This is a genomic window from Streptomyces sp. NPDC005533 (genome assembly GCF_042871845.1).
Classification (GTDB): domain Bacteria; phylum Actinomycetota; class Actinomycetes; order Streptomycetales; family Streptomycetaceae; genus Streptomyces.
Window position 1 is genome coordinate 113,769 of record NZ_JBIAJH010000014.1, and the last position, 85,493, is coordinate 199,261.

The window sequence follows — 85,493 nt, forward strand, 5'->3', positions numbered from 1 at the left end:
GGTCCGCCAGCAGCGACAGCTCCCGCTCCAGCGAGTCCGCCCGTTCCTGCAGGCTTTCCATCAGCCGCCGCCGGGCGCCGATGTAGAGCCCGAGCAGCAGGGGCGGCACGGTCAGCGCCACCGCGACGAATCCCGAGAGCGCGACCACGAGCTTCGGATCGGCCTCGACGTCCCCGCGGGTCTGGAGGTACATCACGACGAAGGTCGCCACCAGCGACATCGAGGCCAGGGTGGCGATGATCCGCCGGGGCACCTCGGAGGAGGCGAGCGAGTACATGCCCACCACCGAGAGCAGGAACCCCATCGCGGCCGGCGTGACGGCGATGCCCACGAGCACCACGGCGATCGGCCAGCGTCGCCGCAGCACGAGCGTGGCCCCCACCACGAGCCCGAACGCGACCCCGACCGAGGTCGGCAGCCCCGTATCGCGGGCGAAGGCGAGGCCCTCCCACGCGCACTCCACGGCGGACACCCCGGCGAGCGTCACGTCCGTGACGGCGTCCCGTCGCCGCGCCCACCACAACGGCGGCCCAGCGCGGCCTTCCACTTCCCCCGTACTGGTCATGCCGTCCAGCGTACGGGCGGCCCGCGCGGGGGCCCCGGGAATTCCCCGCCTGCGAAACGGCGGACACGAGTACCGTCGCATTGGGGCCGGGTGGTACGGCATAGTAGGGACGGCAGCTTGATCGGATCGGGAAACTGTCCGATTCGGCCTGATTTACTATCCCCTGTGGTGTAATTGGCAGCACTGAGGCTTTTGGTGCCTTATGTTCGGGTTCGAGTCCTGACAGGGGAGCTGCGCAGCCCCTCGGGTCCTGACCATCGGTCGGGACCCGCCCTCGTTTCGGCTCCTTTACACCCCGGTATCCTTCACGGGTCCACCCCCGAAGCCGAAGGGCATCCCCGTGAGCGCCAACCGCCCGGCAGCCGTCGTCGTACTCGCAGCGGGTGAAGGCACCCGCATGAAGTCGGCCACTCCCAAGGTTCTGCACGAGATCTGCGGGCGCTCGCTCGTCGGTCACGTCGTCGCCGCCTCCCGTGAGCTGGACCCCGCCCACCTCGTCGTGGTCGTCGGGCACGCCCGGGAGCAGGTCACCGCGCACCTGGCCGGGATCGACGCCGGCGTCCGCACCGCCGTCCAGTACGAGCAGAACGGCACCGGGCACGCCGTCCGCATGGCCCTCGAGGAGCTCGGCGGCCCGGTCGACGGGACCGTGATCGTCGTCTGCGGCGACACCCCGCTGCTGACCGGCGAGACGCTGGCGCGGCTGGCGGCGACGCACGAGGCCGACGGCAACGCCGTCACCGTGCTCACCGCCGAGGTGCCGGACTCCACCGGCTACGGGCGGATCGTCCGGGACGCCGGCGGCGCCGTGACCGCCATCGTCGAACACAAGGACGCCACCGACGCCCAGCGGGCGATCCGTGAGATCAACTCCGGCGTCTTCGCCTTCGACGGCAGCCTGCTCGCCGACGCGCTCGGCAAGGTCCGGACCGACAACAGCCAGGGCGAGGAGTACCTCACCGACGTCCTCGGCATCCTGCGCGAGGCCGGGCACCGCGTCGGCGCGGCCGTCGGCAGCGACCACCGCCAGATCCTCGGGATCAACAACCGCGTCCAGCTCGCCGAGGCGCGCGCGCTGCTGAACGCGCGCCTGCTGGAGCAGGCCATGCTCGCGGGCGTGACGGTCGTCGACCCGGCGAGCACCTTCGTGGACGTGACGGTCACCTTCGGCCAGGACGCGCTCGTGCACCCCGGCACCCAGCTCCTGGGCGCCACGCACATCGCCGAGGGCGCCGAGGTCGGCCCGAACACCCGGCTGAAGGACACCACCGTGGGCGCGGGCGCCCGGGTGGACAACACGGTCGCGGAGAGCGCGGTCGTGGGCCCGCAGGCGTCCGTGGGGCCGTTCGCGTACCTGCGTCCGGGCACGAACCTCGGCGCGAAGGCCAAGGCCGGCACGTACGTCGAGATGAAGAACGCGACGATCGGCGAGGGCACCAAGGTGCCCCACCTGTCCTACGTGGGCGACGCGACGATCGGCGAGTACACGAACATCGGAGCGGCGAGCGTCTTCGTGAACTACGACGGTGAGCACAAGCACCACACGACCGTCGGCTCACACTGCAAGACGGGCTCGGACAACATGTTTGTGGCTCCCGTCACCATCGGGGACGGCGCCTACACGGCGGCCGGATCCGTGATCACCAAGGACGTGCCGCCCGGTGCGCTGGCCGTGGCCCGCGGCCAGCAGCGGAATATCGAGGGCTGGGTGGCCCGCAAGCGTCCGGGAAGCGCGGCCGCCACGGCGGCTCAGTCGGCGGGCTCGGAGGATTCCGAGCGCCACTGAGGTGAACTGACCGGAAACAGGTACGCCTGCGACGGCGTACCGTGATAGGTGCACGCAATTCGGCTGGCTCACCGTGTGCGGGACGGACGCACATGGGGGCGAGCAGCTTCAACACGTCTGAGGAGACAGTGCTGTGACCGGGATCAAGACGACCGGCGAGAAGAAGCTGATGCTCTTCTCCGGCCGCGCCCACCCCGAGCTGGCCGAGGAGGTCGCGCACCAGCTGGGAGTCGGCCTCGTGCCGACCAAGGCTTTCGACTTCGCGAACGGCGAGATCTACGTTCGCTTCCAGGAGTCGGCTCGCGGCGCGGACTGCTTCCTGATCCAGAGCCACACGGCTCCGATCAATAAGTGGATCATGGAACAGCTGATCATGATCGACGCGCTGAAGCGCGCGTCGGCGCGCTCCATCACCGTGATCATCCCCTCCTACGGGTACGCCCGCCAGGACAAGAAGCACAAGGGCCGCGAGCCGATCTCGGCCCGCCTGGTCGCGGACCTGCTGAAGACCTCGGGTGCGGACCGCATCCTCACGGTCGACCTGCACACGGACCAGATCCAGGGCTTCTTCGACGGCCCGGTGGACCACCTGTCGGCCCTGAACGTCCTCGCGGACTACGTGGGCGCCAAGGTGGACCGCACCAAGCTGACGATCGTCTCCCCGGACGCCGGCCGCGTGCGCGTCGCCGACCGCTGGTGCGACCGCCTGGACGCGCCGCTGGCCATCGTGCACAAGCGCCGCGACAAGGACGTCGCCAACCAGGTGACCGTCCACGAGGTCGTCGGTGAGGTCAAGGGCCGCGTCTGCGTCCTGGTCGACGACATGATCGACACCGGTGGCACCATCTGCGCCGCGGCCGACGCGCTGTTCGCGCACGGCGCCGAGGACGTCATCGTGACGGCCACGCACGGCATCCTGTCGGGCCCCGCGGCCGACCGCCTGAAGAACTCCAAGGTCAGCGAGTTCGTGTTCACGAACACCCTGCCGGACCCGTCCGACCTGGAGCTCGACAAGATCACGGTGCTGTCGATCGCCCCGATGATCGCGCGCGCGGTGCGCGAGGTCTTCGAGGACGGTTCGGTCACCAGCCTCTTCGAGGAGCAGCAGTAACCGCTCCGCGGTAGATCCTTTTTGGTACGGCCTCCCCTGCCGGGTACACTCCACGAGTTGCTCGGCGAGGGAGGCCGTACCTGTTTCCGGTACGGACGCTCCGTTATCGACGCGCTCTTCGTAGCAGGCCGTTCCGGCCGGGTGACTCTGTCCGTTTTCCGTCACCCCACGAGGAGTGAGCATGTCCGAGATCAAGCTTTCCGCGAAGGTCCGCACCGACTTCGGCAAGGGCGCTGCCCGCCAGGCCCGTCGTGACGCCCTGACCCCCGCGGTCATCTACGGCCACGGCACCGACCCGAAGCACGTCAACGTCGACGCCCACGCCCTGCAGCTGGCGCTCCGCACCCCGAACGTCCTGATCTCCCTGGACATCGACGGCGCCGCCGAGCTGGTCATCCCGAAGGCCGTGCAGAAGCACCCGCTGAAGCGTTCGGTCTCCCACGTCGACTTCCTGATCGTCAAGAAGGGCGAGAAGGTCACCGTCGACGTCGCGATCGTCACCGAGGGCGAGCTGGCCGCCGGCGGCAACATGCTGGAGACCCTCCAGAACACGATCTCCGTCGAGGCCGAGGCCACCCACATCCCGACCGAGGTCACCGTCTCCATCGCGGGCCTGGAGGCCGGCGCGACCATCCACGCGTCGGACCTGGTCCTCCCGAAGGGCACCACCCTGGCCGTCGACGGCGACATCGCCGTCCTGCAGGTCGTGGCCCCGCAGGCCGAGGAGCCGGCCGCCGAGGCCGCCGAGGGCACCGAGGCCTGAGCCTCGCCTTCTCCCCTCAGCAGTTGCTGACCGACCGCCGTCCGGCTCCACTGGAGCGGGACGGCGGTCGTCTTCGTTCAAGGCCTTAAGGAGCTTTTGATGTCGGACGACGCGGCACCCTGGCTGATCGTCGGCCTCGGCAACCCCGGACCGGAGTACGCGGGCAACCGCCACAACATCGGCTTCATGGTGGCCGACCTGCTGGCGGAGCGGATCGGCGGGAAGTTCAAGGCGCACAAGGCCCGGGCCCAGGTGGTCGAGGGCCGCATCGGCGCGCCGGGACCGGCGAACCGCCGGGTGGTGCTGGCGAAGCCGATGACGTACATGAACCTCTCCGGCGGGCCGGTGACGGCCCTGCGCGACTTCTACAAGGTGCCGCTGGACCGGATCGTCGCCGTCCACGACGAGCTGGACATCGACTACCCGACGCTGCGCCTGAAGCTGGGCGGCGGGGACAACGGCCACAACGGTCTGAAGTCGATGACGAAGTCGATGGGCCCGGACTACCACCGGGTCCGCTGCGGCATCGGCCGCCCGCCGGGCCGGATGCAGGTCGCGGACTTCGTGCTGAAGGACTTCTCGTCGACGGAGCGCAAGGAGCTGGACTGGTTCGTGGACCGGGCCGCCGACTCCGTGGAGTGCCTGATCCAGGAGGGCCTGGAGCGCGCGCAGTCCACGTACAACTCCTGACGGACGTGACGGAGCCCCCCGCACCGGCCGGTGCGGGGGGCTCCGTCACGTCCGGGTCCGGGGCTCAGCCGGTGTTGCGCAGGCCCGCGGCCACGCCGTTGACGGTGAGCAGCAGGGCGCGGGCGAGGAGCGGGTCGGCCTCCTCGCCGCGGGCGGCCGCCGCGCGCTGGCGGGCCAGCAGGGAGACCTGGAGGTAGGAGATCGGGTCCAGGTAGGCGTCGCGGACGGCGAAGGTCTGCTGGAGGACCGGGTTGGAGTCCAGGAGGCGGCTGCCGCCGGTGATGCGCAGGACCTCGCGGACGGTGAGCTCGTGCTCGGCCTCGATGCGGGCGAAGACGTGCTTGAGGTGGTCGGGCACGAGGGTGTCGACGTAGTGGCGGGCGATCCGCAGGTCGGTCTTGGCCAGCGTCATCTCGACGTTGGACAGGAAGTTGCGGAAGAAGTGCCAGCGCTCGCCCATCTCGGTGAGGGCGTCGCCCTGGCCGGCCTCGCGCAGGGCCTTCAGGCCGGAGCCGACCCCGTACCAGCCGGGGACGATCTGACGGGACTGGGTCCAGCCGAAGACCCACGGGATGGCGCGCAGGCCGTCGAGGCCGGCGCCCGAGTCGGGGCGGCGCGAGGGCCGCGAGCCGAGGTGGAGGTCGGCGAGCTGGTCGACGGGGGTCGCCGCGAAGAAGTACGCCGGCAGGTCCGGGTCCTCGACGAGCGCGCGGTACGCGGCGTGGGCGGCGTCGGAGACGGTGTCCATGGCCGCGTCCCAGCGGGCGAGGGCCTCGTCGGACTGGCGGGGCGCCGTGTGCAGGGCGGAGGCCTGCAGGGTGGCCGCGACGGTCAGTTCGAGGTTCTCGCGGGCCAACGACGGGACGAGGTACTTGTCGGAGATGACCTCGCCCTGCTCGGTGACCTTGATCTCGCCTTCGAGGGTGCCCCAGGGCTGGGCGAGGATCGCGTCGTGCGAGGGGCCGCCGCCGCGGCCGACGGTGCCGCCGCGGCCGTGGAAGAGGCGCAGGCGCACCCCGTAGCGGTGGGCGACGTCGCGCAGCCGCCGCTGGGCGCGGTGGATCTCCCACTGGCTGGTGGTGATGCCGCCGAACTTGCTGGAGTCGGAGTAACCGAGCATGACCTCCTGGACGTCGCCGCGCAGGGAGACGAGGCGCCGGTAGGAGGGGTCGGCGAGCATCTCGTCGAGGATGACGTCGGCGGCGCGCAGCTCGTCGGTGGTCTCCAGGAGCGGGACGATGCCGATCTTGGCCCAGCCGCCGTGCAGGTCGAGCAGGCCCGCCTCGCGGGCCAGTACCGCGGCGGCGAAGACGTCGTCGGCGCCCTGGCACATCGAGATGATGTACGACTCGATGACCTCGGGGCCGAACTTCTCGAAGGCGTCCTTGATGGCGAGGAAGACGCCGAGGGTCTTCTGCCCGGCGGCGTCGAGGGGCGCCGGGGCGGGGGCCAGCGGACGGCGCGAGCGCAGCTCCTTGGCGAGGAGCTTGCCGCGGTAGTCGCGGGGCATGTCGGCGTAGCGCCAGGACTCCTCGCCGAGGCGGTCGAAGAGCTGGCCGAGCGCGTGGTGGTGGGCGTCGGCGTGCTCGCGTACGTCCATGGTGGCGAGCTGGAGGCCGAAGGCGGCCAGGGTGCGAATGGTGCGGTCCATGCGGCCGTCGGCGAAGAGGGCGCCGCGGTGCTCGCGCAGGGAGGTCTGGATGAGGGTGAGGTCGGTGAGCAGCTCGGCGGTGCCGAGGTAGTCGCGGCCTTCCTCGTGCGGGGTGCCCTTGGCGAGGCGCTCGCGGGTGTTGAGGAGCTTCTGCCGGATGCAGGTGGCCTTGAGGCGGTACGGCTCCTCGGCGTTCAGCCGCTTGTAGCGCGGGCTGATCTCGGGGAGGCGTTCCAGGTCGGCCTGGAGGGAGGCGAGGAGTTCCTCGGTGGCCCCGGTGTAGCGGATGGAGTTGGAGAGCAGCCCGCGCAGGAAGTCGATGAGTTCCAGTGCGTCGGTGATGCCGTGCTCGTGCTGGAGGATCAGCACGTCGCGGGTGACGTCGGGGGTGACGTTGGGGTTGCCGTCGCGGTCGCCGCCGATCCAGGTGCCGAAGGTCAGCGGGCGGGTGCCGGCGGGCAGCTCGACGCCGACGCGCTGGAGCTCGGCGGCGAGGTCCTCCAGGACGTCGCCGACGGCGCCGGCGTGCAGCTCGTCGAGGTAGTAGATCGCGTTGCGGGCCTCGTCGGCGGGCTCGGGCCGGACCACGCGCAGCTCGTCGGTCTGCCAGACGAGGTCGATGTTCTCGGCGAGCCGCAGGTCGTGGCGGCGGCGGTCGCCGGCGCCGGTGACGGGCTCCTCCAGCAGGGCGGCGATGCGGCGCAGCTTGTTGAGGACGCTGCGGCGGGCCGCCTCGGTGGGGTGCGCGGTGAAGACCGGGCGGACGTTGAGGTTCTTGACCGTCTCGCGCAGGTGTTCGGGGTCGGCGTCCTTCAGCATGTCGGCGGTGCGGGCGAGGAGCCCGCCCTCGGCGGCACGGTGGGCGCGCAGCTCCTTGCCGCGGTGCACCTGCTCGGTGACGTTGGCGAGGTGGAAGTAGGTGGAGAAGGCGCGCACGAGCTTGGCGGCGGTCTCCAGGTCGGTGTCGCCGAGCAGCTCGGCGGCGGCCTCGCCGTCCGTGCGGGTGAGGGCGCGCACCTTTTCGACGAGGTCGAGGAGTTCCCGGCCCTCCTGGCGTACGAGGGTCTCCCCGAGGAGGTCGCCCAGGCGGCGGATGTCCGCGCGCAGCTCCGCGTTGGCGGTGGCGGCCGGGGTGACGGGGGCCTGGCCCTGGGGGGCCTGGTCAGCACTGCTCACAGGTGCGGCTCCTTGCAGTGTTCGAGCGCTACTGGGCGGTGGGCTGCCGGCCGCGCGCTCCGATGCCCCTGCGGACGGTGTCCGGGGGATCGTCGCTCCTGATGCGCAGCTCGGGCTGCCCGTGCGGACCGCGCTGTCCGACGGGACCAGGATAGGTGTCCGAGGCGTGTGCCCGGGCAGACGTCTCACCAGGCGGCGCGCGCCCTGTCGGCGTGCACGTCCGCACCCCGGCCGCGCTCCTCTTGCCACGGGACCCGGCTTTGCCATACTTACGATGCCGTAGGTTACGGGTCCGTAGGTCCCGTGGCCGGGGAGCCTTCCGACTTCTCTCACCCTCCAGGGGACACCCATGACCACCAGTCCCGATCTGATCGAGGGTGCTTCGGCCCCCTCCGAGACAACTGCGCCGTCCGCGACCCTCGGCGGCGAGAACAAGCGGTCCATCGAGCAGATCGCTCTGCTGCTGTTCATCACCGTTCCCTTCGTCGCCCTGCTGGCGGCGGTCCCGCTGGCGTGGGGCTGGGGGGTGAGCTGGCTGGACGTGGGCCTGATGGTCTTCATGTACTTCCTGGCCTGCCACGGGATCACCATCGGTTTCCACCGCTACTTCACGCACGGCTCCTTCAAGGCGAAGCGCCCGCTGCGGATCGCCCTGGCCGTGATGGGCTCCATGGCGGTGGAGGGGCCGCTGGTGCGCTGGGTGGCGGACCACCGCAAGCACCACAAGTACTCGGACCACGAGGGTGACCCGCATTCGCCGTGGCGGTTCGGCGAGACGCTGCCGGCGCTGATGAAGGGCCTGTGGTGGGCGCACATCGGCTGGCTCTTCGACGAGGAGCAGACCGACCAGCAGAAGTACGCCCCCGACCTGATCAAGGATCCGGCGATCCGGCGGATCTCGCGCGACTTCGTCTTCTGGACGGTGCTGTCGCTGGCGATCCCGCCGCTGGTGGGCGGTCTGGTGACGATGTCGTGGTGGGGTGCGTTCACGGCGTTCTTCTGGGGCTCGCTGGTGCGGGTCGCGCTGCTGCACCACGTGACGTGGTCGATCAACTCGATCTGCCACGCGGTGGGCAAGCGGCCGTTCAAGTCCCGGGACCGCAGCGGCAACGTGTGGTGGCTGGCGGTGCTCTCCTGCGGCGAGTCCTGGCACAACCTGCACCACGCCGATCCGACCTCGGCGCGCCACGGTGTGCTGCGCGGCCAGATCGACTCCAGTGCGCGGCTGATCCGCTGGTGCGAGCAGCTGGGCTGGGCCACGGACGTGCGCTGGCCGTCGGCGGCCCGCGTCGAAGCCCGGCGCAGGGAAAGCGACGCGAAAGCGGCATGATGGGGGGCGTGGCGATCGACGGCGGTAATTCCGGCAGTGACAAGCCCCGGCGCGGTCGCCGGGTGCGGATGACGGGCGCGGAGCGGCGCCAGCAACTGCTGGACATCGGCCGGACCCTGTTCGCCGAGAAGGGCTTCGAAGGCACCTCGGTGGAGGAGATCGCCGCGAAGGCCGGGGTGTCCAAGCCGGTGGTGTACGAGCACTTCGGCGGCAAGGAGGGGCTGTACGCCGTGGTCGTGGACCGGGAGATGCGCCAGCTGCTGGACGGGGTGACGGGGGCGTTGACGGCCGGGCATCCGCGGGAGCTGCTGGAACAGGCGGCGTTCGCGCTGCTGGACTACATCGAGTCGTACACGGACGGTTTCCGGATCCTGGTCCGGGACTCCCCCGTGGCGCAGTCGACCGGCACGTTCGCCTCGCTGATCAGTGACATCGCCACGCAGGTCGAGGACATCCTGGGTCTGGAGTTCAAGGCGCGGGGCTTCGATCCCAAGCTCGCGCCGCTGTACGCGCAGGCGCTGGTCGGGATGGTGGCGCTGACCGGGCAGTGGTGGCTGGACGTCCGCAAGCCGAAGAAGGCGGAGGTGGCCGCACACCTGGTCAACCTGGCCTGGCACGGGCTGGACGGGCTGGAGTCGAAGCCGCAGCTGGTGGGCCGCCGCAAGAGCTGAGCCCGCAGCCCGCACGACGGCGCCCCGCCACCGAGGACCGGTGGCGGGGCGCCGTCGTGCGGGCTGCGGGGCGGGTCAGCCGCACTCCTCCAGGGCCTGCTGCTCCAGGGTGTGCTCTTCGAGGAATTCGAGCCGGTTGCCGACGGGGTCCTCGGAGTAGAAGCGGCGGTGGCCGGGCAGGTCGTCGTCCCAGACGACCTTGGCACCCCGTTCCTCCAGTCTGATCGCGTACGCCTCGATCCCGGTCACCCGCAGTCCCGGGTGGGCCTTGCGGGCGGGCCGGAAGTCCTCCTCGATGCCGAGGTGCAGCTGGACCGGCCCGGCGGCGAACCAGCAGCCCCCGCGCGCGGCGAGGACGGGCGGTTTGGGGATCTCGGTCATGCCGAGGACGTCGGTGTAGAAGGCGCGGAGCCGGTCCTCCGAGTCCGGCGGCGCGGCGAGTTGGACGTGGTCGACGGCGGTGAGCACGGTCAGGCCTCCTTGCGGGCGACGGCGAAGATCCGGCGGAACGGGAAGACGGTGCCGCGGGGCCCGGCCGGGTAGGCCACGCGCAGCCGGTCGCGGTATTCGGCGAGGAAGGCGTCCACGGCTTCGCGGTCGTCGCCGAGGGCGGTGAGGACGGGCCGCAGGGCGGTGCCCTTGACCCAGTCGAGAACGGGGTCGGGGCCGTGGAGCAGTTGGTGGTAGGTGGTCTCCCAGACGTCGGCGGCGCAGCCGAGCGCGGTGAACCGGGCAAGGTATTCGGCGGGTTCGAGGAGGTGGATGTAGCGGGCGCCGTGGCCGGCGAGCCGGCCCCGCCAGCGCGGGGTGTCGCACAGTTCGGCGAGCAGGGCGTGGCTGGGCGCGGTGAAGTTGCCGGGGATCTGGAAGGCGAAGGTGCCGCCGGGGCGCAGGCCGTTGATCCAGGCGCCGAAGGAGCCGGCGTGACCGGGGACCCACTGCAGGGCGGCGTTGGAGACGATCAGGTCGTAAGGCTCCTCGGGGAGCCAGCCGGCGAGGTCGCCGTGGCGGAAGTCGAGGCTGCCGCCGCCGGGGGTGGGGCCGGCGTGCTCCTCGGTGGCGCGGTCGAGCATCTCCGGGGAGAGGTCGAAGCCGGTGATGCGGGCGCCGGGCCAGCGGTCGGCGAGGAGCGCGGTGACATTGCCGGGGCCGCAGCCGAGGTCGGCGATGCGGGCGGGCCGGTTGGGGAGCTCGGGTATGCGGGTGAGGAGGTCCAGGAAGGGCCGGGTGCGATGGCCTGCGTGCCGGAGGTACTGCTGGGGATCCCAAGTGGGAGCGGAGGGCGCGGTGGACGTGGGGGTCCCCGAGTGCGCGGTATCGGAATACATGTTCGAGCCTCCCTGCTGGCGGGGCGGTCGGAAGCGGAATCTGTTCCGGCCCCCTCCATGCCCCATGCTCACGCGATTTATATCTCGATGTCAAGATACTCGTGGTCAAGATACTCGGTGTGAAGAGACTTCACATCGACAGACCCCTTACACTGATCGGCATGGAGGACGAGGTCGACCGACTGGTGGCGGCATGGCGGCGGGAGCGCCCTGACCTCGACGTGGAACCGCTCGAGGTACTGAGCCGCGTCAGCAGGCTCGCGCGCCACCTCGACCGCGCCCGCCGGCTGGCCTTCTCCGAGCACGGCCTGGAGCCGTGGGAGTTCGACGTCCTGACGTCCCTGCGCCGGGCCGGCGCGCCCTACCAGCTCTCCCCCGGCCAGCTCCTGACCCAGACCCTGGTCACCTCCGGCACCATGACCAACCGCATCGACCGGCTCGCCAAGAAGGGCCTCGTCGAGCGGCTCCCGGACCCCAGCGACCGCCGCGGCGTCCTGGTGCGGCTCACCCCCGAGGGCCGGGACCGTGCGGACCAGGCCCTCGCCGGGCTGCTGGCGCAGGAGCGGGCGATCCTGGCCCAGCTCTCGCACAACCAGCGCGGTGATCTCGCCGGGCTGCTACGCCAGTTGACCGCTCCGTTCGACAACATCCCCGGCTAGGTCCGCCGGTCGTACGCCGGCCCGCCGGGCCAGCGCCACCGCCGCCAGCGTGGAGTGCACGCCGAGCTTGCCGAGCACGTTCTGCATGTGCGTGCGGACGGTGTGCGGCGACAGGAAGAGGCGCGCGGCCACGTCCTTGCGGCCCAGCCCCGCCACCATGCAGCGCAGCACCTCGTGTTCGCGCGGGGTGAGCGACTCCACGAGCCGTTCGCTGTCCGTGCGGTGCTTGCGCGCCGCGGTCAACTCCCGGAGCACTCCGGTCAGCAGCGCGGGCGGCAGGTGGGTCTCCTCGCGCAGCACCCCGCGGATGACGGCCAGCAGTCGCGAGAGCGAGCAGTCCTTCGCCACCCAGCCCGAGGCCCCGGCCTGCAGCGCGTGCGCGGCGCGGCGGGGGTCGTCGCGCTCGGCGAGCACGACCGTACGGACCCCGGGGTGGGTCACCCGCACCCCGGCGACCAGCGCGATCCCGTCCGAGCCGGGCGGCGGTGGCCCCGAGCCCGGCTCCCGCTGGGCGGGCAAGGCCCCGGCGACCGCGCCGAGGTCGGCGTCGACCAGCAGGACGTCGAAGCGGCGGCCCTCGGCCACCGCCCGTTCGAGGCAGCGCAGGGCGGCGGGGCCGCTGCCGGCCGCGGACACGTCCACGTCCGGCTCGGCCGCGAGCGCGGCTGCGAGCGATTCGGCGAAGATGCGGTGATCGTCGACGACGAGAACCCGGATACGAACCACAAAACCCCCAAGGGTAGGGGAACGGACGACGGCGGGTACGGCGCCCGGACCGGGTGATCCGCAGCTGCCCCGGCCGCCGCCGTGACACCTCTGCACTACCCCGGACCGGACGTCGTACCCGACTTGTCTCGACCCCTGAATCAACACCGGCCCCCACCGGTGTCACGCATCAGCGTAGGGCCCGACGCCGCTCGCGGTTGGCCGAATAGCAGAAGTTTTCCCCGCGATTTTCCGGCGCATGCGTTCCGAACCACCTTGGGCGTGGCTGGAAATCACCTCTACCACCGGTCCGGATGGCGGCTTCCGTACCGGCGCGTGCCACGGGCAGTTGCACGGTGGGCCATTCACCCGGCGTGTGCACGCCGGGCGCCCGCGCACTGCGCCCGGCGGCAGCGCACGGCCCGCACGCACACGCCCCCCGCACCGGACGAGGTGCGGGGGGCGCGCAGGACAGCGGTGTTCTTGTCGGATGCCCGTGGGTCAGGCGGTGTGCGTGCGCGCGAAGTTCCACGCGTCCGTGATGATGCCGGTCAGGTCCGAGCGGCTCGGGGTCCAGCCGAGGCGCTCGTGCGCCGTGCGGGCGGACGCGACCAGCATCGCGGGGTCGCCGGCCCGGCGCGGGGCGACGACCTCGGGGATCTCCCGCCCGGTGACCTTGCGGACCGTCTCGACGACCTCGCGGACCGAGAACCCGCTGCCGTTGCCCAGGTTGCAGATCAGGTGCTCCCCGTCGGCGGCGACCCGCAGGGCGGCCAGGTGGGCCTCCGCCAGGTCGGCGACGTGGATGTAGTCGCGCACGCAGGTGCCGTCCGGGGTCGGGTAGTCCTCGCCGAACACCGAGATCGACTCGCGCTCGCCCAGCGCGACCTGGAGGACCAGCGGGATCAGGTGCGTCTCGGGCGTGTGCCGCTCGCCGAACTCCCCGTAGGCCCCGGCCACGTTGAAGTAGCGCAGGGACACCGCGGCCAGGCCGTGCGCCACGCACTCCCCCGCGATCATGTGGTCGACGGCCAGCTTCGAGGCGCCGTACGGGTTGGTCGGCGCGGTCACCGAGGCCTCGGTGAGCAGGCCCTCCGTCGGCTCCCCGTAGGTCGCGGCGGTGGAGGAGAACACCAGCTTGCGCACGCCCGCCCCGCGCATCGCGCCGAGCAGGGCGAGCGTGCCGCCGACGTTGTTCTCCCAGTACTTGCCCGGGTTCACCACGGACTCGCCGACCTGCGAGGAGGCCGCGAAGTGCAGCACCGCCTCGTAGGAGGAGTCCAGGTACAGGGCGGCGTCCTGGATGCGGCCCTCGATGAAGGCGGCGCCCGCCGGGACGCCGACGCGGAATCCGGTGCTGAGGTCGTCGAGGACGGTGACCTCGTGGCCGGCCTCCAGGAGGTGGGCCGCGACCACGCTGCCGACGTATCCGGCGCCACCGGTTACCAGGTACTTGCTCACTCGCCTACTGCCTCTCGCGCGGGAGCACGCGCGGGAGGCTGCGCGTGCTAGGACACTGGCTTACCCGATTCGACGCCCGCGGGGAAATCGGCGGCGGACGGCCGCACCGGCAGTGCCCGGTCCAGCAGGCCGGTACGGGCGGCCAGCGCGGCCGCCTCCAGCCGCGATCCCACGCCCAGCTTCATCAGCACCCGCTGCACGTGCGTACGGGCGGTGCTCGGGGCGATCTCCATGCCCGCGGCGATCAGCCGGGTGTCCTCGCCCTCGGCGACCCGCACCAGCACCTCCACCTCGCGCGGGGTGAGCAGCCGCAGCAGCCGGCTGCCCTCGTCGTCGGGCTGCGCGGCCGGGTTCAGGAGCTCCGCGAAGGCCCCCTGCAACAGCTGTGGGGCGATCGCCACCTCACCCGCCCGCGCCTTGGCCAGCGCCCGCTCCACGCCCTCGATGCGCTCGTCGTGGCGTACGTATCCTGAGGCTCCGGCGGCGAAGGCGGCCGCGATCCCGCGCGGGCTCGGCACCGGGCCGAGGACGACGACGGCGATCTGCGGGCGCTCCCGCCTGATGCGGGCCACGGGCTCGAAGACCCCGGCCTCGGCCGGACTCGCCGTCCCGAACAGGCAGACCTCGGGGGCGCGTCCGATGACCAGCTCGGCGGCGCCCGCCGCCGGGGCCGCGGCCGCCAGGACCCGGTGGCCGCGCAGTTTCAGGGCAGAGGCCAGCGCCTCGGCCAGCAGCCGGTGCTCGTCGACCACCACGACCCGTACGCCCATTGCGGGACCCACCCCCCACCCTTCTGACCCGGCAAGCTACACGCTTGTTCGACGGTGCGCGGGGGTTACCGCGCAGAAGCCCCCGGAAGGCGGACCTTCCGGGGGCTCCCGGGGCTTGCGGCGGCTCGCCGCCGCTCGCGGCGCGGCGCGGCGCGCGCGGATCAGCTCGCGGTGAAGGAGGTGAAGAGGAACTCCGGGTCGGACGTGGCGGAGTACGGCTTCTTGACCGAGGTGCGGGCGAGGAACAGCTTGCCGTTGCCGTAGCGGTACTCGTGGTAGTTGGGCGAGTAGGCCGTCTCGATGCGCTGGGTCGTCTTGTCCGACGGGTTCTCCATCAGGACGGTTTCCTTCATCGTCTTGCCGTCGATGCTGACGACCTGGCCGCCCTTGTCGTACGGGGGCTCCTTGTAGGCGATGACGTTCGACCCGTCCATGCGCAGCGGGTACAGCTTGTACCGCTCGCCCGCGTCGGCGCGGTCGGTGGTCTGCTTGCCGGTCTCCAGGTCGAAGGAGAGCAGCTCGTTGGTCTTGCCGTAGGGGTCCTTGCCCTGGTGTTCGTAGGACGGCAGGTAGAGCTTGCCGTTGCCGACGATCATCCCGGAGCACCGCTCGACCTCGGTGTGGCACTCGCCGCCGAAGGTGCCGGAGGAGAGCGAGATGTGCGTCTTCAGCTGGCCCCCGCCGTCGATGACGAAGAGGTCGCTGACGCCGCTGGCGTTCTTGGCGGTCTTGCCGACGTCGGCGGAGACGATCAGGGGCTTGGTGGAGACGATGCCGGCGGTCTCGATGCCCGCGGAGAGCTTGTACGAGTACTGCGGCGCTCCGGTGTTCGGGTCGAGGGCCTGCGCGTACAGGGTCTGGTTGGAGCTCTGGCCGCACCTGCGGATCACGGCGAGGGCCTCGCCGCCGCCGTAGCCGACGTCGCGGCAGCCTTCGCCGTCGACCTTGGGCAGCCACAGGGACTTGCCGTCGGCGAGGCTCCAGGCGGCACCGCCCGAGGGGCCGCCGGCGGCGACCGTCTGCCCGCTGACGGTGACCTCGTAGTAGGACACGGGCTTGTCGCCGCTGGTGGCGCCCTTGGCCTGGCCGGTCCAGAGGAGCTTGCCGGCGGCCAGGTCGATGACGCCGACCTCGGTGCACGACGGGTACTTGACCTCGGGGGTGGGCTTCGCGGGCCGGAAGATCACCGCGGTCTTGTTGTCGGTGACGTGCCGGGACGCGCCGCAGAGCTCACCGGGGAGGGGGACCTCCCACTTCTTGCCGCCGTCGACGAGGTTGTATCCGACGATCTTGTACACGTCGGACTTGACGTAGGTGGAGTCGGTCAGCCAGGACCCGGGGACCTGGACCATGTCGTCGGGCGTCGGGCTCGGCTGGTTGACCAGCACCTTCGACTTGACGTTGGAGGGCACCTTCTCGCTGCCGCCGGCACCGGGCTGGGACTTGTCGTCCCCCGGCTTGGCGGGACCGCTGTCCGCGGTGTCCTTCCTGCCGCCGTCGCCGTCACCGGAGGCGTACCAGAGGCCGCCGCCGACGATGAGGACGATGGCCAGCAGGGCCGCGCCGACGATCATCAGCTGCGTGCGCTTGTCGTTGCCGCCACCGCCCGGGCCCTGGGCGGCGGGCGCCGGGGCGCCGTAGGGCGGCGGGGTGCCGGGAGCGCCGAACGGCGGCGGGGTGCCGGGCTGCTGCGGGTAGCCGTAGCCGGGGCCGGTCTGCGGGTAGCCGTACGCGGGCGGCGCGCCGGCCGGCGGCTGCGCGGGCGGTCCGGCGGGCGGGGCGGGCGGTCCGGCGGGCGGCGTGGGTGCGCCGAATCCGCCCGGCGGCGGGTCCTGCGGCGCGCCGAAGCCGCCGGACGGCGGCTGGCTGGGGGGCGGCGGGGTACTCATGGGTTGCTCTTGCCTCTCACTGGGCTGCTCGTTGGACGCGTTGTCACTTGCCGAAGACCATCAGGAGCTTCTCGTCCGTGCCCTTGGCCTGCAGGCGGGACGTGGAGATGAAGAACCGCCCGTCCACGTAGTCGAGCTTCGGGGTGCGGAAGGAGCTCTCGATCGGTGCGGCGGGGCCCGACGGGTGGCGCAGGAGTGCGGTGGGGGTGCCGCCACCGGCCGGGATGGAGATGACCTCGCCGCCCTGTTCCTCCTCGGCCTTGCGGTAGGCGATCAGCTGCCCGTTGGCGGCCTTGAGCGGGGTGAGGGTGCGCTTGTCGCCGGCCGGGGTGCGCCACTTGACCTTGCCGGTGGCCAGCTCGAAGGCGACGATCTCGTTGGCCTTGCCGGCCTCGGCCGCGGTGGGCAGGTAGAGGGTGCCGGAGTCGACGACGGCCGAGGAGCAGGTCGTCAGGGCCCGGAAGAGGCCGGTGTCGCCGCAGCCGACGGCGAAGCTGCCCTCTCCGGCGAGGGTGGCGGTCTGCTTCCCGTCGGGTCCCAGGACCACGATGGAGCGCTGCTTGGCCTCCTCGTTGCCGATGTCGAGGACGAGCGGGTCCACCGAGTAGATGCTGGTGACCTTGTACTTCTTGGGGAGGCGGAAGGCCCAGGCCTTCTGACCGGTGACGGGGTCGACCCCGTGGACCTCGGCGCTGGCGTCGGCGTCGCTGCACGTGGCCAGGGCGATCATCTTGCCGTTGCCGGCTTCGTAGCCGTCGGGCTTGCAGCCCGTTCCCAGGGCGCTCCCGAAGAGCTTGTCACCGTTGCTGATCCTGAAGGCGCTGGCGGTGCCGCCGCGGCTGACGGCGACGGTGTCACCGGTGAGGGCCAGGGTGGGGCTGGTGAAGATGTCGAAGAGCCCTTCCTTGGGCACCTCCTTCGACCAGACCTCCTTGCCGGTCTTGAGGTCGACCACGCGCATCTGGGTGCAGGAGGAGTTCTCCCCCTCGCCGTCGCGGTACATGACGACCGTCTTGCCCTCGGGGGTGGTGTCCCGGGCGACGGAGCAGATCGCGGCCGGGAAGGCGAGCGTCCACTTCTCCTTGCCGTCGGTGACCGCGTAGCCGTTGAGGGACTTCCAGACGCTCTTGACGACGGTGTCGCCGACGACCCACTGGGCCGCGGATTCGACACCCATGCCGGGACCGTCGACCTTCGCCGTCTTGAACCACAGGACCTTGTCCTCGCCCTGCTTGCGGCCGGAGTTGAGGTCCGGCCCCTGGGCGCCGGCGCCGGTGCCGTTGCCGTCGCCCTTGTCCACGGAAGGCGAGCCGGAGGGCTTGGCGTCGGTGGACTCCTGCGCGACGGGCGGCTTCGGGTCCTCGTCGGACCCGGAGAAGCCGACGTAGCCGACGACGGCCACGGCGAGGACGACCGCGGCGGCCGAGGCGGCGATCAGCACGGTCCGCTTCTTCTTCGGCGGCGTGCCGGGGCCGGCCGGCGCACCGGGCGGGCCGGGCGGCGGCGGGTAGCCGTAACCCGGCGGCTGCTGCTGGACGGTGGGCGGCTGCTGCGCGTACGGGGCCTGCTGGGCGTACGGGTTCGCGCCCTGCGCCGGGTAGCCGTACCCCTGCTGCGGCGGGCCGGGCAGGTGACCGTAACCGGAGGGAGTCGGTGGCTGGTTCGGCGGCTGGGGCGGCTCGGTCATCAGCGCACGCTTTCGGCTTCGGCGGGTCGGGGAGGATGACCTTTCTATCACTGACGGCCTTCGAACACGGGGCCGGTCCGCCCCCTGTTCCCAAGGGAGGACCGGCCCGTGACGCCGTCGTTATCCCGCCGGCCGGCCCGGCGGGTGGGGGGATCTAGGCCTCCTCGGCCAGCTCCAGCCAGCGCATCTCCAAATCGTCGCGGTCCGCGAGCAGTTCGCGCAGCTCCGCGTCGAGCTTGGCCACCTTGTCGTAGTCGGTGGAGTGCTCGGCGATCTGGGCGTGCAGGTTGCCCTCGCGGTCGGCGAGCTTGTTCAGCTGCCGCTCGATCTTCTGGAGCTCCTTCTTCGCGGCGCGGGAGTCCACCGAGGCGGCGGTCTTCGCGGCCGCGGCGGCGGTGGCGGGGACGGCTGCCGGGGCGGCCGCCTCGATCATCTTCCGGCGGCGCTCCAGGTACTCGTCCAGGCCGCGCGGCAGCATCCGCAGGCTCGCGTCGCCGAGCAGCGCCATCACCGTGTCGGTGGTGCGCTCGATGAAGAACCGGTCGTGGGAGATCACGATCATCGAGCCGGGCCAGCCGTCGAGGAGGTCCTCCAGCTGGGTCAGGGTCTCGATGTCGAGGTCGTTGGTGGGCTCGTCGAGGAAGAGGACGTTGGGCTCGTCCATCAGCAGGCGCAGGATCTGCAGCCGGCGCCGCTCACCACCGGAGAGGTCGCCGACCGGCGTCCACTGCTTCTCCTTGGTGAAGCCGAACTGCTCGCACAGCTGGCCCGCCGTCATCTCGCGGCCCTTGCCGAGGTCGACGCGGTCGCGGACGCGCTGCACGGCCTCCAGGACCCGCAGGGACGGGTCGAGTTCGCCGACCTCCTGCGAGAGGTAGGCCAGCTTGACGGTCTTGCCGACGGTGATCTTCCCGGCGGCGGGCTGGACGTCGCCCTGGGTGCGGGCGGCCTCGGCCAGCGCGCGCAGCAGGGAGGTCTTGCCGGCGCCGTTGACGCCGACGAGGCCCACGCGGTCGCCGGGGCCCAGGTGCCAGGTGAGGTGCTTGAGCAGTTCCTTGGGGCCGGCGTGCACGCTGACGTCCTCGAGGTCGAAGACCGTCTTGCCGAGGCGGGCGTTGGCGAAGCGCATCAGCTCGCTGGTGTCGCGCGGCGGCGGCACGTCGGCGATCAGCTCGTTGGCGGCCTCGATGCGGTAGCGCGGCTTGGAGGTCCGGGCGGGGGCGCCGCGGCGCAGCCAGGCCAGCTCCTTGCGCATCAGGTTCTGCCGCTTGGACTCCTCGGTGGCGGCGATGCGGTCGCGCTCGGCGCGGGCGAAGACGTAGTCGCTGTAGCCGCCCTCGTACTCGTGCACGTCTCCGCGCTGCACGTCCCACATGCGGGTGCAGACCTGGTCGAGGAACCAGCGGTCGTGGGTGACGCAGACGAGCGCGGAGCGGCGCTCCTGGAGGTGCTGGGCCAGCCAGGAGATGCCCTCGACGTCGAGGTGGTTGGTGGGCTCGTCGAGGATCAGCAGGTCCTGGTCGGCGATGAGCAGCTTGGCGAGGGCGATGCGGCGACGCTCGCCGCCGGAGAGCGGGCCGATGACGGTGTCGAGGCCCTGGCCGAAGCCGGGCAGGTCGAGGCCGCCGAAGAGTCCGGTGAGCACGTCGCGGATCTTGGCGTTGCCGGCCCACTCGTGGTCGGCCATGTCCCGGATGATCTCGTGCCGGATGGTGGCCGTGGGATCGAGGGAGTCGTGCTGGGTGAGGACGCCCATGCGCAGACCACCGGACTGGGTGACCCGGCCGGTGTCGGGCTCCTCCAGCTTGGCGAGCATGCGGATGAGGGTGGTCTTGCCGTCGCCGTTGCGGCCGACGACGCCGATCCGGTCCCCCTCGGACACGCCGAGGGAGATGCTGTCCAGCAGGGTACGTGTGCCGTACACCTTGCTGACTGCCTCGACATTGACCAGATTGACGGCCATCAGACGCGCTCCAGGTGGGGTACCCCCGGACGGACTCTGGGGGAGGGTGTGGATCAGCCCCCCAGCGTAACGGTCCGCGCCGGGGCTGACCGTTCCACGAGCAGGGCGCCCGCGAGGGCCATCCCGATGGCGACCGGTGCGGTGACCGGGAAGGCGATCAGGGTGGCGCTGTGGCCGTCGAGCAGACCGCCGAGCCCGGTCATGGAAAGGCCCAGGATGCCGAGCAGGCACAGGGTGATGCCGAGGGCGGCGACGAGGCCGCCGGCGCCGCCCGCCGCGGCGGTGCGCGACTCGGCCGGGGCGGCAGGGGCGGCCGGGGCGGCCTCGAAGCGGCGGAACAGCGCGACGAAGGCGGCCGTCAGGGCGCTCGCGGCCAGGATCCGGACGGGGACCTGCGCCCACCAGGCGGCGCCGGCCGGGGCCGGCAGGTCCACGCCGAGGGCGAGCTGGGCCCCGTACACGCCGAGCATGGCGGTGAGGTGCCACAGGAAGGCGGTCATGGCGACGCCGTTGGCGGCGACCACCGCGCGCCAGACCCGGGGCCGTTCCAGCCGGACGGCCGCGGGCCGGGCGAGCAGCTGGACGGCGCCCACGAGCCACATGCCGTGCGCGAGCAGCGCGAGGGTGGGCGGCGCCATGTTGGACACCTTCTCGCCGGGCATCCCCACCATGGACAGCGGGTACGGGCCGTACGCCACCAGGAGGACGGCCCCGGCCAGACCCGCGGCGGCGAGCAGCGCCGGCCGGCGGATCCGGCCGTCGGCCCGCAGGAAGCCGAGCTGGTGGACGGCGAGCCAGACGAGGGCGAAGTTCAGGAACTCCACGTAGGGCACGCCGCACGCGAAGCGCAGTACGTCGACCAGCGCGGCCGCCCCGGTGAGCGCGGCAAAGGCGGCCCAGCCGTGACGCTCGTGCAGCTTCAGCAGGGGCGGGGTGAAGGCGACCATCGCCAGGTAGATGCCGATGAACCACAGCGGCTGCGTGACCATCCGCAGCGCGGCCCCGGTCAGCCGCCCGCCGCCGTGCCCGGCGAGCTGCACGGCGAGCGCGGCGGCGGCCCACACCAGGACGAAGACGAGGGTCGGGCGCAACAGCCGCCGGAGCCGGGCCCGGAGGAAGGCGGCGTAGAGGGAGGCCCCGGGATCGTTGCGGCGGGCCAGGGAGCGGTAGCACAGGGCGTGCGAGAACCCGCCGACGAAGAAGAACACCGGCATGACCTGGAGCGCCCAGGTGAGCAACTGGAGGCCGGGCACGACGGCGAGCAGGTTCCCTATCCCGTCACCGCTGACGGCGGCCATCAGCCAGTGCCCGGCGATGACGGTGCCGAGCGAGGCGACGCGCAGCAGGTCGACGTACCGGTCCCGGCCGGGTGGGGTGGCGAGGGCGAGATCGCGTGCGCTGGCTGTCATGCCCCTACGGTCGCCCGCGGCGCGCGGGCCGCGACAGGGCGCGGATACTCAACTCCCGCATAGGTACCTGGCCTCCGCACCGGGGCTCCGCCGCCCCGGACCCCGGCAGCGGTCCGCAGGGTCAGGACGGCAGGACGGTGGCGCCCGGCGCCGGGGAGCTCGCCACGCGGGTGGCACGGCAGGTGCCCGAGGCGTCCAGCGCGGCAGCGACCTTGGCGGCCGCCTCCTGGTCCGCGACCAGGAACGCCGTCGTCGGGCCCGAGCCGGAGACCAGCGCGGTGAGCGCACCACCCTCGACGCCCGCGGCCAGCGTCGCGGCCAGGGACGGCCGCAGCGACAGGGCCGCCGGCTGCAGGTCGTTGCTCAGCGCGGCTCCCAGCGCCCCCGCGTCCCCGGAGGCCAGGGCCGCCAGCAGTGCCGGGGAGGCTTCGGGGGCCGGGACCACCGCGTCGGCGGTGAGCCGGTCGAACTCGCGGAACACCGCCGGGGTGGACAGCCCCCCGTCGGCCACCGCGAACACCCAGTGGAACGCCCCGGCGGCCACCGGGGTGAGCAGCTCGCCGCGGCCCGTGCCGAGCGCGGCCCCGCCGACGAGGCTGAAGGGGACGTCGCTGCCGAGCTCCGCGCAGATAGCGAGGAGTTCGGCGCGCGGTGTGTCCAGGCCCCACAGGGTGTCGCAGGCCAGCAGGGCCGCCGCACCGTCCGCGCTGCCGCCCGCCATGCCGCCCGCCACCGGGATGTTCTTCGCGATGTGGAGGTGGACGGCGGGCTCGATGCCGTGGCGGGCCGCGAGGATCTCGGCGGCCCGCGCCGCGAGGTTGGTGCGGTCCAGGGGGACCTGGTCGGCGTCGGGGCCCGCGCAGGTCACCGTTAGCGTGTCGGCCGGGGTGGCCGTGACCTCGTCGAACAGGGACACGGCGAGGAAGACGTTGGCCAGGTCGTGGAAGCCGTCGGGCCGGGCCGGGCCCACCGCCAGCTGCACGTTGACCTTCGCGGGGACCCGTACGGTCACACCCGTCGTGCGCGCGCTCACAGTGCGGGCCTCTGCGCCGCGGGCTTGTGCTCGGCGATCGCGGCGAACTCCTCCACCGTCAGGGACTCGCCGCGGGCCTGCGGCGAGACGCCGGCGGCGACCAGCGCGGACTCGGCGCCCGCCGCCGAGCCGGCCCAGCCGGCCAGCGCGGCGCGCAGCGTCTTGCGGCGCTGCGCGAATGCGGCGTCGACGACCGCGAAGACCTCCGCCTTGGTGGCGGTGGTCTTGATCGGTTCGGTGCGCCGCACCAGCGAGACGAGACCGGAGTCGACGTTCGGGGCGGGCCAGAACACCTTGCGGCCGATGGCGCCGGCGCGCTTGACGTGCGCGTACCAGTTGGCCTTGACGGAGGGGACCCCGTAGACCTTGTTGCCCGGCTCGGCGGCCAGCCGGTCGGCGACCTCCGCCTGCACCATCACGAGGGTCCGCTCGATGGTGGGGAAGCGGTCGAGCATGGTCAGCAGGACGGGCACGGCGACGTTGTACGGCAGGTTCGCGACGAGCGCGGTCGGCGGCGGACCGGGCAGTTCGGTGACGAGCATCGCGTCGGAGTGGACCAGCGCGAAGCGGTCCTTCTTCGCCGGGATGCGGGCCTCGATGGTGGCGGGCAGCGCGGCCGCCAGGATGTCGTCGATCTCGACGGCGACGACCCGGTCGGCGGCCTCCAGCAGCGCGAGCGTCAGCGAGCCCAGTCCCGGGCCGACCTCGACGACCACGTCGTCCGGGCGGACTTCGGCGGTCCGCACGATCCGGCGGACCGTGTTGGCGTCGATGACGAAGTTCTGCCCTTTCTGCTTCGTCGGGCGTACGCCGAGGGCTGCGGCCAGCTCCCGGATGTCGGCCGGCCCGAGGAGGGCGTCGGGCGTGCCGGGGGTACTGGAGGAGGGGTTCTCGGGCTGCTGCTCTGCGGTGCTCACCGGTAAAGCCTACGGCCGCAGTGGGGCCAGGGACTCGCCCCCCGCTGCACGTAGAGCTTCTTGGCCCGGTAGGTCTGTTCCGTGCCCGAGGCGTCCTGGGGTCGGCCGCTGCCGCCGAGGCCCTGCCAGGTGCGGACGTCGAACTGGTAGAGGCCGCCGTACGTTCCCGAGGCGTCGGTGGCCGAGGGGCGGCCGCCGGACTCGCACTGGGCGAGGGCCGCCCAGTCGAGGCCGTCTGCGCCGGCGACGGAGCTGGGCAGCGGTTTGGTGCCGACCTTGACGAGCTGGGTGACGGGCTCGCGGACGACCTCGTCGGCGATGGCGCGGGGCGTCTGGCGGACCCCGTTGACCGTGCGCAGGGCGTAGGTGACCCGGCGGGCCCCGGGCCGGCCGGCGCGTTCGACGACCTCGGTGCCGGCGAACAGGTCGGGGTCGTCCACCTTCTCGGTCTCGAACGGGATGCGTTCCTCGCGGACCTCCCGGGTGCCGGTGATGCGGAGCACGGTCACGGTCTGCCCGTCGCGCGGGAACGCGGTGAGGGGTACGGAGGTGGTGTCCTGGCCCTGGAGGGTGATGCCGGCCTGGTCGAGGGCCTCCTGGACGGTGGCGGCGTTGGTGCGGATGGTGCGTTCGCGGCCGTCGGCCATGAAGGTGACGCTGCGTTCGGTGCGGACGCTCAGGGCGAGGCCGGCGCGCGGGACGGGCGCGGTGCGGGGGGCGGAGAGGTAGGCGCCTTCGGCGCGGATGCCGAACTGGCGCAGCGCGCCCTCGACGGTGCGGGCGGTGGTCCACACCTGGCGCTGCTGCCCGTCGAGGGTCAGGCGCAGGGGGCGGCCGTAGCGGACGACGATCTCCTCGCCGTCTTCGAGGGGTTCGCCGGGGGCGGGGGCGACGAGGTCGTGGGGGCCGACGCCGAGGCCTTCGGCGGCGAGCAGTTCGTCGACGTCGTCGGCGAAGGTGTGCAGGTTCCTCGGGACTCCGTCCACGGTGAGCCGTACGGACTTGTCGGCGGCGACGAACGCGGTCGTGCCGCCGGCGAGGAAGGCGACGACCAGGGCCTGCGGAACGATCCGCCGCCAGTTCCCGCCGGGTGCGGCGGGGGCGCTGCGGGCGGCGCGGCGGCGGCCGGTGCCGGGTGGCGGGGCGGGGGCGTCGGCGGGTGCGCCGCGGCCGCGGGCGCGCCGGCCCGGCCCGGGGACCGCCGGGGCGGCGGGAGCGGCGGGAGGGGCGGGGGCGGGTGCCAGGGCGGCGGCGGCCGGGGCCGCGGCCCGGCGGCGGCCCGGGCCGGGGGCGGCCAGGGTGTCGGCCTCGGAGAGCCTGGCCAGGTCGGCCAGTTCGGCGAGCTCCTCCAGTGCGGCCAGCCCGGCCGGCGCGCCCGGTTCGGCGCGTCCGGCCGGATCGGCGCCGTGGAGGCCGGGCCCGGTGGCCGTGTCGGCGGCGCGGCGGCGGCGCCCCGCCCGGCGGCTGCCGGGGCGCGGGGCGGGGACTCCCGGGTCGGGGTCCCGGAGCGTGGCCCCGGGATCCCCCGTACCGGCCGTCCAGACCCGGGGCTCGGCCCCGTACGCCTCCGGGACGGGACCGCCACGGCGGTGACTGCCCTGCGTATCGCTCACGACGCTCGCTCCACTGGTGATACGGCACCCCGGTTCGGGCACGGCACCCTAGCGGAGGAGTCGTCACGCTCCAAAGTCGTACGGATACCCAGCGTGTCGGAGCGGGGGTGGCGGGACGGCGGTGGAGCGGCCCGGATCAGTAGGCGAAGGCGCGCGCCGTGTTGGCGGCCAGCGCGGTGGCCATCGCGTCCTCGTCGATGCCGCGGACCGCGGCCATCGCCCGTACCGTCAGCGGAATGAGGTACGGCGCGTTCGGCCGTCCGCGGTAGGGCGCCGGGGTCAGGTAGGGCGCGTCGGTCTCGACGAGTACGAGCTCCAGCGGGGCCACGGCCAGCGCCTCGCGCAGCGGGGCGGCGTTCTTGAAGGTGACGGTCCCGGCGAAGGACATGTAGTACCCGGCGGCGGCGCACTCGCGGGCCATGTCGGCGTCCCCGGAGTAGCAGTGGAAGACGGTCCGCTCCGGGGCGCCCTCCTCGCGCAGGACGCGCAGCACGTCCGCGTGGGCCTCGCGGTCGTGGATGACGAGTGCCTTGTTCTGCCGCTTGGCGATCTCGATGTGGGCGCGGAAGGAGCGCTCCTGCGCGGCCATGCCCTCCGGGCCGGTGCGGAAGTAGTCGAGGCCGGTCTCGCCGACCGCCTTCACGTGGTCGAGGGCGGCCAGCGCCTCGATCTCGGCGAGCGCCTCGTCGAGGGCGCTCTCGCCGCCGCCGGCCCGGGCGCCCTGCCGCGACCAGCCTTCGGGGTCGCCGAGGACGATCCGGGGGGCTTCGTTCGGGTGAAGGGCGACGGCGGCGTGGACGTTCTCGTACGCGGCTGCGGTCTCGGCGGCCCACCGGGAGCCCTTCACGTCGCAGCCGACCTGGACGACGGTGCTCACGCCGACCGCGGCGGCCTTCGCGAGGCCCTCCTCGACGGTGCCCGCCTGCATGTCGAGGTGGGTGTGCGAGTCGGCCACCGCCACCCGGAGGGGCTCGGGCAGCGGGGGCGGTGCGTCCTTGGAGGCGGAGGAAGGGCTGGGGCTCATACGGCCGATCTTATGACCGCCGGAAGAAGCCCATCAGGCGGGAGAGCCGGCCCCGGCGCTCCCGGGCCTGGTCGACGGCGACGGGTCCGGGCGAATCGTGCGTGCCCTTGCGGGGCTTCGGGGTCCGGGGGACGTTCGCCCCGGCCGGCACCGGTCCGGCGATCCCGGGGGCGATGCGGTGGTGGTAGAGGTGGTCGATCATGCCGAGCACCGAGGAGACCTGGCCCGCGCGCATGATCCGTACGACGTGTCCGCCGCAGTTCATGCACGTCGGGTTGGACAGCGGGGAGGGCACCCGCTCGCTGTTGACCGTGTACATGATGAACGGCTCGCCCCTGCCGTCGACGTGGTGCTCGATGGCGTAGGCCTGCTCCCAGGCGTACCCGCACCTCATGCAGGCGAAGGAGTAGGCCTCGTGCACGGTGTGCACGTCGGGGCGGGAGGCGGCGGGGACTGCGGTGGGGACCGCGGCGGGGACGGGTACCGGGGTGTCAGCGATCTCACTCATGCCAGCTCCTCTTGTTCCACTGGTGCCATTGCCAGTGGACGCCTCTTCGGGCGGGAGCGCATCAGGCCCTGTCCAGTGTTGGACGGTCTTTGGGCGAGTCCATGCCCAAAGCGCCCGGTGCCCGGTCTGAGCTTTGCTTTTCAGGTTAGCTCTTTACCGACTTACGGCATCTTCTGTGCCGCATTCTTTGCCGCGACCACGGCGTCGAACACCTCGCGCTTGGGTACCCCGGCCTCGGCCGCGACCGCCGCGATGGCCTCCTTGCGACGCTCCCCCGCCTCCTCGCGCACCTGCACCCGGCGCACCAGCTCCTCGGCGTCCACGTCACCGGGCCCGGCGGCCGGGGCGCCCTCCACGACGACGGTGATCTCCCCGCGCACCCCTTCGGCGGCCCAGGCCGCGAGCTCGCCGAGCCCGCCGCGCTTGACCTCCTCGTACGTCTTCGTCAGCTCGCGGCAGACCGCGGCCCGCCGCCCGGCGCCGAAGACCTCGGCCATCGCGGCGAGGGTGTCGTCGAGCCGGTGCGGGGCCTCGAAGTAGACGAGGGTGCGCCGCTCGGCCTCGACCTCGCGCAGCCGGCCCAGGCGCTCGCCGGCCTTGCGCGGCAGGAACCCCTCGAAGCAGAACCGGTCCACGGGCAGCCCGGACAGGGCGAGCGCGGTGAGCACCGCGGACGGCCCGGGGACGGCGGTGACCCTGATGTCCTTCTCCACGGCGGCGGCGACCAGCCGGTAGCCCGGGTCGGAGACCGAGGGCATGCCGGCGTCGGTCACGAGCAGGACGCGCGCGCCGCCGGCCAGCGCCTCGACCAGCTCGGGGGTGCGCGCCGACTCGTTGCCCTCGAAGTACGACAGGACACGCCCGGTGGTGTGGACGCCGAGGCCCTGCGTCAGCCGGCGCAGCCGCCGGGTGTCCTCGGCGGCGATCACGTCGGCCCGCTCCAGCTCGGCCGCGAGGCGCGGCGGGGCGTCGGCGAGGTCGCCGATGGGGGTGCCGGCGAGGACGAGCGTGCCCGTCGGGCCTTCGGCCGCGGCGGCGCGGGGGGTGGGCTGGGAACCGCGGGGCTGGTCGTTTGTCACCCGCCCATCCTCTCAGTCCCGCGCCCCGCCGGTCCCCGTCAGGCCCCGGCCACTGGGGCGTACACGGTTCTCTTCCCTACGATGTGCCGGTGACCAGTACCGCGACGCCGTCGCCCAGCCCCGCGGGGGCCCCTGCCGCCCCGCCGGCGGGGCGCGAAGAAGAGCCGCCCACCTGGCTGCGCCGGCTGCGCGGCTTCGGCTACGTGCCGGCCGCCGCCGCGTCACCGCGCGCGGACGTCCGCACCCGGCTGGTGCCGCCGTACGCCAGGCCGTCCCGGCAGCTGTGGCTGACCTTCGGTCTGCCGCCGCAGGTGTGGGGGACCTGGCAGCGCATCGTCGGGTGGCTGGGGCCGCTGCTGGTGGCCCTGGTCGCCGGGGTGCTGCGGTTCGTGCACCTGGGCAGCCCGAAGGCGGTGATATTCGATGAGACGTACTACGCGAAGGACGCGTGGGCCACGGTCCGGCAGGGCTACGAGGCGAGCTGGCCCAAGGACATCGACTCGTCGATCCTCGCCAACCCGGACGGGGTCGCGCTGCCGGTGGACCCGGGCTACGTGGTGCACCCGCCGGTGGGCAAGTGGGTGATCGGGCTCGGCGAGTGGATGTTCGGCTTCACGCCCTTCGGCTGGCGGTTCATGACCGCCGTGCTCGGCACCCTGTCGGTGCTGATGCTGTGCCGGATCGGGCGGCGCCTCTTCCGTTCGACGTTCCTGGGCTGTCTGGCGGGCACGCTGCTCGCGGTGGACGGTCTGCACCTGGTGATGAGCCGCACCGCGCTGCTGGACCTGGTGCTGATGTTCTTCGTGCTCGCCGCGTTCGGGGCGCTGCTCATCGACCGGGACCGGGTCCGGCTCAGACTCGCGGACGCGCTGCCCGTCGATCCGGAGGGCCGCACCCGGCCCGACATGAAGGTCGCCGAGACGCTGCGGCTGGGCTGGCGGCCGTACCGGATCCTGGCCGGCGTCTGCCTGGGCCTGGCCGCGGGCACGAAGTGGAACGGCTTCGTCGTCCTGGCCTTCTTCGGGGTCCTCACCGTGCTGTGGGACGCCGCCGCGCGCCGCACCGCGGGCGCGGGGGCGCCGTACGCGGCGATGATGCGGCGCGACGCGCTGCCGGCCTTCGTGTCGACGGTGCCGGTCGCGATCGTGACGTACCTCGCCTCGTGGTCGGGCTGGATCTTCAGCCCGGACAACGGCAAGGGCGGCTATCTGCGCGACTGGGCGGCCAAGAACGACCAGCACAGCGCGCTGTCGTTCCTGCCGGAGTGGCTGCGCAGCCTGTGGCACTACGAGACCGAGGTGTACCGGTTCCACGTCGGGCTGACCTCGGGGCACACCTACGAGTCGAACCCGTGGAGCTGGCTGGTCCTGGGCCGGCCCGTCTCCTACTTCTACGAGTCCCCCGCGCCCGGCACCGACGGCTGCCCGGCGACCGAGGCGGGCAAGTGCGCCCGCGAGGTGCTGGCGCTGGGCACCCCGCTGCTGTGGTGGGCGGGCTGCTTCGCGCTGCTGTACGTGCTGTGGCGGTGGTTCTTCCGCCGTGACTGGCGGGCGGGTGCGATCGCGTGCGCGGTGGGCGCGGGTCTGCTGCCCTGGTTCAACTACCAGGAGCGGACGATCTTCTACTTCTACGCGGTGGTCTTCGTCCCGTACCTGTGCCTGGCGGTGGCGATGATGATCGGCGCCCTACTGGGCCCGGCGGGCTCGTCCGAACGCCGGCGGGCGCTCGGCGCGATCGGCGCGGGCGTGCTGGTCCTGCTGATCGTGTGGAACTTCATCTACTTCTGGCCGATCTACACGGGCCAGACCCTCCCGATGGACTCCTGGCGCGGCCGCATGTGGCTGGACAGCTGGGTCTAGCAGCCCAACCGACGGGCCCGGCACCTTCTGGCGCCGGGCCCGTCGTCGTTGCCGCCGGTGGTCGCCGGCCGTCCCGGGCTGCCCCTCGGCGGCCCACCGACGGCCCAGACAGCCGGTTAATTCCAGCAACCAATGACCTCCGACATCAGGTAGCCCCCGAGGGCTGTTCCGGCGCCGTACGCGATCCCTTTGAACACCACGCGCTGCCCGCCCCGGATCCTGCTCCCGATCATCACCCAGCGCTGTCGCACCCAGAGCCGGACCGTCCTGAGCATGAGCTCGCTCCTCAATGGCACGGACCATCCGCGCCGTTCTCACCTTCGGACGAGTCCCTGACACCGCGGGCGAAGTGAGTTCGGTTCGGGCGAACTTCGGTTCGCCGGCGGACAAACCTGAAACGATCCGGGAAGGGGTCTGGTGTGTTCCCGGGAGGAGAAAACGGCGTGGACAGTCCACCTGTGCGGCGCGGAACGGGCACGAAAGCGCGGGAAGACCTTCGCCGCGCGCTTCGTTGGCTCCGCCGACGCTGCGGCGATCCTTCCCTCTCGGAGATCGGCCAGCGGTGCAATCTGTCACAGACGACCGTGCATCGAATCATGACAGAGCCACAGAAACAGCGACGAGACCACCTGAAGAATGTCATCTGGGGTCTGGCATCTTTCGACCATGACGTCGATCCAGCCCAGGAGTTCGTGTTCTTCAAACGGCTCTGGGCACTGGCCTCAGCGGAGGAGGACGGAGAAGAGCCCGGCCCGGAACCTGCCTACGTTTCCGACACCTCGCAACAGGCCCGCTCGACGAACCTGCCGGCTCGGCCAACCCTCCGCCCAGATCAGAGGGGCATGGACGTCGAGGAGGATGGCTATTTCGTCTGGGCAGTGAACCCAGGAACACAGTCATCGCCCGACGAGGGTTGTTAGACCTGGGCCAGTCGGTGCTACTTCGGGGCGACCTGGCAGGCGTTGGCCGCGTCCTTCTTGGAGACTCCGGCCGCGTCGAGGCTGGCGCTGCAGCTGGTCTGGTTGCCGATCTGGCCCTCGTAGCAGGCCTGCCGGACATCGTCCGTGACCTGCACGTTCTTCTGTTCGAGGGACTGCTCGCAGGCCTTGCCGTCCGCGTGGGCGGCTGGGGCGACGAAGACGGCGCCGCCGACGGCGAGCGCGAGGCCGGCGAGGAGGCCGGGGATACGGGCGGACGGACGCATGCGCTGCACCTGCTCTCTCGGTCGGTCGCGCGATCGGCGGGTGCGCCGGACCACGGGCGGGGGTGGAGGCGAAGAGCGGGCACTCGGAGGGGCGACCGTACTCGACGCGGCGGTCACCCTCGCCCTTTCGACGCTAGAGCACGGCCTCGGGCCGCGCACGCCCGCGTACGTCAGGTCAGGAGGGCCGCGATCCGGTCCGCGCTCCAGTGGCCGGCCGCGCCGGGGCAGCGGGCGAGGTAGTCGGCGACGGAGCGGGCGTCCCAGGCCCCGGACTCCAGCAGCCCGGCCGCCAGGTGCGTGACGTACGGGGCGGCGGGGCTGACCCACTCCACCTCGTGCATGGCCCAGGGCGCGGTGAAGGTCAGCACCGGGATGCCGTCCAGGGCGCCGGAGCAGATCAGCGTCTCGTACCGGCCGGGGCCCAGCTCGTCGCGTCCGGTGCGCAGGACGCGGGTGAGGTCGACGTCGGCGTCGGCGCCGGGCTCCCGGTACATCTCCTGGGCGGCGATGTCGGAGAACTGCTGGGCGGTGACCAGGTGGGCCCGGCCGCGGGTGCGGCCCGGCGCCGTCGGGTCGTAGAACCCGCGGCCGCCCGTCCAGACGAGGGACTCGGTGGCGAAGTACAGGCTTCCGGGCAGTTCCACGGCCACCGAGCGGGCCGGCGCGCGGGGGTCGCGGCATCCGGGCTGGCTGCGGGCGCCGCCCGCGGGGGTGCCGCCGGCGAGGTAGCAGGCCAGCCGGCCGCGGTGCATGTTCGAGCCGTAGGAGGTGTACCAGATCCGCTCGGGAGGCGGTCCGCCGGTGCGGAGCGCCTCCACTGTCGTGGGCCTCGTCGTGGTCATCAGTTCGTACAACGGTCTTCGCAGACGCGATGTTCCGGTCCGGTAACAACGCCCGGAACGCTTCGCTCCGCAGCGTAAGGTCCACACCAAGGGTTCTTTGAACATGTTCAGAGAACCGTGGCTCCTGGGGAGGGGACGCAGTGAACGGGGCAGCGAAGGGTGCCATCGTCGGCGGGGTGTTCCTCGCGATGCTCGGCGGCGCCGGGTACGGGGTGTACGCCCTGGTCGGGGACAGCGGCGGGGCGAAGGACGGCGGCACCTCCGTCCAGGCCGAGAAGGGCAGCGGTCCGGTCGGCGCGAAGGAGACCGCCGCGACCGCAAAGGCCTTCCTGGCCGCGTGGGCCGCCGGGGACGAGCGGGTGGCCGCCGAACTGACGAACAACGCGGCGGCCGCGCAGAGCGCCGTCGGCGACTTCAGGACCAAGGCGTACGTCTCGAAGGCCGTGATCACCCCCGGCCCGCCGAACGGCACCACCGTCCCCTTCAAGGTCGAGGCCGAGATCACCTACGAGGGCACCACCAAGCCGCTGGCCTACGACTCCCAGCTGACGGTGGTGCGCGGGGTGACCAGCGGGAAGCCGCTGGTCGACTGGCAGCCGTCGGTGATCCACCCGCAGCTCCAGAAGGACGAGAGGCTGCGCGCGGGCGCGGCGGCGAACCCGCCGGTCAAGGCCGTCGACCGCAACGGCGAGGAGCTGACCCCGGAGAAGTACCCCTCGCTGCGGCAGATCCTCGACGAGCTGCGGCAGAACTACGGCGGCAAGACGGGCGGCAGGCCGGGCGCGGAGGTGTGGATCGAGCCGGCCCTCAAGGAGTCCCCCAAGCGGACCCTGCTGACCCTGGTCGAGGGCGAGCCGAGCACCCTCAAGACGTACCTGGACGCGACGGCGCAGGCGGCGGCCGAGCAGGCGGTCGCCAAGTACCCGGAGGCCTCCGTGGTCGCCGTCCAGCCGAGCAACGGGCACATCCTGGCCGTCGCCAACCACCGCACGGACGGGTTCAACGCGGCGATGCGGGGGGCCAGGGCTCCGGGCTCCACGATGAAGATCGTGACGGCCGCCATGCTGATCGACCGCGGACTGGTCGCGGCCGACAAGCCGGCGCAGTGCACGAAGGACGTGCGCTGGGGCGGGCGCACCTTCCACAACCTGGACAACTTCGAGCTGCCGGACGCCAACTTCGCGACGAGCTTCGCCAGGTCCTGCAACACCGCCTTCATCAAGCCGGTCGCGCAGGTGCACGACGACGCGGCGCTCTCGAAGGAGGCCAACCAGGTCTTCGGCATCGACCTGGACTGGCGGACGGGCGTCCAGTCCGTCGACGGCACGGTCCCGACGGCGACGGGCGCGGAGGAGGCCGCCGGCTACATCGGGCAGGGCAGGATCACCATGAACCCGCTGAACATCGCGTCCGTCACCGCGACCGCGCGCACCGGCGTGTTCCGCCAGCCGCTGCTGGTCTCGCCGGAGCTCGACGGTCGGAAGATCGCGACGGCGGAGCGGCGGATGAAGCCCTCGGTGCAGCAGCAGCTGGTGTCGATGATGCGACAGACGGCGACCGCCGGCACCGCCGAGAAGGTCATGCGGTCGGTCGGCGGCGACAAGGGCGCGAAGACGGGCTCGGCGGAGGTCGACGGCGCCGGCAACCCGGACAGCTGGTTCACGGGCTACAGCGGCGACGTGGCCGCGGCCGCGATGGTCGAGGGCGGCGGCCACGGCGGCGACGCGGCGGGCCCGATCGTCGCGCAGGTCCTGAAAGCCGGCTGACCGCCGCCGGACGGAGTCCGGCGCAGCGGCCCGAAGCCTGCGAGGCGCCCCGGCGCCGAGCAGCGCGAGAGCCGCGTCAAAAAGGGGCCGCGGCGGGCCCGATCGTCGCGCAGGTCCTGAAAGCCGGCTGACCGCCGCCGGACGGAGTCCGGCGCAGCGGCCCGAAGCCTGCGAGGCGCCCCGGCGCCGAGCAGCGCGAGAGCCGCGTCAAAAAGGGGCCGCGGCGGGCCCGATCGTCGCGCAGGTCCTGAAAGCCGGCTGACCGCCGCCGGACGGAGTCCGGCGCAGCGGCCCGACGGCTGGCCGCGGGGGCAAAGGGAGATGACGTCTTCGCGCGGGGGGCGCTAGCGTCCGGGCATGACGACCACCGCGCACCCCCGTTTCGCCGAGGCACTGGCCGCCCTCGGCATCGACGCCGAGGTACGGGCCTTCCCGGAGGCCACCCGGACCGCCGCCGAGGCCGCGGCCGCGATCGGCTGCGAGCTCGGCCAGATCGTCAAGTCGCTGGTCTTCGCGGCGGACGGTGTCCCCGTCCTGGTCCTGATGGACGGGGCCTCCCGCGTGGACGTCGCGGCGGTCGGCCGCGAGCTGGGCGCCACCCGGGTGACCCGGGCGGACGCGGCCGTGGTGCGGGAGACCACCGGCTACGCCATCGGCGGGGTGCCGCCCTTCGGGCACCGGACGCGCACCCGCGTGCTGGCCGACCGCGCGCTGCTGGCCCACGCCACGGTCTGGGCCGCGGCAGGGACCCCGCACACGGTGTTCCCGATGGCTCCCGACGACCTCGTCCGGCATGCCGGGGCCACCGTGGCCGACGTGCGCGAGCGGCCGTCGGAGCCGTCAGAGGGCTGAGCGCAGGGCCCGGACCAGGGCCTGGGCGCGCGGGTCGGCGGTGACCGACTTGGCCAGGGCGTTGGTGACGTAGCCGAAGCCGATGCCGGCGTCCGGGTCCGCGAAGGCCAGGGAGCCGCCGCGGCCCGGGTGCCCGAAGGAGGCCGGGGAGAGCAGCGGCGAGGCGGGGCCGTGCAGCATGTAGCCGGGGCCGAAGCGGGTGTTCACGACGAGCACCCGGTCCGGACCCGAGGAGAGCTCGCGGCCGGCCAGCGCGGTGGTGGCCGGGGTGAAGATCCGCGCGCCGTCCTCGACCACGCCGATCGTGGCCCCGTAGAAGCGGGCCAGGGCGCGGGCCGTGCCGATGCCGTTCGTGGCGGGCAGTTCGGCGGCCCGGTAGGCGGGGTCGTTCTCGTCGGGCAGCGGGTCGATGGCGCGGAAGGCGCGGCGGGTGAGGGAGTCCGGGTCGGCGTAGGCCTCGGAGACGTTGCGCCGCGGCCGGGTCCTGAGCACGCCCGCGGTGTCCGGCGGCTCCACCGGGGCCACCCGGCCCACCCGGTGCGTCTCGGTCTCCGGCAGTCCGATCCAGAAGTCGACACCGAGCGGCTCGGTCATCTCCTCCGCGAGGACGGAGCCCAGCGTGCGGCCGGTCACCCGCAGCACCAGCTCGGACAGCAGCCAGCTGTAGGTCTGCGCGTGGTAGCCGTGCTCGGTGCCCGGCTCCCAGAACGGCTGCTGCGCGGCGACGGCGTGCGCCCCGGACACGCCGTCTGCGGCCTCGGCGGCGGTCAGCCCGCGGTCGATCACCGGGACACCCGCCCGGTGCGCGAGCAGGTCGCGGACCAGGATCCGCTCCTTGCCGCCCGTCTTGAACTCCGGCCAGTACGAGCCCACCGGCGCGTCCAGGTCGAGCAGCCCGCGCTGGTGCAGCAGCAGCGGCACGGCGGCGGCCACGCCCTTGGTCGCGGAGCGGACTATCTGCGCGGTGCCCTCGGTCCAGGGTTCGGTGCCTTCGGCGTCCTTGGTGCCGCCCCACAGGTCGACGACCTTGCGGCCGTCGCGGTAGACGGCGACGGCCGCTCCGCGGTCGCCGAGCACCTCGAAGTTGCGTACGAACGCGTCCCGGACGGGCTCGAAGCCCTCCGCCACCACACCCTGGATCTCCACGAGCACTTCAACAACCGCCGGCCGGGGCTTATGCCACCGGGACCGACCGGGGGTCGAAGCCGAAGGGGAGTTCCAGCCGGTGGGCCCGCATCAGCTGTTCGTCGCACAGCAGGTCCTGCGTGCGGCCGTCCGCCGCGATGACCCCCTCGCTGAGGATCACCGCGCGCGGGCACAGTTCCAGCGCGTACGGCAGGTCGTGGGTCACCATCAGGACGGTCACGTCGAGCGAGCGCAGGATGTCGGCGAGCTCGCGGCGCGAGGCCGGGTCCAGATTGGACGAGGGCTCGTCGAGGACCAGGATCTCGGGCCGCATGGCGAGGACGGTCGCCACCGCGACCCGGCGGCGCTGGCCGAAGGACAGGTGGTGCGGGGGCCGGTCGGCGAAGTCCGCCATCCCGACCTGCTCCAGGGCGGCCCGGACCCGCTCTTCCAGCTCGGCGCCCCGCATGCCGGCCGCCGCCGGTCCGAAGGCCACGTCCTCCCGGACGGTGGGCATGAACAGCTGGTCGTCGGGGTCCTGGAAGACGATCCCGACCCGGCGTCGGATCTCGGCGAGGTGGCGCTTCTCCACGGGCAGCCCGGCGACGGTCACCGCGCCGACGCCGCCGCCCAGGATGCCGTTGAGGTGCAGCACCAGCGTGGTCTTGCCGGCGCCGTTGGGTCCGAGCAGGGCGACCCGCTCGCCGCGCCCGACGGTCAGGTCCACCCCGAAGAGGGCCTGGTGTCCGTCGGGGTAGGCGTAGGCGAGGCCGGAGACTTCCAGCGAGGGGGAGAGGTTCACAGCGTCCATCCCATCAGACAGACGGCGAGGGCCGTCACCGGGAGCACGGCCGCGTACGCCCACTGGGCGCGTGAGGCCGTGACCTCGTCGATCACCGGCATCGAGCCGGTGTAGCCGCGGCTGACCATTGCGAGGTAGACCCGCTCGCCGCGCTCGTAGGAGCGGATGAACAGCGCGCCGGCGGTCTTGGCCAGCACCCCCCAGTGCCGGATCCCGCCGGCTTCGAAGCCGCGCGAGCGGCGGGCGATCGACATCCGGCGCAGCTCGTCGGTGACCACGTCGCCGTAGCGGATCATGAAGGAGGCGATCTGGACGAGCAGGGGCGGCAGCTTCAGCCGCTGGAGGCCCAGCAGCAGGGCCCGCAGCTCGGTCGTGGAGGCCAGCAGGACGGAGGCGGCCACTCCGAGCGTGCCCTTGGCGAGGACGTTCCAGGCGCCCCACAGGCCGGAGACGCTCAGCGACATGCCGAGGACCTCCACCCGCTCGCCCTCGGCGACGAAGGGCATGAGCACGGCGAAGGCGACGAACGGGACCTCGATCAGCAGCCTGCGCAGCAGGAAGCCGGCCGGGATCCGGGCCACGGCGGCGGCCGCCGCGATGAGGACGGCGTACAGGCCGAAGGCCCACACCGCCTCACGCGGGGTGGACACGACGACCACGACGAAGGCGAAGGTCGCGGCGAGCTTGCAGTGCGGGGGCAGGTCGTGGACGGGTGTGTGCCCGTGCCGGTAGAGCTTGTGGGCGTGGCCGGCTCCCATGTCAGCCCGCCGAGACGGAGGTGGCGGTCAGCTCCCCGGTGCGGCGGCGGCGCACGGCCCAGAAGATCCCGGTGCCGGCGACGACGGTCACCCCGACGCCGATGACCCCGGCGAGGCCGCCGGAGAGGCGGGCGTCGTCGACGTTCTTGACGCCGTAGTCGGCGAGCGGGGAGTCGGCCGCGGCGTGGTCCTCGACCTTCGCGTCGATGCCCTTGTCGGCGGCGACCTTCTCCAGGCCGTCGGGGCTGGCGGAGGCGTAGTAGGAGACGAAGCCGGCGAGGACGAGCGCGGTGACCAGGCCGGTCGCCCACACCTTCCGGGTGGAGCGGGCGGCCGCGGGGGCGGCGGCGGCCGCCGGGGCGTCGACGAGCTCGCCGTCGACGCGCAGCTTCAGCGGCGCGGTCAGCCCGCGGGCCCCGTGGACCAGGTCGGGCCGTACGGCGATCACGGCGCCCACGGTCGCGGCGGTGATGGCGGCTTCGCCGATGCCGATGAGCACGTGCACCCCGACCATGGCGGTGAACACCTTGCCGAGGGCCACGTCGGTGGTCCCGCCGATCGCGTAGATGGCGGTGAAGGCGGTGGCCGCGGCGGGCACCGAGAGCAGGGCTCCCGCGAAGGCGGCCACGGTGACGGAGCGGCGGGTGGGCGGCAGGATCCCGAGCAGCCCGCGGAAGATCGCGTAGGCGACGACGACGGTGACGACGCCCATGACGGTGATGTTCACGCCCAGGGCGGTCAGCCCGCCGTCGGCGAAGAGGATGCCCTGCATGAGCAGGACGACGGACACGCACAGCACACCGGTGTAGGGGCCGACGAGTATCGCGGCGAGGGCCCCGCCCAGCAGGTGGCCGCTGGTTCCGGCGGCCACCGGGAAGTTCAGCATCTGCACGGCGAAGATGAAGGCGGCGACGAGGCCGGCCAGCGGGGCGGTCCGCTCGTCGAGCTCGCGGCGGGCGCCGCGGAGGCTGAGGGCGACCGCGGCTCCGGCGGCCACTCCGGCGGCCACCGACACGGGTGCGTTGATGAAACCGTCGGGCACATGCATGGAGTGGCTCCGCTTCCGTACGCCTTGACGCAGTGTTTAACCGTTCAAGAATAGTGCCCAATTGCAAACCGTTGGCAAGAGCGCAGCCGTCACAAATACATCCGTGCGGTTTCGTCGGAATGTGCGAGGCTTGAGGACAAACGGACGCAAATGTTCCGATTTCGAGGAGCCTGGTCGATGTCAGCCACCGCCGAGAATCCACCAGCCACCGCCACGGCGACCGCGATCGCCCCCACGTCCTCCTCGACCACGCCCCCGGTCGAGGAGCGGGTCCGCGCCCGGGTGATCACGGACGATCCCCTCTACCGGACCATCCCGGTCGCCCTGCGCTACGCCCCCGCCGAGCCGCTGGCCGTCCGGATCGTCTTCCCTGCGGACCTGTCCCCCGAGGGCACCGACAACGAGTGGGTCTTCCCCCTCGCCCTGCTGGAGGCCGGCCTCCAGGCGCCGACCGGGACCGGGGACGTACGCGTCTGGCCGTGCGGCCGCGTGCAGGCGGTCGTCGAGTTCCACTCCCCCGAGGGCGTCGCCGTGATCCAGTTCGACATCGCCGCGCTGCGCCGTTTCCTGCGCCGCACGTACGCTCCGGTCGCCGTCACCCGTAGGGCGTAGCGCCCGGGGACGAAACGGGCCCGGCCCCGCACCGCCCGGCGAGCGGGCGGTGCGGGGCCGGGCCTTACTGTCGGCGGGACGGCGCGAGGTCAGGCGTTGACCAGCTCGCGGTCCTTGTCCGGGCCCTCGGGAGACTGCGCGGACTTCGAGAGGTGCTTGCGCAGGCTCTCGCCCTCCACGTCCACGTTCGGCAGCAGCCGGTCGAGCCACTTCGGCAGCCACCAGGCCTTGTGACCGAGCAGGGCGAGCACCGCCGGCACGATGGCCATGCGGACCACGAAGGCGTCGAAGAAGACGGCGACGGCCAGACCGAATCCGATCATCTTGACCATCTGCTCGCTGGCTCCGATGAAGCCCGAGAACACCGCGATCATGATGACGGCGGCGGCCACCACGACCCGCGCGCTGTACTGGAAGCCGGTCACCACGGCCTGGCCCGGGCGCTCGCCGTGGACGTACGCCTCACGCATGCGGGTGACGAGGAAGACCTCGTAGTCCATGGCCAGGCCGAAGACGACGCCCACCATGAAGATCGGCATCATCGACATGATCGGGCCGGTCTGCTCCACGCCGAAGACCGAGCCGAGCCAGCCCCACTGGAAGACCGCGACGACCGCGCCGAGGGCGGCGACGACCGACAGCAGGAAGCCGAGGGCCGCCTTGAGCGGGACCAGGATCGAGCGGAACACGAGCATCAGCAGCAGGAAGGCGAGGCCGACGACGAGCGCCAGGTAGGGCAGCAGCGCGTCGTTCATCTTCTGCGAGAAGTCGATGTTCATCGCGGTGGCGCCGGTGACGAGGACGTCGTCGCCGCTGCCGTCGCGGATCTCGTGGACCAGGTCCTCCGTCTGGGTGGAGGACGGGCGGTCCTTCGGGATGACGGTGATGACCGAGGCGTCGCCGCCCTCGTTCGGGGTCGGCGGGGTCACCGCGACGACGCCCTCCAGGCCCTTGATCCGGTCGACGGTCGAGTCGGCGAGGGCCTTGTCCCCGTCCACGACGACCATCAGCGGGCCGTTGAAGCCCGGGCCGAAGCCCTCGGACAGCAGGTCGTACGCCTGGCGCTGGCTGGTGGAGACCGGCTGGGCGCCGTCGTCCGGCAGGCCCATCTCCAGCTTGCTCGCCGGGATGGCGATGACGCCGAGGCCGATCACACCGGCCAGCAGCACCATGACCGGGCGGCGCAGGACGAAGCGGGCCCAGCGGGTGCCGCCGTTGGCCTTCTTCTCGACCTTCTCGACGCCGGCGCCGGCGCCGGCGGAAGCCTTGCCCGCGCCCTTGCCGAACAGCCTGCTCTTCTCGCCGGCGGGCAGGACCGTCCGGCCCGCGAAACCGAGGATGGCCGGGACCAGGGTCAGGGCGACCAGGACCGCGATGACCACCGTGCCGGCGGCCGCGAAGCCCATCTTGGTCAGCATGGGGATGTTGACGACGGCCAGGCCCACGAGGGCGATGACCACGGTCAGACCGGCGAAGACGACGGCGGAGCCGGCGGTTCCGGCGGCTCGGCCGGCGGCCTCGTCCCGCTCGCGGCCCTCGGCGAGCTCCACGCGGTAACGGGAGACGATGAAGAGGGCGTAGTCGATGCCGACCGCGAGGCCGATCATCATCGCGAGGGTGGAGGTGGTGGAGCCGAGGTCCAGCACGTTGGCGAGCGCGGTGATGGAGGAGACGCCGATGCCCACGCCGATCAGGGCGGTCAGCAGCGGCAGCCCGGCCGCGATCAGCGAGCCGAAGGTGATCACGAGGACGATCGCGGCGACGAGGATGCCGATGATCTCGCCGGAGCCGGTCTCGGGGGCCGCCATCAGCGCGTCACCGCCGATCTGGACGTTCAGCCCGGAGGCCTTGGCCGCGGCGCCGGAGTCCTTCAGCGCGTCGCGGGTCTCGTCCTTCAGCTCCATGCCGCTGACGTCGTACTTGGCGCTGATGTAGGCGGTGGAGCCGTCCTGGCTCACGGCCTGCGCCTCGTACGGGTCGGCGACGGAGGAGATCTGCTCCGCGCCCGGGCCCGTCTTCAGGCCGGCGACGATCTTCTGGACCTCGGCCTTGGGGCCGGGGTCGGTGACCTTGGCGCCCTCGGGGGCCTTGATGACGATGCGGGCGGTGGCGCCGTCGGCGGCCATGCCCGGGAACTTCTCGTCCAGCAGGTCGAAGGCCTTCTGGGCCTCCGTGCCGGGTATCGAGAACGAGCCGGAGCTGGGGGCGCCGGCCGAGGCCGCGCCGAAGCCGGCGGCGAACAGCAGCGCCACCCAGAGGAGGGCGACGAGGCCGCGGCGCCGGAAGGCGCCCCTGCCGAGCCGGTAGAGGAAGGTAGCCACGTCGGTGGTTCTCCCGTTCAGGTCGTGGGATGGATCCGGAGGGATCAGGGCATGGAGAGCCGGCCCGACGACGAGAGCGGCGTGTCAGGAGCAGCGGGAAGCGGTGGGGCCGAAGGGGACGGGGTGGATCAGACGCCGAGGGCGGGGAAGACCACGGCATCGACGAACTGACCGAGGAAGGCCCGGTCCACGGGACGGTCCTCGATCAGCGGGAGCGCGATGAACGCCCCGATGAGCATGTGCGGTACGAAGTTCAGGGCCGGACAGTCCGGGCGGATCTCGCCCCGGTCCACCGCGCGCTGGAGCATCGCCTGGAGACCGTTGATCTCCGGGTCGACCAGCAGGTCGCGCAGGGCCTTGTGGAGCTCCGGGCTCGTGTGGACGGCATGGGCCAGGCCCCGCATCAGCGCGGTGTCCTTGGCCATCTGCGCGTCGTCCGAGTGCTCCACCATGAGGGCGATGTCCCCGCGCAGACTGCCCGTGTCGATCTCCCGCAGCGAGACGGGCTGCGTGCATCGCAGGGCCTTGGCGACCAGTTCCGGCTTGCTCCCCCACTGGCGGTAGAGGGTGGCCTTGCTGGACTTCGTACGGGCGGCGACCGCGTCCATGGTCAGCGCCTCGTAGCCGACGTCACGCAGGAGGTCGAGGACCGCCTCGTGCAGTTCGGCCTGCCGTTCGGGGGTGATCCGGCTGCGCCGGGCCGCCATCGCCTCGGTCATCTCCGCGCCTCCGTCCGAACGAAACGACTCCGTACGCTTCCTAAGATACCCCCGCCGCAAGCGAAACGAAACCGTTCCGTTTCGCTGGAGGGAGTGGCATGGATCACCTGTACGAGTTGCCAGGGCCCCCTGCCGCGGAAAGCATTGGGGGGTGAGTCACGACGTCGCGTACCTCCGGTTCCCGCACCTGCACGACGACCTCCTGTGCTTCGCCACCGAGGACGACCTGTGGGTCGCCCCGCTGGTCCCCGAGGGGCAGACACCCGGCCGGGCCTGGCGGATCACCGTCGACCGGACCCGGGTCAGCCACCCGCGGTTCTCCCCCGACGGCAGGCACATCGCCTTCACCACCTGGCGCACCCTCGACCCCGAGATCCACCTCACCCCCGTCGACGGCGGCCCCGCCCGCCAGTTGAGCCACTGGGGCGCCACCGACACCCGGGTCTGCGGCTGGGACCCCGACGGCAACATCCTGGCGGTCTCCTCCCGGGGCCAGCCGTTCTCGTACTACTCCTGGGCGTACAAGCTGCCCACCGACGGCAGCCCCGGCGGCCGCCTGCCCTGGGGGCCCGTCTCCGACATCCAGGTCGCCGACATCGACGGCGAGCACCGCACCCTGCTGCTCACCGGCAAGCCCCCGCACGAGCCCGCCGCCTGGAAGCGCTACCGCGGCGGGGCCACCGGCCGGCTGTGGCTGCACGGCCGGCAGCTGCTGGAGGACGTCGAGGGGCACCTGGACGCGCCGATGTTCGTGGGCGGCCGGATCGCCTTCCTCTCCGACCACGAGGGCATCGGCAACCTGTACTCCGTCCGGCCCGACGGCAGCGACCTGCGCCGCCACACCGACCACGACGAGTTCTACGCCCGGCACGCCTCCAGCGACGGCTCCCGGATCGTCTACCAGTGCGCCGGCGAGCTCTGGCTCGTGGAGTCCCTGGCCCGCGACGCCGTACCGCGCAGGCTCCAGGTCCGCCTCGGCGGCCCCCGCGCGGGCCGGCGCCCCTACCAGGCCTCGGCCGCCAGCAACGTCGACTCGCTCTCCGTGGACACCACCGGCCGGGCCAGCGCCGTCGTGGTGCGCGGCAGCCTGTACTGGCTGACGCACCGCGACGGGCCCGCCCGGACCATCGCCGACACCCCGGGCGTGCGCGTGCGGCTGCCGGAGATGCTCGGCAGCGGCGGTCAGGTCGCCTACATCACCGACGCCGAGGGCGAGGACGCGATCGAGATCGCCTACCTGCCCCGGGCCTCCGGGGAACGCGAGCCGCGCCGACTGGCCTCGGGCGAGCTGGGGCGCGTCACCGAGCTGCTCTCGGACCCCGACGGGGAGCGCCTCGCCATCGCCTCCAACGACGGCCGGCTGCTGCTCGTCGACGCGACGGAGGAGTCCGACGGGGAGGTCACCGAGCTGATCCGGTCCATCAACGGCCCCGTCACCGACCTGGCCTTCTCCCCCGACGGAGCCTGGCTGACCTGGTCGCACCCGGGCATCGGCCGTTCGCTGCGGCAGATCAAGATGGCCCGCATCTCCGGCCCCGGCGCGCGCGTCATCGTCGACGTCACCAACGGCCGCTTCGAGGACGAGAACCCGGTCTTCACCCGGGACGGGCGCTACCTGGCCTTCCTGTCGTGGCGCGGTTTCGACCCGGTCTACGACGTGCACACCGGCGACCTGTCCTTCCCGCTGGGCTGCCGCCCGTACCTGGTGCCGCTGTCCTCCGCGACCCCCTCACCCTTCGCCCTCTCCGCCGAGGGCCGGCCCGCGGCGGGGGGACTGGACCCGGTGGAAGGGGAACCGGGCGACGGCGACGGCTCCGTGACCGTGGAGGTGGAGGGGCTGGAGAGCCGGGTCACCCCCTTCCCGGTCTCCGCGTCCAAGTACTCGGCGCTGTACCCGGTGCACGGCGGCGGGCTGGTGTGGCTGCGCTGGCCGATCTCCGGCGCGCTCGGCGAGACGTTCGCCAATCCGAACGACATCAGCGGCAAGCCGACGTTGGAGCACTTCGACCTGACCAAGGCGCGCAAGAGCGAACTGGCTTCGGGACTCGACTGGTTCGCGGTCAGCGGCGACGGCACCCGGCTGGTCATCAACGACGACGGGGACCTGCGCGCGGTCCCCGCGACCGAGTCGGGCGACAGCGACTCGACCGTCTACCTGGACCTGCGCCGGATCCTGCACGAGGTGGACCCGGCGGCCGAGTGGCGCCAGGCCTTCGAGGAGGCCGGACGGCTCATCCGCGCCTACTTCTGGGAGCCGAAGATGTGCGGCATCGACTGGGACGGGGTGCTGAGCCAGTACCGCCCCCTGGTCGAACGGGTCGCCTCCCCCGACGAGTTCGCCGACCTGCTGCGCGAGGTCCTCGGCGAGCTCGGCACCTCGCACGCCTACGTCTCCCCCGCGCGCCGCAACGAGGGTCCCCCGCACTACCAGCGGGCGATCGGCCTGCTCGGTGCCAACCTGTACCCCAAGGACGGGGCCTGGGTGATCGCCCGGATCCTGCCCGGCGAGTCCTCGGACTCCAAGGCCCGCTCACCGCTGGCCGGGACCGGCATCCGGGAGGGCGCCGTGCTCACCCATGTGGACGGACGCCCCGTGGACCCGGTGGCCGGCCCCTATCCGCTGCTGTCGGCGGCGGGCGGGACCACGGTCGAGCTGACCTTCCAGCCCGCGGAGGGCGACGGCCGCGCCCGGCGGGTGGCCATCGTGCCGCTGATCGACGAACGGCCGCTGCGCTACCAGGACTGGGTGTCCAAGCGGCGCGAGGTGGTCCGGGAGCTCAGCGGCGGCCGGTGCGGCTACCTCCACATCCCCGACATGGGCGGCTCGGGCTGGGCGCAGTTCAACCGCGACGTGCGGATGGAGATGTCCCGGCCGGCGCTGATCGTAGACGTACGCGGCAACGCGGGCGGCCATATCAGCGAGCTGGTGGTGGAGAAGCTGACCCGCTCCATCATCGGCTGGGACCTGACGCGCGACGCCCAGCCGGTCTCGTACGCCTCCAACGCGCCCCGCGGTCCGATCGTGGCGCTCGCCGACGAGGCGACCTCCTCGGACGGGGACATGATCACCGCGGCCTTCAAACTGCTGGGGCTGGGCCCGGTGGTGGGCCAGCGCACCTGGGGCGGGGTGGTCGGCATGACCGGCCGGCACACCCTCGGCGACGGCACGGTGATCACGGTGCCGATGAACGCCGCGTGGTTTCCGGAGTACGGCTGGTCGGTGGAGAACCACGGCGTGGAGCCGGACCTCGCGATCCTGCGCACGCCGCTGGACTGGGCGGAGGGGCGGCACGCCCAGCTGGACGACGCCGTGCACCTGGCGCTGGAACTGCTGGAGCAGGACCCGGCCGCGGTGCCGCCGGGCTACACGGACGTCCCGGACCGGCGCCGTCCGAAGCTGCCGCCGCGGGAGTGACACCCCTCGGCGGGTCGGGGGGCAACGGGCCCCTGGGCGAGGGGGCATGCGGAAGGGGCGCGATCCACGTCCTCGGGGATCGCGCCCCTTCGCAGGTCCTACGGCAGTCCGGTCAGGCGTCGAACTCGTCGCGCAGGCGGTCCGCTTGCTCCTGCTGCGGCCCGCGCTTCGACTTCTCCTGCGGCTTCGCGGTGCGCTGGGTCGCCTTGTGCGTCGCCTCGTCCTTCGCACCCTTGGCGCCGTTCTGCGCGCGGTCCTTGAGCTCGTCGGCCTTGTCCTGGAACTGGTCCTTGATACCCATGCTGTTCCCTCCGTGAGGGGTGTCGGTGGTGGGGCCTCGACCAGACTTGCACGGGCGGACAAAGCTCGCATTTCGATCAGTGACGCTGCGTGCGCTCCTTCTCGTCCGCGGCCCCGCCGGCCCCCACAAGTCCCTTGGAGACACCGGACAGCCGCGGTTCGAAGTACTTCATCTCGCGCTGTCCGACCGTGGCGATGAGCCCGGGCAGGTACCCGCGCACCCCCTGCATCCCGCGCAGCCACCACTGCGCGTACACGTGCGGGGAGCGCCGCTCGATGCCCGCGACGATGCGGTCGACGGCGGGGCCGAGCGGGTACGTGCGGTTCGCCGGCCAGGGCAGCCGACCGCGCAGCTCCCGCATCACCTCGTCCTGGTCTGCCCCGCGCACCATGTCGGTGTCGGTCCAGGAGAGGTAGCCGACCCCGACCTTGACGCCCTTGTGGCCGACCTCGGCGCGCAGGCAGTGGGCGAAGGCCTCGACGCCCGCCTTGGAGGCGCAGTACGCGGTCATCATCGGCGCCGGCGTGATCGCGGCGAGCGAGGCGATCTGCAGGAAGTAGCCGCGGCTCTCGGTCAGTACGGGCAGGAAGGCGCGGGCGGTGACGGCCCCGCCGATGAGGTTGACCTCGACGACCCGGCGCCAGGCGTCGGGGTCCGAGTCGGCGAACGGACCGCCGGCGGCCACGCCCGCGTTGGCGACGACGAGGTCGACCTTCCCGAAGCGCTGCTTGACCTCCTGCGCGACGCGGGCCATGGCCTCGTGGTCGGTGACGTCGGCGTACCAGTGGTCGCTGTCGGTGTGCAGCCGCTCGGAGACCTCCTTGAGGGCCTCCGGCTCCAGGCCGACGAGGGCGATCCGCGCCCCGCGGGCGGAGAGCTTGCGGGCGAGCAGCTCGCCGACCCCGCGGGCGGCGCCGGTGACGACGGCGACCTGGCCTTCCAGACTCCTGCGAGCACTCACGGCGTCTTCTCCTTCTCGGTGGTGTGGAGATACAGCTCGGTCAACTCCAGTACGGCCCGGGTGACGGCCTCGGGCGCCTCGACCGGGGTCATGTGCCCCATGCCGGTGAGCTCGGTGAGGCCCACGCAGTTCGGCAGCGCGGCGGCGAGCCCCCGGGCGTGCACGATCGGGGTGAGCCTGTCGGCGGTGCCGGCGATGACGGCGGTGGGCACGGCGAGGCGGGCCACCTCGGCGTCGAGGTCCAGCCCGGCCAACACCTTGGACCAGGCGTGGCGCACCCCGGTAGGGCAGGCGTGGACGATGCGGGCGCACGCCTCAACCTTGTCGGGCGCCGATCCGGGGCCCATCGTGGCGTACTTGAGGATCTGCCTGGCGAGGGGCGTGACCGGACCGAGAGGGGCGCGCGACCCGAGGACCGCGCCGGTGGCACGGGTCCGGGCGCGCCCGGCGCGCACCGGCAACACCTGCGCCTCGTCGACCAGCCGGGAACTGCCCGTGCTGCACAGCAGCGCGGCCGCGGCGTGCTCGGCGAACTCGGGCCGCCCGGCGGCCGCCATGATCGTCATGCCGCCCATGGAGTGCCCGGCGACGACCGCCCGCTCCCCCGGGGCGAGGGTGGCGCCGAGCACCGCCACGAGGTCGTCGGCGAGGGCGGTGGTGCTGTGCGCCCGGGCGGCGGGGCTGCGCCCGTGGCCGCGCTGGTCGTAGGCGATGACCCGGTGGGTGGCGGCCAGGGCCCGCACCTGCGCGGCCCAGAACGCGGTGGAGCAGGTCCAGCCGTGCGCCAGCACCACGGCCGGCGCCCCTTCCTCCCCGTGCACCTCGACGTGGAGCCGGGCCCCGTCGGCGGAGACGGCGCTCAACTCCCGCCCCGCGACCGGCGGCGCGTACGCCCCTGCGATGACGTGCGTCAGCCGACTCACGCGACCTCCTCCACCGTTTCGGCTTCGCCGGCGGCAACTGCGGCCCCGCCGGTACGGGAGGCGCGGGGGTCCGGGGCCAGGGCCCCCGGCGCGGCGGCAGCCGCCACCGCGGCCGGGACCGGCTCGCGCTCCCGGCCGCGTACGACCTCGTACTCCGCCATGTCGACGCTGCGCGTCTCCCGGCGGAACTCCCCCGTGGTCCCCGGCCAGACGGTCGTGTTGCGGCCCTGGGCGTCCAGGTACCAGCTGGTGCAGCCGCCGGTGTTCCAGACGGTCCGCTCCATGCGGGTCTGCACCTGCCGGTTCCACCGGTTCACGGCGGAGGGGCGCGCGGCCAGCGCGACCTTCCCCCCCAGCACGCCGAGCTGACGCAGGTAGTCCGCCATGTAGTTGAGCTGCGACTCGATCATGAGGATCATCGAGCTGTTCCCGAGCCCGGTGTTCGGGCCGATGATCGTCATCCAGTTGGGGAAACCGGCGGCGGTCGCCCCGCGCAGCGCCTGCATCCCGTCCTTCCAGGCGTCCGCGAGGGTCTGTCCGTCCTCGCCGACCACGCGGTCGGCGATCGGCAGGTCCGTGACGTGGAAGCCGGTGCCGAAGATGATCGCGTCGACCTCGGTCTCGGTCCCGTCGGCGGCGACCAGCACCGAGCCGCGGATCTCCTTCAGGCCGGAGGCGACCAGGTCCACGTCGGGCCGGGCCAGGGCCGGGTAGTACTCGCTGGAGAGCAGGATCCGCTTGCAGCCGATCCGGTAGGACGGCGTCAGCTTGGCGCGCAGCGCCGGGTCCTTGATCGAGCGGGCCATGTTGGCCTTGGCCAGCGACTCGATCAGCCCGAGCTGGTGGGGCCGCTTGGTGAAGGCGCTGACCTGGAGCTCCCGCAGCCCCCACAGCAGCCCGCGGCGGGCGGCCCGGGTGAAGGGCAGCTGGCGGTGGAGCCAGCGCTCGACGGCGGTGATGGATCGGTCGGTGCGGGGCATGACCCACGGCGGGGTCCGCTGGAAGAGGGTGAGGCGCTCCACCTCGGGGGCGATGGCGGGCACGATCTGGATGGCGGAAGCACCGGTGCCGATCATGGCGACGCGCTTGCCGCGCAGGTCGTAGTCGTGGTCCCAGCGGGCGGAGTGGAAGACCTTCCCGGGGAACCCGGCGAGCCCGGGGACCTCCGGCATCTTCGGGTCGGAGAGCGGACCGGTCGCGGAGACGACGACGTCCGCGGTGAGGTCCCCGGAGGAGGTCTCGATCTCCCAGTGCAGCTCGTAGGCGTCCCAGCGCATCATCCGGACCTCGGAGTCCAGCCGGATGTGCCGGCGCAGCCCGAAGGTGTCGGCCACGTGTTCCAGGTAGGCGCGGATGGCCGGCTGGCCGGAGAAGGTGCGCGGCCAGTCCGGGTTGGGCGCGAAGGAGAAGGAGTACAGGTGCGAGGGGACGTCGCACGCGCAGCCCGGATAGCTGTTGTCGCGCCAGGTGCCGCCGACCGAGTCGGCCCGCTCCAGGACGACGAAGTCCGTGATCCCCTCGCGCCGCAGGCGTACGGCCGCGCCGAGCCCGCCGAAGCCCGACCCGATCACCGCCACCCGCACGTGCTCGCGCCCGCGCTCGTCCTTGCCGCCCATGCCCGCCGCCTTCCGCATCATCCGCAGACACCATCGGAACACTGCCAGCAATCACTGGCACAATCGGGAGGGTAGAGCAGGCCCGTACTGATGGGTAGGGGTCGCGTCGGGAAAGTTACTGTCGGTACGCCATAAGGTGCGCCTGTGGCGAAGGATGAGACGGAAGCGAAGACGGAAACCAGGACGGTGCGCGAGTACCGAACGGAGGAGCTGGCCGAAGCGGCCGGCATCCCGGTCCGCACCCTGCGCTTCTACCGCGAGCGCAAACTGCTCCCACCACCGCGCCGCGAGGGGCGGATCGCCTGGTACGACGAGCACCACCTGGCCCGGCTGCGCACCATCGCCGCCCTGCTGGAGCGCGGCCACACGCTCGGCGGCATCGCCGAGCTGACCGCCGCCTTCGAGAGCGGCCGCGACGTGAGCCAGCTCGGCGAGCTGCTCGGCATCGGCTGGTCGGAGGAGACCCCGGTGCGGCTCACCCCGGAGGCGCTGGCCGACTACTTCGAGGGCGAGGTCACCCCGGAGAACCTGGCGGCCTCCCTGGACCTCGGCTACCTCGCCGTCGACGGCGACGCGATCGTCCACGTCAGCCGGCGGCTGCTGGACGTCTCCTCGGCGCTGGTCCGCGAGGGCGTCCCGCTGGCGGCGGTCCTGGAGACCGGGCGCCGCGTCCGCGAGCACGCGGACGCGATGGCGCTCCTGTTCACCGAGCTGATATCGACCCACATCTCGCCGTCACCGGAGGCGCTCACCCGGCTGCGTCCGCTGGCGAAGAGCGTGGTCGAGGCCGAGCTGACGATGGCGATGGACCGCCTGCTGGCCTCCGCCGCCGATCAGGAACCGAGTGCGTAGACGACCGTCACGGGGGCGTGGTCCGACCAGCGCTCCGGGTGCGTCTCGGCCCGCTCCACGAAGGCCTTGACGGCCTTGGCGGCCAGCCCGGGCGTCGCCACCTGGAGGTCGATCCGCCAGCCGGCGTCGTTGTCGAAGGCGCGGCCCCGGTAGGACCACCAGGAGTACGGGCCCTCGGTGTCCGGGTGCAGCTCGCGCACCACGTCCACGTAGCCGGCCTCGGCGTACACCTTGCCGAGCCACTCCCGCTCCTCGGGCAGGAAGCCGGCGTTCTTCCGGTTGGTCTTCCAGTTCTTGAGGTCGGCTTCCCGGTGGCAGATGTTCCAGTCACCGCAGACGACGACCTCGCGGCCGTCCGCGGCGGCCCGCACCTTCAGCGCGGCGAGGTACGTCAGGAACGCGTCCATGAACCGGTACTTCTCGACCTGCTTCTCCGTCCCGGCCTCGCCCGAGGGCAGGTAGAGGCTGGCCACGGTCACACCGGGGAGATCGATCTCGACGTACCGCCCGGCCGTGTCGAATTCCTCACTGCCGAATCCGATCTGCACCCGCTCGGGCGCCCGCCGCGTGTAGAGCGCGACCCCGGCCCGCCCCTTGGCGGCGGCCGGCGCGAACACGGTGTGCCAGCCCGCGGGAGTCCGGACCTCCTCCGGAATCTGCGCTTCCTCGGCCCGCACCTCCTGGAGGCAGACGACGTCGGCGTCGGAGCCCTCGAGCCACGCCCCGAAGCCCTTCTTGGCGGCGGCGCGGATCCCATTCACATTCACGGACGTCACAGTGATCAAAACAAGCTCCCCACATCGCACAAAACGGGGGCAGCCTACCCGCCGGTCCCCCTGCCGGGCGTTCCCGTCCCACGGCGGGCGCCGGGGCGGGGGCCCGGCGCAGGGGTTCCGTACGATGTTCGGATGCCTCACCGGATCCAGCTCCGCACCGTGCCGTACGACCACCCGGACGCGGTCGAACTCAACGACCAGGTCCAGCTCGAATACCGGGAGCGGTACGACGGCGAGGGCGATGCGACGTTCCTGGACCCGGCGATGTTCACCCCGCCGCGCGGCCTGTACCTCCTGGCGTACGACGCCACGGGCGCCCCGGTGGCGAGCGGCGGCTGGCGCGTCCAGGACGAGAACGACGAGGGCTACTCGGACGGCGACGCCGAACTCAAACGCATGTACGTCGTGCCGGAAGCCCGTGGCCTGGGCCTGGCCCGCCGCATCCTGGCCGCCCTGGAAGCCGACGCCCGCGCGGCGGGCCGCCTCCGCATGGTCCTCGAAACGGGCGACCAGCAGCCGGAGGCGATAGCCCTCTACCTCTCCGCGGGCTACACGATGTCCCGGAAGTTCGGCCACTACCGCTTCCACGACTCCAGCCGCTGCATGACGAAACCCCTGCACTGAGCCCAGCCCCTCCCCGCACCCGGCCGGGCCGGCGTCTGAGGCGCGGGGCCCGGGGCGGAGCCCCGCTCTTCCGGCCCCGCCGCCGTTCGAGACGCGGGGTCCGGGGCCGAGCCCCGCTCTTCCGGCCCCGCCGGCGTTCGAGACGCGGGGCCCGGGGCGGAGCCCTGGCAGCCGGCGCGCGGCCGGCCTACCGCGGGAGCCAGGCGGCGGGGTCCGTGCCCCACCGCGACGGCCCCCGCTCCCACTCCCCGAAGGGACTGGCGGCGTGCCGCAACGCCCCGTACCCCGACCCGGCCTCCCGCAGCCACGGCTCCGCCTCGTACGCCCCGCCGCCCCGCGGCGCCGCCGCAAGCTCCCGCACCAGCCACGACGCCGTCCCCGCCAGCGAGAACCGCAGCCACGGCCCGCCCCCACCCGCCAACGCCCGGAGCACACCCGCCGCCACCAGGTACCCGGTCCCGTGGTCCAGCGCCTGCGCGGGCAGCACTCCGGGCACGCCCCCGTCCCCCGCACAGCGCGCAGCGATCCCGTACCCGGCCTGCACCAGCGAGTCGAACCCCCGGCGCGCCGCCCACGGCCCCGTCCACCCCCACGCGCACAGCTCGGCCACCACCAGCCCGGGCCGCCGCTCCAGCAGGTCGGCCGCCCCGAACCCGAGGCGTTCCAGCGCCCCCGGCCGGTACCCGCTCACGACCACGTCGGCCTCGGCCAGCAGCCCCTCGAAGACCGCCCGGTCCCCGGCCGCCGTCAGGTCGAGCCGCGCCGACCGCTTCCCGAAGCCGGTGTCCGCGTACGCGTCGTCCGCCTCCGGCAGCCCCGGCGGGTCGATCCGCAGGACGTCCGCGCCCAGCAGCCCGAGCGTCCGCGTCGCGACGGGCCCGGCGATGACCCGCGTCAGGTCCAGCACCCGCACCCCCGTGGCGGGTCGACCCGACGGGGCCGCGCCGAGCGTCCGCCCCCGCGCGCCGGCCGGCCGTACGCACTCCACCAGCGGCTGCGGTGCCCCGTACTCCCGCGTCACGGCGACGGCGAGTCCGCCCGCCCCGTACGCGAGTTCCTGCACGTCGACGGCCGTCCGCGCCGCCACCGCGGCGCGCAGCGCCTCCGGTGTCGCGGACGGCAGCCCCAGCGCACGCACCAACGCCGCCCGGTGGTGCGGGTAGTTGGCGTGCGTACGGACCCATCCATCGGCGGCCTGCCAGAAGCCCGACAGCGGGGCGAAGCTCACCGGCGCCCGGCCTTCCACGCGCAGGTGCCGTTCGCTGACGAAGGCCGTCGCGACCGCGCCCTCGTCCACCACGAGGGCGGGCGCGTCCCCCGACGCGCCCGCGCCCCGCACCGCGGCCAGCTCGCCCGCCGCCAGGGCGCAGACGCTCACAGTGGCTCGCGCCAGCTCCCGCACCGGCAGCGGTCCTCCTTCGAGGTCACCGGCTCCGGCGAAGCGGACTCGGCGGACGAGCTCCGGTGCTCCCCCGAGGGCCGCCCAGGCGGCCGCCGTCCCACTGTCCCGTTCGTCACCGATCCCCATGAACCCATCATTTCCCACCTTCCCGGCCAATGGCCCGATGCGGTTCCCGTGGGAATTCATGGTGGCGCCAGGCGTTCCCGTAGTCAGCGGCCGACCGGCAGGATGATCACGCATTGCGCAAACCAGCAGGGTGGACACATGTGCACGGACAGGGATACAACCGACGGGGGTGACCCCGCCGGGGCCGGTGGTGGCGAGATCTGCGCGGACGGCCTGCGGCACTACGCGGACCTCCTGCGGGGGCGGGATCCCGACGGCGACTGCCCTCCGTGCCTGCTCGACCTGGGGCTCGTCCGGCGGCTGCCCGACGGTTGCCTCGCCCCCGTCCCGCCCCGGCTCGCGGCCGACGCCCGCGTGGACCGCCTGGAACGGGCCATCGAGGAGAAGCGCAACGCCCTGGCGGCCGTCCGCACCTCGATCTCCCGCGCCCAGGAGGTCTATCGGGAGAGCTACGACCGCACGGACGCCCACCCGGTCCGCACGGTGCGGGGCCCGGCCACCATCACCGCCACCCTCGCCGCGGCCGTCCAGGCCTGCCAGGACGAACTGCTGACCGCCCAGCCGGGCGGCGGGCGCCCGCAGAAGACGCTCGACGAGGCGCTCCCCAGCGACCTCGCCGCGCTCGGCCGCGGCGTGCGCCAGCGCACCGTCTACGAGCACACCGTCCGCTCCCACCAGCCCACGCTGGCCTACGTGGAGCAGATCTCGCGGGCGGGCGGCGAGGTCCGCACCCTGGACGAGGTGTTCGACCGGCTGATCATCTGCGACCGCAGGATCGCCTTCGTCCCCGACCCCGGCGCCGAGCGCAGCCAGGTCGCCCTGGCCATCGAGCACCCCGGGGTCGTCCGCTACCTCGCCGGCATCTTCGACCACACCTGGCAGCGCGCCGCGCCGCTGCGGGACGCCCCCGCCGGGGGGCTGCCGGCCGAGCTCACCGACGACGTCCGCCGGACGATCCTGCGCCACATGGTCAACGGCCACACGGACGAGGCGATCGCCGCGCGGCTCGGCATGAGCCCGCGCAGCGTCTCCACCCACATGCGCTGGGCGGCCGAACTGTTCGGCAGCCGCAGCCGCGCGCAGCTCGCGTACCTCATCGCCCGAAGCGGCTTCCTCGACGAGCGGCCGTCAACGAGCCGCTGAGGAAGCCCCCTTCGCCCGGCCCGGACAGTGCGCACCTGATATGCGCCTCCTCGGTGGCGCAGCTGGAGGAGAACCTGGGCGCGGTGGACCTCGGCCTCACCGCGGAGCGGCGCGCCAGGCTCGACTCGGTGAACTGACCGCAGGCGAAGGGCCCGCCCGGTCGTGTGACCGGACGGGCCCTTCGTGTTCTCGTGTTCGACGCGGCTCCGTCAGGAGGTGAACCAGCCGTTCAGGTCGGCGATCACGTCGGCGGAACCGGTGTTGTTGTAGAAGGTCACCCGACCGTCTACGACGGGGACGACCACCAGGTTGGAGACCGTCCGTCCGGCCGTGAAGTTGAGGTTCGACACGTTGGGACGCGGCACCCCGTGCGGCTGGACGATCAGGTGGCCGTCCTGCGTGGGCGCCGTGACGGTGACGTTCAGGACCACCGCGGTCACCCCGGTCAGCGGTACGCCCTCGACGCCGGCGATCTGCAGGCTGACGACGCCGCCCTGGCCGACGGATCCGGCGCGGGCGCCGAGACCGTAGCGGGTGTCCAGCAGCCGCACCGGCGAACCGGCCGAGAACGTCGACCCGGTGGCCGAGTAGTAGCCGGTGACGTCCGCGATCAGGTCGACGGAGCCCGAGTTGTTGCGCAGGTCGACCTTGCCGTTGACGACGGGGACCGTCACCAGGTTCGGGACGACCTGCCCGGCGGTGAAGTTGAGGTTCGACACCCCGGGGGCCGCCTGCCCGTTCGGGTAGACGGTGACGTGGCCAGCCTCGGTCGGACCGACGGCGGTCACGTTCATGACGACGGCGGTCACCCCGCTCGCGGGGACGCCCTTCACGCCGGCCACCTGGAGCGTCACGACCCCGCCGGGGCCGACGCGCGCCTTGCCGGCCCCGGTGCCGTCACGCGTGTCCAGGAACCGGGTGGGCGTGATCGGCGTCAGCGCGGAACCGGTGGCCGCCTTGTCGGTGTAGTACCCGGTGACGTCCGCGATCAGGTCGACCGAACCGGCGTTGTTGCGCAGGTCCACCTTCCCGTTGACGACCGGGACGGTCACCAGGTTGGGCACGATCTGCCCGGCCGCGAAGTTGAGGTTCGACACCGCGGGCTTCGGCTGCCCGTTCGGGTAGACCATCACGTGGCCCGCCTCGGTCGGGTTGACGGCGGTCACGTTCATGACGACCGCGGTCACCCCGCTCGCGGGCACGCCCTTCACCCCGGCCACCTGGAGCGTCACGACCCCACCGGGACCGACCCGCGCCTTGCCGGCCCCGGTGCCGTCACGCGTGTCCAGGAACCGCGAGGGAGCGATCGGCACGAACCGGCTCTTCGAGAGCTCGGCCGCGGCCGTCACCGTGTACGCCTTCGGCAGGTAGCCCGCGGAGGGCACCCCGGGAGTGGGCACGTAGCCGTCGCGCGCGACGTCGTAGGTGCCCGGCGCCAGCCCGTTGGTGTCGACCAGCACGTCCAGCGCGGTGCCGTCCGCGTTCACGGACAGCACCTTCATGACCGGCCTCGGGTCGCCGCCCGTGTCACTGGGCACCAGGTGGAGCTTGGTGTCCAGGGTGAGCCCCGTACCGTGCACGACGGCGTGGGTCCGCGTGCCGGCGGCGCCCGTCGCCGGGCTGATGGACGAGGGCACGGCCCCCGGCTGCGGGAGGGCGCACTCGGAGTCGCACAGTCCCTGCATGCTGTACTCGACGGGCGTGGCGCTGCGGCCGGCGCTCATCAGGAGTACGGCCTGGCCGGCCTCGGCGTTCCCGAGGGTCAGGCACCGGGCGCCGAACACGCCCGCGAACTGGGTGCACTGGAACTCGACGCCGGTGCTCGTCCACTGGGCCGCACCGTGCAGGTTCAGGGACGGGTGCGCGCTGCTGGTCGTGCTGCTGTTCCCGGCGACCTTGAAGGCCTGATTGGGCTTCACGTCGACCACGGCGCAGTAGCCCGCCGAGGACTCGGAGAGCACTCCGCTGCGCGCCGGGAAGCCGTTGACGGTGATGGGGTTGGCCGTGCACTCCGGCGCCCATCCGGCGGCCGTGCCGACCTTCCAGGTGTCCACGTTGGTGTGGATCGGCTTGTCCTGGTAGCCGGAGGCGAGCACGATCACGACGTACGACGTCGACCCGGTGACCCGGCAGGACAGGCCCCACTGGCGGCAGGCGGGCTTCCCGTTGGAGTCGACCGCCGTCAGCAGCGTCGACGGTGCGTACCGCGGGTCCTCGAGGGTCCGCGAACTCAGCCAGAACTTGTCCGTGGCGGCGCCGGTGACCCGGACGCAGCGGGCGTCCAGGGCCGACGTCAGGTCGAAGGAGGTCGACTGGCCGGTGACCGTCGTCGAGGCGGGCGCGGTGCACTTCGCGGTCGGCGAGATGTCACGCCGGACCACCTTGTAGGTGTCCGTTCCCCAGCCGGTGAAGACGACCATGGCGGTGTACGGCACACCGGCGCCGAGAGCGCAGGTGGTGGTCGAGCCTCCGATGGTCGAGCACACCACGGTGCCCGAGGAGTCGACCACCTGGATCGTGCCGTTCACCTTGTTCTGCTCGTTGGTGTAGTCGAGCATCTCGGCGGTGGCGTGCTTGTCGGCCGGCAGGCTCAGGCACTGCTGCCGGGCCTCCCCGCCGAGCGGGACCTCGGCACCCCAGGACCCGTCGAACCCGGTCTGGGGCCACGCGGCGCAGCCCGCGGCCTCGCCGGTCCGGTGGATGACCAGCCGGAACGCCTGGGACGGCGGGCCGCTCAGGACCGCGCGGAAGGGGGCGGTCCCGGTCAGCTTGCAGACGTAGTACGCGTAGCCGTCCTCCGCGCACTGCGGGGCACCGGCGGCGTCGTAGACCGTGACGGCCGCGCCGGCGCCCTCGGCGGGGGGCCGGTTGAGCAGGTAGAGACCGTTGCCGGTCGCCGTCGGCAGGGTCAGGCAGAGCTGCTGCCCGGGCCCGCCGAAGGTGCCGGTGGCCGGACCGGCCACCAGGCCGTTGTCGTGCGTCGCGGTGCAGCCGCGGGTCTCCTTGGCGGAGTGGAAGGCCATCCCGAACGCGCCGGCGTCGGTGCTCCGGGGGTCGACGGCCCAGGTGTGGACGCCGGTGGGCAGCTCGCAGGCGCCCTGCCCGCAGGCGGTGATCGCGGCGCCCTGGGCGTCGAACAGCGCGCCGTACGGGACGCTTCCGGAGGAGACCGGGGCGAACGTGTGGTGCGCGGCCTGCGCCACCCGCAGGGTGCGGCAGCGGGCCGTGGAGCTCAGGTCCGGGGCGGCCCCGAACGCCTGCGGTTCCACCACCGCGCAGCCCTCGGGCTGGGAGAGCCGGGCCACGGTGAGGTCGTAGTTCTCGGCGGTGCCGGAGCCCTGGAGCACCGACATCCGGTACGGCGCGGTACCGGTGAGCTTGCAGTCGAGCGTCTCGCCGCGGTGGCTGTCCGTGCTGCAGACCATCTTGCCGGTGGCGTCGTAGACGTCCTGGCCCACCCGGTACGTGGACGCGTAGCTGCGCAGGACGTCGTTCGCGGCCAGGTCCAGCGTGTAGCAGTCGCCCGCCGAACCGGCGGCCGGCGAGCCGTGGAACACGGTCGGGGCGCCGAGCCTGCGGTCGGCGGCGCCGACCGCCCTGCAGGCGGTGGAGGAGAGCAGCGGGACGTACGACACGGAGATGGCGTTCGGCGCCCCGTAGGAGTCCGTGACCTCCAGCTTGTACGTGCCGGCCGTGCCGGTGGGGCAGCGCAGTGCCCCGCCGGCGCTGCCGGAACCGAGGACGTTCTCACAGGTGACCGTGGTGCCGTCCGGGGCCACCAGCTTGTGGTTGGCCCAGCTTTGGGTGACGACCTGGTAGAGGACGACGTCCTTCTGCTGCGGCAGTGCGAGCGAGAAGGAGGCGGTCTTGTGCGGGTCGACGGTGCAGGTGACGGTCGTGTGCGGCGCGAGGGCCGGAGGGCAGGTCTCGGCGGCGTCGCTCTTGCCGAGCGCCCGCACGGCGGCCTCGTGGTCGGCCTTCGGGTCCGCCTTCGGCGGGGCCTTGGGCCCGGCCGGCGCGGCGGGCTCCGCCTGCGCCGGGGCGGTGGCCCCGGGCGGCGCCGCCGCCGCGAGGGCGGATCCGGTCTGGCCGGCGAAAGCGGTCAGGACGGCGAGCAGCAACGCCCCGGAGGCGACACCCGCGCGGGCCCCTCTCCCCCGTCCGTCCCCCGGTCTTCTGCCGATCGGCAGCAAGTTCATGAACCCCCCAGTGAAAACAGACCCGACCCCGGTGACCATCACGGGAGTTGCGGGCAGGCGGAGCCTATCGGCCGGGGGGTGAGGAGACGCACGGGGTTTACCGGCCGGTACGGTCCCGGCGGGAAGGCCCCGAAAAGCACGGGAAGCACGGGAAGCACGGTCAGCACGGGAAGTACCGGGAAAGCAGAAGATCCCGCCCGATCTTGCGATCGGACGGGATCTTCATCGTCTGTGGACCTGTGGGGATTTGAACCCCAGACCCCCTCGATGCGAACGAGGTGCGCTACCAGACTGCGCCACAGGCCCTTGCGACGTGTGAAACATTAGCATCCCCGCGCGGCTGCTCCAAAACGCGTTTCCCGGGGCGTCCGCGCAGGTCACCCCTCACTCGTTGGCGGCGCGCGGGCGGTCGTCGCTCTCGTACTGGTCGAACAGCGGGGTGCGGGCGCCTGCCTGGCCGCGGGGGCGCGGGGTGGTCTGCGGCTTCGCGTCCGGCTTGGGGGCCGCGGGCTGGGCGCGCAGGCGGGGTTCCGTCGGCTCGGCCGTGCTGGAGCGGGTCGCGCTCCAGGCGTCGGGGGCCGCCGGGCCGGTGGCGCGGGGGGCGACCGGGGCCGTCACGTACGTCGGCAGCGGGACCGGGACCGGCTCCCAGCTGTCACCGCGGGCGGGGCCGCGTTCGCGTTCGCGCTGCTGGTCCACCCACTCGGCGTGGTCGGTCTGCTCGACGAGCGCGCGCCGCCCGGCCTCCTGCGGGGAGACCGGTGGCGCAGGGTCCGGTTCGGCGCCCGCGGGGGCGGGGTCCCCGGAGTCGCGGCGCCGCGGCCGGTTCTCGCGCAGCTGCCGCGCGGCGGCCTCGGCGCGCCGCCGGTCCATCGTGAACTCGTAGCGCCGCCGCTCCTGTACCCGCAGGTGCACGATGTACGCGCTCAGCAGCAGGGCGGGCACGGCCGGGGCCCACAGGAAGCGCAGACCGCCCACGGCCGCGACGACCGCGCCGAGGGTGAAGACCAGGAAGAGGAGCGCGGTGGTGCGCCGGCGGCGGGCGAGGACCTGGAGGCGCTGTTCGCGCCGGGCCCGCTCCGCGCGCTGCTCCCGCTCGGCGGCGGCCGGTCTCGGCTCCGCCCTGGTCGGGGGCACGCCGACGGCCCGGGCGTCGGCGTCGACGGAATTCACCTTCTCCGTCGCGGCGTCCGGGTCCGCGTGGGGCTGGGGCCCCGCCTCCTCGTCACCGCGCTCACGCAGCCCCTTGGCGTAACGGCGCTCCATTCCCGCCCGGCCGGAAAGCAGCCGAATGGCGGTGGAGAAGCGTTCCGTCGGACGGGCCTCGTTCAGCTCGTCCTGCCTCCGGAGCCACATGGGCACCAAGTAGGCGGCCCAGGCCCCGACAATGACTGCGTAGATGAGGCCGCTGCTGCTCACACCTCACACCGTAGAGGGGCGCGGGCGGGGGGATCGGCCAATTGGGCCGGTGTGTCGCGCGATCTCGCTGATATCACGGACTTTTTTTGTGATTCTTCGGATCAGGTTATGGGCGAATCGGTCCCCGGCCCCTTGCCGCACCAGTAATTCGAACGGGTATTCGGTTATCTATTTCGGCGGTGTCTTCGTGTGCCGGGTCCGGTGCCAGCGGCGCAGCAGCCCATCCGGCACCTCCTCCGCCGTGACCGCGTACACGAGGTGGTCGCGCCAGGCCCCGTCGATGTGCAGGTACCGCGGACGCAGTCCCTCCTCGCGCAGGCCCAGCTTCTCCACGACCCGCCGGCTCGGCCCGTTCTCGGGACGGATGCACACCTCGATCCGGTGCAGGCCGACCTTCCCGAAGCAGTGGTCCACCGCCAGCGCGACCGCCGTGGGCATCACGCCGCGGCCGGCGACCTCGCGGTCCACCCAGTAGCCGACGTGCGCCGCGCACATCGAGCCCCAGGTGATCCCGGCGACCGTCAGCTGGCCCACCAGGCGGCCCTGGTACTCGATGACGAAGGGCAGCATCCGGCCCGCGTTCGCCTCCGCCCGCAGGTGGCGGACCATCTGGCGGTACGTGGGCCGCTGCACCACCGGCCCCCACGGCGCGGGCGGCGGGATCGTCGCCTCCCACGGCCGGAGCCAGTCGCGGTTGCGCCGGTTGACCTCGCGCCAGGCCTTCTGGTCCCGCAGTCTTATCGGCCGGAGGGTCACGTCGCCGTCCGTCAGCACGACCGGCCAGGTGGGGCCGTTCAGCTCTCGCTCCCGGGGGGTCCCGCCGGTCTGGGGTGATCGCCGCCGCGGATCTGGTCCACGGCGTGCGGAAGGATGCGGGAGAGGACGGCGAGGCCGTCGCGCACCCCGCCCGTCGAACCGGGCAGGTTGACGATGAGGGTGTGCCCCGCGACTCCCGCGAGGCCCCGGGACAGGGCCGCGGTCGGCACCTGCGCCAGGCCTTCGGCGCGGATGGCCTGCGGGATCCCCGGGATCTCGTAGTCCAGCACGCGCGCGGTGGCGTCAGGGGTGCGGTCCGTGGGCGAGATCCCGGTCCCGCCGGTGGTCAGGATGACGTCGTAGCCGCCGGCCACGCCCTCGCGCAGCGCCTGCTCCACGGGATCGCCGTCCGGGACGACCCGCGGCCCGTCCACCGTGAAACCGAGCTCCTCCAGCGCCCGCGCCAGCAGCGGGCCGCCCTTGTCGGCGTACACGCCCTGCGAGGCGCGGTTGGAGGCCGTGACGACGAGCGCCCGGCCGCGGGCTGCGGGGGCGGTGGCGGGGTCGGTGGCGGGCACGGCTTCCTGGGTCCCGGGGACGTGGCCCACGTGGCTGTGGACCTCACCGCCGCGCGGGGCGTTCACGAGCGCGCCCAGTCGCCGGACTTGCCGCCGGTCTTCTCCTCCACCCGGACGTCCGTGATGACCGCGCCCTTGTCGACCGCCTTCACCATGTCGATCACGGTGAGGCCGGCGACCGCGACGGCGGTCAGCGCCTCCATCTCGACGCCCGTACGGTCGGTCGTCTTCACGGTGGCGAGGATCTCGACGGCGTCGTCGGCGACCTTGAGGTCGACCTTCACGCCGGAGACCGCCAGCGGGTGGCAGAGCGGGATCAGGTCGGGGGTCTTCTTCGCCCCCATGATCCCGGCGATCCGCGCGGTGGCGAGGGCATCGCCCTTGGGGACGCCCTCGCCGCGCAGCAGCTCGATCACCCGGGGGGAGACCAGAACCCGTCCACTGGCCCGGGCCGTCCGGGTGGTGACGTCCTTCTCGGAGACGTCGACCATCCGGGCCGCGCCGGCCTCGTCGATGTGGGTCAGCCTGCTCTGCGTACTCATAACTCTGCGCGTCGCTTCCGTCCGGGCCCCGAGGGGCCTGTGTGGTGCAACACGCTACCCGCACCGGCCGCACTTCAGCCGAGCAGGACCACTTCCAGCTCGGTCCCGGGCTCCACCGAGGTGACGTCCTCCGGTACGACGATCAGCGAGTCGGCGTGCGCCAGCGCGGCGATCAGGTGGGAGCCCGATCCGCCGACCGGGCTGACCGTGCCGCTCTGCGCGTCGTACTTGCCGCGCAGGAACTGGCGGCGGCCGGCCGGGGAGCCGAGCGCCTTGTCGGCCGTCAGCACCGCCCGGACGCTCGGCCGCCGGACCTCGGACTCCGGCAGGCCCATCAGCGTGCGGATCGCGGGGCGCACGAACAGCTCGAAAGAGACGTACGAGGACACCGGGTTGCCGGGCAGGGCCAGCAGCGGGGTGTGGTCCGGGCCGATCGTGCCGAAGCCCTGCGGCTTGCCGGGCTGCATGGCCAGCTTGCGGAAGTCGATCCCGCCGCCGTCCACGTCCCCGGAGGCCTCGTCGCCCGAGCCGACGCAGGACAGCGCCTCCTTGACGACGTCGTACGCGCCGACGCTGACCCCGCCCGTGGTGACCAGCAGGTCGGCACGGATCAGCTGGTCCTCGATGGTGGCGCGCAGGGTGTCGGCGTCGTCCGCGACGGCGCCGACGCGGTACGCGATGGCTCCGGCGTCCCGGGCGGCGGCGGCGAGCGCGAAGCTGTTGGAGTCGTAGATCGTGCCCGAGGTGAGCGCCTCGCCGGGCTGGACGAGCTCGCTGCCGGTGGACAGGACGACGACGCGGGGCCGGGGCCGGACCCGTACGGTGCCGCGCCCGATGGCGGCCAGCAGGGCGATCTGCGGCGGCCCGAGGACGGTCCCGGCGGCCAGCGCCAGGTCACCGGCCTGTACGTCGCTGCCGCGCGCGCGGACGTGTGCCCGCGCCTCGGCGGCGCGGTGCACCCGCACCTCGCCGCCGGCCTGCTCGGGGGCCGCGCTGGCCGGGGTCATCCCGGCGGCCGCCCCGCCGCCCGTGCCGCCGTCGGTCCACTCCACCGGTACGACGGCTTCCGCACCGGGCGGCAGCGGGGCGCCGGTCATGATCCGGGCGGCCTCGCCGGGGCCCACGGTGGGCAGCTCACCGCTGCCCGCCGCGACGTCCCCGACGACCGTCAGCACCGCGGGGAACTCCTCGCTCGCACCCTGGACGTCGGCCGTGCGGACGGCGTAGCCGTCCATGGAGCTGTTGTCGAAGGGCGGGAGGGCGACGGGCACGGTGACGTCCTCGACGAGGACACAGCCCTGGGCGTCCAGCAGCTGGAGCTCGATGGGCTCCAGCGGCCGGACGGCCGCGAGGACGTCCGCGAGGTGCTCGTCCACGGACCACAGACGGTGGCCGCCCGCCGGTCCTGGATGCTGCGGTGCGGAACTGCTCAAGGTGCTACATCTCCTCCGTGACGTAACGGTGAAGCCAGGTGCGGAACTCGGGGCCGAGGTCGTCGCGCTCGCACGCGAGGCGGACGATGGCCCGCAGGTAGTCGCCGCGGTCCCCGGTGTCGTAGCGACGGCCCCGGAAGACCACGCCGTGCACCGGGCCGCCGACGCTCTCGTCGGCGGCAAGCTTCTGCAGGGCGTCGGTGAGCTGGATCTCCCCGCCGCGGCCCGGCTCGGTCTCCCGCAGTATGTCGAAGATCGCGGGGTTGAGGACGTAGCGTCCGATGACCGCGAAGTTGCTGGGCGCGTCCTCGGGCTCCGGCTTCTCGACGAGGCCGGTGATGCGGACCACGTCCTGCTCGTCGGTGGCCTCGACGGCGGCGCAGCCGTAGAGGTGGACGCTGGCCGGGTCGACCTCCATGAGCGCGATGACGGTGCCGCCGGTGCGGGCGTGGATGTCGGCCATCTGACGCAGCAGCGGGTCGCGCGGGTCGATGAGGTCGTCACCGAGCAGGACGGCGAAGGGCTCGCGGCCGACGTGCGGCTCGGCGCAGAGCACGGCGTGGCCGAGGCCCCGGGGGTCGCCCTGGCGGACGTAGTGCATGGTCGCGAGGTCGCTGGATTCCTGGACCTTCTTCAGGCGGTCGTCGTCGCCCTTGGCGATGAGAGCCGACTCCAGCTCGTAGTTCCGGTCGAAGTGGTCTTCCAGGGCACGCTTGTTACGCCCAGTGATCATGAGGACATCGTCGAGCCCGGCCGCGACGGCCTCCTCCACCACGTACTGGATGGCCGGCTTGTCCACGACCGGGAGCATTTCCTTCGGGGTCGCCTTGGTCGCCGGAAGGAAGCGGGTGCCGAGGCCAGCGGCCGGAATCACGGCCTTCTTGATCACGGGGTGCAACATAGTCATGCCCCGAACGATAGTGGGTCCTGTCGAACGTCAGACGAGATCGCAGCAGGTAGATCCACGTATGACCCGATTCGCAAGGATATTTGATTTCCTCGTGACCGAGAACCCGCCCACCGCGTCCGCGAAGGCCCGGCTGCGCCGCGAACTCCTCGCCGCCCGCCGCGCCTTGTCGCCCGAAACCTGCCGCACGGCCGCCGCGCAGCTCGCCGTCACGGCCCTCGAACTGCCCGAACTGGCCGATGCGCGGACGGTGGCGGCGTACGTCTCCGTGGGCACCGAACCCGGCACCCGGGCACTCCTCGACGCCCTGCGCGCGGCCGGCAAGCGCGTGCTGCTGCCCCTGCTGCTGCCCGACAACGACCTCGACTGGGCGGCGTACGAAGGCCCGCCCAGCCTCGCCGAGGCCGCCCACCCCGGGAAGATGCGCCTGCTGGAGCCCACCGGGCCGGCGCTGGGACCCGACGCGGTGACCGGGGCCGACGCCGTGCTGCTGCCCGGCCTCGCCGTCGACGGGCGCGGCATGCGGCTCGGCCGCGGCGGAGGCTCGTACGACCGCGTGCTGGAGCGGCTGGAGCGCGCCGGGGCGCGTCCCGCGCTGGTGGTGCTCCTCTACGACGACGAGGTGGTCGCGCGGGTCCCGGAGGAACCGCACGACCACCCCGTGCGAGCGGTGGCGACCCCGTCGGGGGTGCGCCGATTCAGCTCATGAACCGGCCGGCTTGAGGGTCAGGGTGTCGACCGTGGCCTTCTCGACGGCGTCCTTGCCGAAGGGCCACTCCAGCAGCTCTCCCTTGGCCCACAGCGTCGTCTGGTCCGTGTAGTGGGAGCTGTACGCGTGCCCCGAGGCGCCCGTCAGGTTGATCCAGCGGGACTTGTCGAGGTCGTTGAGGTTCACGACCATCCGCATCGACGGCACCCACGTGACCCCGTACCCGCTGGAGGCGTTCCAGCCGGTGGCGTTGACGGTGGCCTCGCCGCCGCCCAGGTTCCACGGGCCGCGGTTGAGGAGCCACTGCATGAAGCCGGGGCCCTCGGTGCCGATCGTCTGGTTCTTCAGGTTCAGCTGGTGCAGCCGGCCCCAGCTCCAGGTGGACTGGTCCTTGCCGAGCTTGGCGGTGAGCTCCCAGCGGGCGTCCTTCATGGCCCGGGCGAAGAGCTCGTCGCGGGTGGTGGTCGCGGGCTGGGTGAGCGTCCTGGGCGAGCTCCACCACTGCGACTTCTCGTCCTTGACCAGCCGGCGGACCACCTCGAACCAGCGGTCACCGCCGTCCGGCTGCGCCGAGTCGGGGCCGCGGGTGCCGCATTCGCGGACGGTCTTGGCGAGGTCGTCGGCGGGGCCGGTGCCGTTGCCGAGGACGTTCATGCAGCTGCCCTCGATCCGCAGCTCCTTGGGCATCTTGTCGCCGAAGGACAGCTTGAGGATGTTGCGCCAGACCGCGTTGAAGTAGGCCGCGGCCGCCGAGTCGGACTCCTGGGTGTAGTTCCAGCCGTCCAGCAGCTTCTGCGCGGCGCGCACGCCCGGGTCGGAGACCTGGATCTTCGCCAGCATCGGGGTCAGCAGCGCGGCGATCTCACTGCTGTTGTCCATCTGCATGGTGCGCATGTCGTCGGTCGAGATCTTCCCGCCGTCCTTGATCTTCGCCTCGATGAGGTCGTTGATCCGCTGGCTGCGGGCGCCGTAGCCCCAGTCGGTGGTCAGCAGGTACGGGTACTTGCCCGCGCCGGTCCCGCTCTCCACGACGGCCTGGTTGGCGGTGACGATGTAGCCGCGCGACGGGTTGGAGTCGAAGGGCATCTCGCCCTGCGGGATGTAGCCGGCGTTGCCGTCCTTGCCGCCCTTCCAGGCGTACTTGGAGTCCCAGCCGGGGGCGGGCATCCGGCCGTCGCCCTGGTTGCGCACCGGGATGCGGCCCGGGGCCTGGTAGCCGATGTTGCCGGTGAGGCCCTTGTTGTCGGCGTAGATCAGGTTCTGGGAGGGCACGTCGAAGTCGGCGGCCGCCTTGCGGAAGTCGTCGAAGTTCTTGGCCCGGTCCAGCTTGAAGACCGCGTCCATGGTCTTGCCCGGGTCCAGCGCCGTCCAGCGCAGGGCGACGGCGTAACCGTCGCCGCGGTCGGGGGCGGAGCTGGCGACGGGGGCCCGGGTGCCGACCGTGGCGAGTTCCTCGCTGCGGTCGGAGACGAGCGGGCCGTTGTTGGTGGTGCGGACGGTGATCTTCTTGCTGTCGCCGCCCGCGACCTTGATGACCTCTTCGCGGGTGGCGAAGGGGAGCACCCTGCCGTCGTAGACGTAGCCCTCGGGCTTGACCTGCTCCAGGAAGAGGTCGGTGACGTCGGCGCCGAGGTTGGTCATGCCCCAGGCGATGTCGGCGTTGTGGCCGATCACCACGCCCGGCATGCCGGAGAAGGTGTAGCCGGCCACGTCGTACTGGCACTGGGCCGAGACGGTGCGGCAGTGCAGGCCCATCTGGTACCAGACCGAGGGCAGCTGCGGGGACAGGTGCGGGTCGTTGGCGAGCAGCGGCTTGCCGGTGGTCGTGTACTTGCCGGAGACGACCCAGGAGTTCGAGCCGATGCCGCTGCCGTTGGGGCCGAGGATCGCGGGGACCTTGTCCAGGGTGGCGGCGAGGGCCGTCAGCTGGTCGCGCAGGCCCACGGTCGCGCCCTGGGCGGTGACGTTGTCGGCGAGGCCGGTTCCCGCGGCCGTTCCGGTGCCGGTCCCCGTGGAGGCCTGGGAGCCCAGGGCGGCGCCGCTGCCCGAGCCGGAGCCGTTGGAGCCGGAGCCCGAGCCGGAGCCCGTCGAGCCGGAGCCCTGGGGCGCGTACTTGCCGCCCTCGACCTTGCCGCCGTCGACGATCGGCTTGTTGCGGTCGAAGGGGTACGGCGGGTAGAGCTCGTCGATCTGCGCCTGCGAGAGCTTGCTCGCCATCAGCGCGCGGTCGATCTCGTCCTGCATGTTGCCGCGCAGGTCCCAGGCCATCGCCTTGAGCCAGGCCACCGAGTCCACCGGCGACCACTGCTCGGGCTGGTAGTCGTCGCTCAGCTTGAGGGCCGCGTGCTCGACGGAGAGGTCCTTGCCGGACTTCCCCTTCAGGTACGCGTTGACCCCGTCGGCGTAGGCCTGCAGATACTTCTTGGTCTCGGGCGACAGCTTGTTCTCGAACTCGGCCTGGGCGACCTGGCGCCAGCCGAGCGTGCGCAGGAAGGCGTCGGTCTCGACCTGGCCGGAGCCGAACATCTCCGAGAGCCGCCCGGAGGTCATGTGGCGGCGTACGTCCATCTCCCAGAACCGGTCCTGCGCGTGCACGAAGCCCTGCGCGCGGAAGAGGTCGTCGTCGTTGTCGGCGTAGAGCTGCGGAATGCCGTTGGCGTCGCGCTTGACGTCGACGGTCCCGGTCAGGCCGGGCACCTTGAGGGAGCCGGTGGTCTGGGGGAAGGAGGCGCGCACGCTGTCCACGCCCCAGTACGCCCCGTAGCCGAGGCCCGCGAAGAGCGCCAGGACCAGTACGAGCACGATCAGACGGGCGCGTCGTCCCTTCTTCTTGGCGGGAGGAGCGGTTTCGTTGGCGGGCATCGCTGTCCTTAGAGGGGCAGGGTGGTCCTGGGAGTGCTGGGAGCAACCATAGGCGCAGGACCGCCTTCGTTGATCCTCCAGGGGTAGAGGTCCGAACGACAGGGGCGAACAGGCGTTTCACAATGTGGTTATCGCGTAAAGGGCGCGTCAAAGATTAGGTAAGGTAACGAACTACTTGCCGAACTTGTCGCCGGGAGGATCGATCCGCCGGGCGCATTGAGGAGGGCCGCCCGCTGACTGTCCACACGCTCAATGAGCTTCTGCTGGTCTGCTCGCTCGTACTGCTCGTCGCCGTCGCGGCGGTGCGGGTCTCTTCGCGCAGCGGCCTGCCCAGCCTGCTCATCTACCTCGGCATAGGCGTCGCGATAGGCCAGGACGGCATAGGCAACGTCGTGTTCGACAATGCCGAGCTGACCCAGGTGATCGGCTACGCCGCACTCGTGGTGATCCTCGCCGAGGGCGGTCTGGGCACGAAATGGAAAGAGATCAAGCCGGCCCTGCCGGCGGCGATCATGCTGTCCCTGGTGGGCGTCGCGATCAGCGTGGGCGTGACGGCGGCTGGAGCGCACTACCTGGTCGGACTGGACTGGCGCCAAGCCCTCCTGATCGGCGCGGTCGTCTCCTCGACCGACGCGGCGGCCGTCTTCTCGGTGCTGCGGAAGGTCCCGCTGCCCTCCCGGATCACCGGTGTCCTGGAGGCCGAGTCCGGCTTCAACGACGCACCCGTCGTCATCCTGGTGGTGGCCTTCGCCACCGTCGGCCCGGTGGACGACTGGTACGTCCTGCTCGGCAAGATCGCGCTGGAGCTGGCGATCGGCGTCGCGATCGGCCTGACCGTGGGCTTCCTGGGCGCGTACGGCCTGCGGCACGTGGCACTGCCCGCCTCCGGCCTCTACCCGATCGCCGTCATGGCCATCGCCATCACGGCGTACGCGGCCGGCGCGATCGCGCACGGCTCCGGCTTCCTCGCCGTGTACCTGGCCGCGATGGTGCTCGGCAACGCGAAGCTCCCGCACTGGCCGGCCACCCGGGGGTTCGCGGACGGGCTCGGCTGGATCGCCCAGATCGGCATGTTCGTGCTGCTGGGCCTGCTGGTCACCCCGCACGAGCTGGTCCACGACTTCTGGCCCGCCGTGGTCATCGGGCTGGTGCTCACGATGGTGGCGCGGCCCCTGGAGGTCTTCATCAGCCTGCTGCCCTTCCGGATCCCGTGGCAGGAGCAGGCCCTGATGTCGTGGGCGGGCCTGCGCGGCGCCGTGCCCATCATCCTGGCGACCATCCCGATGGTGTCCGGGATCGAGGGCAGCGACCGCGTCTTCAACATCGTCTTCGTGCTGGTCGTCGTCTACACCCTGGTGCAGGGGCCGACCCTGCCCTGGCTGGCGCGCAAGCTGAACCTCGGCAAGGGCGAGGAGACCGCCTCCGACCTCGGCATCGAGTCGGCGCCGCTGGAGAAGCTGCGCGGACACCTGCTCTCCTTCGAGATCCCGCCCGCCTCGCGGATGCACGGCGTGGAGGTGAGCGAGCTGCGGCTGCCGCCGGGGGCCTCGGTCACGCTGGTGGTCCGGGACGCGAAGAGCTTCGTACCGCTGCCCTCGACCGTGCTGCGGCGCGGGGACGAGCTGCTGGTGGTGGCGACGGATCCGGTGCGGGACGCGGCCGAGGCGCGGCTGCGGGCGGTGGCGCGCGGCGGCAAGCTGGCGGGGTGGCTGGGCACGGGGAACGGGACCGGATCGCGTTAGAGCGACGTTCTATTCGCTGTTTTCACTGCGATCCGTCCCGTTTCACCCCTGTTCGCAAGCCCCTCACGTGCGAAGCTCCCGTTAATCGCAGGTGAAGACACAGGTTGTCGGCGCAATCACAGGGCGTGGTAGTGACATCGCCTGTACGATGAAGGCACAACAGATCGAACCAACTCTGCCTGACGCAGAGCTGGCGCGACCGCAAAGCGGCCGTGGCACCCTCCCGCAGTGGGCGCCCAGGTATCACTCGGTTCTGCGCAAGAGGACAGCTCTCGGGGCTCCCACATGTACGGGTGCGGCCGCTCACAAGGCGAAGCACCGTCCGCAGACGGGGACGCTCTACCAGGCAGCGGAAAGGCAAGGCCGTGACATCCGCGGTCACGACCGAAAACTCCGCCCGCCCCGGCTACGGACAGCTCCTGCGCACGCCCGGTGCCCTCGGCTTCGTACTCCCCGGCTTCGCAGCTCGCCTCCCCTTCGGCATGCTGACCATCGGCATCCTGCTGCTGGTCCAGCACACCACCGGCTCCTACGGCAGCGCCGGCATCGTCGCCGCCGTCACCGGCGTCTCGATGGCCCTCTCCGCCCCCCTGATGGGCATCTTCACCGACCGCCTCGGCCAGAGCGCCGTCCTGCTCCCCGTGGTGCTCACGCACGCCGCCGCCGTCAGCGGCCTGGCCGCGCTCGCCCTCTTGGGTGCTCCGGTCTGGGCACTGGCCCTCGCCGCCGTCCCCACCGGCGCCTCGGTGCCGCAGGTCGGCCCGATGGTCCGGGCCCGCTGGGCCGCCAAGCTGGAGGGCTCGCCGCTGCTGTCCACGGCCGCCGCCTTCGAGTCCGTCACCGACGAGTTCACCTTCGTCGTCGGCCCGGTCCTGGCGACCGCCCTGTGCACCGGCGTCCACCCGGCGGCCGGCCTGATCACCGAGGCCACGCTGACGCTGCTCGGCGGCCTGCTCTTCGCGGCCCGTCGCGCCACCCAGCCCAAGCCGCACGCACCGTCGGCCACCGGTGAGAAGCGCGCCTTCGCGCTGTCCTTCCCGGGTCTGCGCGTCCTGATCTTCGCCTTCCTCGGGATCGGCGCCGTCTTCGGCGGCATGCAGGTCTCGCTCGCCGCCTTCTCCAACGAGATCGGCAACCCCGGGGCCAACGGCCTGCTCTACGGCGTCTTCGCGGCCGGCAACATGATCGCCGGCATCGCCATGGGCGCCATCGCCTGGAAGATCGGCCCGCGTCGCCGGCTGATCCTGGGCTACATCGGTCTCACCGCCGCCGCGTCCGTCCTGTGGGCCGCCCACTCGGTGATCCTGCTGGGCGCCCTCGGTCTGGTCGTGGGCCTGTTCATCGCCCCGGCGCTGATCACCGGCTACACGATGGTCGAGCAGCTGGTCCCCGCCAACGCCCGGACCGAGGCCTTCACCTGGCTGACCGGGTCGATCGCCTTCGGCCAGGCCATCGCGGTCACGCTCGCCGGCCGCCTGACGGACGCGCACGGCTCCTCGTACGGCTTCCTGGTCCCCATGGCCGCCACCGCGCTCGCGCTGACCACCCTGCTGGCACTGCGCGGGAAGCTGGCCCCGAAGGCCCCGAGCCGGATCGTGAGCTCGTCCGGGCCGGCGGCCGCGCCCGCTGCTCCGGCTGCTGCTCAGGCCGCCGCTCCGGCTGCTGCTCAGGCCGCTGCCGCGGGGTCGAGCGCTTCCGCGCCGGCCGCCCGTGACCGGGTGAACGAGCGTGGGATCGGTCACCGCGTGCCGGTGACGGTGGACTGATCCGCCGGAATACGTCACCATGGAGCGTCGTTAGCACTCATTGAGTGAGAGTGCCAGGAGGAAATTCGTGCCGACCTACCAGTACCAGTGCACCGAGTGCGGTGAGGGCCTTGAGGCCGTGCAGAAGTTCACCGATGACGCGCTGACCGTGTGCCCGAACTGCGACGGACGCCTGAAGAAGGTGTTCTCCGCGGTCGGCATCGTCTTCAAGGGCTCCGGTTTCTACCGGAACGACAGCCGCGGCGCCTCGTCGAGCAGCACCCCTGCCTCGAAGCCGGCCGCGAGCTCGTCGTCGTCCACGACGTCGACCGCCGCCGCTTCGTCGTCCTCGTCGTCCTCGAGCAGCAGCTCCACGTCGGCCGCCTGATCGCTTCGTCCGAGGCCCCGCCCGCCCTGACCGGGCAGCGGGGCCTTCGGCATGCCCGGTTAGGGTGGGCCGCATGGTGAACGCAGAGATCGGTGTCATCGGCGGTTCGGGCTTCTACTCCTTCCTGGAGGACGTGACCGAGGTCCAGGTGGAGACCCCGTACGGGCCTCCGAGCGACTCGCTGTACGTGGGTGAGCTGGCCGGCCGCCAGGTGGCCTTCCTCCCCCGGCACGGACGCAGCCACACCGTCCCACCGCACAAGATCAACTACCGGGCCAACCTGTGGGCCCTGCGCTCGGTCGGCGTCCGCCAGGTGCTGGGCCCGTGTGCGGTCGGCGGCCTGCGGGCCGAGTACGGACCTGGCACGCTGCTCGTTCCCGACCAGCTGGTCGACCGTACGAAGTCCCGCGCGCAGACCTTCTTCGACGGGGAGCCGCTCCCCGACGGTTCCGTTCCCAACGTCGTGCACACCACCTTCGCCGACCCGTACTGCCCGGTGGGCCGGTCCGTGGCGATCGCGGCGGCCCGAGGCCGGGACTGGGAGCCGGTGGACGGCGGAACCATGGTCGTCATAGAGGGGCCGCGCTTCTCCACGCGGGCGGAGTCGCGGTGGCACGCCGCCGCGGGCTGGGCGGTCGTCGGGATGACCGGGCACCCGGAGGCGGTCCTCGCGCGCGAGCTGGGGCTCTGCTACACCTCGATGGCGCTGGTCACGGACCTGGACGCGGGCGCCGAGACGGGAGAGGGCGTCTCCCACACCGAGGTCCTGAAGGTGTTCGGCGAGAACGTCGGCCGACTGCGCGAGGTCCTCTTCGACGCGGTGGCGGCCCTGCCGGAGACGGAGTCCCGCTCCTGCCTGTGCACGCACGCGCACGACGGCTGGGACCTGGGCATCGAGCTGCCGTGACCGTCTGCCGCGGGCAGCGCGGCGTCGGTGTCGGTGTCGGTGTCGGTGTCGGTGTCGGTGTCGGTGTCGGTGTCGGTGTCGGTGTCGGCGTCATTGTCGGTGACGCGCTCTAGCCTGCCCGCATGGGCAATTGGGGCGGGACGGCCGTGGCGCACGCCACGGTGGCGGAGCTGCGGGAGTTCGCGGCGGGGACCGGGTTCACGGGCGTCGACGGCGACGCGGACCTGGGCGGTGGCTGGTCGGCGCTGTACTACGCCGACCAGCCGGACGGCGGGGCCGCGGCGGCGCTGGCGCGGCGGACCTGGGCCCCGGTGCTCACGGTGGTCTACCTGGACGGTGACGTCGGCTTCGTCGAGGGCGCCACGGTCGCCGGCGGGCAGTGGAAGGCGCTGCTGAACCGGGACATGGCCGAGGACTACGAGATACCCGTCGAGCGGTTCCCCGTGGAGGCGGCCCTGGCGGGCGCGCTCGACTGGGCGGCCGCCGCCGGGCTGACCGCCGACCCGGACGGGATCCGGGGCGCTCTGACCGGTTCCGAGGCCTTCGCGGAAGACCTCACGGACCGGCTCCTCGGCGCGCTCGGGATAAACCCCGCCGCGCCGGGCGAGGAGGGCGCGTAGCGACGGCGGACGGGCGGCTCCGGCGGGTCCGCGGGGCCTCGGTCCGCAGGGCCTCGGGTCCGGCCGGTCAGGGCACGACGGGCTCGGGCCGCGTGCTCACCCTTGTGGGTGAGGAGGTTGTCCACAGGCTGGGGATCATCCACAGGCTCCGGCGGGATTCTGCGGGAGGCCGGATCGTGAGGGGTGTCCGGGCGACGGGTCCGGACCACAGCAACTCACTCGGTCTGGTGGTGTTCGTCATGTCCGGTTGTTCCACGACTTCCCCGGCTTCCAGGGCCTCCACGGCTTCTTCGATGTCCTCCGTGTGTCCGCCCGCGCGTCCGGTCCCGCCGTTCCCGCCGCTTCGCGTGGGGCGGGGCGGGGACCGGTTGCGCCGGGCCCTGCGGCGCAGGCGGCGGGTCGCCTCGGCCGGCCTGGCCGTCGCGGCGGCGGCCCTGGCGGTGGGCGGTACGGAGGCGCAGGCCTCCCGGGGCGCCGCACCACCACCCGCCCGGGCCGCGCAGGGTGCCCCGCCGCCCGTGGCGGCGGTGCGGATGGTGTCGGCCCCGGTGCGCATCGCGGACGCCGCGGCGGTGCGGCTGCTGCGGCCCGGGGACCGGGTGGACGTGGTCGCGGCGGAGCGCGCCGGACCGACCAGGGTGGTGGCCTCCGGGGCCCGGGTCACCGAAGTGCCGCGTCCCGAGCCGGGTGTGGGGGACGGCGGGGCGCTGGTGGTCCTGTCCGTGCCCCGGGACACCGCGCGGGATCTCGTGGGGGCGGGTGCCGTGACGCGACTGGCGGTGACGTTGTGTTGATTCGCACGCGCGGTCAGTCAATCCCCCTTGACGTGGGGGGTGATGGGACACGGGGTGCCCGGACTGCCGTAGCTTTCGGAACCGTTGGCTCCGTGTTCCACAGATGGGAAGAGAGGCTCAGTCGTGAGCGAGAAGAAGGAGAGCGTGCTGGCAGGCTTCAAGGCCTTCCTGATGCGCGGCAACGTGGTCGACCTGGCGGTGGCCGTGGTCATCGGCGCCGCGTTCACGAACATCGTGAACTCGGTGGTCAAGGGGCTCATCAGCCCGATCATCGGCGCGGTGGGCACGAAGAGCCTGGACGGCTACAAGTCCTGCCTCAAGAGCCCTTGCGGCGTCGGCCCGGACGGTCAGCCGACGGGTGTCGAGATCCTCTGGGGCTCGGTGCTGAACGCCACGCTGACCTTCGTGATCACGGCGGCGGTCGTCTACTTCCTCATGGTCCTGCCGATGGCGAAGTACCTCGCGCGGCAGGAGGCCCGCCGCAAGGCGCGGGAGGGCGTGCAGGAGGTCGTCGAGATCACCGAGCTGGAGGTCCTCAAGGAGATCCGGGACGAGCTGGTCGCGCAGCGCGCCCACGGCGGCGGCAGTGGCCTGTCGGGTTCGCGCGACGGGTTCTGACCGGTCCGGTCGGTGCGACCGCACCGGCGGGCCCGGCGGGCCCGGCGGGCCCGGCCGGTCAGATGTGGTGCGGGGGCTTCTCGTCGAGGAAGCGGGCCAGGTCGGCCGCGCTTCCGCCGGCGGGCGGCCGCTCGCCCCAGCCCCGGTCGGTGTCGTCGGAGGACTGCCGGTCCAGCGGGTCGTCGAAGACCAGCTTCGGCTTCGGCCGGGGCCGGTCCGCCCCGGCGGCGGGGGCGGGACGCGAGGACTGCGGGTCGGAGGTGGGGGCGCTGCTCATGCCTCCAGGGTACGGCCGCTCCTGGCTGCGGCCCCGCCCGGCTGGGGGCCGCGGCGCCCTCGCGGGCGTGGAACCACCGGCACACCGCGGGGCCGCCGGCGTAGAAGCCGGCACCGGCGCCCGCCTCCCTCTCCGCTTCCCTCTCCGGCTCCGACTGCTGAGGGGCCTCGGCCTCCCGCATGTCCTGGTCCCGGCGGCCCGGTCGATACCGCGGCGGGTCGGCGATCGGCGGCCGCCTGTGCACTTCCTGCGCGGCGGAAGTCATGGCTGACCCATCCGGACTCCGGTCCCGCGGGCGCGCGGCGGCAGCGGAGAGGGTGCCGTCCGGTCACGGGACAAGGTCCCGTCGCCCCGGCTGCGTTGGTCGCCCTACCGGGCCGCTCGCACGGCCGCCGCCCGGGGCACAGGGCCGCGGCGGCAGCGCGTCCGGCCTGCCGAAGGGCGGTCCCTCTGGTCTCCTGGCCGGTATGGCCTACTCCCCCATGACCGCGCGCAGCCGCTACGAGGACCACCGTGCGGCCACCCCGCTGGAGCTGTTCTTCGACCTCTGCTTCGTCGTGGCGATCGCGCAGTGTGGGCAGCGGCTGGTGCACTCGCTGGCCGAGGGCCATCCCGTCACCGGGGTGATCGGCTACTTCTTCGTCTTCTTCGGCGTGTGGTGGGCGTGGATGAACTTCACGTGGTTCGCCTCCGCCTATGACTGCGACGACGTGCCGTACCGGATCGCGACGCTGGTGCAGATCGCCGGCGTCCTCGTCTACGCGGCCGGGGTGAGCCGCGCCTTCGACGAGAACGACTGGACCGTCGCCGTCGTCGGCTACATCATCATGCGCGTCGCGCTGACGGCGCAGTGGCTGCGGGCGGCCGCCGGGGAGACCGGCACGGCCCGCACGGCGGCGTTGAAGTACGCGGCCGGGCTGGTGCTCTGCCAGCTCGGCTGGGTGGGCCTGCTGTTCGCGCCGAACGACTGGAAGCGGTGGCTGTTCCTGGTCGTGGCCGCCTGCGAGCTGCTGGTTCCGGTAGTCGCCGAACGCGGCCACCAGACGCCCTGGCACGCCCACCACATCGTGGAGCGGTACGGCCTGTTCACCATCATCGTGCTCGGCGAGACGATCGCCGCGAGCACCGTCGCGGTCAAGTCGGCGCTCGACGAGCACGACGCCCTCGACCTGCTGCTGCCCATCGCCGCGGGCGGGCTGCTGATCGTGTTCGCCGCGTGGTGGATCTACTTCGCCGTACCGATGCACGAGCACCTGACCTCCAACCGCGAGGCGATCCCGTGGGGGTACGGCCACCTGTTGATCTTCGCCTCGGGTGCGGCGATCGGCGCGGGCATCGAGGTCGCGGTGGAGCACGCGGTCCACAAGGCGCACATCTCCCAGCTCGCCGCCAACGCGGCCGTGACCGTGCCGGCCGCGCTGTTCCTGCTGATGGTGTGGCTGCTGCACTCCCGCCACTTCAAGCGCGGCCTGGCGCAGCAGCTGGTGCTGCCGGTCACCGCGCTCGCCGTGCTGGCCTGCATGTGGACGGGCCCGTACGCGGTGCTGTGGGCGGGGCTGGTGTCGGCCGCCGCGGTCGCCGTGGGCGTGACGCTGTCGACGCGGACCCCCCGTTGACACCCGCGGGGCGGTTGCCGGGCCCTGCCCGAACCCCCGGGGGCGGCGCCCGCAACTCCGGCGGCCCCGCCACCGTTTCCAGGCCATGACTCTCCCCCCGCAACGCCCCGGCGAAGACCCCGGCAGAGAACTCGCCGAGGCCGGCTTCTGGCAGCAGCCCCCCGCCCACCGCCTCGCCGCCTTCGCCCGCCTGCGGGCCGTCGGCTCGCCCGTCTTCGTCCCGGAAGGGCCCGGGCACTGGGCCCTCGTCCGGCACGCCCAGGTGCAGGAGGCCAGTCGCCTCCCCAAGGTCTTCGCCAGCGCCCCCGGTGTGACCACCCCCGAACCGGCCCGCTGGGTCCGTGCGCTGTTCGGCGACTCGATGGTCAATCTGGACGGCCCCGACCACGCCCAGCTCCGCAAGATCGTCCAGCGGGCGTTCACGCCCCGCCTGCTCGCGGCGGCCGAGGAGGACATCCACGCGGTGGCGGCCCGCATCGTGGACGACGTGCTCGCCGACGAACCGGACGAGTTCGTCTCGGCGGTGGCCTCCCGGCTGCCCCTGGACGTCATCTGCAACATGATGGGCATCCCGGAGCGCTACCGCGCCGAGATCGCCGACCGCGTCAACCACGCCTCCGAGAACATCGGCGTGGAGCGGCGCCTGACGGCCCGGCTGCGGATGCCCGGCCGGGGGCTGCGCGCCCTCGCCCGCATGCAGCGGATGGTGGCGGGCATCGGCCGGGAGCGGCGCAAGAACCCCACCGACGACCTGATCTCGGCGCTGGTCTGCGCGAACGTGGACGGCCAGGCCCTCGGCGCCCGCCAACTCGGGGCGTTCTTCTCCCTCTTGATGGTCGCCGGGGTGGAGACCACCCGCAACGCGATCACCCACGGGCTGACGCTGCTCACCGACCACCCGGACCAGCGGGACCTGCTGCTCTCGGACTTCGAGAAGTACGCGGACGGCGCGGTCGACGAGATGATCCGCCACTCGACGCCGATCATCCAGTTCCGCCGGACGGTGGCCGCCGAGCACACCATGGACGGGCACGCGTTCCGGCCGGGCGACAAGGTGGTGCTGTACTACGCGTCCGCCAACCGCGACGAGACGGTCTTCCCCGACCCGGACGCGTTCGACATCACCCGCTCGCCCAATCCGCACCTGGGGTTCGGCGGCGGCGGCCCGCACTTCTGCCTGGGCGCGCACCTGGCCCGGGTGGAGATGAAGGCGCTCTTCCGCGAGTTGCTCACCCGGCCGGTCGGGCTGCACGCGGTGGGCCTGCCGGACCTGGCGGGGTCGAACTTCGACAACCGGGTCCGCTCGCTCAAGTTCGCCTTCGAACGCCCCTGACGCCGCCCGGGAAGGAGCGGGACCGGCCACCGGGCGGGCTGGGAGCCCGGCGGCCGGAGCGGGTGGTGGCGGCACCCGCCGTGCGGCTACTTCTGCAGGCGCCGCACGGCGAGGACGCAGTGGGCGCTGCCCGTGAGCACGGACTCGTCGCCGGCGAACGCCTGCAGGGTCGCCGCGTCGACCGGCTGCCCGGGAACCGCCTCGGGCCAGGCGCGCGTGGCGAACAGGAAGTAGGCCTGCCCGCTCTCGTCCGCGGCGGCGACCCACTCGTCGGGGGCGGTGCACTGCGCATTCATCCCGGGGAGGGTGAGCGCGATCTGGTTGCCCTCCAGCAGGATCTGCACCGGGAAGGCGGCCGGGTTGCGGGTGCCGTCCATGACGACGTCGCCGATGGGCAGGCCGATCTCCTCCAGCAGCCCGCGGGCCGCCGCCTCGCCGGCCTCCCGGCCCTTGGGGCCGTCGCCGAGGGTGTAGGCGAGGAGGTACGGGATGTCGTGCGCCTCGGAGGGGTCTCCGATCCAGGCGAGCACCGAAAGGGTGCCGAGCTGGGACCTGTCGATTTCGGCTTGAGTAGAAGTCATGCGCCGCACCCTAGTGCTCCCGCCCCCGGGCCTTTCACAGCCTTTCACCCGGGCGGGCTAGACCTCCCAGAATCCCCCTCCGGAATTCGTCTGCATGTTCGCGTCCTCATACTGGAGGCGCACAATGCGCGCGTTTTCCGGGATTTCGAACACCACCCATCCCTCGGCCCGCTCACCCACCTCGAGGGAATCGAAGACGAGTGGTTTGCCGGTGGTCAGCTCGCCGGTGGGCACCACCGGGTGGCGCCGGCCCGCGCCGTCGTGCGCCCACACGCGTCCGAGCGCCCCGTACGAGGCGCCGCCCACGTTGACGAAGGACATCCGGGCGGCCACCCAGCGCTTGCCGGCGGGCGGGGCGTAGTTCTTCTCGACGCTGATCGCCGGGTCCACGTACGCGACCAGCACGGCCTGGAGGTGCTGCCCGACCTGCGCACCGTCCACCCGTACGGAGTCACCCACATGGGCGGCCTTCGCGGCGGACCGTACGGGCGCCTCCCCGCCCGGCGCCCCGTCGTCCACCGGGACGGCGGGCGCCGCGGCCGGGGCGAGCGCGGCTTCCCCGGGAGCGCTCTGGCAGGCCGTGGCACCGAAGAGGAGGAGCGGGAGGAGGGCGGCGGCGGCGAGGACGGGGGTGTGGCGACGGGCGGCGGACTGACGCATTCGGGATCCCTTCGGGGATGTATTTCGGTCAGTCTCACGCCCCCGAGCCGGCAATTGCACTCACCGACACGAGTACGCCCGGGGAGTGCGTGCGGCCGGTTGCGGCCGACTGCCAGCACAATGCGTTCCGGCGGATTCCCGTCACCCCGATCCACCTGGAGGAAGAATGCGCATGTCCGGCCGCCGAATGGCACTGGCAGCCCTCTCCGCACTGGCCGCCACGACGGTGTTCACCGTCCCGGCCGGGGCCACCGTTTTCGACCAGGGCATCTCCGTACACCCGGAGGCCCACCTCACGCGGGACGGCGGCGTCATCCTTTCCGGCACCTACCACTGCGAGCAGGCGTCACCCATGGGGGCGATGCAGATCAAGGCGACCCTCGTCCAGGACGGCACCCGGCTCAGCCTCGGTGCGGAGGAGGTCGTCTGCGACGGCGCGGAGCGCCGGTGGGTCGCCCACGCGCCGGGCTCCTTCGTGCCCGTGCACCCGGGTCACGCGACGGTCACCGGGGAGCTCCAGGAGATCCGGCTCTCCGGCCTCATGCCGCGCTCGGTCACCACGGTCGCCCGGGACAGCGAGGACGTCGAGGTCCGCGAGGGGCACTGAGCGACCGGGCACGGAGCGACCGCGCGACGACGGGCCCGCGGCGCGCGGTCGCCCGTCCGGTGGCCGCCGCGGCCGGGACCGGGCACCCGGTCCCGGCCGTGGCCGCCACCGTCAGCGGCACTCGGGTGCGACGTCCGTCATCGACATGAAGGCCACCGACCGGCATTCGGCGTCCGCGTGCGGACGACCCGTCGTCCAGTCCACGACGGTCGGCGCTCCCGCCGCCAGCAGGACCAGCGCCAGGACTCCCGTCACGGCGGCCTTGCTCAGCCCGCGCACAACACGATCCGTTCCATGGACCGCATCATCACCCCGGCTCCGCTACGCCACAACCCGGGGTGACCGGTCGGTCACTCGGCGCTCCGAGGGCTGCCGCCGAGCGTGAACTCGCACCAGACCGCCTTGCCGTCGCCCCGGGACTCCACACCCCAGTGCGTGGCCAGCGCGTCCACCAGCAGCAACCCGCGGCCCGTGGTGGCCGCCTCGCCCGGGGTGCGCCGGCGCGGCCACACGCTGGAGCGGTCCTTGACCCACAGCCGGATCCGCCGGACCGGCTCCGGCAGCACCTCCATGGTCAGCACCGCCCCGCCGTCGGTGTGCAGGAGGGCGTTGACCAGCAGCTCCCCGGCCGCCAGCTCCACGTCGTCGGCGAGGTCGGGCATGCCCCAGTCGCGCAGGGCCTGGCGCAGGGCGTAGCGGGCCTCGGAGAGGCCTTCGGGGTCGGCCTGGTGGACGTACTGGTGGATGCGCGGCGCCCGGTGGGTGCCCGGGTCGGGGGCCCGGCGCAGCACCAGCAGGGCCACGTCGTCGCCGGAACCCCAGCGCTCCCAGAGCCGGTCCGAGAGGTGGTCGGCGAGCGCCTCGGGCGCCTGCGGGCCGCTGCGCACCGCCTGCGCGAGGGCCTCCATGCCCTGGGTGATGGTCGTGCCCGGCTCCTCCACCAGGCCGTCCGTGCACAGCACGAGCGTCTCCCCGGGGACCAGGTCGAGCCGGGTCTCGGGGTACTCCTCCTGCTCGAAGACCGAGGCCAGCCCCAGCGGCAGGCCGCCGCGCACCTTGGGCCAGCCGGTACGCCCGTCCGTGTGCCGGATCAGCGGTCCGAGATGGCCGGCGCGGACCGCCCGTACCCCTCCGGTCTCCAGGTCCACCTGCGCGTACATGCAGGTGGCGAAGCGCTCGGTGTCCAGTTCGGCGAGGAAGCGGGAGGCCCGGGCCAGCACGGTGGACGGCGGATGGCCCTCCCCCGCGTACGCCCGCAGCGCGATCCGCAGCTGGCCCATGATGGCCGCCGCGTGCGTGTCGTGGCCCTGTACGTCGCCCACCACGATGCCGACGCGGTCGCGGGGCAGCGAGATGACGTCGTACCAGTCGCCGCCGACCTCCCGCCCGCTCCAGGCGGCGTGGTAGCGGACCGCGATCTCGCCGCCGGTGATGTCCGGGATCCGGCGGGGCAGCATGGCGGCCTGGAGGCCCGTCGCGAACTCCCGCTCCTGGTCGAAGAGGAGCGCCCGCTGGAGGGACTGGGCCACGATGCCGGCCAGGCCCAGGCAGAGGTTGCGCTCCTCCGGGCTGAACTCGCTGCGCCGCCGGTAGAAGAGGACCAGCCCGCCGATGGCCTTGGCCTGCGCGATCAGCGGCAGATAGGCGGCCGCGTCGAACCGGATGCGGTTCAGGTAGTCCGCGAGGAGCGGGAACTCGGCGCCGAGTTCGGCGAGCGAGGTGACGAAACGTGCCTGCCGGGTGAGCACCGCGTGCGACAGCGGCAGCGAACCGTCCAGCCGGGTGAACCGCCGCTCGCCGAGGATCTCCAGCGTCTCCCCGCTCAACGCGATGATCTTGATGGTGCCGCCCTCGACGAGCCCCAGGGCCAGCCCGTCCGCACCGAGCCGCTCCAGCGCGCCCGGCCCCGTCAGCGCGGCCGTGACGTCGTCCACCGTCACCGCCCTCGACAGGGCCTCCGTGGTCCGCTGCACGATCGTCGTCTGCTGGGCGCGTGCCGCCTCCAGCTTGCGCAGCAGCGTGGCGTGGGCCAGCTCCGCCGTCGCGTCCCGGACGATCCCCACGATGCGCTGCGCCTGCCCGTCGCCGTCCCGCAGGACCCGGCCCGAGGTGTGCGTCCACTGGTCGAGGCCGTCGCGCCGCTGCACCGTGAAGTACGCGCCGTACGTGTCGCCGCCGCTCTCCAGGACCCCCGCGATGGCCTCGGTCAGCCGGACCCCGTCCTCGGGCCGGATGTGCAGCCCGACCCCCTCCGGGGTGCCGTCGAACTCCCCCGGCCCCAGGTCGAAGACGGCCATCGCGGCCTCGTCCAGCACCACCGTCCCGGCGTCCAGGTCCCACTCGAAGCTGCCCATGCCGTTCAGCGCGAGCCGCTCCCCCGGCGCGGTCACGGGGGGCCGCCGGACCGGCTCCGGTCCCTCGTGCTCCGCCGCTGCCACCTTCCACACCACCTAACGGCCGGGCCAGCACGGCTGCGAGATCAGCCGCTCCCACTCCTCGTCAGGATGCCCCGGAAGGGTGCGCCCGGCCTCCCGCCAGCGCTTGACGACCGACAGGTAGATCGTGGCCTGGTCGGCGGCCGGGGCGCTCGCGTACGGCCCCCCGTACGGGCCCGCGTACGGAGCCGCGTGCGGGGCGCGCTCGAACCCGCCGGCCCTGGCCGTCGTGGCGGCCTGTTCCGCGCGGCTGGCGGGAATGCGTACCCAGCCGCGGCCCTGTGCTCGCTCCGCGCTCATCACGGACCCCTCTCACCGCGGATCTCACCGCGGATACGTCGTCGGATGCCCTGGGGGTACCCCCGGAGGGCGTCCGGGGGAAGCCGCCCTGTCGAACCGGGCGACCCCGGTGGAGCCCGGCCGCGGACCCCGCGCGCCGAGGCGCCTGCGGACTCCTCTCACCAGTCTCCCCGCCGTGAAGCCCGCGCCGTGCACGAATCGCATGGAAGGGCCGAATGAGGGAGCCGTCAGCAGCCCCGCGAAGAACAGCCCGGGCCACGAGGACTCGAAGCAGGGGCTCAGCTCCGGCGCCCCGCTGTGCCCCACGGTCTCCAGGCCCGCCCGCAGCCCCGCGTCGAGCAGCTCCAGCCGGGCCAGGTCCGGGACGAAGCCGGTGGCCGCGATGACGTGCGCGACGTCCAGGACCACGGACTCCCCCGCCGGGGTGGACAGCCCGAGCCGGGTCCGCTCGCCCACGGCGACCGCCCGGTGCAGCCGGTGCCCGAGCAGCACGGGGACGCGCCGCTCGAAGCGGTCGCGCAGCCACCAGGCGCCGGCCGGGCCCAGCGCGGTCGCCGCGATCCGCTCCCGGGTGGAGGCGGGCAGCCGGCGGACCGCCCAGGGCAGCTCCGACCAGACCCAGCTGCGCCAGCCGGTGCCGAGGCCGCTGTGCGGATCGCGCAGGGCGCGCAGCGCGGGCCGCTCCAGTGGCTGCGGGACGGTGTTCCAGTTCAGCCGGGAGCGCCGGGCGACCAGGCACGGCCGGGCGCCCTGCTCGGCCAGCAGGGCGGCGGTCTCCAGGGCGGCCTGCCCGGCCCCGAGCACGGCGACCTCGTGGCCGGCGAAGCGGGTCAGGTCGCGGTGGCCGCTGCTGTGGGAGTAGTGGGCGGGCGGCAGCTCGCGCAGCCCTTCGGGGTGGTGGACGAAGGGCATCACCCCGACCGCGAGGGCGACCGTGCGGGCGAGCAGGGGCGGTCCCTCGGCGGTGCGGACGCGGAAGCCGTCGCCCTGCGGGGTCACCTCCGTGACGGTCACCTCCTCCACCTCCGGTGCGGCCTGCCGGGCGAACCACATCCCGTACGCGCTGAACGTGTCGATCGGCAGCGGAGTGCCGTGTTCCGCGACGGTTCCGCGCGTGGCGCAGTAATCGGCGAGGGTGTGCCGCCCGTCCGGCGCGGACAGGTTGGAGGACCAGGGCTCCGACTTCAGGTACATGCCGTCGGGCATGTGGTCGCGCCACGAGGCCATGGGCCGGCCCAGCAGCCGTACGCCGAGCCCCGCGCCCGCCGCGTGGGCGGCGACGGACAGCCCGTACGGGCCCGCGCCGATCACCACGAGATCGTCGATCCGCGTCACGGCCGCTCCTCCAGCTCGATGGTCACCGGCCCGGCCCGGTCCGCCGCGCCGGTCGTGGTCAACGCGTCACCAGCTCGTCCGGCTCGGCCGACGCCTCCGGCGGGACGGGACGGGAGGCGGACCCGGAGGCCGCGGCGGAGCCGGGCCCGGGAGGGGCGGCGGCCGGCTGCTCCCCGCGCTGGCGGGGCGTACGGACGACCGCGCGCGCCGTGCGGCGGCCCTGCTCCGGGACCCCGCGCAGGACCCGTACCCCCTTGCCCGCACCGCGCCCGAGGAAGGCGCCGAGCATCGCCAGGAACGGCAGCAGGTCGTCGGCGGCGAACCAGGCCGTCTCCACCCCGCCGCCGCGCCCCGGCCGCACGGGCCGGTCCGCCGGCGCCTGCCGCGCACCGGCGGCGGCTCCGGGGTGGTCCGGGCGGGCCTCCGGCTCAGGCTCCCGTTCCGGCTCCGCCGCACGTCCCGGGCCGGTCCGCTGGCCGGCGACCACCGGCGGGCCCTGCTCCACGGCGCCGTCCGGCCGGCCGGCCGCCGTCGCCGGAGCGGCGGAGCCCGCCACGTGCTCCGCCGCCCTGCGGCGCGGCAGCGTGCCGCCCCGGACCGCCGCCAGCAGTGCGTAGTTCTCCGCGACGAACACCCGGCCCGGACCGCCCGAGGGCTGCGGGACCCGCTGGCCCGTCAGGTCCAGGTACATCGCCTGGACCACGTCCAGTCCGGCCGCGTCCGTGAACAGCCGGAACTGCGCGCCCGGACGGGGGTTGAAGTCCACCAGCCGGAAGCACCCCTGCTCGTCCCGGCGGAAGTCCAGATCCAGGATCCCCTGGTAGCCGAGCCGTTCGGCGAGCCGCAGCGCCGCCGACTCCACCGCCGGATCCGGCAGCCAGCGCCCCACCGCCGTCAGCCCCGTCCGCACCGGCCAGGACAGCTCCTTGCGGCCCGATCCCGCGAGCAGCGGGCGCCCGCCCCGGGCGAAGGCGCCGTGGAAGAACCAGTCGGTGTCCGGACCGGCCGGCAGGAACCGCTGGAGCAGCAGCCGGCTGCCGGCCTCCGCGGAGCGCTCGTACAGCCGGCGCGCCTCGGCGGTGGTGTGCACCAGCGTGGTGCTCCGCAGGCCGTCGGCCCCGCTGGGCAGCAGCCAGGGCCGGCTCCACTTCGCGACCACCGGCAGGCCGAGCCGCCAGGCCGCCTCGGCGGCCTCGGCCCCGCTCGCCGGGATGACGGTCTCCGGGTGCGGGACGTCCCAGCGCGAACAGAGCCGCGACAGCTCGGCCTTGTCGGCGACCCGGGCGGGCAGGTTGTCGGGCTGATGGGGGATCCGGAACCGTTCGTGGAGCATGGGCGCGACCCGGGACACGGCGATGGCGCTCAGGTCGTCCATGGCGATGAGCACGGCCTGACGGCCGATCCGCTCCGACACCCCGGTCAGGCACTCCAGCAGCGCCTCGGGCGCCTCCGGGTCCAATCCGCCGGCCGGTCCGGCGTGCACGGCGCGCAGGTACCGCGAACGCCCCATGGGACCTCCCCCGGCCTCGACGACGGCATGGACCTCCACGCCCTTGCGGCCAAGGGATCTGACGGCGCCGAGGGTTCCGTGGTGGAACGGATTCCGATCGAGTCTGAGCACGACGGCGGGCACATGGTTGAGATACGCGTGCATGGCAACGGTGTCTTTCACCTAGTCGGACCAAGCGGGGGTGGTGTGCACCTGCTAATGGCCTACGCGGCAGTCACCGAACAGGCCATTCGTCAGATCTGATGCCTAACGTCTTTGGAAAGCACACCGATTCAGGAAAGCTCGGGAGACGCCATGCCCAGACCACGCCGCCGACTGGCGAGCACCTGCATCGGTACGGTCACGGCCGGACTGCTCGCCAGCGGGGCCGCGCTCGCGGCTCCCGGTGAGGACCGGTCCGAGGGCTCCGACATCGCCATGGGCGCCTACCTCGACTTCGGGCCGCCGGGAGTGGCCCGGATCCCGCACCTGTCGAACTGGCTGGGCGGCAGGGAGATCCGGGTCGGACACACCTATCTCCCCGGTGACCAGTGGGCCGGCATCGAGGGCCGGGTCTCGTTCCTCGACGACTGGGCCGATTGGCGCCTGGCCGAGGACGACCGGATGTTCGTCCTCAACGTGCCCATGCAGGAACGGAACGAGAGCCGCGTGCCCGACCACGAGGTGGCCCGCCTGATCAGGGCGGGCGCTGAGGGCGACTACGACCAGCACTTCCGCAGGCTCGCCGAGCGGCTGGTGTCGCTGGGCGTCCCGGACACGGTCATCGTGCTCGGCTGGGAGATGAA

General features: G+C 72.8%; 74 protein-coding genes, 2 tRNA genes and 1 pseudogene (1 of these 77 only partly in view). 29 read left to right on the forward strand and 48 right to left on the reverse strand.

The features are described 5' to 3' along the window. Window positions 1-565: the 5' portion of a sensor histidine kinase gene (locus tag ACFYP3_RS16835; protein ID WP_388832440.1), read on the reverse strand. Its footprint begins 800 nt before the window's first position; 565 of the gene's 1,365 nt are visible here — the first part of the coding sequence; its start codon is at window positions 563-565; its stop codon lies off the left edge, out of view. 159 nt (window positions 566-724) lie between these two features. Between ACFYP3_RS16835 and ACFYP3_RS16840 the strand changes: the two genes are divergently transcribed. The 5 genes from ACFYP3_RS16840 (at window position 725) to pth (ending at window position 4,915) form a co-directional block, all read left to right on the forward strand. Beyond that, window positions 725-796: transfer RNA gene (locus ACFYP3_RS16840), tRNA-Gln, on the forward strand. A 109-nt stretch (window positions 797-905) separates the two neighbouring features. Continuing rightward, window positions 906-2,351, forward strand: a complete 1,446-nt coding sequence (gene glmU / locus ACFYP3_RS16845) for a bifunctional UDP-N-acetylglucosamine diphosphorylase/glucosamine-1-phosphate N-acetyltransferase GlmU (RefSeq protein ID WP_388832443.1) — start codon at window positions 906-908, stop codon at window positions 2,349-2,351. 133 nt (window positions 2,352-2,484) lie between these two features. Next, window positions 2,485-3,462 carry a ribose-phosphate diphosphokinase gene (locus ACFYP3_RS16850; protein ID WP_030723354.1) on the forward strand — a complete coding sequence of 326 codons (978 nt, stop codon included), beginning with the start codon at window positions 2,485-2,487 and terminating at the stop codon, window positions 3,460-3,462. Between the two features lie 181 nt (window positions 3,463-3,643). Beyond that, a complete protein-coding gene (locus tag ACFYP3_RS16855; protein ID WP_388832446.1) occupies window positions 3,644-4,225 on the forward strand; it encodes a 50S ribosomal protein L25/general stress protein Ctc in 582 nt (193 codons plus the stop codon). 99 nt (window positions 4,226-4,324) lie between these two features. Next, window positions 4,325-4,915: an aminoacyl-tRNA hydrolase gene (gene pth, locus ACFYP3_RS16860; protein ID WP_388832449.1), complete on the forward strand. Its 591-nt coding sequence runs from the start codon at window positions 4,325-4,327 to the stop codon at window positions 4,913-4,915. Window positions 4,916-4,979: 64 nt separating this feature from the next. On the opposite strand, the gene ppc is transcribed toward pth, so the two are convergent. Next, entirely contained in the window at window positions 4,980-7,742 is a 2,763-nt protein-coding gene (gene ppc / locus ACFYP3_RS16865) for a phosphoenolpyruvate carboxylase (RefSeq protein ID WP_388832452.1), read from the reverse strand. Between the two features lie 349 nt (window positions 7,743-8,091). Here ppc and ACFYP3_RS16870 point away from each other — a divergent pair, with 349 nt between their 5' ends. Further along, window positions 8,092-9,072 (forward strand): acyl-CoA desaturase, encoded by a 981-nt coding sequence (locus tag ACFYP3_RS16870; protein ID WP_388832454.1) that lies wholly within the window; start codon window positions 8,092-8,094, stop codon window positions 9,070-9,072. After that, window positions 9,072-9,743 carry a TetR family transcriptional regulator gene (locus tag ACFYP3_RS16875; protein WP_388832648.1) on the forward strand — a complete coding sequence of 224 codons (672 nt, stop codon included), beginning with the start codon at window positions 9,072-9,074 and terminating at the stop codon, window positions 9,741-9,743. Before ACFYP3_RS16870 ends, ACFYP3_RS16875 begins: the two co-directional genes overlap by 1 nt. A 75-nt stretch (window positions 9,744-9,818) precedes the next feature. Here ACFYP3_RS16875 and ACFYP3_RS16880 read toward each other — a convergent pair whose 3' ends face one another. After that, entirely contained in the window at window positions 9,819-10,211 is a 393-nt protein-coding gene (locus ACFYP3_RS16880; RefSeq protein WP_388832457.1) for a VOC family protein, read from the reverse strand. A gap of 2 nt (window positions 10,212-10,213) precedes the next feature. Then, complete coding sequence (locus ACFYP3_RS16885; RefSeq protein WP_388832460.1) at window positions 10,214-11,071, reverse strand: trans-aconitate 2-methyltransferase; 858 nt, start codon at window positions 11,069-11,071, stop codon at window positions 10,214-10,216. Window positions 11,072-11,232: 161 nt separating this feature from the next. Between ACFYP3_RS16885 and ACFYP3_RS16890 the strand changes: the two genes are divergently transcribed. Beyond that, window positions 11,233-11,730, forward strand: a complete 498-nt coding sequence (locus tag ACFYP3_RS16890) for a MarR family winged helix-turn-helix transcriptional regulator (RefSeq protein WP_388832463.1) — start codon at window positions 11,233-11,235, stop codon at window positions 11,728-11,730. Here the strand turns inward: ACFYP3_RS16890 and ACFYP3_RS16895 are convergent. From ACFYP3_RS16895 to rsmI, 13 genes are all read right to left on the reverse strand, one after another. Then, a complete protein-coding gene (locus ACFYP3_RS16895) occupies window positions 11,689-12,456 on the reverse strand; it encodes a LuxR C-terminal-related transcriptional regulator (protein WP_388832466.1) in 768 nt (255 codons plus the stop codon). The genes ACFYP3_RS16890 and ACFYP3_RS16895 overlap by 42 nt on opposite strands. 480 nt (window positions 12,457-12,936) lie before the next feature. Next, window positions 12,937-13,896 (reverse strand): UDP-glucose 4-epimerase GalE, encoded by a 960-nt coding sequence (galE, locus tag ACFYP3_RS16900; protein ID WP_388832469.1) that lies wholly within the window; start codon window positions 13,894-13,896, stop codon window positions 12,937-12,939. A 47-nt stretch (window positions 13,897-13,943) separates the two neighbouring features. After that, window positions 13,944-14,666, reverse strand: coding sequence for a response regulator transcription factor (locus ACFYP3_RS16905; RefSeq protein WP_388832651.1), 723 nt, complete (start codon window positions 14,664-14,666; stop codon window positions 13,944-13,946). Between the two features lie 161 nt (window positions 14,667-14,827). Next, on the reverse strand, window positions 14,828-16,555 hold the full coding sequence (locus tag ACFYP3_RS16910) for a PQQ-binding-like beta-propeller repeat protein (protein ID WP_388832471.1): 1,728 nt from the start codon (window positions 16,553-16,555) through the stop codon (window positions 14,828-14,830). Window positions 16,556-16,598: 43 nt separating this feature from the next. After that, on the reverse strand, window positions 16,599-18,242 hold the full coding sequence (locus tag ACFYP3_RS16915; RefSeq protein WP_388832474.1) for a PQQ-binding-like beta-propeller repeat protein: 1,644 nt from the start codon (window positions 18,240-18,242) through the stop codon (window positions 16,599-16,601). A gap of 154 nt (window positions 18,243-18,396) precedes the next feature. Continuing rightward, complete coding sequence (locus ACFYP3_RS16920; protein WP_388832477.1) at window positions 18,397-20,205, reverse strand: ABC-F family ATP-binding cassette domain-containing protein; 1,809 nt, start codon at window positions 20,203-20,205, stop codon at window positions 18,397-18,399. Between the two features lie 53 nt (window positions 20,206-20,258). Beyond that, window positions 20,259-21,614: an acyltransferase family protein gene (locus ACFYP3_RS16925; RefSeq protein ID WP_388832480.1), complete on the reverse strand. Its 1,356-nt coding sequence runs from the start codon at window positions 21,612-21,614 to the stop codon at window positions 20,259-20,261. Window positions 21,615-21,735: 121 nt separating this feature from the next. Further along, window positions 21,736-22,647, reverse strand: coding sequence for a 4-(cytidine 5'-diphospho)-2-C-methyl-D-erythritol kinase (locus ACFYP3_RS16930; protein ID WP_388832483.1), 912 nt, complete (start codon window positions 22,645-22,647; stop codon window positions 21,736-21,738). Further along, the gene (gene rsmA / locus ACFYP3_RS16935) at window positions 22,644-23,564 is read right to left on the reverse strand and encodes a 16S rRNA (adenine(1518)-N(6)/adenine(1519)-N(6))-dimethyltransferase RsmA (RefSeq protein ID WP_388832485.1); all 921 of its coding nucleotides are present in this window, start codon (window positions 23,562-23,564) and stop codon (window positions 22,644-22,646) included. The genes ACFYP3_RS16930 and rsmA overlap by 4 nt, the downstream gene beginning before the upstream one ends. Next, a complete protein-coding gene (locus tag ACFYP3_RS16940) occupies window positions 23,561-25,177 on the reverse strand; it encodes a ubiquitin-like domain-containing protein (protein ID WP_388832488.1) in 1,617 nt (538 codons plus the stop codon). Before ACFYP3_RS16940 ends, rsmA begins: the two co-directional genes overlap by 4 nt. A 136-nt stretch (window positions 25,178-25,313) precedes the next feature. Continuing rightward, window positions 25,314-26,201, reverse strand: coding sequence for a TatD family hydrolase (locus ACFYP3_RS16945; RefSeq protein WP_388832491.1), 888 nt, complete (start codon window positions 26,199-26,201; stop codon window positions 25,314-25,316). Window positions 26,202-26,211: 10 nt separating this feature from the next. Next, window positions 26,212-26,709, reverse strand: a complete 498-nt coding sequence (locus ACFYP3_RS16950; protein ID WP_388832494.1) for a hypothetical protein — start codon at window positions 26,707-26,709, stop codon at window positions 26,212-26,214. A gap of 161 nt (window positions 26,710-26,870) precedes the next feature. Beyond that, on the reverse strand, window positions 26,871-27,788 hold the full coding sequence (rsmI, locus tag ACFYP3_RS16955) for a 16S rRNA (cytidine(1402)-2'-O)-methyltransferase (protein WP_388832497.1): 918 nt from the start codon (window positions 27,786-27,788) through the stop codon (window positions 26,871-26,873). An 89-nt stretch (window positions 27,789-27,877) separates the two neighbouring features. Here rsmI and ACFYP3_RS16960 point away from each other — a divergent pair, with 89 nt between their 5' ends. Together ACFYP3_RS16960 and ACFYP3_RS16965 are read left to right on the forward strand one after the other, a co-directional pair. Beyond that, window positions 27,878-29,647, forward strand: a complete 1,770-nt coding sequence (locus ACFYP3_RS16960; RefSeq protein WP_388832500.1) for a dolichyl-phosphate-mannose--protein mannosyltransferase — start codon at window positions 27,878-27,880, stop codon at window positions 29,645-29,647. Between the two features lie 596 nt (window positions 29,648-30,243). Continuing rightward, the gene (locus ACFYP3_RS16965) at window positions 30,244-30,567 is read left to right on the forward strand and encodes a hypothetical protein (RefSeq protein ID WP_388832503.1); all 324 of its coding nucleotides are present in this window, start codon (window positions 30,244-30,246) and stop codon (window positions 30,565-30,567) included. 17 nt (window positions 30,568-30,584) lie between these two features. On the opposite strand, the gene ACFYP3_RS16970 is transcribed toward ACFYP3_RS16965, so the two are convergent. Beyond that, on the reverse strand, window positions 30,585-30,851 hold the full coding sequence (locus tag ACFYP3_RS16970; protein ID WP_388832505.1) for a hypothetical protein: 267 nt from the start codon (window positions 30,849-30,851) through the stop codon (window positions 30,585-30,587). A 170-nt stretch (window positions 30,852-31,021) separates the two neighbouring features. Beyond that, window positions 31,022-31,693, reverse strand: a complete 672-nt coding sequence (locus ACFYP3_RS16975; RefSeq protein WP_388832508.1) for a histone deacetylase — start codon at window positions 31,691-31,693, stop codon at window positions 31,022-31,024. 140 nt (window positions 31,694-31,833) lie between these two features. On the opposite strand from ACFYP3_RS16975, the gene ACFYP3_RS16980 reads away from it, so the two are divergent. Both ACFYP3_RS16980 and ACFYP3_RS16985 read left to right on the forward strand, forming a co-directional pair. Then, window positions 31,834-33,459, forward strand: coding sequence for a penicillin-binding transpeptidase domain-containing protein (locus tag ACFYP3_RS16980; protein WP_388832511.1), 1,626 nt, complete (start codon window positions 31,834-31,836; stop codon window positions 33,457-33,459). 357 nt (window positions 33,460-33,816) lie between these two features. Next, window positions 33,817-34,311 (forward strand): YbaK/EbsC family protein, encoded by a 495-nt coding sequence (locus tag ACFYP3_RS16985; RefSeq protein WP_388832514.1) that lies wholly within the window; start codon window positions 33,817-33,819, stop codon window positions 34,309-34,311. Here the strand turns inward: ACFYP3_RS16985 and ACFYP3_RS16990 are convergent. The 4 genes from ACFYP3_RS16990 to ACFYP3_RS17005 are packed head-to-tail and all read right to left on the reverse strand — an operon-like array spanning window position 34,300 to window position 38,044. Beyond that, entirely contained in the window at window positions 34,300-35,457 is a 1,158-nt protein-coding gene (locus ACFYP3_RS16990; protein WP_388832517.1) for a serine hydrolase domain-containing protein, read from the reverse strand. The two genes, ACFYP3_RS16985 and ACFYP3_RS16990, sit on opposite strands and share 12 nt — an antisense overlap. Before the next feature lie 28 nt (window positions 35,458-35,485). Then, window positions 35,486-36,247 (reverse strand): energy-coupling factor ABC transporter ATP-binding protein, encoded by a 762-nt coding sequence (locus ACFYP3_RS16995; RefSeq protein WP_388832520.1) that lies wholly within the window; start codon window positions 36,245-36,247, stop codon window positions 35,486-35,488. Continuing rightward, the gene (cbiQ, locus tag ACFYP3_RS17000) at window positions 36,235-36,996 is read right to left on the reverse strand and encodes a cobalt ECF transporter T component CbiQ (protein WP_388832523.1); all 762 of its coding nucleotides are present in this window, start codon (window positions 36,994-36,996) and stop codon (window positions 36,235-36,237) included. The genes ACFYP3_RS16995 and cbiQ overlap by 13 nt, the downstream gene beginning before the upstream one ends. Before the next feature lies 1 nt (window position 36,997). Beyond that, the gene (locus ACFYP3_RS17005) at window positions 36,998-38,044 is read right to left on the reverse strand and encodes an energy-coupling factor ABC transporter permease (protein WP_388832526.1); all 1,047 of its coding nucleotides are present in this window, start codon (window positions 38,042-38,044) and stop codon (window positions 36,998-37,000) included. Between the two features lie 177 nt (window positions 38,045-38,221). Between ACFYP3_RS17005 and ACFYP3_RS17010 the strand changes: the two genes are divergently transcribed. Next, window positions 38,222-38,656 (forward strand): SsgA family sporulation/cell division regulator, encoded by a 435-nt coding sequence (locus ACFYP3_RS17010; RefSeq protein ID WP_388832529.1) that lies wholly within the window; start codon window positions 38,222-38,224, stop codon window positions 38,654-38,656. An 89-nt stretch (window positions 38,657-38,745) separates the two neighbouring features. Here ACFYP3_RS17010 and ACFYP3_RS17015 read toward each other — a convergent pair whose 3' ends face one another. Together ACFYP3_RS17015 and ACFYP3_RS17020 are read right to left on the reverse strand one after the other, a co-directional pair. Continuing rightward, a complete protein-coding gene (locus ACFYP3_RS17015) occupies window positions 38,746-40,977 on the reverse strand; it encodes an MMPL family transporter (RefSeq protein WP_388832532.1) in 2,232 nt (743 codons plus the stop codon). A 128-nt stretch (window positions 40,978-41,105) separates the two neighbouring features. Then, window positions 41,106-41,696 (reverse strand): TetR/AcrR family transcriptional regulator, encoded by a 591-nt coding sequence (locus tag ACFYP3_RS17020; protein WP_388832535.1) that lies wholly within the window; start codon window positions 41,694-41,696, stop codon window positions 41,106-41,108. Window positions 41,697-41,847: 151 nt separating this feature from the next. Here ACFYP3_RS17020 and ACFYP3_RS17025 point away from each other — a divergent pair, with 151 nt between their 5' ends. After that, window positions 41,848-45,111 carry a S41 family peptidase gene (locus tag ACFYP3_RS17025; RefSeq protein WP_388832538.1) on the forward strand — a complete coding sequence of 1,088 codons (3,264 nt, stop codon included), beginning with the start codon at window positions 41,848-41,850 and terminating at the stop codon, window positions 45,109-45,111. A gap of 112 nt (window positions 45,112-45,223) precedes the next feature. On the opposite strand, the gene ACFYP3_RS17030 is transcribed toward ACFYP3_RS17025, so the two are convergent. The 4 genes from ACFYP3_RS17030 to ACFYP3_RS17045 form a co-directional block, all read right to left on the reverse strand. After that, window positions 45,224-45,412 carry a hypothetical protein gene (locus tag ACFYP3_RS17030; protein WP_388832541.1) on the reverse strand — a complete coding sequence of 63 codons (189 nt, stop codon included), beginning with the start codon at window positions 45,410-45,412 and terminating at the stop codon, window positions 45,224-45,226. 76 nt (window positions 45,413-45,488) lie between these two features. Then, window positions 45,489-46,373, reverse strand: coding sequence for an SDR family oxidoreductase (locus ACFYP3_RS17035; RefSeq protein WP_388832544.1), 885 nt, complete (start codon window positions 46,371-46,373; stop codon window positions 45,489-45,491). Next, window positions 46,370-47,296 carry an alpha/beta fold hydrolase gene (locus ACFYP3_RS17040; protein ID WP_388832546.1) on the reverse strand — a complete coding sequence of 309 codons (927 nt, stop codon included), beginning with the start codon at window positions 47,294-47,296 and terminating at the stop codon, window positions 46,370-46,372. Before ACFYP3_RS17040 ends, ACFYP3_RS17035 begins: the two co-directional genes overlap by 4 nt. Continuing rightward, window positions 47,293-48,930: a flavin-containing monooxygenase gene (locus ACFYP3_RS17045; RefSeq protein ID WP_388832654.1), complete on the reverse strand. Its 1,638-nt coding sequence runs from the start codon at window positions 48,928-48,930 to the stop codon at window positions 47,293-47,295. The genes ACFYP3_RS17040 and ACFYP3_RS17045 overlap by 4 nt, the downstream gene beginning before the upstream one ends. Before the next feature lie 126 nt (window positions 48,931-49,056). Here ACFYP3_RS17045 and ACFYP3_RS17050 point away from each other — a divergent pair, with 126 nt between their 5' ends. Next, window positions 49,057-49,764 (forward strand): MerR family transcriptional regulator, encoded by a 708-nt coding sequence (locus tag ACFYP3_RS17050; RefSeq protein ID WP_388832549.1) that lies wholly within the window; start codon window positions 49,057-49,059, stop codon window positions 49,762-49,764. On the opposite strand, the gene ACFYP3_RS17055 is transcribed toward ACFYP3_RS17050, so the two are convergent. After that, window positions 49,746-50,549 carry an exodeoxyribonuclease III gene (locus ACFYP3_RS17055; protein ID WP_388832552.1) on the reverse strand — a complete coding sequence of 268 codons (804 nt, stop codon included), beginning with the start codon at window positions 50,547-50,549 and terminating at the stop codon, window positions 49,746-49,748. The two genes, ACFYP3_RS17050 and ACFYP3_RS17055, sit on opposite strands and share 19 nt — an antisense overlap. Window positions 50,550-50,672: 123 nt before the next feature. On the opposite strand from ACFYP3_RS17055, the gene ACFYP3_RS17060 reads away from it, so the two are divergent. Then, a complete protein-coding gene (locus ACFYP3_RS17060; protein ID WP_388832556.1) occupies window positions 50,673-51,164 on the forward strand; it encodes a GNAT family N-acetyltransferase in 492 nt (163 codons plus the stop codon). A 187-nt stretch (window positions 51,165-51,351) separates the two neighbouring features. Here ACFYP3_RS17060 and ACFYP3_RS17065 read toward each other — a convergent pair whose 3' ends face one another. Further along, window positions 51,352-52,692: a CoA transferase gene (locus tag ACFYP3_RS17065; protein WP_388832559.1), complete on the reverse strand. Its 1,341-nt coding sequence runs from the start codon at window positions 52,690-52,692 to the stop codon at window positions 51,352-51,354. Window positions 52,693-52,830: 138 nt separating this feature from the next. Here ACFYP3_RS17065 and ACFYP3_RS17070 point away from each other — a divergent pair, with 138 nt between their 5' ends. Further along, window positions 52,831-53,835, forward strand: coding sequence for a LuxR C-terminal-related transcriptional regulator (locus ACFYP3_RS17070; RefSeq protein WP_388832562.1), 1,005 nt, complete (start codon window positions 52,831-52,833; stop codon window positions 53,833-53,835). A gap of 209 nt (window positions 53,836-54,044) precedes the next feature. On the opposite strand, the gene ACFYP3_RS17075 is transcribed toward ACFYP3_RS17070, so the two are convergent. From ACFYP3_RS17075 to galU, 8 genes are all read right to left on the reverse strand, one after another. Next, window positions 54,045-58,034: a hypothetical protein gene (locus ACFYP3_RS17075; protein ID WP_388832565.1), complete on the reverse strand. Its 3,990-nt coding sequence runs from the start codon at window positions 58,032-58,034 to the stop codon at window positions 54,045-54,047. 232 nt (window positions 58,035-58,266) lie between these two features. Next, a tRNA-Ala gene (locus ACFYP3_RS17080) sits at window positions 58,267-58,340 on the reverse strand. 78 nt (window positions 58,341-58,418) lie between these two features. After that, window positions 58,419-59,453 (reverse strand): hypothetical protein, encoded by a 1,035-nt coding sequence (locus ACFYP3_RS17085; protein WP_388832568.1) that lies wholly within the window; start codon window positions 59,451-59,453, stop codon window positions 58,419-58,421. Between the two features lie 168 nt (window positions 59,454-59,621). Then, window positions 59,622-60,251, reverse strand: coding sequence for a GNAT family N-acetyltransferase (locus tag ACFYP3_RS17090; RefSeq protein ID WP_388832657.1), 630 nt, complete (start codon window positions 60,249-60,251; stop codon window positions 59,622-59,624). Then, the gene (locus ACFYP3_RS17095; RefSeq protein ID WP_388832660.1) at window positions 60,248-60,787 is read right to left on the reverse strand and encodes a molybdenum cofactor biosynthesis protein B; all 540 of its coding nucleotides are present in this window, start codon (window positions 60,785-60,787) and stop codon (window positions 60,248-60,250) included. The genes ACFYP3_RS17090 and ACFYP3_RS17095 overlap by 4 nt, the downstream gene beginning before the upstream one ends. 62 nt (window positions 60,788-60,849) lie before the next feature. After that, complete coding sequence (gene moaC / locus ACFYP3_RS17100) at window positions 60,850-61,329, reverse strand: cyclic pyranopterin monophosphate synthase MoaC (RefSeq protein WP_030706954.1); 480 nt, start codon at window positions 61,327-61,329, stop codon at window positions 60,850-60,852. A gap of 74 nt (window positions 61,330-61,403) precedes the next feature. After that, complete coding sequence (gene glp / locus ACFYP3_RS17105; RefSeq protein WP_388832571.1) at window positions 61,404-62,762, reverse strand: gephyrin-like molybdotransferase Glp; 1,359 nt, start codon at window positions 62,760-62,762, stop codon at window positions 61,404-61,406. Window positions 62,763-62,766: 4 nt separating this feature from the next. Beyond that, complete coding sequence (galU, locus tag ACFYP3_RS17110) at window positions 62,767-63,669, reverse strand: UTP--glucose-1-phosphate uridylyltransferase GalU (protein WP_388832574.1); 903 nt, start codon at window positions 63,667-63,669, stop codon at window positions 62,767-62,769. 61 nt (window positions 63,670-63,730) lie between these two features. On the opposite strand from galU, the gene ACFYP3_RS17115 reads away from it, so the two are divergent. Further along, complete coding sequence (locus tag ACFYP3_RS17115; RefSeq protein ID WP_388832577.1) at window positions 63,731-64,378, forward strand: 5-formyltetrahydrofolate cyclo-ligase; 648 nt, start codon at window positions 63,731-63,733, stop codon at window positions 64,376-64,378. Here ACFYP3_RS17115 and ACFYP3_RS17120 read toward each other — a convergent pair. Beyond that, entirely contained in the window at window positions 64,373-67,240 is a 2,868-nt protein-coding gene (locus ACFYP3_RS17120; RefSeq protein ID WP_388832580.1) for a penicillin acylase family protein, read from the reverse strand. The genes ACFYP3_RS17115 and ACFYP3_RS17120 overlap by 6 nt on opposite strands. A gap of 215 nt (window positions 67,241-67,455) precedes the next feature. Between ACFYP3_RS17120 and ACFYP3_RS17125 the strand changes: the two genes are divergently transcribed. From ACFYP3_RS17125 to mscL, 7 genes are all read left to right on the forward strand, one after another. Beyond that, window positions 67,456-68,982: a potassium/proton antiporter gene (locus tag ACFYP3_RS17125; RefSeq protein WP_388832663.1), complete on the forward strand. Its 1,527-nt coding sequence runs from the start codon at window positions 67,456-67,458 to the stop codon at window positions 68,980-68,982. 365 nt (window positions 68,983-69,347) lie between these two features. Next, entirely contained in the window at window positions 69,348-70,748 is a 1,401-nt protein-coding gene (locus tag ACFYP3_RS17130; RefSeq protein ID WP_388832583.1) for an MFS transporter, read from the forward strand. A gap of 67 nt (window positions 70,749-70,815) precedes the next feature. Continuing rightward, a complete protein-coding gene (locus tag ACFYP3_RS17135; RefSeq protein ID WP_388832586.1) occupies window positions 70,816-71,115 on the forward strand; it encodes an FmdB family zinc ribbon protein in 300 nt (99 codons plus the stop codon). A 73-nt stretch (window positions 71,116-71,188) separates the two neighbouring features. Continuing rightward, window positions 71,189-72,022 carry an S-methyl-5'-thioadenosine phosphorylase gene (locus ACFYP3_RS17140; protein ID WP_388832589.1) on the forward strand — a complete coding sequence of 278 codons (834 nt, stop codon included), beginning with the start codon at window positions 71,189-71,191 and terminating at the stop codon, window positions 72,020-72,022. 122 nt (window positions 72,023-72,144) lie between these two features. Beyond that, on the forward strand, window positions 72,145-72,642 hold the full coding sequence (locus ACFYP3_RS17145; RefSeq protein WP_388832592.1) for a hypothetical protein: 498 nt from the start codon (window positions 72,145-72,147) through the stop codon (window positions 72,640-72,642). A gap of 293 nt (window positions 72,643-72,935) precedes the next feature. Next, window positions 72,936-73,436 (forward strand): hypothetical protein, encoded by a 501-nt coding sequence (locus ACFYP3_RS17150; protein WP_388832595.1) that lies wholly within the window; start codon window positions 72,936-72,938, stop codon window positions 73,434-73,436. 123 nt (window positions 73,437-73,559) lie between these two features. Beyond that, entirely contained in the window at window positions 73,560-74,054 is a 495-nt protein-coding gene (gene mscL, locus ACFYP3_RS17155) for a large conductance mechanosensitive channel protein MscL (RefSeq protein ID WP_388832598.1), read from the forward strand. 58 nt (window positions 74,055-74,112) lie between these two features. Here the strand turns inward: mscL and ACFYP3_RS17160 are convergent, their stop codons facing one another. Beyond that, the gene (locus tag ACFYP3_RS17160) at window positions 74,113-74,331 is read right to left on the reverse strand and encodes a hypothetical protein (RefSeq protein ID WP_388832601.1); all 219 of its coding nucleotides are present in this window, start codon (window positions 74,329-74,331) and stop codon (window positions 74,113-74,115) included. A 467-nt stretch (window positions 74,332-74,798) separates the two neighbouring features. Between ACFYP3_RS17160 and ACFYP3_RS17165 the strand changes: the two genes are divergently transcribed. Continuing rightward, window positions 74,799-75,947, forward strand: coding sequence for a low temperature requirement protein A (locus ACFYP3_RS17165; protein WP_388832604.1), 1,149 nt, complete (start codon window positions 74,799-74,801; stop codon window positions 75,945-75,947). An 85-nt stretch (window positions 75,948-76,032) separates the two neighbouring features. Next, complete coding sequence (locus ACFYP3_RS17170; RefSeq protein WP_388832607.1) at window positions 76,033-77,280, forward strand: cytochrome P450; 1,248 nt, start codon at window positions 76,033-76,035, stop codon at window positions 77,278-77,280. Between the two features lie 86 nt (window positions 77,281-77,366). Here the strand turns inward: ACFYP3_RS17170 and ACFYP3_RS17175 are convergent, their stop codons facing one another. After that, window positions 77,367-77,861, reverse strand: a complete 495-nt coding sequence (locus tag ACFYP3_RS17175) for a DUF5949 family protein (protein WP_388832610.1) — start codon at window positions 77,859-77,861, stop codon at window positions 77,367-77,369. 57 nt (window positions 77,862-77,918) lie between these two features. Beyond that, complete coding sequence (locus ACFYP3_RS17180) at window positions 77,919-78,521, reverse strand: hypothetical protein (RefSeq protein ID WP_388832613.1); 603 nt, start codon at window positions 78,519-78,521, stop codon at window positions 77,919-77,921. A gap of 172 nt (window positions 78,522-78,693) precedes the next feature. Between ACFYP3_RS17180 and ACFYP3_RS17185 the strand changes: the two genes are divergently transcribed. Then, on the forward strand, window positions 78,694-79,128 hold the full coding sequence (locus tag ACFYP3_RS17185; RefSeq protein WP_388832616.1) for a DUF6299 family protein: 435 nt from the start codon (window positions 78,694-78,696) through the stop codon (window positions 79,126-79,128). Window positions 79,129-79,239: 111 nt separating this feature from the next. Here ACFYP3_RS17185 and ACFYP3_RS17190 read toward each other — a convergent pair whose 3' ends face one another. From ACFYP3_RS17190 to ACFYP3_RS17210, 5 genes are all read right to left on the reverse strand, one after another. Next, a complete protein-coding gene (locus ACFYP3_RS17190) occupies window positions 79,240-79,407 on the reverse strand; it encodes a hypothetical protein (protein WP_327414479.1) in 168 nt (55 codons plus the stop codon). Between the two features lie 71 nt (window positions 79,408-79,478). Beyond that, window positions 79,479-81,566: a SpoIIE family protein phosphatase gene (locus ACFYP3_RS17195; RefSeq protein WP_388832619.1), complete on the reverse strand. Its 2,088-nt coding sequence runs from the start codon at window positions 81,564-81,566 to the stop codon at window positions 79,479-79,481. Between the two features lie 12 nt (window positions 81,567-81,578). Next, a complete protein-coding gene (locus ACFYP3_RS17200; protein WP_388832622.1) occupies window positions 81,579-81,863 on the reverse strand; it encodes a hypothetical protein in 285 nt (94 codons plus the stop codon). Window positions 81,864-81,887: 24 nt separating this feature from the next. After that, window positions 81,888-83,189 (reverse strand): NAD(P)-binding domain-containing protein, encoded by a 1,302-nt coding sequence (locus ACFYP3_RS17205; protein WP_388832666.1) that lies wholly within the window; start codon window positions 83,187-83,189, stop codon window positions 81,888-81,890. Between the two features lie 67 nt (window positions 83,190-83,256). Continuing rightward, window positions 83,257-84,708, reverse strand: a complete 1,452-nt coding sequence (locus ACFYP3_RS17210; protein WP_388832625.1) for an ATP-grasp domain-containing protein — start codon at window positions 84,706-84,708, stop codon at window positions 83,257-83,259. Window positions 84,709-85,002: 294 nt separating this feature from the next. Between ACFYP3_RS17210 and ACFYP3_RS17215 the strand changes: the two are divergent. Continuing rightward, a pseudogene (locus ACFYP3_RS17215) lies at window positions 85,003-85,493 on the forward strand (hypothetical protein); the annotation flags it as partial.

Bases quoted from the DNA above. Each gene is read 5' to 3' on its own strand.
- ACFYP3_RS16915 (WP_388832474.1), bottom strand. From the start codon at position 18,242: ATGACCGAGCCGCCCCAGCCGCCGAACCAGCCACCGACTCCCTCCGGT.
- galU (WP_388832574.1), bottom strand. From the start codon at position 63,669: ATGACTATGTTGCACCCCGTGATCAAGAAGGCCGTGATTCCGGCCGCT.
- ACFYP3_RS17075 (WP_388832565.1), bottom strand. From the start codon at position 58,034: ATGAACTTGCTGCCGATCGGCAGAAGACCGGGGGACGGACGGGGGAGA.
- ACFYP3_RS17005 (WP_388832526.1), bottom strand. From the start codon at position 38,044: ATGCATGTGCCCGACGGTTTCATCAACGCACCCGTGTCGGTGGCCGCC.
- ACFYP3_RS16910 (WP_388832471.1), bottom strand. From the start codon at position 16,555: ATGAGTACCCCGCCGCCCCCCAGCCAGCCGCCGTCCGGCGGCTTCGGC.
- ACFYP3_RS16975 (WP_388832508.1), bottom strand. From the start codon at position 31,693: ATGACCACGACGAGGCCCACGACAGTGGAGGCGCTCCGCACCGGCGGA.
- ACFYP3_RS16890 (WP_388832463.1), top strand. From the start codon at position 11,233: ATGGAGGACGAGGTCGACCGACTGGTGGCGGCATGGCGGCGGGAGCGC.
- ACFYP3_RS17070 (WP_388832562.1), top strand. From the start codon at position 52,831: ATGTGCACGGACAGGGATACAACCGACGGGGGTGACCCCGCCGGGGCC.
- ACFYP3_RS17185 (WP_388832616.1), top strand. From the start codon at position 78,694: ATGTCCGGCCGCCGAATGGCACTGGCAGCCCTCTCCGCACTGGCCGCC.
- ACFYP3_RS17010 (WP_388832529.1), top strand. From the start codon at position 38,222: ATGTCAGCCACCGCCGAGAATCCACCAGCCACCGCCACGGCGACCGCG.
- ACFYP3_RS17150 (WP_388832595.1), top strand. From the start codon at position 72,936: ATGTCCTCCGTGTGTCCGCCCGCGCGTCCGGTCCCGCCGTTCCCGCCG.
- ACFYP3_RS17115 (WP_388832577.1), top strand. From the start codon at position 63,731: ATGACCCGATTCGCAAGGATATTTGATTTCCTCGTGACCGAGAACCCG.
- ACFYP3_RS17160 (WP_388832601.1), bottom strand. From the start codon at position 74,331: ATGAGCAGCGCCCCCACCTCCGACCCGCAGTCCTCGCGTCCCGCCCCC.
- cbiQ (WP_388832523.1), bottom strand. From the start codon at position 36,996: ATGGGAGCCGGCCACGCCCACAAGCTCTACCGGCACGGGCACACACCC.
- ACFYP3_RS17175 (WP_388832610.1), bottom strand. From the start codon at position 77,861: ATGACTTCTACTCAAGCCGAAATCGACAGGTCCCAGCTCGGCACCCTT.
- ACFYP3_RS17165 (WP_388832604.1), top strand. From the start codon at position 74,799: ATGGCCTACTCCCCCATGACCGCGCGCAGCCGCTACGAGGACCACCGT.
- ACFYP3_RS16870 (WP_388832454.1), top strand. From the start codon at position 8,092: ATGACCACCAGTCCCGATCTGATCGAGGGTGCTTCGGCCCCCTCCGAG.
- ACFYP3_RS17180 (WP_388832613.1), bottom strand. From the start codon at position 78,521: ATGCGTCAGTCCGCCGCCCGTCGCCACACCCCCGTCCTCGCCGCCGCC.
- ACFYP3_RS17200 (WP_388832622.1), bottom strand. From the start codon at position 81,863: ATGAGCGCGGAGCGAGCACAGGGCCGCGGCTGGGTACGCATTCCCGCC.
- ACFYP3_RS17145 (WP_388832592.1), top strand. From the start codon at position 72,145: ATGGGCAATTGGGGCGGGACGGCCGTGGCGCACGCCACGGTGGCGGAG.
- ACFYP3_RS17060 (WP_388832556.1), top strand. From the start codon at position 50,673: ATGCCTCACCGGATCCAGCTCCGCACCGTGCCGTACGACCACCCGGAC.
- ACFYP3_RS17045 (WP_388832654.1), bottom strand. From the start codon at position 48,930: ATGCGGAAGGCGGCGGGCATGGGCGGCAAGGACGAGCGCGGGCGCGAG.
- ACFYP3_RS16925 (WP_388832480.1), bottom strand. From the start codon at position 21,614: ATGACAGCCAGCGCACGCGATCTCGCCCTCGCCACCCCACCCGGCCGG.
- ACFYP3_RS17140 (WP_388832589.1), top strand. From the start codon at position 71,189: ATGGTGAACGCAGAGATCGGTGTCATCGGCGGTTCGGGCTTCTACTCC.
- ACFYP3_RS17065 (WP_388832559.1), bottom strand. From the start codon at position 52,692: ATGGGGATCGGTGACGAACGGGACAGTGGGACGGCGGCCGCCTGGGCG.
- ACFYP3_RS16855 (WP_388832446.1), top strand. From the start codon at position 3,644: ATGTCCGAGATCAAGCTTTCCGCGAAGGTCCGCACCGACTTCGGCAAG.
- ACFYP3_RS17120 (WP_388832580.1), bottom strand. From the start codon at position 67,240: ATGCCCGCCAACGAAACCGCTCCTCCCGCCAAGAAGAAGGGACGACGC.
- moaC (WP_030706954.1), bottom strand. From the start codon at position 61,329: ATGAGTACGCAGAGCAGGCTGACCCACATCGACGAGGCCGGCGCGGCC.
- ACFYP3_RS17210 (WP_388832625.1), bottom strand. From the start codon at position 84,708: ATGGGGCGTTCGCGGTACCTGCGCGCCGTGCACGCCGGACCGGCCGGC.
- ACFYP3_RS16950 (WP_388832494.1), bottom strand. From the start codon at position 26,709: ATGAGTGAGATCGCTGACACCCCGGTACCCGTCCCCGCCGCGGTCCCC.
- ACFYP3_RS16995 (WP_388832520.1), bottom strand. From the start codon at position 36,247: ATGGACGCTGTGAACCTCTCCCCCTCGCTGGAAGTCTCCGGCCTCGCC.
- ACFYP3_RS16875 (WP_388832648.1), top strand. From the start codon at position 9,072: ATGGGGGGCGTGGCGATCGACGGCGGTAATTCCGGCAGTGACAAGCCC.
- ACFYP3_RS16945 (WP_388832491.1), bottom strand. From the start codon at position 26,201: ATGAGCCCCAGCCCTTCCTCCGCCTCCAAGGACGCACCGCCCCCGCTG.
- ACFYP3_RS16965 (WP_388832503.1), top strand. From the start codon at position 30,244: ATGACAGAGCCACAGAAACAGCGACGAGACCACCTGAAGAATGTCATC.
- ACFYP3_RS16905 (WP_388832651.1), bottom strand. From the start codon at position 14,666: ATGGGCGTACGGGTCGTGGTGGTCGACGAGCACCGGCTGCTGGCCGAG.
- ACFYP3_RS16970 (WP_388832505.1), bottom strand. From the start codon at position 30,851: ATGCGTCCGTCCGCCCGTATCCCCGGCCTCCTCGCCGGCCTCGCGCTC.
- pth (WP_388832449.1), top strand. From the start codon at position 4,325: ATGTCGGACGACGCGGCACCCTGGCTGATCGTCGGCCTCGGCAACCCC.
- ACFYP3_RS16920 (WP_388832477.1), bottom strand. From the start codon at position 20,205: ATGGCCGTCAATCTGGTCAATGTCGAGGCAGTCAGCAAGGTGTACGGC.
- ACFYP3_RS16985 (WP_388832514.1), top strand. From the start codon at position 33,817: ATGACGACCACCGCGCACCCCCGTTTCGCCGAGGCACTGGCCGCCCTC.
- ACFYP3_RS17170 (WP_388832607.1), top strand. From the start codon at position 76,033: ATGACTCTCCCCCCGCAACGCCCCGGCGAAGACCCCGGCAGAGAACTC.
- ACFYP3_RS16885 (WP_388832460.1), bottom strand. From the start codon at position 11,071: ATGTATTCCGATACCGCGCACTCGGGGACCCCCACGTCCACCGCGCCC.
- ACFYP3_RS17030 (WP_388832541.1), bottom strand. From the start codon at position 45,412: ATGGGTATCAAGGACCAGTTCCAGGACAAGGCCGACGAGCTCAAGGAC.
- ACFYP3_RS17020 (WP_388832535.1), bottom strand. From the start codon at position 41,696: ATGACCGAGGCGATGGCGGCCCGGCGCAGCCGGATCACCCCCGAACGG.